The following is a 115,343-nucleotide window of genomic DNA, read 5'->3' as shown; positions in this document are numbered from 1 at the left end:
GTCATCGCCTCGATCTGATCATGCGTCACGTAGACGACGCTCGCCTTCGCAAACTGCTTGTGCAGACGCGCGATCTCGACGCGGGTCTGGCCGCGCAAGGTGGCATCGAGATTGGACAGCGGCTCGTCGAACAGAAACACGCCCGGCTCGCGGACAATGGCACGGCCGATCGCCACGCGCTGCCGCTGCCCGCCCGACAACGCCTTGGGCCGCCGCTCGAGCAACGCTTCGAGTTGCAGGATGCGCGCAGCCTCCCGCACCTTGCGGTCGATTTCGTCTTTGGGGGTTTTCGCGAGCTTCAGGCCGAAGGCCATGTTCTCGAACACGGTCATATGCGGGAACAGCGCGTAGCTCTGGAACACCATCGCCACGCCGCGCTGCGCTGAAGGGACGTCGCTGACGATGCGCCCGCCGATCGACAGATCGCCGTCGCTCACATCTTCGAGACCCGCGATCATGCGCAACAGGGTGGACTTGCCGCATCCGGAAGGCCCGAGAAACACACAAAACTCGTTCTCGCCGATCTCCAGATCGACGTTGCGAATCACTGGTGCGCCCTCGCCGTACGATTTTTGGACGCCTCTCAACGAAATGCTCGCCATCGCCTCGTCTCCGTGATTTAATCGGCTCGAAATCGGAGATTAAGCGCTTAATCTGCAGAGGCGAAAAAAATTGACCGCGTGCGATCAATGGCCTGCTGCGGCGTCTCCGATATCGTTCTGTCTATGCGGCAAATGGTGCCGCGCCTTTGGGCAGGACGCAAATTTTGAGAAACCGTCCCAAATAATGAATCCAATATGCCTACACTCAGCGAAGTCGCCCGCCGCGCCGGCTGCACACCTGCCACGGTGTCGAACGTGCTGCGCAATCGCGGGCGGGTCGGCGCGCTGACCCGGCAGCGGGTGCTAGAGGCCGTCGAAGCGCTCGGCTATCAGCCGCATCTGGCGGCGCGAGCACTGGCCGAGGGTCGCGCGCCGACGATCGCGTTGATGGTCTCGAGCATCGCCAACCCGTTCTATCCCGAGTTTGCGCTGGCCGTCGAGCGGGCGGCGCGCAGCAGCGGCCACTTTCTGATCATCTGCAATACGAACGAAGATCCGTTGGCGGGACGCGCCTATCTGGAGCAGATTGCCGGCACCTTGTCCGAGGGCGTGCTGGTGATGAACGCCAATCTCGACTTCGCCGACCTGCACAAGACCGAGGCGCGCGGCGCACCGGTCGTGCTGTGCATGTGGGAACGTCCGCATGAGCCGCCCGGCCTGCCCTGCGTGGCCGTGGACTTCCGCCTTGCCGGCCAGCTGGCTGCCCAGCATCTGCTCGAACTCGGACACCGCCGGATCGGCGCGATTGTGGCCAGCAAGGCTGCGGGCATCCACGCGGCGCGTTACGACGGCTTCGTCGATGCGCTGCGCGCGGCCGGTCTCGACGCCGCGCAAGCGCCGGTGCGCCATGCAAGGGACACCACCCAGGGCGGCTATCGCGCCACCTGCGAACTGCTGGAGACGCACCCGCAGTTGACGGCCATCTTCGCCACCAACGACCTGCCCGCGCTCGGCGCCCTGCATGCGGCCGCCGATCTGGGTTTGCAGGTGCCGCACGATCTCTCGGTAGTTGGCATTACTGATATTCAGCTTGCCCAGGAGTCGCGCCCGGCGCTGACCACCGTCGCCGTGCCGACCGTCGAAGCGGCGGAGCTCGCGGTCTCCCTGCTGCGCGAACTGATCGAGGCGTCGCCGCGCGGCATCCGGGCGGCCTCCAAAGCGCCGCGCGTGTGCATCACGTCGGCGCCGAAACTGGTCGTACGTGGCTCGACCCAGGCACCGCGTGCGGAGCGATGCTGAGTGCCGGGCTTATTCGCTGGCCGGCCAGGGCAAATGCGGCGCGGACCAGTCGAGCTCCGTCCCGACCACCGAGCGCATTTCCGGCGACTGGATCGCCACCGTCACCGCAATACAGGGCCGGCCGCTCGCCAGCGACAGATAAGGACTACTGGCCACCGGCACGCCCGGCAGCAAGACCGCGTTTCTGAAGTACGGACGATGATCCCAACGGGCATCGCGCGGATCCGCGACCGGCTCCAGCGACTCGCCTAGCTTGCCGCCGGCGACGCCCGGCACTTCCGGCCCGATCTGCCGCCCCCGGTCATCGAGGATGAAACAGCTGATGCACAGTTCGTGCTGCGCCAGGTCGGCAAAGGCGTCGTCCATGCCGATACCGCTCAGCAGCGCGTCGGCGGCGTTGCGCAGGGCGAAGCGGTACGGCTCTACCTTGCTTTCGAACAGTGCATGCAGATGCGCCCGGCCCTGCGCGATCACGTCGAACGAACGGTCGATCAACCGGTTGACCGAGTCCGGCGGCGCGATCTGCGCAGCCGGTCGGCCCAGCAGGAAGCCTTGTGCGAAATCGACGTTCGACTCCACGGCGAGAATCAGCTCCTCGGTCGTCTCGACGCCTTCGACGACCACCAGCATGCCCGCCTGGTGCAGCAGGGAAACGAGCTTGGGCAGGATCGATTGCTGGGTGCCCGGTATGGTGGCGCGAATCAGTTCGCCGTCGAGCTTGACGAAGTCAGGACGAATGCGGAACAGCCGGTCCAGATTCGATTGGCCCGCGCCGAAATCGTCCACGGCAATCAGAAAGCCGTGCTCGCGATAGCGCGCCGCCGCCCGTGACATCTCATCCACGCTGCCGCCATGCGACTCGAGAATCTCGAGGACGATCTTGTCCGGTTCGAGCCCGGCGAGGCGCACGATGCCGGCCAACTGATCGGCATACCCCTTCGCCACGAAGGTCGCGGGCAGGATGTTGAGGAAGATCCACGCCTCACCGGGAATCAGCCGCTGCGCGTTGGCGAGATGGACTGCGTGACTCGCCCGGTCGAGCGCACCTTCGTCGCTCAACGGCCGCGGCGCGAACAGCACGGCGGGCGGCACGAGCGTGCCGTCGCTCTGTTCGCCGCGCAGCAGCGCCTCGAAGCCCACCTGCTTCTGATGCGACAAGCTGTAGAGCGGCTGAAAGTGCGAGGTCAGATAGTAGCCGTCCCACTGCGGCCGGACGCTTGCCGCTGGATCGTTCGGGTCGCCCGGGTTGCCGTTGCCCAATAGTTGCAGCGGGTCGAGCGGGATGGCGCGCTCGGCGCACACCCGGTTGCGGCCGGACTGCTTGGCACGCAACAGCGCCTCGTCGGCACGGTCGAGCAAAGCCATGATGCTCTCGCCGACGCGATGCTCGGCCACCCCGAAGCTCGCCGTCACGTAGCCGTCCGGACGCGCAATGCAGGCGACGGCGCCGCGCAGGCGTTCGGCCAGTTCCAACGCGGACGCGAGCCCGCCACGCCGCAACACCGCGAACTCTTCGCCGCCGATCCGGCTCACGCTGTCTTGCGCGTTCGTCTGGTCCATCAACACCTGGGCGACTTCAGAGAGCGTCTGGTCGCCCGCTGCATGGCCGAACTGATCGTTCAAGGATTTGAACGAGTCGATGTCGACAAAGATCGCGCAGACCTTGGTCGATTCACCGAGCGCGGCCAGACGCCGCTCGGCCTGTTCCATGAAGGCGCGGCGATTCTGCAGGCCGGTCAGCGGATCGGTGGCGGCCAGTTGCGCGAGGCGGTTCTCGAGCAGGAAATGGTCGCGCCGAAACCAGTAGAAGCCGAAGTGAAAGACTGCCGAGGTGGGTGCGCCGATCAGCACCCACAGCCACGCCACGACATTCACGTCGTGGATCTGCGGCTGGCGGAACAACAGCGGCAGACCGCTGACATAGAAGATCGCGGTACCGGCGAAGAAGTGCGTCGGCGTGAGCCAGAGCGGCGCCGAGCAGATCGGGATCACCAGCAAGGCGGGCAGCGCCCACAGCATCGGCTGCTCGAGACCGGAGATGTTCAGGGCAATCACGACAACCAGCACCAGCGTGTAAGCGACCCCGAGGCTGCCGAACACGGCCGTGCTGCGAGCCTTGCTGACCCCCGTCACCAGCAGGCCCAGAAACAGCACGCAGGCGATCCGGTAGGAGAGTGCAATGGCGGGGCCCGCTACCAGGTTGCGCGCCAGCACAAACAACAACGTGGCGAAGACCGTGAAAGCCATGGTGACCGTCGACAGCGGACGCTGCTGTTCCAGCGAACGTCGATGAAAGCGGTGACGCAAATGGGCATCGGTCATGTGTTGCGTTGAGGTGGAAAGCATATTGATAGAAATCAGGCCGGTTCCGTCACTCTGCCGATGTATAACGGCATCCCTCAGACAAATATTAATGCCTGCGATCAAACAAATTTAGATGGCCGGCATGATGGAAGTCCGCTCGCTCGCAGTGCGGGCGATGCAGCAACAACCCGAGGTGAAACCCAGGAAGCGTGATCGAGCCGAAAACAGCAGGCACGCCGATGATGCAAGCGCACAACAGTGTTACGAGGTTTTACGGGAGCAAGGGTGTCGGCAACGCGACATAACTGCAGCCTTTTATCGTTTGCGCGCCTTGATGGGTAACGTATCGGCAAAAAATGCGTGCCGCGCTTGCATCCATTCGTCCGAAGTGTGCGTAAGCCCCTATAACTTGAATCAGGACGGTGGTAGCGAAATGTTAATCTCTTCAGTAGACTGCGTATAAAGAGGCGGCGGTTACCGCATATCAGGTGGCACAGGTAAAAGTAACCGCCGGGCGCGTGCAACGCGCGCCTTACCCGCAACACTTTCAGATGTCCGTATCCCGACGCTCCGTTTAACCACGGCTTAACGACAAACGGTCATCCTTTTCGGAAATCATGGTCCCTACCGTCGACTACCTGCTGCAACGCCAGATTTCCCCTCAATGGCGCGGCTTGCTCACTGCGCTGGCGGAAGAGTTCGAAGCGCAGATCGGGCAAGGCGAATTGCGTCAGTTGATGTATCGCGTGGGTTGCCGTTTTGCGGCAGCGCATCCGCTTCCGCCCTGCGGCTCCACCGCCGACCTTGCCGAGGCGCTGAACGCACGCTGGCAGGAAGCGGATTGGGGTTACGTCGAGCTGGCGGACCAGGCGGATTACCTGCGTATCGTTCACGCCTGCGCACCGCTGCAGGCATTCGGCTCTGCCGCGCTCAACTGGACACCGGCCTTTCTCGAAGGCGTCTATCAGACGTGGCTCAGCGCGCTGGGTGCGGAAGGTCTGTCGGTAGTCCAGGCAAGCGAGTTCGATGAATACGCAACGATCGAATTTCAGCTCGGCCGCCATCCAGCGTAAGCCCTGCATGGTGGTTTTTTTACCGGCTGTGGTGGCGGGTCAACACGCCCAACGCAAGACACGATAGACATGAACACGACGGCGGCGACATGAGTCCTTCGAGCGATATTGAAACCCTCTTCGGGCATTTTGGCGGCAACGCGGGCGACTACCAGGAAATCGGCCGCGAGAACGAAGCGAGTTCGGCACGCACGCGCTGGCCGTTGCTCGTCACGCTCGATCTGACGCAACCGTCCATCCCGGCCATTCCGACACGCCGCGATCCTCTGGCGAAGGCCGACGAAGCCGCGCAAGCGCAGTCGCCGGCCGGCGACGCGCTCGCGGCAAACGGTCCCGCTGAAGCAGGACGCACCGGCACGCAGCAGGTCCGCAGCAAGACGCCGCTGTTTACGCGGCCGCATCGGCGCACGATTCCGCCGGTCGGCAACGCCGTCAAGTCCGAGGCGCCGCGTGGCGCCGAGCGCTTTTCCGCCCTGCCGCTAGCTGTCAACGCCGAACTCGCCGCCGGCGAAGTGCAGCCGGTAGTCGCGCCTGTCATCGTCTCGCCGCCGGCGGTTGCACCGCAAGCGCCGGTTCCGCCTGTCGTGGCCGCGAGCGTTCCGCCGGTTAGCCGTGTGCCGCCAGCAATCGCTGCGGCAATCGCGCCCGTCGCCGTGTCGCCGGTCGTTGCGCGCGCAACTTCCGCCGCGCCTGCCTTGCGTACCCCGGCGCCGATCGCACCCGCCACGCCAGTCGCGCAAACTTTCGCCGCACCCGCCACGTCTGCAGTTGCCGCAAGGACTGGCGTCGCACCCACGGCCGCCCGCGCCCAACCTGCACCGCCCGCTTTCACGTTCATGTCGCGCACCACGGCACCCGCTGCATCACCCTCACCTGCTGCCCAGCCGACGTCCATTCTCGGCAAGCTGTTCGAACCGGCAGCACCCAGCACGGCACCCGCGGCCCAAACACCTGCGACCGAAGCCGCACCGGCGGCGCTCGGTTCGTTGTTCGACCGTTTGCGTGGTGAGACCTCCACCCCGGCAACGCCGGCTCCTCATTCGTGGCTGACCAACGGCCCGCGTCGCTCATGAAAGTTATTGCGGTCGTTTCCGCGAAAGGTGGGGTCGGCAAGACCACGCTTGCGGCCAACCTCGCTTCCGTTCTCGCTACCAGTGGCCGACGCGTGATCGCGCTCGACCTCGATCCGCAAAACGCCTTGCGCCTGCACTTCGGCGTGCCGCTCGACAGCATCGACGGTTTGTCGCGCGCCACCCTGAGCGGCGATGCCTGGCAAAGCATCATGTTCGACGGTGTCGACGGCGTGACCGTGCTGCCCTACGGTGCGGTCGTCGAAGACGACCGGCGCCGCTTCGAAGCCTATATCGATCACGAGCCGCAGTGGCTCTTGCAGTCGCTTGAATCGCTGCGGCTCGACGCTTCCGACATCGTGGTGATCGATACGCCGCCAGGTTCGTCGGTCTATACGCGCACCGCGCTGTGCGCGGCGACCTTCGCGCTGAACGTGGTGCTCGCGGACGCCGCCTCTTATGCAGCGATTCCGCAAATGGAGCGGATGATCGACGCATATGCCGCGCCGCGTCCCGACTTCGGCGGCGTGGGTTACGTGGTCAACCAGGTGGACCAGTCGCGCCAGTTGACCAAGGACGTCCTCAAGGTGCTGCGCCATCTGCTCGGCGAGAAGCTGTTCCCTGGGGTGATTCACCAGGACGAAGGGGTCAGCGAGTCGCTTGCCTGCGATACCACGCTGATCCACTACGATCCGCTCAGCCAGGCTGCCGCCGATTTCCGCGCGTGCAGCCAATGGCTGATGTCGCGGGTCGACTCGATTGCTGTTTCGCCGGGGAGTGTCGCATGAGCACACCGCAAGCACGGAGTACGGAACCTGCTGTCGAGCCCTCCCGGCTCGAGCGCTTCGTCGACGCCCGCTTCTGGAGCAGCACGCCGGTCGTGGTGTGCCTCACGCTGTTTGCGCTGGTGATCCTGTACTTCGTATTTACGGTGCCGCTGGCGTTTTACGAGCAACTGACCTTCGCCACCTGCTGCTTCATCTGCGCCCTGCTGTTTCGCCGTCTGCAGGGCCGCTATGCGACGCTCGTGATGATCATGCTGTCGGTGGTCGCTTCGGGCCGCTATATGTTCTGGCGTCTGACCGCCACGACTTACTGGGAGCATCCGCTCGACGCGGTATGGGGTTTGCTGCTGGTCTCGGCCGAGGTCTATTCGACGGTCGTGCTGATGCTCGGCTACTTCCAGACCGCCTGGCCGCTCAAGCGCGAGCCGATGCCGCTGCCGGCCGATCGCAGCGCCTGGCCGACCGTCGACGTGTTCATCCCGACGTATAACGAGCCGCTCTCGGTGGTCAAGCCGACCATCTACGCAGCGCTCGCACTCGACTACCCGGCGGACAAGCTATCCATCCACGTGCTGGACGATGGCCGCCGTCCGGAGTTCAAGGCGTTCTGCGAGGAGGTGGGCGTCCACTGGACCATCCGCACGCACAACCGCCACGCCAAGGCCGGCAACATCAATGAAGCGCTGAAGATCACCAGCGGCGAATTCCTCGCGATCTTCGACTGCGATCACATTCCGACCCGCTCGTTCCTGCAGATCGGCCTCGGCTGGTTCCTGCGCGACAAGCTGCTGTCGATGCTGCAAACGCCGCACCATTTCTTTTCGGCCGATCCGTTCGAGCGCAATCTCGGCACCTTCCGTAAAGTCCCGAACGAAGGCGAGCTGTTTTACGGCCTCGTGCAGGACGGCAACGACCTGTGGAACGCCACCTTCTTCTGCGGCTCGTGCGCGCTGCTGCGCCGCTCGATGGTCGAGGAAATCGGCGGCATCGCCGTCGAGACAGTCACCGAAGACGCGCACACCGCGTTGAAGCTGCACCGGCTCGGCTACACCACGGCCTATCTCGCGATTGCCCAGGCGGCAGGCCTCGCCACCGAAAGTCTGTCAGGTCACATCGGCCAGCGGATTCGCTGGGCGCGCGGCATGACGCAGATCTTCCGGATCGACAATCCACTGACCGGCAAGGGCCTCAAGCTCGGCCAGCGGCTGTGCTACCTGAACGCGATGATGCACTTCTTCTACGGCGTGCCGCGTCTCGTGTTCCTGACCGCGCCGCTGTCGTTCCTGTTCTTCGGCGCGCACGTGATCGAAGCGGCGGCCAGCACGATCGCCATCTACGCGATGCCGCACATGATGCATGCGAGCATCACCAACTCGCGCATGCAGCGCCTGTTCCGCCATTCGTTCTGGGCCGAGGTCTACGAATCGGTGCTGGCCTCGTACATCACCGCCCCGACCCTGCTCGCGCTGATCAACCCGAAGCTCGGCAAATTCAACGTGACGGCCAAGGGCGGCCAGATCGAGAAGAACTATTTCGACTGGGCCATCTCGCGCCCCTACCTGTTCCTGCTGCTGCTGAACCTGGTCGGCTTCGTCACCGGTCTCGTGCATATCTATCTGAACTTTGGCGTGCGCAGCGAAGTGCAGACCACCCTCCTCAATCTGGCGTGGACCGGCTACAACATGCTGATTCTCGGCGCGAGCGTGGCCGCGGCAAGCGAGCGCCGGCAGATTCGCGCCGTGCATCGCGTGGCGATGAAAATGCCGGTGATGCTGAAATTCTCGACGGGCCGCACGCTGGCCTGCCAGACCATCGACTACTCGGAAGGCGGTGTCGGCGTGGAGTTGCCCAACAGCATCCAGGTGCCGATGCACGAGCGCGTGACCGTCTCCCTGTTTCGCGGCGACGAAGAATATGCGTTCGCCGCCACGGTCGGCTTCACGGCGCCCGGGCGGGTCGGCTTGCGCTTCGATCAGATGTCGCGCGAGCAGGAGTACGAGTTCGTCAAGTCCACCTTCGCGCGTGCCGACGCCTGGATGGGCTGGGCCGAAGGACGCCAGCAGGATACGCCGCTGCGCGGACTGTCACACGTGTTGCTGGTCGGCGTGCGCGGGATTGCCGGCCTCTTCGAACATCTTTACGAAGACCTGCGCGGCTCGATGCGAAGCCGCCCAATCGACGTCAAAAAGCTGAAAACGAAAAAAGACTGACTTATGGGTAAAGGGATTGCGCGGACAACGACTCAACACTTGCAAAGCGGGCGCGGCATGACGGGATGGGCAACGCGCTTGCGTTCGCGCCGCCTCGTTCGCGGACTCGCCTGCTGGCTGGCATTGCAGACCGCCTTCGCGGCGCCGCTGGCATCGGCGGCCGGGCTCGTCGCCAGTTCGGCGCGCGTCGCCGCGCCGCCGGGTACGCCGGACGCCACCGGCGTGGGCAACGTGCCGGCGCCGAGCGCCGCCGTACCGTTCGATCCCAACGCGATCGTCCAACCTGTGCTCGCGACGCCGACCCCGGCGCTCGCCGCCTCGTCGGTGAAAGCGCTCGGCATCAAGACGCCGACCACCGCCGAACCCGGCACCCTGGTGCCGGGCGGCCGCCGTCAGACGCTGACCTTCGCCGACTTCGGAGCGCTCGATCCGCTGCAGTTGCGCGGCACCGACGGCCAGAACGGCATCGCCTTCTCGGTACGCAACGACGAAGTGGTGACCGGTGCGGTCCTGCATCTGATCTATAGCTACTCGCCCGCCCTGCTGCCGGCCATCTCGCAGCTGAAGGTGCTGGTCAACGGCGAAGTCGCGGCCACGCTACCGGTGCCGCACGAACAGGCCGGCATGCTGGTGGCGCGCGATGTCTCGATCGATCCGCGCTTCATCACCGAATTCAATCACCTGAACGTGCAGTTGATCGGCCACTACACGCAGCAATGCGAAGACCCGGCCAATTCGTCGTTATGGGCCACCGTCAGCAATGCGAGCTCGCTCGATCTGACCTACGCGTCGCTGACCAGCAAGCCGGATCTGGCCGCACTGCCGCAGCCGTTCTTCGATCGCCGCGACGTGCGGCGCCTCGAACTACCGTTCGTACTCCCATCCAAACCGGGTGCGGAAACGCTGGAAGCGGCCGGCATTGTGGCGTCGTGGTTCGGCGCGCTGGCCGGCTATCGCGGCGCGCTGTTCCCCGCCCAGCTCGACGAAGCGCCGCTGTCGGGCAATGCCGTGGTGTTTGCCACCGCGGATCAGCGGCCGGCCGGCGTGGCGATTCCCGCCATCTCCGGACCGACCATTGCGGTGGTGGACCGGCAAGCGCCGGCGCGCGGCAAACTGCTGCTGGTGCTCGGGCGTAACGAAGCCGAACTGAAGACCGCGGCGAAAGCACTCGGCGTCGGCCAGAGCGTGCTCTCCGGCGAAAGCGCGACGATCACGCAACTGAACGAGCTGGCCCCGCGCGCGCCGTACGACGCGCCGAACTGGCTGCCCACTAACCGCCCCGTGCGCTTTGGCGAACTGGCCGAGGCGCGCGATCTCACCGTCTCCGGCTACGATGCCGACGCCGTGCGCGTCAATCTGCGCGTGCCGCCCGACCTGTTCATGTGGCACACCAGCGGTGCGCCGATCGACCTGCGCTATCGCTACACCGTGCGACCGAAGCCGGACCGCTCGTCGCTGAACATCAGCATCAACGACGGCTTCGTCCAGTCGCTGCCGATTCCGGCCAAGCCCGCCTCGATGTTCGACCTCGGCCGTTATTTCAGCACCATCCTGCCGGATAAAACCGCCGATGCCCGCCGCACCGTCCACATCCCGCCGCTGCTGCTGACGCCGCGGGCGCAGTTGCGCCTGCACTTCTATTACGACATTCCGGACACCGGCGAATGCCACGGCCGCCTGCTCGAGAACGTGGTCGGCTCGATCGATCCGAATTCGACCATCGATCTGTCGTCGTTCCCGCACTACATGGCCTTGCCCGATCTGGCGGCGTTCGCCAATAGCGGCTTCCCGTTCACGCGGATGGCGGACCTCTCCGAGACCGCCGTGGTCCTGCCGAACGACGCGGATTCGAGCGACTACAGCCTGTACCTGCTCGAGATGGGCCGCATGGGCGCCTCGACCGGTTATCCCGCCACCGGCGTGACCGTGACCACCGCCGACCAGGTCGACCAGCTCGCCAACAAGGACCTGATGATTTTCGGCGCCCCTGGCCGTCAGCCGCTGTTGCAGCGCTGGGCCAAATCGATGCCGTTCTCGAGCGACGGCGACTCGCGCACGTTCGAACTGTCGGACATCGTCTTCAAGCTGGAAGACTGGTGGCACGGCGAACGCGGCGTCGAACGCGCACCGGCGCGCGCCGACCTGTCGCTCGTCAGTTCGAACGGCGCGGCGCTGTTGACCGGCTTCGAATCGCCGCTGCAGAAAGAGCGCAGCGCCGTGGCGTTCGTCAGCGCCGCCGGCCAGTCGGATGCCGACCTGAGCTCGGCCCTGCTCGACGCCGACGTGCTGCCGCAGATCCAAGGCGCGATGGCCGTGATCCATGGCCGCAGCGTCACGATTACCTCGAACGGCACCGCGTACTACATCGGCCATCTGTCGCCGCAGGAGTACCTGCGCTGGGCCCTGTCGTCGCATCCGCTCCTGCTGCTGCTGGGCGGCATCTTCGCCGCGCTGATCATCGCAGCGCTGTTTTACCGTGCGCTGCGTTCGATCGCCGCGCGCCGCCTGAGGGATTGAGATGCCGGCCAAACTAACCACGGCACCCGTTGCGCTTGCCTTGGGCCTGCTTGCGTCCGTGACCTGCGTCGTGCCGGATGCCGCTGCGGCCGCTACAGCCTCCACCGCTGCGGCTGCGAGCGCGGCTCAATGCGACTGGCCCGCTTACCGGACCTTCGTGCAACGTTTCGTGCAGGCCGACGGGCGCGTGATCGACTATTCGACGCCCACCCAGCAGACCACCTCCGAAGGCCAGTCGTACGGCATGTTCTTCGCGCTGGTCGCGAACGATCGCGCCACGTTCGATCGCCTGCTCGACTGGACCCGCACCAACCTCGCCAGCAACCAGTTCGATGCGAACGATGTGCGTCTGCCTTCGTGGCAATGGGGCAAAAAACCGGATGGCTCGTATGGCGTGCTCGATCCAAATTCCGCATCGGACTCCGACCTGTGGATCGCCTACGATCTACTGCAGGCAGGACACCTCTGGAACGACAGCCATTACACGACGCTCGGCGAAGCGCTCGCCAGACAGATCGCCAGCAAGGAAGTGGTCAGCCTGTCCGGTCTCGGACCGATGCTGCTGCCTGGTCCACAGGGCTTTCAGACCGGCGACGTGACGCGCCTGAATCCCAGCTATCTGCCGCTGCCGGTGCTGCGCGCGCTGGCCAAGGCGCAGCCCGGCGGCCCGTGGAGCAAACTGGCCGACAACGCCTATCAGCTCGTCAAAACCACCGCGCCGCGCGGCTTCGTGCCCGACTGGGCCGCGTGGCGGGCCGGCCAGTTCGTGGTCGATCCGAAAACCGGCGACACCGGCAGCTACGACGCCGTCCGCGCGTACCTGTGGGCCGGCATGGCCGCGCCTGGCGATCCGTTGGCCAAACCCTGGCTCGCGGCGCTCGGCGGCATGCGCCTCCAGGTCACCGAGGCGGGCTTTCCGCCCGAGAAGGTCGCGGCGACCACCGGCGTCGTGAGCGGTGAAGGGCCGCTCAGCTACTGGGGCGCGCTCGCGCCTTACTTCAAGACGCTCGGCGACGAGCGCGACCTGGGGCTTGCGCGTACGCATCTGGCGGCGCTCGACAACCCCGTCGCGGGCCACGAGCCTGTCTATTACGATCGTGTGCTGGGCTTGTTCGGCACCGGATTCATCGACGGCCGCTATCGCTTCGACGATGCCGGCCGGCTTGTGCCGAGCTGGAGAAACACATGCGATTGAGCGCCCTCGCGCTGGCGCTGAGCCTCGTTAGCGTCTCGATCGCGACGCTGCCCACCGCCGTCTTTGCCCAGGCGTCGTCCGATCCGCTCAACGTGCTGATCGACCAGGGCAAGTACTGGCAAACCCATCACCGTGGCGACCTCGCCGAGCAGGCCTGGCAGAAGGTGTTGCGCATCGATCCGAAGCAGCCCGATGCATTGTTCGGCATGGGCATGGTGCTCGCCGACCGCAAGGACGGCAGCGGCGCGCAACAGTATCTGGCGCGCCTGCGGGAAGTCGCGCCGAGCTATCCGAACATCGACGAACTCGGGCGGCGCCTCGGCGAAAGCAGCCTGCGCGACCAGACCGTCAACGACGCGCGGCGCCTGCAGCAAAGCGGCCAGAGCGCGAGCGCGGTGCAGCAGTATCAGCGTGCGCTCGAAGGCAAGCCCGCCACGCCCGAACTGCAACTTGAGTACTACCAGGCACTCGCCGCTACACCGCAGGGTTGGGACCAGGCACGGCGCGGTCTGCAGCAACTCGCGCAGCAGAATCCGGACGACCCGCGCTATGCACTCGCTTACGCCCAGCACCTGACCTATCGCGACGTGACGCGCCGCGAGGGCATTGCCCAGCTCGCGAAGCTCTCGGGCGACAGCGCAGTGGGCGCCGCCGCGCGCAAGAGCTGGCGGCAGGCGCTGCTGTGGCTCGATGCCCGAGCCTCCGACGCCCCGCTCTATCAGAGCTACCTGCAGCTCGTGCCTGACGATGCGGCGGTCAAGGCGCGCTCTGATTCAATGGTGCAGCAGGACGCCGCCGCCCGCGAACGGGCCCAGCAAAATGCTGCCGTCGATGCACGCGGCCGCACGATCGCCGACGGCTTTGCGGCGCTCGACCGCGGCGATCTCGCCACGGCACGCGCGAAGTTCTCCTCGGTACTGACCTCGAGCCCGAACGACGGCGACGCGCTTGGCGGCATGGGCATCGCCGCGCTCAAGCAGGAGCATTTCTCCGAAGCCCGCGACTACCTGGAGCGTGCCTCGCGCGGCGCCAATCCGGCGCGCTGGAAAGACGCGCTGTTGAGCGCGACTTACTGGACCTATACGAGCGACGCCATCGGCGCGCGCAGCAACGGCGAATTCGCCAAGGCCAAGTCGCTGTTCGAGCGCGCGATTGCCATCAATCCGTCCGACGTCACCGCGCAGGTGCTGCTCGGCGAGATGCTGCTGAACAACGGCGACCCGGTTGGCGCGGAGCAGGCCTACCGGATGGCGCTGCGCCGCCAGGCCGACAATCCCGACGCGATTCGCGGCCTGGTCGGCGCGCTGGCTGCCCAGGGACGCGGCGACGAAGCGCTGCAGTTTGCCAATCAGCTCAACGCCGAACAGCAGTCGAAAGCGGGCGGCATCGACCGCCTGCGCGGCGAAGCGCAGGCCGCCCAGGCGCGCGCCGCGGAAGCGCGCGGCGATCTGGGTGCGGCGCGCAGCCTGTTCGAAGATGCGCTGCTCAGCAATCCTGACGATCCGTGGCTGCGCCTCGACCTGGCGCGCATCTATGTGCGCCAGGGCGCTATCGGCAACGCGCGCAGCATGATGGACGGCTTGCTGGCGGCCCACCCCGATATGACCGATGCGCTCTATGCGAGCGCGTTGTTGTCGGCGGAAACCCAGGACTGGTCGGCCGGGCTCGCGCAACTGGACCGCATTCCGGCCGCCCAACGCACCGACGCGATGGCCACCTTGCAGCACCGCCTATGGGTGCATCAGCAGGCCAGCCTCGCTATCCAGATGGCGAAAAGCGGGCAGACCCAGCAGGCGTTCGCCACGCTCTCGGCCACGGAGCCGGTGGCAGCCGGCAACCCGGAACTGATCGGCGTGGTGGCGTCGGCTTACCAGCAGGCGGGCGACCCGGGCCGCGCGCTGTGGCTCGTGCGCAGCGCAATGAACGCCGCGCCCGGCAATACGGATCTGCTGCTGCAATATGCCGGCATCCTGCTCGCCAGTCATCAGGATGCCGAACTGGGCACGGTGATGCGGCAGCTTGCCGCGACGCAACTGACTCCGGAGCAGCGTACCGATTTCGGCAATCTGAATCTGGCCATCGTGGTGCGGCAGTGCGACGCCGTGCGCCAGCGCGGCGACCTCGCGAGCGCCTACGATGTGATCGCGCCGTGGCTCGCCGCGATGCCCGACAATGCCGATCTGCAGGCCGCGCTTGGGCGCCTCTATTCGTCCGCAGGCGACGACCGCAACGCGCTCGCCAGTTACCGCGTGGCGCTCACGCGCCGTCCCGACGACCTGAGCCTGATGCTCGCGGCCATCCCTGCTGCGACCGGGGCGAAGGACTTCCGTTATGCCGAATCGCTTGCCACTCAGGCGCTCAATACGGCGCCGGACGATCCCGCGGTGCTCGCCGCCGTGGGCCGCATGTACCGCGCCGAAGGCAAGCTCACGCTCGCGTCGGAGTATCTGCAGCGCTCGCTGATCGCCGCCAATACGCCGGTGACGAGCGGCGGCCCGCGCGCCGGTTCGGCCAGCAATGTGCCGCGCGGCTGGGAAGTGGCGATGCGCAGGATCGGCGCGACGCCGCTGCCCGGCACCAATCCGTTCGAGGGAAAAACCGCTATCGATGTACCAGCCGACGCCACCGGCGCAGGCGTCGCGCCCCGCATCAACGGCGGGTTCAGCGCCACCGTAACGATGCCCTCTGCCGCGCCCGCAGCGTCCCCGTACTCGCAGTCATCCTTTCCGACGCAGACCGTGCCGACCTATCCGCCGCCCCAACAGCCGTCGCCGTATGTGGCGCCCTACACGGCGCCGTACGTGCAGCCCTCTGTCGCGCCAGCCAATCCGTCCGGCATGCCGAGTTCCAGCAACGGCGCGGGCGGCTATGGTCCGGACAACTATGGATCGAGCCAGACCGGTGTCCCCGCTGCCGCGCCGTTGCAGCCGTATCCTGGCCAGGGGCAGCCGCCGGTTCAGCCGCAGCCTTATCAGCAAGCTTATCCGCAGCCTTACAACGCGCCCTATCCACAAGCAGGGGCGCCCTACGGGGCACCAGCGCCGTATGTGTCCACGCCGTGGCCCATGTCGCCGGCTGCGCGTGAGGCGCAAGCCAATGCGTATGCGCAAGCGGCGCCGCAGCAGGGTAGCTATCCAGCACTGCCAGGTAATCAGCGCAAGACCGGCAAGAAGCAGACGACGGCCCGCAACCAGACTGCCACGCGCACGGCGAACGGCGCGGGGCAGGCGTACGCGCAGGCACCGTATGGGCAGCAACAAGGCTATGCGCAGCAGCCGTACTATGGTCAGCAACCGTATCCGCAACAGCAGGGGTACGGGCAGCCTTACCCGCAGCAGCAGGCCTATGCGCCGCAGCCGTATCCTCCGCAGCAGCAGGCGTACGGGCAACCGGCATACGGCCAGCAAGCGTATGCCCAGCAGAACTACGGCAATCAAGGCTACTACCCGCAACAACCGTACATTCCGCAACCGCCGGCAGGCTACGCGCAGCCCTACTACCCGCCCGTGCCCGCGACGCAAACCGCACCGGCCGGCAACAGCAACGGCAGCTATGCACCCGCGCCGGCCAACGTCGCCAACGCGCAGACGCTCGGTGTCGCGGAAGAACTGGCGCAGGTCAATCGCGAGCAGACAAGTACCGTGTCCGGCGGCATTGTGTTCCGCAATCGCGCAGGCGAAGACGGTCTGTCGCAGTTGACCGATATCGAAGCGCCGGTCCAGGGACGCATCCAGGCCGGCAACGGCCACGTCGTCGTCACGGCCACACCGGTGACGCTCGATGCGGGCACCGCGAGCAGCCAGCTCTCGACCCTCGCGCGCTTCGGCTCGGGGCTCGCGCCGTATACGCCGGGCGACACCACCGCTTCGACGCCAGTGACCAGCGCGACGAACAGGTTCGGCTCGCAAACCGCCAGTGGCGTCGGCTTGTCGGTCGGCTATGAAACCCGCAGCTTCAAGGCCGACGTGGGCACCACGCCGATCGGCTTTCCGGTCGAGAACATCGTCGGCGGCCTGGAGTATGACGGCGGCATCACCGACAAGGTGTCCTACACACTCGCCGTGGCACGGCGCGCGGTCACCGATAGCCTGCTCTCCTACGCCGGCGCCAAGGATTCGGGCCAGAATCTCCAATGGGGCGGTGTCACGTCGAGCGGGGCGCTGGGCAGCCTCTCCTGGGACGATGGCACGAGCGGCCTGTACGTGAACGGATCCTTCCAGTATCTCGAAGGCAGCAACGTCGAGAGCAACTACGCGGGTAAAGGCGGCGGCGGCGTCTACACGCGCGTCTATAAGGACGCTGACCAGACCTTGACGATCGGCGTCAACACGACGCTGATGCGCTACGACAAAAACCTGTCCTACTTCACGTATGGCCAGGGCGGCTACTTCAGTCCGCAGCAGTATGTGATCCTGAACCTGCCTGTTGAATACATGGGCCGCAACGGAGAGTTCACCTACGATCTCAAGGGGTCGATCGGCGTGCAGCATTACCGGCTGAACTCCTCGCCATATTTTCCGACGAGCACGAGCGCCCAGACGGCAGCGGCTGACAACATGAACAGCATCACCACGACCACGCTCGACAGCAACGCGATCTACCCAAGCCAGAGTAAGACCGGCATTGCGTACTCGTTTAGCGCGGTGGGTGAGTATCAACTGGCGCCGCAACTCGCGGTGGGCGCGACCGCTTCGCTCGGCAACGCATATCAGTATCGGGAATGGCTGGCTGCCGTTTATGTGCGGTATAGCTTTACCAAGCAGAGCGGGCTGCAGCCGTTCCCGCCGGCGCCGTTGACGTCGCCGTATGTGTCTTTGTCGAATTAAGGGGTGAGGCGGTAGAGCGTTTTGGATCGCACACGTGTGTTTTGGGCATGCGTGTGCGGAGGTGGCGGTTGAGCTTCGGCTCCTGTTTGCCGCGTCGAGCATCGGCAACGCGTTGCTCAGGCCACGAAGTTACCGCTGGTTTTTGGTCCGCTAGTCCCCGCCAGAAACGCCGTCGCATACCCCGTGGTTCGTGGCTAACTGCCTATGCAGCCACACCAGCAACCACAGGCTTGACCTTCTTCGGAGCATGCTTGCGTGCGTGCCACAGGTCATGCGCTGTCTGCAGCGCCAGCCAGAAATCCGCGTTGTTACCGTTCTCGACACCCAGCCACGCCTCCAGCCGCAAGGCCATCTCGGGCGATACGCCAATCCGCTCGTTCAGCAGACGGGAAAAAGTGGTGCGGGCGACGCCAAGCTGCGCCGCCGCCTCCGTGACACTGAGATGCAGCGAAGGCAGAATATCTTCGCGCAGGAGCGCACCAGGGTGCGCTGGATTAAACATCTTGGACATAACTCTATTATCAGATAAATGCATCAAGCGAATGGTTTCCCAACACGATCGAAGTTGGGCTTCATCAGTGGTAGTCCTGGTAGTCAACCAGGATCACGTCAATACCTTCAAACTCGAACGTCAGTCTCCAGTTTCCGCTGACCCATATCGACCAGCGACCCGTCTGGGTACCCGCCAGGGGATGGAGGTTCCATCCGAACCTCTTGATGTCGTCCGGGGTCTTCGCAATATCGAGCACCGTCAGCTGACGGTTGAGCTTCGCTGCGTGAGCTGCCTGGATACCTGCTTTTGACCCGGTCTCGTAAAACCTCTGTACACCCTTGTGCCTGAACGACTTGATCATGCCTACTTCTACCACCACGCTAAAAATTGTAGCATGTAGCACGACGTGCTACAAGATTTCCAGATCTGATGTCAGCCTATGGGACGACGGGTGTACAACAGGACTTGGGGGAAATTTTTAAGTTAGGCGGACGCAAACCGAGTGCTATCCGCCAACGGCAAACAGGGTCGGCCCACTGCTTTTCAGGTCAACCATGGCGAGGTCGCAGCCTCTGTTCCTGCCTGTCCATGTTCATGGATCGACAGGTAATTTGATCACATACTTGTTAGTAGTGCCATCTATAAATCGGACAGCAACAATACTTTACATCACACCTCCTCTAGCACCGATTCGCGCGCTGTCCGTTGAGTCAGGCATGGCAGCCTCCGCACAAACGGTACTCGTGATTTCAAGATGCATGCCGGAAAACGACTCCATACTCGCCCGTTTTAGAAACCGGAAAGCGTTATGGGGCCATTCAGCCAGGCCGACGAACATTTCGTCAAAGACGTTGTTGAGGCGCTCCTCGAACGACGAAGGATTAACTGCAACCGAAGTATTGGCAGGTCACCCGTCATTCCCCGCTGGGAAGATGACGTAAGCCCGACGCTCTTTCTCTCCTCCGCCGGGATCAAGCAGGCAACGGGACGCACCCCGTTGCGTGGGTCGGTTTATGGAAGTCTGGAAAAGAAAGTCGCTGAATTGTTAGAGTTCAACAAGCCGGATATGGCGGCTTGCCCCGAACCTGGACGCGACGAGTAGCAGATGGTCCTAAGCCCTTGTGCTCGAGCGCCGGAATGGTCATGCCCCTGATGCGATCGCCCGTCACGCGCTCCATGCCCGGATGACAGTCTCAACAACCAACCGGAGGCCGCGTGCCAACTGTTGCGCTGTTGAATTCGAACGGGACAGATTTTGTGGAACTGGCGCCTGACAAAACTAACTTGTCCACAGAAACTGTTCACAACGCTGTGGACAACCTAGCTGTACGCCTCCCAAGTCCCTGACGTAGAACGAAAATCATCATGCGTCCCCACGCCGTGCAGCTTGCCCGACCAAAACTAACCCACAGCCGGAAAGAACCCAAGATATTCAAACGCCGCCTCACCCCCACCATCGACGCAATCGCCAAGCGCCCCCACCGACACGAGTGCATCCACCGTCGCCCGGCGGTTTGAAACAAAACGCCAGACAGGTGCCGCAGCAGACGGCGACGCGTCCTCAGCTGACGCATCTCCCGAACCCACCACCGCACTCACCTCCCGCAGCGCCGCCAGCAACGCCTCACGCGACGGCGAATGCACAACGAATCCTTCATTCGCCAACGCAGCCACATCAATACCAAGCAACGCACACAGCCGCTGCTTGACTGGCACATCCGCCGCATCGGCGGCACGCGACCGCGCGATCAGATCCACGGTCGTCGCATCCACCAGTTGCCCGGCCCGCATCAGCGGCGCGAGCCCAGGCGTCCATGCCTCCGGCGGACAGCCCTTATTGGCAGGCTCCAGCTGGATAAACGGATTGATTTCGGCCGGATAGATACGGCAGACGAAAGGCCGCTCCTCGTAGATACGACAGCGCATGTCCGCTTGCAGATTCGGACACGCTCCGGCAAACGCCCCCGTCAGGATCACCACGATCCGCGTGGGCAAGCTGCCGCTCATCGCTGCAAACGAACGGCGGCGTTTATGTGCCGCCTGCAGATTGTCCGCAGCGGGTTCCTCAGGCCAGGGCAAGGCCTCGCAGAGAATCTGCACCTCGTTACCACGACCAAGCCAGGCGAGTGCTTCTGCAACCGTCAACGGCAAACGCAGATCGTGGCAGCAATTGCCGCACATCGTGCAGCCAAAATCGATATCCATACTCATACTCAAGTCAGCCTTGCACCGCGCGACGCAGTGGATTGTCCAGCACCCAGCTTCGTGCCTGGTACCCCCGTCGGACACGCCCAACAGTTGTGCCGCGCACAAGCAGTCGGGATTAGTCGGTTCAAAGCGCCTGTTCTTACAGCTATGAGAACTTTTTTTACGGAGGTCGACCCACGGTCTCCTGCCGGCGGCAGGCCGGCCGCACTCTATCACGCGCCGGCATCGAGCGAGTAACGCCGGCAATGTTCGAGGTAGCCCGCCTCATGGCCGCTCACCAGCTCGACGATACTCTTCCAGAGCCACGGCGGCGCGTCGATCGTCTTGCTGCGGCTGCGCCGCAGCTCGCCGAGCCAGGCCTTGCGCTCGATATCGTCCATCTGGCGCGCATGCGCTTTGCCCACCACGAGCGCCAGGAAACGCGCCGCCTTCATCGCTTCGTCGCGGGTCAGTTGCTCGATGGTCAGCTTCATGTCTTGCGGCAGCAGTTCGCGAATCACCACCGACCGTTCGGCAAGCCGCGCCGCACGCATCCGGTCGCCGAGAAACGGCGCGAGATGACGCGCGCCCTCCACCACCCGCTGCGCGTTGTCGCGCGGCATGCGCACGCCCGCGTAGCGCGGCGCGGCCGCCTGCGCCGCTTCCTTGATGTCGATCAGGCACAGGTCGTCGCCGTCCAGCGCCGCACCGTCGACGTCGAGCAGCACTGCGTAGCGCAAGCGTCCCAGCGAACTGCAGCCCTTCACCCAATACGCTGCATCGAGCACGGCGACCTTGGCCGCTTCGTCCTCCGAACGCAACTCGGTCGCGAGGCGCGCCACCGTGCGCTTCTCGAACAGCGCGTCGATTTCCCTGCGTTCGCTTTTCGACAACGGCCAGAAGCGCTTGCCAAGCGGAATGTGCGGCTCGATATCCTCGATGCGTTCTTCGGCCAGGTGCTGCCACGAGCGCCGCAAAGCCTCCTTCATGACGACGCGCACCGCTTCGGGCTTCTCGGCCTGAATGTCGGTGTGATCCGAGGTGTCGTCGAAGGCCCGTTCGTAGCCGTCCGCCAACGCCTCCATCATGCGAACCGTGGTGACGCCCGGCAGATCCGAGCCGCGCGCGGCGGTGGCAAGCGAAAGGCCCAACCGGATCAGATCGTGCGCCGGATTGCCGATCACCGTCTGATCCAGATCGCGAATCTGGATTTCCACGCGGCCTTGCGCATTCGCCATCGGCCCGATGTTGCCGGCATGGCAGTCGCCACAGATCCATACCGCGGGCCCTTCCGGCAGCGTGTGACTCTCCATGCCGTCGAGCCATTCGTAAAACTTGGCGGTGTTGCCGCGCACATAAGCATGCGCCGAGCGCGCCATCCTGGCGTTGCGGCGCGCGGTCAGCAGATCCAGCCGCTCGCCCGGTTTGGGAAGTCCAGTACGGCTGGCGTTTTTCTTCGGCATGGTGGAGAGGTCCAGAAGACTATCGTCTGATCGTTAGCCGACCACCATGCCACAGCCTGAAGCCACAAACAACCTGCCGCGCTCGCGCAGCTGCGCGTGTGCCTGTGGATTGGCCGTCCGGGAACGCGGATTGCTACCGGCAGGCTGTCATCGCCTCATGACCGTCCCGCTGGAGTGACCACGCTGTGCCACAAGACTCGCCTCTTCATCCGTGCAAACCCCCACCGCAACGCCTGGCGCGTTACCAGGCGGTGGTTGTGACCTACAATCATTTGCCGTCCCCGAGCGTTTGCCGTGGCTTGCCACGCACCTACCCCGCGCGTGCCTCTGCCCTGCCCGGCTTGTGCGTGACGCAAGACCGGCTGGCCCGAACGCGCTCATCGAAGTGACAACGGCGGAGCAAAACCATGCCATTCACGGCAGAAGACCATGGGTGCCCCGGCTGGAAAGGGGAAATGGCCGAACGCATCCGGGCGTTCGACTGGAGCGCGACCGAACTGGGCCCCATCGACAGATGGCAGCAAAGTCTGATTGCCGCCGTGCAATTCGTACTCGGTTCGCCCCTGCCCCTCGTGATGCTGTGGGGCAGCCAGGGGTACATGGTCTACAACGACGCCTATGCGGTGTTCGCCGGCGGCCGGCATCCCTACCTGCTGGGTAGTCCTGTCGAAATGGGCTGGCCGGAGGTTGCCTCGTTCAACCGGAACGTCATGGACACCTGTCTGGCCGGCGGCACGCTGTCGTATCGCGACAAGGAGCTCGTGCTGCTGCGCAACGGCCAGCCCGAAGACGTGTGGATGGATCTGCACTACAGCCCCGTGGCCGACGACAGCGGCGCACCGGCCGGCGTGATCGCCGTCGTCGTGGAAACGACCGGGCGCGTCCTCACGGAACGCTCGCGGCAACGCGCCGAGACCGCGCTGCGCGAAACCGACGAACGTCTGCAACTGGCGCTCAACACGGGCACCGTACTCGGCACCTGGGTGCTGGACGTCAGAGCCGACACGCTCACCGGCGACGAGCGCTTCGCCCGCACCTTCGGCGTTGCCGCCGGGCAGGCCGTGCGAGGCATCCCACGCAGCGCGACCGGCGCGGCGATTCATCCCGACGATCTCGGCGAGGCGCGTCGTCTCACGCGCGAGGCCACGCAGACCGGCAAGCCGTACCGGGCCGAATATCGCATCCGCCGTCCGGACGGCGAATACATCTGGGTGCAGGCAAACGGCCAATGCGAATTCGACGACCGCGGCGCGCCCTATCGCTTTCCGGGCGTGCTGATCGACATTCACGAACGCAAGATCGCCGAGCAGGCGCTGCGCCAACTCACGGAAACCCTCGAGCAACGCGTCACCGACGCTGTAGCGGCACGCGCGCTCGCCGAAGAGCAACTGCGCCAGGCGCAGAAGATGGAAGCGATCGGCAGCCTGACCGGCGGCGTCGCGCACGACTTCAACAACGTGCTGCAGGTGATCAACGGCAACCTGCAGATGCTCGCCGCCGATGCCGACGACCACCCCGCCACGCAGCGCAGAATCGCCGCGGCCAGCCAGGCCGTCAAACGCGGCGCACAACTCGCCGCCCACCTGCTCGCCTTCGCGCGGCGCCAGCCGCTCTCGCCCGCCGTGTTGAATCCGCGGCGGCTGCTCAGCGGCATGAGCGAGATGCTGCATCACGCACTGGGCGAAACCATCCGCGTCGAAACGGTGCTGGGCGCCGATCTCTGGAACGTCCTCGCCGATCGCAACCAGCTCGAAAACGCGTTGCTGAATCTGGCGATCAACGGCCGCGATGCCATGCGCGGCGAAGGCACGCTCACGGTTTGCGCCGAGAACCTCGTCGTCACCCGCCACGCCGATATCCCTGCTGGGGAGTACCTGGTATTTTCGATCGCCGATACCGGTGTCGGCATGCCGGCCGAAGTGCTGGAGCGAGCCGTCGAGCCGTTTTTCACCACCAAGCCCAACGGTCACGGCACGGGCCTCGGCCTGAGCATGGTGTTCGGCTTTGTCAAACAGAGCGGCGGTCATACGCTGATCGACAGTGTGGTTGGCGAGGGCACGATAGTGCGGCTTTATTTCCCGCGCAGCCACGAAGCGGAGACCAGCGAGTTCGCCGATCAGAGCGAGACGACGGTCGGCGGACGCGAGACGGTCCTCGTGGTCGAAGACGACGCGGAGGTTCGGCTCACCGCCGTCGAAATGCTGGCGCAGCTCGGCTACAAGGTGTTGACCGCAGCGGATGGCGACGCGGCGCTCGAGTTCATCGACAGCGACGTCCCCCTCGATCTGGTGTTCACCGACGTCGTCATGCCCGGCAGCGTCAAGAGCGTCGAGTTGGCGCGGCGTGCGGCATTGCGTTTGCCCGCGGTTCCGGTGCTCTTCACTTCCGGCTATACGCGCGATGAGATCTTCCATCACGGCAAGCTCGATCCCGGTGTCACGCTGCTGAGCAAGCCCTATCGTCGCGACGATCTCGCGCGCAAGGTACGTGGCGTATTGAACGCGCATCGCGCTGCGCTGGCGGCGGCGCCGGCCAGGGTGCCCGCACGCGTGTTGCTGGTAGAGGACGACTCGCCGTCGCGCGAAGCCATGGGCGAACTGCTCGCGGCGTTCGGACTGCAATGCACTGCGGTGGCAAGCGCGGAGGAAGCGCTCGAACTGGCGCCCGCGCATCGTTACGATATCCTGCTGAGCGACGTCACCTTGCCGGGCCTGTCCGGCGACGCACTCGCGCGCACACTGCGGCATACGCAGCCGGATCTGCGTATTCTGCTGATGTCGGGCTATGGCGAGCAGGCCAATATCGGCGAGGCCATACCCGGCGTCCGACTGCTGCCCAAGCCGTTCGACATCGCGGCGCTGCGCCGCGAACTCGCGGACTGGGGCGGGCATATCGAACCCACCTAGCCGGCCCGGGGGCGCACTTGCGCTGCAAGATCAGAAGCGAACGACAGAGGTGACGATGAACATTCAGTGCGGCACCGCCGGATGGACCGACAAAACGCTGATCGCCTGCAAGCGTTTCTATCCGCGCGGCTGCAGCACTGCGGAAGCGCGACTGCGTTTCTATGCATCGCAGTTCCCGCTCGTCGAGGTCGACTCCGCCTACTACGCAATGCCGTCGGAGTCGAATGCCCAGCTATGGGCCGAGCGCACCCCCGACGGTTTTACGTTCAATTTCAAGTCGTTCCGACTGTTCACGGGACACCAGACTTCGCCTGATGTGTTGCCGAAGGACATCGTGATGGCATTGGGCAGCTCCCCTTCCGCCACGCGCAAGAAAAACCTCTACTACCGCGATCTCCCTGTGGAAATCCGCGACGAGTTATGGCGGCGCTACCTCGAAGCGCTCGAGCCTTTGCGGCGCACGCAGCGCCTCGGCGCCGTGCTGTTCCAGTTCGCACCGTGGATCACCCGCGCACCGGAGGATCTCGCCCATGTCGACGAATGCGCGGCGCGCATGACGGGCTATACGGTGGCCGTCGAGTTTCGCAATCAGTCCTGGCTCGACGAGCATCACGCGCCGTCGACCCTCGCGTTTCTGCGCGAGCGGCAACTGGTGCATGTGATCGTCGATGCGCCGCCCGACGTGACGAACCGCGTTCATACCGTGTGGGAGGCGACGAATCCGCAACTCGCGATGGTGCGCCTGCATGGCCGCAACACCGCGTCATGGAACCCGGGCGCCGGCGCCTCGGCAGCGGACCGCTTCAACTACGACTACAGCAACGCCGAACTCGGCGAACTCGCGGGTTCGATTCGCGGCATCGCGACGCGCGCCGCGAAGACGCATGTGATCTTCAACAACTGCTTCGAGGATCAAGGGCAGCGCAATGCGTTGAGCATGATGGGCATACTGGGGGCGAGCCCCCACGCACCCGGCGACGCCCGGCCATGAGCAGCCGTTCGACGTGAACTCGTAGATCGCCGGCAATCGATTGACGCAGTAAGCGTGCGTTACATTTCTCGCAAACGTCGAAGTCAACGGGACGGGCGCGCCCCACGTTCCTGATATGCAGGCGTACATATCACTGGCGCTATCGAGGATTCACAGCCTGCCGACAACGCTCCAAAGGAGATCCCACGTGTCCCGGTTTCACCGTATCGCATGCTCTCTACCGGTCTTGCTAGTTGCGGCATCGGCGTCAATTGCCTCGGCCGGGAATCTCAAGTCTCTTTCGCCCGTTTCCGGCATCAAGGTCATGACTGAACGCGAGCTCGTGAACACCCCTGTACCGATCGTGCAAAAAGGACGGCTGGTCATTTCCACCCGGTCAGGCGACTTTGAAATGCCCATTGCGGTATCGCGAGACTGGTCTCAGCCACAAGACGATGTTACCCGTGCGGTTGTCGTCATCCCTGGCTGGCCGCGCCGGGATCTTCGCTCGGGGGAACACGCTGCAGAAGTGGCGGGAGCAGCAGCGCGCGGAACGGTCATCGTCACGCCTCAATTCTTGACGGCGCGAGATGTCGCCGCGCACAACCTGACGGACAACATGCTCAGATGGGGTGAAGATGACTGGAAGGAAGGCAAGCCATCTCAGGACGCGGCAGCAATCAGCTCGTTTCAGATCGTCGATGAGATTTTCCGCCGGTTGGCGAATCGCACGATATTTCCAAACCTCACGACTATCGTGCTTGCCGGACATTCAGCCGGGGGACAATTTGTTCAGGACTACGCGGTTCTTGGCCGAGGAGAAGCGGGTCTTGGAGACGCCCCGATCCATCTCAGGTATGTTGTCGCCAATCCTGCGACATACCTTTATTTGACCGACGAGCGACCCGATTCCAACGGAGACTTCGCGCCTTTCAACGCAGCCTCGTGCCGCGCATTCAATCAATGGAATTACGGTCTGGAAGCTGGCATCCCAGCCTATCCACCGCGCCCGGATTCGATCAATGAATTGAAAGCGCGTTACCTGCAACGGGACATCATCTATCTCCTCGGGACCGCAGACAACGCCCCGGACGGAGACGGTCAGGACCGGTCATGCGCGGCCGAAGCACAAGGTGCGACACGTTATGCCCGTGGCCGGGCCTTCGATGCCTACGTGCACATACTCGACCCGCACACGAACCAGCGCGTTTTCGATGCCCGTGGGATTGGGCATTCCAGCTACCGGATGTACTCGTCGGTCTGCGGGCTGGCCGCGTTGTTCGATAAGCCGGGTTGCGATTCGGCATCGGAATGACTGCTTGAGCAGCCAGGTGTGTTGACTTTGGGTCGTTCCGGGACGGCGGCGTCAGCCGATGTTCGGCTGCGAGGCGTGAAGCGCTTCGGCGGCGGTCTGCCACCGCCCATATCAAACAAGAAAACCCCAGATGGCGTTATTTAAGGGTTTTCTATAAAATAAGCCACTTCGAGGATTTCCAGTCAGCTACTTCGCCATGCGTCGAATTGGATTTTTCGTTTGTCACGGCCACGATGCGCTTGATCTTGCCGGACCACTTTCGGCTTTTAATCAGGTGGCCACAGCCGCTGGCCATACTCCATATGATCTTCATGTCATCTCGCAGCCCGGAGGGCCGGTTCCCGGCAATGCGGGCCTGCCGATCGAGACAAAGCCGATCGGCAGGCGCACGTTTGACACCGTCATATTCGTGGGTGGCGATATCGAACCGATGCAGACACCGGAGAACATCGCCGCTGCCAGGAAATTGGTCTCCAGAGCCTCACGGGTGGCAAGCGTGTGTACAGGGGCGTTTTTGCTTGCGGAAACCGGCTTGCTGGACGGCCTGAGAGCAACGACGCACTGGCGGTACGCTGCGCAATTGCAGTCGCGCTTCCCTCGCACCAGGGTCGAGGGCGATAGTATCTACATAGCGGACGGTCGTATCTGGACGTCGGCTGGCATCGCCGCCGGAATAGACCTGGCGCTCGCCATGATCGAAAGAGATATGGGCGTGGACATTGCGCGCGCTGTCGCCAGGTATCTGGTCGTTCCATATCGCCGGCCTGGAGGTCAATCCCAATTCTCCGCTATGTCGCAAATGGAACCGGAGTCGGATCGTATTCGCATCGCTCTGAATTTTGCCAGAGAACATCTGGCTGAAGCGCTGCCTGTCGAGCGACTCGCCGATGCCGCGAGACTCAGTCTGCGACAATTCGGGCGAGCGTTTCGCCGGGAAACGGGTGAAACGCCGGCTAAGGCGGTCGAGCGCTTACGGGTTGAAGCTGCGCGTCTGCGCCTGCAGGATGGCAGCGAACCGATCGAACAGATTGCTCTGGCTGTGGGATTCACCGATCCGGAGCGGATGCGGAGGGCTTTCGTCAAACTGCACGGACATCCGCCCCAATCGATCCGGCGCGAAAGCCGGCTAAGCAGTGGGCGCTGATCGATCGACGGCCGCTTGGCCCACCGCCTGGCCGGCGTCCGTCTGACCGCTCATTGCCCCATAGGCGCTTTGGTACATGACGATCTATTTCGCCGGACGCTCAACCGCCGTCAGATTTTAAGGGCGCGTAATCATTCCAGATATCGCGATGCAACTTCCAGGCGCCGCCCTGCTTCAGGAAGATGAGGATCTGCTTACCGCGATATTTGAGCTTTCCACCATGATCGCGGATATCGGCATCCGAGACTTCAGTCACGATCCGATCGTTACCGTAGAACTCGTAATTGCTGAAGGATACGGTGTCAGGCTGCGATCCGGAATAACCTTTGGTGAAGTATTGGGCGATCGCGCCAGGTCCGGTAACCCGGTCGCCACCGGGCGGTAAAAGCGCACCATCTTCCGTATAGAGGCGACCTATTGCGTCATAATCACCTCGCGCGAAGGCTTCCGCCCATCGTGCGTTTTCGGCTTTGATTGCCGCTTCGGGCGGACGCTGAACGCCACTTGCAGTTGCAGGTGCCGCAAAAGCGAAAAGAGTAAGGCTGGCTGCAAGGGCAGCAGCACAAAGACGAGTCTGTCGCATTGAATGATTTCCGATCGTGGTTTGAACTGGAGCGTGCCGCACCGAATTCGGCGGGCGAGGCAGACAATGTCGGTACGGCCTTCATCGAGGCCAACGGAGTGGCCTCGCGCACATTGCCTGCAAGCGTTTCAGCGAACGCCTGGCACTCGTGCGAGACCCTTGGATGCGCCCGGCAGTTCCTTGTCGACCATCGCAATGACTTCTGGCCGCGCATCTCTGGGATGACCGGAATGGTACGGCGGGGCAGGATCATATTCGATCACGAGTTGCGCGAATTCGGCGGCCTGTTGACCGCGCAGCTTCCCGGCAACGCGAAGCGCGAAGTCGATGCCCGCCGTAATGCCGCCGCCGCTCATGAACCGGCCGTTGTCGTCTTCTACGAATCGATCCGGAACGGGAATTGCGCCATATTCGGACAACTTATTGATGAAGGCCCAATGGCAGGCGCTTCGCTTACCCTTGAGAACGCCTGTCGCCGCGAGCACGAGCGACCCGTTGCAAACCGACGTCACATATTTGGCGCTGTCAGCCAGACGCCGGATCTGCGCTTGATACTCCGGCTGCATCGGCGCCGTCAAATCAGACCCGCCCGGAACCAGGATCAGGCCGGCCTTGTCGATATCGGCCAGTCGTTCCGTCTTGCCATACTCGACGCCATATTCGAGGGTCACGAAACCACCATTGAGGCTCGCATAGCGAATGTTCGTATTCGGTAGCTGGTGAAAGACCTCACTGGGGCCGGCAAAATCGAGAAGTGTTCCGCCGGGATACACCGCGATAACGATGTCGAGCGGATCGGCCGGGGAAAGCGTCCCCGCACTGGACGCCTGCGCGAGAGCGGGAGTGGCGCGGCCAAGCAGGGCTCCGCCTCCCAGGAGGGTGCCGAGCGTGGCGAGGCCTCCGAGCTTAAGCGCCTCGCGGCGGGAATAGCCCCCGCTGATCGGTCGCTCGCCGGAGCGATTATTTTCGCTATCGTTGGTCAAGATAAGTTCTCCTTGTGATTCGGCCCTCTCTGCACGCGCAGCCAGGTCGGGCCAGACTGAAGAACCACCACGTCGAAAAGCGTGGCGGCCGTGTGATTGGGATGTGGATGAAGCGAGACAATGTCGAGGCTTCCCGAACAGGAAGCCGAAGCCTCAAAGTTGCGAGGCACCGCCGTCGACGACAAGTTCGGTGCCAACGACGTAGGAGGATTCGTCGCTGGCGAGATACAGCGCCGCGTAAGCAATGTCCTCGGCCTGGCCCATGTAGCCCACCGGAATCGCTTGGGCGAACTCGGCCTTCCGGTCGCGAACCCACTCATCGGACATCCCCCACTTGGTGATCAGGGGCGTGTCCATCGCACCGGGCGCGATTGCGTTGAAGCGGATTTTTCGGTCGAGAAACTCGTAGGACCAACTGCGGGCCAGCGATCGTACGGCCGCCTTCGCCGCCGCTGTCAACGAGATGCCATGCTTGCCGGTCTGTGCGACGAACGATGTATTGAGAATGACAGAAGAGCCCTCGCGCAAGTCAGGCAGCACTGCCTGAAGCGTGACCACCACGCCCTTGACGTTGATGTCCATAATCTCGTGATAGAGATCTTCGTCGATGTCGTTGAGTGCGGACGGGAAAGCTCGACCCGCGTTGGCAAACACGACATCCAGACCGCCGAACTGCTCTTTCACCTCAGCGGCGATTCTCTGCATGTCCCCGGTCGAACGTACATCGCCCTTGAGAACCAGCGCGTTCTCCCCGAGCTCGGCCTTCACTCGCTCAAATGCGGCAACATCGCGACCCGTCACCGCTACCCGGGCGCCTTCTGCAATGAAGAGCCTGGCAGTCGCGAGACCGATGCCACTGGTACCGCCCGTGATCAAAGCTGACTTGTTCTTAAGCCTCATCTTCTGTTCCTTTCTCTGCTTCGTGATTGATCAAGCCGAAACTTCAACGCGCAATCATGTTTGCGCGCGTGTCCCGGCTTGATTTCCTGGGCAAATTATGGAACCTGAAGTAAATGGCGCAAAGGTCTTATAACCCTCAAAAAACGTCACCCGATCTCAGGCTAATGGCCGAATTCAATTGCCTCGCAATCCGTCCGCGCCTAGAACGCGCTGGACCGTTGGCCTATCCCCGACACGTTCGTACCACGCTTGCAGGTGACGGTGCGAACTGAAGTCAATGTTCGCGTTGTATACGGACTTCATCCATGCGGCCCTACCCCAGCCCGTTAGTGCGAACAGATAGGCGTCGGCGATCGTGAACGTGTCGCCGAGGAGAAACTGCTTGCCGGCTAGCTGTTGATCAATCCACGCGTACCTGCTTTCAAGTTTTGGCCTGGCGGTATCGACCCACTTGCCCGCCGCCACGGCATAGAGCAGCGGGATAAAGCCTTTATGCACTTCAGAAGTCAGAAAATTGAGCCATTCGAGCAACCTGTAGCGTTCCATCGTGCCGTAAGCGGGTACCAATCCCGATTCAGGACATTGATCGGCAAGATACTGCGCAATGACCGGTCCTTCATGCAGAAGCGTACCGTCGTCCAGTTGCAGGAGCGGTACGTAGCCCAGCTCGGAAAGGTCGTAATAACTGGTCTTGTCCTCCAGCAAATGCTTGCGGGCATCGACCTTGACGATTTCCACATTCAATCCGGTCTCCTGCAAGACGATGCAAATCGCTTGTGAGCAACTACCGGGTGCGTGATATAGCTTCATGCATTTTTCCTTATGATCGAAAACGTATGCCGCCACTTTTATGGCGCAGAAACGAATATCTCCCAGCAAGGATAAAAAGAGAAGAAGGCAGAATTTTGTGATATAGGTACAAAAAATATACCCATGCGGAAAAGCCATGAAAAGAAGTGCGACAGGATGTTCCGTCGAAGAGGCAATGCGCTTGCTGGGTGGTCGCTGGCGTCTGCTGCTGGTGTCGTATCTGCTGGACGGGCCGAAGCGGTTTAACGATCTGCGCAGGGATGTTCCGGGAATATCGCAGCGCATGTTGACGCTTGACTTGCGAGCACTCGAACAGGTTGGTCTGGTCCAACGGACTGTGTTCGCTGAAGTGCCGGTAAGAGTCGAGTACCAGCTCACCGAGGATGGCCAGCGGCTAAGGCCTGTCGTCGAGGTGATGCGTGATTTTGGACTTTGGCTTAAGTCCCGCCCTGAGCTGGAACCTGAAAGCTCAGAGCTCGACGCTGTCGAGGACGCATAGGAATCAAGAACAGAGAAGAACGGCTTGTTCTTCACGGAAACGCTTCAACGGAGAGATGAGCGATGGCCTCGAAAAACATCCGCAGAGCAACGGCAGAGGACGTACCGGTTCTTACACAGATCCGCAACGATGCGCATGCGAAGAAAGTGGTTCATGGCGATTATGCGTGGGGCAAGGAAGGCGACGGATTTTCCGAGCGATGGGTGCGAAACAATATCGCCGAAAAAGAAGTGTATGTCGTTGAACTGGATGGCACGCCGGTCGGAACGTTTTCACTCGATCTCGACGACGAAAAGCACTGGGGACCTCAGGAACCGATCGCCGGTTATGTGCATGGGCTGTGCGTGCGGGAAGGCTTTAGCGGACGTGAACTCGGCCGCTTCATGCTTGACTGGTGCGCTAACAGGGTAAGCGGCTTGAACCGGCGTTTTGTTCGACTCGACTGTGCCGTCCAGAACGCGAAGCTATGCGCCTACTACGAGTCGCTTGGCTTTATCCGCGTAGGGCTTAAGTCCGACGGCTATGTCTGGTCACTCTACGAGAAAGCGGCTGACTAACCTGCTTTGGCCTCTTGCCGCGGCCATTCGTTCGACCGGGCTACCCGGCATCGCTTTAGAATTCAGAAGAATTGTCCCCTAAGCGCTTCACCCCTGACGAGGCGAGGAGAAGAGATGTCATGAACAGACGAAGCCTTCTAAAAGGAGTTGCCGCCCTGCCCGTCCTTGCCACCACCTCGACCTTCGCCGATACGCCTTCCGCCGTGACTAAAGCGGGCCGCGTGCGGCCCAGCGATCCCGCCTGGCCGAAAGCGAATGAATGGGAGTCGCTGAGTCGAGCGGTGGGCGGAAATCTGTTGCAACCCACGACGATCTGGCAGGCCTGCGCGGAAGCGCCCCGCTCGCCCACTTGCCTCGCCCGCCTCAAGGAAGCGCGCAACCCGATTGCTCTCGGCGACGATCCCGGCGGCACCCAGGTTTCCGGCTGGCTCGACGCATGGACGCCCAACGCGAGCGCCTACGCAGTGGCGGCCCGTTCTACCGCAGACGTGGTTGCGGGCGTCAATTTCGTCCGTCAACACAATTTGCGCATGGTCGTGAAAGGCGGCGGTCACAGTTACCTTGGCGGTTCGAACGCGGCGGATTCTCTTCTGATCTGGACCCGTGCGATGAACCGTATCGAGCTGCATGACGCTTTCGTTCCATCAGGCTGCACGACACCCCCGACGCCGGCTGTGACTGTAGAAGCAGGTTGCATGTGGATCGATGTCTACACCGCCGTCACCACCCAGGCGGGACGATACGTCCAGGGCGGCGGCTGCACAAGTGTGGGGGTCGCCGGCCTCGTCCAGGGCGGCGGTTTCGGATCGTTCTCGAAGCGCTACGGACTGGCGGCCGCGAGCCTGCTCCAGGCCGAGATCGTCACCGCCGACGGCGTGGTCCGCACGGTCAACGCATCGCAGGAGCCCGATCTTTTCTGGGCGCTGAAAGGCGGAGGTGGCGGCACGTTTGGCGTGGTGACCAGGATCACCTTGCAGACCCACGACCTGCCCGAGAACTTCGGCTGGGCGCTGTTCGAGGTCAAGGCGTCATCACGCGACGCTTACCGGCGACTGGTCGAACAGCTCGTCGATTACTATGCCGAACACCTTTTCAGCCCCCAATGGGGCGAGAAGCTTGTTTTTCAAAGCGACGGAATTCGCGTGGCGATGGCGTGTCAGGGGCTGAGCAACGAACAGGCTAAATCGGCCTGGGCACCCTTCATCGCCTGGGTGCGCGCCGCGCCGGCGGACTTCACCTTCAGCGAAGCACCTCACATCGGCGCCAGCCCGGCACGTCGCTGGTGGGATATCGAGGCCAACCCGGGACTGGTGCCCGACCCGCGCCCGGAAGCCCCCAGCAACCATGGCTGGTGGCGCGGCGATGGCGATGAGGTCTCGCTATTTCTGCACGGCTACGAGTCGCAATGGCTGCCCGCCACGCTGCTCGCACCTGCCCAACGCGGTCGGCTTGCCGAGGCGCTCATGGAGGCCGCTCAATTTCAGGCCGTGGAGTTGCATCTCAACAAAGGACTCGCAGGCGCACCACCGGAGGTGAACGAACAAGCGCGTCAGTGCGCCATGAATCCGAGCGTCGCCGACGCCTTCGCCCTGATGATTACAGCTGCAGGCGGCCCGCCGCCGTTTGCGGGTCTGCCGATCGCTCCGCCTGACATGGCACAGGCACATCGCAATGCCGAGGGTGTCGCCAAGGCTGCGGCTGTTCTCAAAGCGTTGTCGCCACAAAGCGGCGCCTATATTTCGGAGACCGATTTTTTTCGCGGAGATTGGCGTGAGGCGTTCTGGGGGCCTCATTATGCGCGGCTAAAAGCGATCAAAGACCGCTACGACCCGGCGGGCTTCTTTTTCGTCCATCATGGCGTCGGCAGCGAGGACTGGAGTCCCGACGGCTTCACGCCTGTGCGGTCGTAATCGTTTCCGTGTTACGCAATTGGGCTGCGAAGAATCAGACGCAGTTCGTTTCGCGCGTAGACTAGTGCCGCAGGTGCCCTTTGTCACATTGGCGCCGGATGATGGTGGCGCCTTTCGCTCAACATCTTCGAGGAGGGAATGACCATGCCGTACGTCACGACGAAAGACAGTGTCGATATTTTCTACAAAGACTGGGGCCCGAAGGATGCCCAGCCTATCGTGTTCCACCACGGCTGGCCGTTGTCTGCCGATGACTGGGATGCACAGATGCTCTTCTTCGTTCAGAAGGGTTATCGGGTCATCGCGCACGACCGGCGCGGCCATGGTCGTTCGTCGCAGGTCTCCGACGGGCACGACATGGATCACTACGCCGCGGACGCCTTCGCGGTCGTTGAAGCGCTCGATCTGCGCAATGCCGTGCATATCGGCCATTCAACAGGCGGCGGCGAGGTGGCGCGTTACGTGGCGAAGCATGGGCAACCGGCGGGACGGGTCGCCAAGGCGGTGCTGGTGAGCGCCGTGCCTCCGCTGATGCTCAAGACCGAAGCGAATCCCGAAGGTCTTCCGCTCGAGGTGTTCGATGGCTTCCGCAATGCGCTTGCCGCCAACCGCGCCCAGTTTTTCGTCGACGTGCCGAGCGGTCCTTTCTACGGTTTTAACCGTCCCGGTGCGACCGTCCATCAGGGCGTGATCGATAACTGGTGGCGACAGGGCATGATGGGTAGCGCGCTGGCGCACTACGAAGGCATCAAGGCCTTCTCCGAGACCGACCAGACCGGCGACCTCAAGTCGATTACCGTCCCGACGCTGGTATTACACGGCGAAGACGACCAGATCGTGCCGATCGCCGATGCGGCGTTGAAGTCAATCAAACTGCTTCAGAACGGCACGCTGAAGACCTACCCTAGCTACGCGCACGGCATGTTGACGATCAATGCGGAGATCCTCAACGCGGATCTTCTCGCTTTCGTGCAGGCATAAGCACTACAACATGAGACCGGGCAGACAAAGCCCGGTCAATTTCGCTTTCCAGCCTGCATCCCAACGGCAACCCTGTTCGTCTGTCATCCGGGGGCGTTTCACCATGTCCGACCACAGCGATAGTCAGTCTGTCACGATGTCTGACCGACCCGGTAGTCAATCTGCATTGCGTCAAGTTGCAGCTTCGAGGCTTTTCCTCGGCGCAACGATGGCGATGTTTCTGTCGGGTCTTGGCGCGTCGGCGGCTGCACCACAGATTGTTCTGTTTTTGGTGAAGGAGCTCGGCGCCTCGCTGCCGTTGGCGGGGTTGTACTACTTGACCAGCCTTGCCGCGCCAGTCGCGGGGTATTGCGTCGGCCGCTATTCCGATCGCACAGGGAATCGCCTCGGTCTTTTTCGCATGTGTGCTGTGGCGGGCTTTGTAGGCTGGGCGGGGCTGGCCCTCGCTACTTCGGTCTGGATGCCCTTCATCATCGCCATTGCTTTGCTGGCCGTTTCCGGTGCCAGCGCCTCGCAAATTTTTGCGGCTGTCCACGACGAACTCATCGACAGGCCCGGCGACGCAAATGAAAGTGTCGTCGCCATCATCCGGATGGCGCTGACCGGCGGATGGATCGTCGGGCCGGTCCTGGGTGCGTGGGTGGCGGCTGCGTATGGCCTGCGCCCCATGCTTTGGATGACCGCGATCTGCATGCTTCTGCAGATCGCACCGCTCGGAACGCTGAACTCAACCGTCAAGCTCAAGCCGGCATCGGCGAGCGAGCCCGCGCATCACGCCAGCCTGCGTGCCATGCTTCCACTGCTGACGTTCACAGGACTCTTCGTGCTGGTCTACACAGGCGAGCCGGTAAAGTACGGATTCCTGCTGATCTACATGGAAGAACACCTCAAGCTAAGTCCTGCCGTACGGGGAGCGGTCATCGGGATACAGCCATTCATCGAGCTGCTCATCATGCCCTTCAGCATCGGACTGGGTCGCAAGCTTGGCAACGTATGGCTGATGTGTCTCGCGGCCGCCATGGGGGTCTTTGCCAATCTTTGCTTTGCGCTCTGGCCGTCCGCAGCGGGCATGTTCGCCGGACAGATTCTCATGGGGGGCGTTTGGGGCGTATTTATGGTTTTGGGCATCCTCGTCGCTCAACGCCTGCTTCCCAATGCGGTGGGGACGGCGTCGGCCATCTTCATGAGCTCGACGGCTCTCGCCTCGGCGTTGGGCGGCATCGCGGGCGGTTTCGGGGTTGCATTCCTGGGCCTTCCCAATGTCTTCCTGCTGCCGGCGCTCTGTGCGGGTATCGCCGTTATCGGACTGGCGTGGATGGCGCACACCGAAAGCTTCAAGGTGTCTTGAGCCCGCCCTGCGAGTCCTGCCTCAGCACGCCGCGGCTGGCGCGTAAGTGGGCGGCGCCGGCCTCGCTGACCCTCACTTCGGCGACGCCGCCGGGTGAATGGGTTCGCGTCAGATAGCCGCGCGCGCTGGCCTCCTCCCAGACCGGCAGGCGCGGGCAAGAGGTGCGCCAGGCTTCGATGACCTCGCTGTACGGCTGGGCGCCCGCCCCGATCGACTCCAGCAGGTCGAGGATCAGCGGTTCGATGATGCTGTCCGGATCTGCCTGCTTACTTTCGGCATGACCACATACGGTGCCGGCAAGCACGTCCGGATTGACCACGTGGATTGGGTGCCCGGATGCATAGGACACGATCTGGTCGAATATGTCGGAGAACTGGATCTCGTACTCATCTTCCGTGACATAGCCGATATGCGGCGTGCAAACCACGTTCGGCATCCGTAGCAGCGGGTGGTGCGGATCGCGCAGCGGCTCTTCGTCATAGACGTCCACCGCGGCCATGCCGGGCCGGCCGTCGCGCAGCGCCTGCTCCAGCGCACCCGGGGCAATCAGTCCGGCGCGAATGGTGTTGACCAGCAGAGCGGTGGGTTTCATCCTGCCCAGGTCTTCCGCAGTGACAATGCCGCGGGTGTCCGTGACGAGGCGCATGTGCAGCGAGAGCACGTCGCAAGTCTCGAAGAAGGCACGCCTGTCCGGCGCGACGTCCCAACCGTCTTCGCGGGCCCGCTGCAGCGAGGCCGCCCTGCCCCATACCAGCACGTTCATGCCGAAGGCCGCACCGAAGCGCGCCACTTCGGCGCCGATACGGCCGTACCCGTAGATGCCCAGCGTGCGCCCGCGCAGACTGCGGCCTACGCCGATCTGCCAGCGGCCGGCCTGCAGTGCCCGCATCTGCTGAGGAATCTGGCGTATGGCCGCGATGACCAGACCCCAGGTCAGTTCGGCCGCCGCATGGGAGGGGCTGCCGGCATGCTGGTTCGACGACACGATCACGCCGTGCGCGGTACAAGCGTCGATATCGATATGCGGATACACGCTGCGCTGGCTGATCAGCCGCAATTTCGGCAACCGGGCGATTAGCGGTGCACGGATCTGGGTGCGCTCACGGATCAGTACCAGCACCTCGGTGTCGCGCAGGCGCTCGGCGAGCGCATCCAGCTCTTGCACGTGGTCGTTCCATACGGTGACCGCATGACCGTCCAGCTTGCGGAAGCAAGGCAAGCCGCGCAGCGTATCGAAGTAATCGTCGAGAATAGCGATGTTCATGGTGGAACGGTCTCCTTGCGGTGTTCCCCATCTTGAGCGTCGCATCGCGAGCAGTAAAATGAATTTATTTGAGGAATTGATCCTTTTTTCTTATGAAAATCGATACCCTCGGCGTACAGGCATTTATCGCCATTGCGGATCGGGGCAGCTTTCAGAGCGCCGCCGACACCTTGCACGTGACTCAAACGGCGATCACGCAGCGTTTGCGCAAGCTCGAAGACTTTCTCGGCGTGACGCTGATCGAGCGCACGACACGCTCAATCGCCCTCACGGAAATCGGGCGGGACTTTCTCCCGCAGGCACGGCGGCTGCTCGGCGAACTGGCCGATGCGTTGGTGGAGATCCGCGAGACCGGCATGGCCCGGCGTGGCGACGTGTCGATCGCGTGCGTCCCGACCGTGGGCGTGCAGTACCTGCCGCGCATCATGCAAGCGTACTCCGCGCGTTACCCGCACAACCGGATCAAGATTCTCGATCATGCCTCGTCCGCCGTCGTAGAAGCGGTGCTGCGCCGCGAGGCCGAATTCGGCATCAATATCGGCGGGGAGGATCACCCTGACCTCGTCAGCGTGCCGTTGACCGAGGACCGGTACGTGTTGATATGCCATGAGGATCACCCTCTCGCAAACCGGCGACGCATTGCCTGGAAGCAGCTGCAACCATATCCGCTGATCTTTGCCGGCGAGGTCAGCGGCAACCGCCGGTTGCTCGATCTCGCACTGGAGACGACCTCTGTCGTGCTGCGCTCGTTTTACGAGGTCCAGCGCAGTTCGACGGCCGTGGGCCTGGTTGCACAAGGCGTGGGTGTGGCCGTGGTGCCGCGGCTGGCGATCCAGAAAGGCGCCTATCCCAGCGTACGTACCGTCGAACTCATCAGTCCGGTTGTCTCGCGCACCCTCGTCCTTGTCGCGCGCACGACCGCCCATCTGTCACCGGCCGCACAGGCGCTTTACGACATGATCCGGGAGCAGGCAACGCTGACGCGCTGACTGTCTTCGCTTTTGTAATCACGCGCGATGCAGCAATTTTCAAGGCCATAGCCCGGACCCGAAGTTAGCGACCGTGCTACGATCGCGTGCCTGACTGAAGTAAAGAAAGCAGGCTTGGTCCCTCCGCAGTCAACCGCATAGCCCCACTCGAACAATGCACGCAGCTGCCTGGCCTCCCTCGAAAACGCACTGAAAGCCTCTGTCGATGCAGTACTTGCATCCCACAGGCGTTCGTCCCGGACCTGTGAACAACAGTCCGGCGATGTCGCACGACTCCCCTCATTTCATCCGGAGTCGTGCGACTGCGTTTTCATGAGACCACAACATGCGTATTTTCAATACGATGGCTGCTCGCGCCATCCCACTCGTTCCTCGTTCGCTGATCCGCCGGATTTCCCGCCGCTATATTGCCGGGGAAACGCTGTGCGATGCCCTCGTGCGCATTCGTGCACTCCACACAGCAGGATTCCGAACGACAATCGATGTTCTGGGCGAGACTGCCTGCTCTGCGGGTCAGGCAGAGTCAATGACTCACGATTATCTCGATCTCGTCCAGACACTCGGTGCGGAAAATATGCGCACGGAGCTGTCGATCAAACTGACCGCGCTGGGGCTGCAGCTTGACGGAGACGCATGCATGGCGCGAGTCTCAATGATTCTGCGAGCGGCGGCGGCGCACGGAATCAGCGCATGCATCGACATGGAGGACGTCCGTTGCACCCAGAAAACGCTCGACGCGTTCTTGAGGCTCGAAGCCGAGGGATATCCAGTCGGAATCGCGCTACAGGCGTATTTGATTCGCACGAACGAGGACATCGTTCCACTGCAGGCACGCAAGAGTCCAATGCGCATCTGCAAAGGAATTTATGCAGAGGCAAACGAGCATCTCGTTGACCGCGCGTCGAGCGACCGGTCTGCGATCAATGCGCACTTCGTCCGGCACGTTTCGAGCGCCGTACAGGCAGGATCGTTCGTGGGTATTGCAACCCACGATGCTCTATTGATCGACACGCTCATCGATTGGCTGCAACGCGAGCGGGTTGACCGATCGCGCTTCGAATTCCAGATGCTACTGGGAGTGTGCGAACCGCTGCGCGACCGTCTGCTTGCCCAAGGCTTTAACGTGCGCGTCTATGTGCCATACGGTCAGGACTGGTATGGTTACAGCACTCGGCGAATTAAGGAGAATCCGCGAATCGCGGGGTACATCGTGGCGGCGATGATGCGTAGAGGTCGGGCTGGCTAGCTGTTATAGCCGGTAGGCGCTTCTTCTCCACGCTCCCCTTCACCCACTTCTTCAGCCATGACTATCGCCTTCGAATCCCCCGATCAACCTGACGTGATCGCCCTCATTGCTGAGCTGGACGCTTACCAGGACACCCTGTACCCACCAGAGAGCAGGCACGTCCTTGAGCTGGCGTCGTTGAGGCAACCCAATGTCCTGTTTGCCGTTGCGAGGGATAGCACGGGTAAGGCCATCGGCTGTGGGGCGATAGTCCTCGGTCCTGAATTTGGCGAACTCAAACGCATGTACGTCAGTCCTCGCGGCCGAGGGCAAGGCGTGGCCAGGAAACTCCTGGCTCTGCTCGAGTCTGGGGCCGTAAGCTCTGGCTGCAAGTTGCTCAAGCTCGAAACCGGACCGTACCAACATGAGGCGCTGGCTTTCTATGCGTCGGCCGGTTACGAGCGCCAGGGACCGTTCGGCGATTACACGAACGACCCGCTGAGTGTGTTCATGCAGAAACACATCGCAGCCTAAGTCCGGGTTTCGTGCGGACACACGATAACCGTCGCGCTTTGCTGGGGTGGTTGACATGGGTGGGGTTAGGCGAGGAAAGGACGTTCGACTCTGCCACCCGAATCGTTGACAATGCGCCTTGGGGATTCGTCCATCGCAGGAGTAAACGAAATGCTTGTCTATATTTTTCGTGGACCCGGTCGTGTGTTCGGCGTGACGGCAGACGCCACGGGGGCGAATCTGCCGGCAAGGTTCGCGCCCTGGGTTTCATTCAAGTCAGTGGAACTGAGCCGGGATAAACCGAACCCGGGCGTTGACCCGGGAGAGTGCCTCGACGACATCGCGAAGTACGGGTTCCACATCACCGATGCTCACGTTCGGATTACAGACCAGGTCGTTTGATGCCGTGTTGTGCATACGGACTCTCTGGATAGGGTACGCGGCAGACCGAAAGCGCGCGTCCACTCTGGTCGATATTGGTGGGTTTCAAGGGCCGGGGCGGTTGTTATTGGGCTCAGTTCGGCCAGTTTGCGACACTCGACGGCGTAGTCGCGTGGACACTCGAATGGCTGCATAACCTGACAGCCCGGCCCGTCGGCTTAATCGGAGGGCTTCGCCCCGGCGCGGTTCTCGACCGCGTCCAAGACGGTCGATATCCTGCGTGCAGCGTCCCGAAGCTTGGTGCTTTGGAGCGCCGCGTTAGCATGTGTCAATCACTTACTGTACGTAAGCTTGGCAGGTTATTCGAGTATTGGCGCCCACTTGAATCGGCAGAGAGCATGAAATAGGGGCAGACGCAGGCAGCTGATTTATTGGAAACAGCTGGAAAGAAAATGCTTCATTTTTCCAAGTCTTTCCTGTGATAGCAGCCGTAGACGCCGACGTGGGGAACTCAATGTCTGTGTTCTCCGTTGCGCTAAACTGAAGACCGGTGGACGTTGAAAGTAGATGTCCGGTTGGCACGCGCTTGGCGAAATGAACGGTGTAAAACATTTGGTGCGCCGGACCTTCGTCACACGACGTACATTGCGCACCGCTGGTTCCGATAAGCTTGCACTGCGAGTAAAGGCTTAAGTTGCACACCGGATATGGGTTACAGCCTGCTGGCTGTGCGCTGGTGATCATTTCGTCCGGCGCGGCGGAGACCACCGGCCAAGTGTGGACTACGCACGACTTGACGCCGTCCATTTGGGGCGTCTGATACGTTTCATTTTCAACCCGCTGTGCGCCTGGATCGTCCCGATTTTGGAACGCCTGGACCGTCGCGGTAGCAAGTGTCCGGGGAAAGATCGCGAGAGTAACGGTTGCCTGATGTTGAGTTGTACAGTCCTTCAGACCGAGATAGCATTTTTGAGTAATGGCAGACGTCACGTTCATTGGCAGATACGCTAGAGAATCGTTGTTCTGATATTTTTGCAAAATACTTGCAGGAATCTGAACATCGACCTCATTAGGGAAATTCTGCACCTGCAGGTTTTGGCTTCCAATCGATGCAGTAACATTATATGTTCTATCCCCCTGATTTAATCCAATTCCATTACCTTGCAACTTCAATACAAGATTAGCCCCGGAATTACTAACGTACGACGGAGTTTGTCCAAAAATTATGAAAGGCATACTAGAAAACGGGAGCATTGCCTTTAAATTGACGATCGCAGATTCGCCAGTGAAAATTGTTCCGTTGACTTGCTCGCCGATTTGATTGACTTGCTCGTAGAGTCCACGCAGCGCTTGGGCTCGTGAGTCGTTCACGGCAGAGATCGTTTGGTCAAGGCTTCCCTGAAGCTCTTGCCGAAGCTCGGCACTTATGTTCTGCAGGAGCGAGTAAGTTGCCCCTTCTTCGACGTTCACGCCACTTTGGGCATTGGCCATGGCTTGTTGAATTTTTGCATCAATCTCATCAAGTGCTTTCCCTATCAATAAACTACCAGGGTCGGGAATACTAACCGCCATTACTGGAAGCGACAATCCAATCACGAACGCGCCGATGATTGCAAGAAACAGCGATCGCCACAGCTTCACTTTGACTGTCATTTTTTTCTCCAGTGAGCGTGCCCCGATGACGGACTAGTCTGAGGGGGCAGCGTTGCAGTGTGCTTACAAAACGTGAGTCTTCACCTCGGGAACCGGATATCTACAGAAAACAGCGGGCCTTACAGAACAGATTCCGCATATTACAAATGACCTTTTCTTCTTGGCACGGGTCCGACGAACGCAGTCAATCTAGCCTAGAGCGATAAGCTTTCAATTCTTGATGGCCAATGTTCGGTATCGCACGCATCGACCCCTATTGATCCCGAATCGCTGGCTATTTCATGGTCCGCGGCATCGTAGTTGGCAGACGAACCGTCGCCCGCATTGGTGGCCGCAACGGCTGCAGTACCTCGGAAACGGCCCCATGCCTTGCGCTAGATTGACCGCCCCTTCAGGGTCGACCTGAGCCGCTCGCCGTCGGACAGCGATCGGCCATCGTGAGACGTTCCACACGAGTGTGTGAATCGTCAACAATCAGGAAATGTTGCTCCAAAGAAGTCCGACTCATTCAAAGTGGCTTCATCAATACCCGCTATTAGTTTTGATCGATATTGATGAAGTCAGTGCTATTCACCAAGCATTGCGTGAGAAACGATGCCCCAGTTCGCGCAACCACGTCAGAAAGGTATTGATGGCGGGATCCCCAAGGCGTGCACTGTGGACGTAGCTGCAGTAGCGCCATGCCGGAAGGGCCGGCCCATCGAACGGAAACACGAGACGACCCTCCTCGACGTCTAGCGCTACAAGCGCGGTCGGGCCCATCGCAATACCCAAGCCATCAATGGCGGCCTGCAAGGTCAAATAAAAGTGGTCCAGTTGCTGGGAATTGCGTGCGGCAAGCCGAGGATTGCCGCACGCCGCAAGCCATTCGGCCCAAAGGCCGGGATAGGTCGCCGTGTGCAGCAGGGTGTGATGCGCCAGGTCCGAAACATGGTGTATCGGATGAGACTCCAACACCTTGGGCGAGCACACCGGCAGTCGGACTTCCGACAGAAATTCGTTGACCACGTAGCCTGCCGGCTTCTGCTCGCTGCCACGAATCGCCACATCGCATTCGTCGCGCAGCCTTTCGATCGGTTCATCCGAAGTAGTCAGTCGCACTTCCACCGCCGGATTGGTCAGTTGGAAGCTGGAAAGCTGCGGCAATAACCATCGCAACGCGAAAGTGGTCGGCGCATTGACCCGGATGATCTGCTGTCGCGTGACCCGAAGCTGTTCATTGGTCGCCAACGCGATGCGGTCGAGCGCCGCCGATATCTCCGACAAGTAAGCGCGCCCCGGCGCGGTCAGTACGACCCTTCGGCCGCGGCGTTCAAACAGGTCGTGTCCAAGCCAGGCTTCCAGTTGTCCCACCTGCCGGCTCACGGCCCCGTGCGTGACGCAAAGCTCATCGGCTGCGGCTGAAAAGCTCTCGACCCTGGCGGCAGCTTCAAACACACGCAGCGCGTTCAACGGTGGCAGACGACGTGGCATACGGTGAATCTCTATGTGAGTTTTCCTGACAATTATGATGAGTTTATATCGATTTTCGTGACTGCGGTGGCCCACTATATTGGGCCACTTGTCCGCAGATCTGCTTCTCGATCTGTTTGATTAAGTCACCAGGAAGACTACCGTATGTCGAATGTTGTTGTGGTTGGCGCGCAGTGGGGCGATGAGGGAAAAGGCCGGATTGTGGATTGGCTTGCCGAGAAAGCGGACATCGTTGTCCGCTACAACGGTGGCCACAACGCCGGCCATACGCTTGTCGTGAATGGTCAGATCTACAAACTGGCGCTGCTTCCCAGCGGGATCGTGCGCGGAAAGCTTGGTCTGATCGGCAACGGCGTCGCCCTTGACCCCGAAGCGCTGCTTGCAGAGATTGACCGCATGGCCGCGCTGGGCATCCGCGTAACGCCAGAGGTGCTGCAGATCGCCGAGACGGCCACGCTTGTTCTGCCGATCCATCGCGCGATCGATGCCGAGCAGGAACGCCTGCGCGCCAAGCCGATCGGCACTACGCTACGCGGTATCGGTCCGGCATACGAAGACAAGGTTGGGCGCCGAGGATTGCGCGTCTGCGACCTTGCTGAACCGGAACTGCTCGCTCAAAAGCTCGATGGACTGCTTGAGCACCATAACGCGTGGTTTCGCGGCCTCGGTCTGGAACCTTTCCAGCGAGACCGGATGTTGAGCGACCTGCTTGCCATGGCACCAAGAATCCTGCCGTTCATGGGACGCGTCTGGGAACAGCTCGACAACGCCCATTCATCGGGCAAGCGCACGGTATTCGAAGGCTCGCAAGCCGTGATGCTTGACGTGGATTGGGGTAGCTATCCCTATGTGACGTCATCGACCACCGTCGCCGCTGGCGCTGCCAGTGGCACCGGCATCGCCCCTTCGCGCATTGTGCAGGTACTTGGCGTCAGCAAGGTCTATGCAACGCGTGTTGGCGAAGGCCCTTTCACGTCCGAGGTGGATGGAAAACTCGGTGACGTACTCAGGCAGCGCGGTGGCGAGTATGGAGTCAATACCGGCCGCCCGCGTCGCTGCGGTTGGCTGGACACTGTGCAACTGCGGCAGAGCAGCAAGGTCGCCGGTATCAACCTCCTGGCGCTGACGAAGCTGGATGTGCTCGACGGTTTCGATTCGGTCTACCTGTGCATAGGCTATGAGCTTGATGGGAAGCGCATCGACTACATGCCGTCCACCAACACCGAGCAGCAACGCCTGCAGCCGGTTCTCAAGCGCTTTGATGGTTGGGACGGTTCGACCCGGGGCATCCGGTCTTATGACGACCTGCCCCGCCAGGCCGCAGCGCTGATCGAAGCGATTCAGCAGGAAGTCGGCATTCCGGTGTCAATGGTTACCACTGGCGCTGAACGTGATGACGCGATTGTCGTGCGATCTCCATTCGAGGAAACTGACGGCATAGCAGTCTGATTGACCCATGCCGGCGCCTCCGCAGCGAGCAGCCCGTGGCGCTACCGGACCGAGCGATAGGTTTCCGCGCGGTCAGCGTGGGTCAGCACAAGTTGCCAGAGTTGTCCTTGCCGTGACCGGAAAAATCCCGCGCAGCAAAGCAGATAGTATTTCCACATCAGGTAAAAGCGCTTGTCGTAGCGTGACTGGAGGCGCGGCCATGCCTCGTCGAAGCGGTCCCACCATGCCATCAACGTGCGGTCATAGTCCTGCCCAAAGTTGTGCCAGTCTTCGATGATAAAGCGGCCTTCAACCGCGTCGGAAATCTGTTTTGCAGAGGGAAGCTTTCCATTCGGAAAGATGTATTTGTCGAGCCAGGGGTCAGTTCCCTGGCTGGTCGAGGCTATTCCGATGGAGTGCAGCAGGAACAGACCTTCGGGGGCCAGCAGGCGCTTCGCGGTATCGAAGTAGGTTGCATAGTTCTTCGGCCCTACATGCTCGAACATGCCGACGGAGACGATCTTGTCAAAACGCCCTCTCAGTTCGCGATAATCCTGAAGGATCAATGTGATCGGTAGTCCTTTGCAACGTTCTTTTGCCAGCGCCAGTTGCTCTTTCGAAACAGTGACGCCCGTCACTACGACACCGTATCGCTCAGCGGCGAATCTGGCGAGCCCGCCCCAGCCACAGCCTATGTCGAGTAGCGTTTCTCCAGCGCGGAGCTTCAACTTTCGACAGATCATGTCCAGTTTGTCGAACTGTGCCTGCTCCAGATCTTTCGCGTTTTCCCAGTAGCCGCATGAATAGATCATGCGGCTGTCCAGCATGGCCTCGAATACATCATTGCCCGCATCGTAGTGACGTTCGCCCACCTGGAACGCGCGGTCTTTCGATTGCAGGTTCAAAAAGCGATGACGGAGATGCTCGAAGACAAGTCGAAGCTTCGACATACCCACCGCAGCCGATTCGATATCGGTGCGGAGCAACCTCGTGAACAGTTCGTCGAGTTGTTGGCACTCCCACTGGCCATCCATGTAAGCCTCGCCGAAGCCAAGGGACCAACTGGAAAATACCCGCCTGTAGACTTCCTGATCGACAACCCGAATATCCCAGCTACGGTCGCCGTTGATCTCCACATCGGCCTTCTCGAGCAGCGAGGCCAGAATGTCAGGTGCGTCGCCAGCCTGGTCCAGAAGATCGCATTGGGACTGGCGCAGAGACTGCTGTTCTTGATTCATACCGATTCCAGTTACACGAGTATTGTTTGCCGCGGACCTACCGCCATCTGGCTTTGGGGCAGCACGATAGCTGGGGCTACCGAGGTTGTGAAATTTAAAATACGCATTGAACCGATAGGTTCAGGCTGCGTCGCGGATCGTGCCGTTTGCGGCATCGTCGACGCGGATGATCTGCACGAGCGCAAAGCCGCTCGCGCCCCGAGTGCCGATGCGGAGGTTTCGCAGTACGGACATTTCCCCGATCCTTTCTGTCGTTTTGTTGGAACGGATGTTCACATACTCTCTATGCCGCCGTGAAATGCTTATCGCTGATCGGCGCGATTGACAGGGGTTATCGGAGGGAGTGCATGTGCCTTACGGACGGCCTCAAGCATAAGCGAGCCTTTGAGCTTTTTGGTTAGCTCGTCAGGTCGTACCCGCGAATCAGGCGGTCGGCTTTATTCGGGTCGTCCTGCTGAGGCCGATATGTCCATAGATGCCCCGCATCCATTAGCGCGTGCACAAGGATGGGAAGAATCAGATTGCCGGTGAGGATCGCCAGGATTCCAAGAAGCGCGCCGACCACTGCGGTCTTTGCGATTGCGCGTACACCCTGGTAGAAGTGCGCCAATCCGAACGCCACCGAGCTGAGTAGCCAGGCGGCGGTCAGTCCAAGAGACAGCGAGCCTTCGAATTTTCCTGAGAAAAACTGGAGCAGATAGCCGCGATAAAGCACCTCCTCGCAGATGCCAGCAGTCAGGCTGACAGCCAGCCACCAGCATCTTTCCTCCGTCGTTACCGGAAGAAAAAAGCGGAAGCTACCGGCGACCTTCGCGTATTGCGCCCTGCGATCAGTCGTTGACCCGAGGAACACCATCTGAACGAAGAACGCGAAGATAAGGATTCCTATCAGGATGGACAGTCCCAGACGCACCGGGGTCACGCCGAGCAACCAGAACATGTCATCGACGCGTCGCTCCGTCAGCAGGATATTTCCAGGCAGGATCAGCACGACGGCAACCGCGGATGTGGTCCATGTCCAGAGAACGATCGAACGGTACGCCGATAGTCTGCCCGCAGTACTGGTAAACCGTTGCAGACTTCGTGTCCGGCGTAAGCCGTGGAAGGGCTGCAAGGCGACTAGTGCCACGGCGAAGATTTGTCGTAGGTGCGGAACGACATCAACGATGCTGATAGACATGGAATCTCGCTCCAGGGCATGCCGCCCTCTGCCGAGCCGCATGTTTATAGAAGTGCAGTGACTTTTACATACTCTTCCGGAAATTGTCTATTTTCGCCGTGCGCGGCCTGATATGTGAGCGTTTTTTGTCCGCTTGGGAATATGCGCGGTGATTCAATGGCTGCTTTGGGGCGGTTTGACCATTTCTTCGGGGTTGCGGATTCAACCGGTCACCATCAGGCTGTGTGCGGGCACTTTCGGACGGTCGGGACCGGTACGTAGATAATCGACAATCCGGTGCGCTTTACGCCCGCTCGCTTCTGCCAAGTGCCCTCAGGGAAGCAGTCTTAATCCTGAAACCATTCGACCAGCGCTGAGGAGAATGTTTCCCTAACGGGCGGCGCGAGGCGTGCGTATGCGTCAGGCTTGCTTAGCCACGTGACCAACTCCAGGTCGTCCCCCGGGCGTGCGGCGTTCGAAATCGCGCGGCAGCGAAAGTAGTTGAGAGTCACTGTCGCATCGGTAAGGTGCTGTCGATGTTCGCCTAGGGTCTGCTCTATAGCGACCGTCAGGCCGGTCTCTTCTTGTATCTCGCGCTGAAGAGCCTCTTCAAAAGACTCGCCGTCCTCGACGCGGCCACCGGGCAGTACCCAAAGGCCGCCGAGACCTGCCGGATGATAGCCATCCACTTTCTTGCCGACGAGGATGCAGTCGCCGTGGATGATCAAACCCAAGACGACATTCACGTATTTCATGTCACTCCCACTAAAGTTGATGACGCTCGCGCGAGACCCGCCATTTGATCGTTGGGTGTCAATGTTACTCACATCGGATTATGAATCGGTTGGGAAAAATTGCTGATGTGCTCGGATCGCTTGCCTTCGATCACGTGCCGGGAGGGCCGCGACACAATATGCCAATCGCATTTGACGGCACGCGGCCACAAACGGCCGTTCGACATCGCCGCCCAGATCGTTAACAATTCTGATGACGCCTTTCGAAATCGACTACCAGAATGAATAGAATGGTTTGGGCTCTCCTTGCGGTGGCCTTCGTTTCATGGGGAATATGCATTGCATATCCGATCGACGATATCCATTTCGGTTGGATTGGAACTCTGATCGGATCAGCGGGCGGGTTCATCGCGACGCTATCAAGCTATCGAACAGAAGAGAAGGTACAAGGGCGTTTCGGGGGCGACATATACAAGTCCGAATCACCGATCAAATTCCTCCTCGCTTACGTCTCGGTCGGCTCACTCCTCGTCGCTTTCGCGGTTATAAGTGTCTTCGGCTGTCTTGGGCGACTGGGGCGGTAAAGTCGCATGTCTCCCGGATTTCTGTGGCGACCTTACTCGAAGATTTTTCTTGTAGGTCGACGCGCGTCGCTGATTTTAGAGTCCGCGTCGGTGTCGGGGCGCGGCCAGGAGGTCCGCTAGATGATTTTCAATCGTGTAAGGCAAACACATACCAGGGGACGTTCAATGAGCTGGGACGTCTCAATCATCAAACTTTCGAAACGCTTCGGCTCCGTCGCGGAGATCCCTGGAAGTAAGGGCCCTTTGTACCTGGGCGGTCGCACATCAGTGCATGCAGCCGTATCACGGGTGTTTCCCGGCACTGACTGGACTGATCCGGCGTGGGGGACGTGGGACGGTCCGCACGGCTCTATCGAATTCAATCTGGGCGAAGCTGACGATGTTGACAGCTTCATGCTTCACGTCCGCGCAGGACCAGAGGTTGCTCCCATGATTGTTGCCCTTTGCATCAGCAACGACCGGGAGGGCCTAGACTGTTCCACCGGCCAGTTCCTGGAGAAGAGTTTTGATCCAGCAGCGGGGTTTCGTGGTTGGCGCGACTACGTCAATCAGATCCAAACCAAATAGTCCGACTGAACCGGCCCAAAAGCGGTCACCGGACGCTGTAGGCAAGCGAGCCGACAATCCGCGCGATGCATTTCACATCAAGGACAATATCAATCATGAGCGGAGTCAGCCGTCCCGCAGAGATTCGCGATCATCTTCCACAAGGATATCGGATTGAGCCCGGTGCATGGCTCGTGCTGCCAGACGACAAGCTGACCGACATGCAGGTATGGATACGTGCAGAGGACTGGTACCCAAGTTCACTCGATCGAATTGTGTGGTTCGGAGACGACGGTACCGGAAACTTGCTCGGATGGGATCCAGACGCGCTTCAGGCAATTCTCTGGAACCCAGAAGATGGTGACGCCCCTTGGAAAACCGGGCCCGTGAATGAACTGTGGCAATTCATACAAAATGGCTATAAGGATTGAACTGCTCACCTAGCGCGACGCGTTTAAGCTGATCGAGGACGGGTCGCCAACGGCCGCTTCGGAGAGTCGCGGCCGTCTCCTCCGGGTCGGTTTTCCCCTTTCGCACTTTCGCTGCGAGCGCCGGCTAGTGGAGGTCGGTGTTGGACCGGGTTCGGCCACTTTCGGCCGCTCGACGGTGACTCCCGAATCGTTGATAATTCAGGAACAACCGCTCTCCAATCCTCGCGTTGGGAACTCTCTTCATACATCACAGGAATCGCGCGTGTCATCGCGTTTCGAGCCAACGACGGCTGTCGCGCCATGACCAGCCGATGAGAGCGCATAGTGTGGGCTGAAAGACCCGATTCGATCGGTGCGCGCGGCGTCAAGGCAGCTGTCACATGCGTCATTGCGGCGGGGTGGACCTATGGGGCAGTGACCACCTATTTGACATCACAGGCGTTCGAGAATGACTCGACCGTCGTCGAGGGCCGCGTCCTACGGTTGGAGCCAGGTTCAAACGGTAATCTAAGTCCTCTCGTCGAATATTCTTACGGTGGGCAGAAGTACGAACGATTAATCCGAGACAAGGACGGCCGTTACAATCGGGACGCGTTGTTGGAGCTCAAGCTGCAAGTCCGATTGGTAAAGTCATCACCGACTACCGCAATCGTCACTCGTTGGGAACAACCTCCGATGGTCTGGCCACTGGTGCTGGGAGCCTTCATTTTCTTAAATGTCGCTTTAGGTCTAACCGTGAGCATACGGCGGCAAGGGCAGCTAAGCTCGACGTCAATCAAGTGACGCGCCCTTCGTATGAACGGCCGAAACCGGGAAAGACGATCGACCGCTCCGGGTCGACAAGAAACGTTCACTCTACCCAATAGCAACCGTTCCCGAAACTGTCACGCGCCGAAAACGAAGTCACGGATGCGCACTTGCCGGTCACGCTGCAGTGGCAGTCTCTACAGTCCGCAGCCCGGGAAACAGCCACTACAACGCACAGACTAAAACGATCAACGGCCCGTCAAATCGATTTAATTGGAATGCTTCTTGATGAGATAATAATTCGATCTCCCACCCCGCCTGCCAAAATCAATCAGATAATCGCCAGACTTCGCCTCCAACGGAGGAAACGGAAGAATAAGCGCTCCATCCGTGATGGTTCTCGGCTTATCCAGCAAGTCGAAACTTATGTAATTGAATCCCTCCGGAATCTGCCTGCAAAATACAGCCTCCCATTTATCGCGCCTGTAGCCGCTGCAACCTCTCCCGGTAGCCAGAAAGTTTTGCCCGTTCTTTTGATTGCCGATGAACAGCACCTCATCGCCATGCACCTTGACGGTCAAGGATAGCAGTTTCAAATCGTCCTTCCGACTATCGACTACGTCATAGTCTCCCGACATATCAGCTGAAACTTCGGAAAGATCTTCCTGTTGCTTCACTGCGGACCTGTTGTCTTGAGGTGCAGAAATACACGCTGACAGCAAAACCGATACCACCGGCACAAGCAGAAATTTTTTCATGATTTAATTATGTTCAATAACACACGCGACCTACGGGCCTACAGAAAATAGATAAAGCACAACTCCGTCAACATCTTTTGGTTCAGCGCTTGCCCTCCGGGCTTGCTTGATAGTCGCTTTCGCAAGCAATCAATGGTTGTGATGCAGAATGCCCCAGACCGGATCGCCTGAGGCGAATCTGGATGGCGTGTTGTTTTCCATGCCAATACTTACGGCAATGACAGGTAATTCTTGAGCACGTTGGCGCGAACCGTAGGATTCCCAGGCATCCCGGTGACGCGAGGGAGAAAACCTGGGGCAATTGAACGACCAAAGCGACGCCCAATCTTGCTCTTCATATGCGCCGCGAGACCTGTGCCACCCGCTTATGCCCGCAACCCAACGCCGTCTCTCGTTCGTCAGCCAAACCGCGGTTTTCTAGCCGCTTCCGGGCGATGGGTTCGCGACCCGCTTCGGTCACACGGTGAACGCTCGTGAGATCGCTGAACTCGTCGATGACGTCCCTGGCCGAAGACACCGCCGCCCAGTCAGGTCAATCGCGCAAGCCGATGCAGTTACCCCACGGATCGCGCACCTGGCACATGCGCTTTCCCTCTTCGATCTTCCCCGGCCCCCGATACAGGGTCGCGCCAGCCGCAACGAAGTGCGCGAGTGCGGCATCGAAATCATCCACCGTCCAATACACGACGCTGCCGGCCGCGCCTGACGACACCTTCTCGTCGCTGGGGACGATCTCAATGCCGACACCTTTGAACTCGAGATAAGTGAAGTCGAAATCGCTCACGTGACGCAACTCCGATCCGACGAAAGCGGACTGATACCACTGCAATCCGGCCGGCACGTCAGGGACGTGAATAAGCACTGCGCATATCGGTTGAGTCATGTGCGGAGTCCTGTTTATTTCGGACTCGCGATGATACTCTCTGCGAACTCAAACTTGGAGCATTCGATGCGAATTCGAACCGTATATTTCAAAGTCGCCGACATGACACGCGCTGTAACGTTCTGGAAGAACCTGTTAGGACAGCCGCCCAGTCGCACGTCGGAGAAGTGGACGGAGTTCCTCGTGGGCGAGGTTCGCCTCGGTTTGCTGTTGAACGATTTCGGCGACGAACTCGTCGGCAGCGCATGCGTGCCCGTGTTCGAATTCGATGCGGCGGCGTTGCAGGATTTCCTCGCCCGTGCGAAGGCGCTTGGCGCGACGGTCGTACTGGATGGCATCAGCGACAAAACCACGAACACCATCGTAATGGCGAGCCCCGATGGTCACGAGTTCGAGTTGTGTACCTGTCACGAGTAGGTTCCGCGGCTGACGCCAAGGCGCGCGGTATCGAGCGGGGGCTAAACCGCCCCCTCCCCGAAACAACCCTTACCTTTAACCAAAAAACATAAAGTTTCGCCCCCAGCCGCCGATATTGACAGTAACACCGGACTGTCTGGTCCGGACGTCAACTCTGCCGGAGCTTTCGCCCCAACATGTTCTCCCGACTCTCGATCAAGATCCGCATCTGGGCGACGGTGGGATGCCTTGTCACGCTTCTGCTCGCCATTGGCGTGCTGGGCCAGGTCAGCACCGACTCCGGCAGGACCGCCCTGCGTGAAACCTACTCCGTGCAACTTGCCTCGGCGGTCGCGATGGGCGACAGCAAGTACAACCTTGCGATTGCCCGCGTGACGATGGACCGCGCGCTGCTGCATCCCGAATCGCCCGACCTGCCGACCCTGATCTCCAAGGTACACGGCTACCTCGGCACCTCGAAGCAGGCACTCGCCCGCTACCTCGCGCAACCCCACGACGCCGAAGAGCAACGCCTCGCCGACGTCGTGTCCGCGAACTTCGACAAGCTGCTCAACGAAGGCATCGAACCGGCCTTGCAAGCGCTGCAGCATGGCGACCCCAAGACGGCCGATACGATCACGATGACGACCATGCCGGCCCTCTCGCTCGCCTTGACCAAAAGCACCGACCAGTTGAACGCGTACCTGCTCAAACGCGGTTCCGACAACTACGACGGCTTCCAGCAGACGCTCAAAACCATGAGCATGGTGTCGGCCGCCGTGATGTTGCTCGGCGTCGCCATTGCCGCGCTGTGCGCGCTCGGCTTGCAAAAGGCGATCTCCGTGCCGCTGACCAACGCAGTGCGCGCCTGCTCGGCGATTTCGAAGGGCGATCTCACGCATCCGATCGCCGCGGACGGCCACGACGAAATGGGCCATCTGATGCGCGCGCTCTCGGCCATGCGCGACGGCCTGCTAGGCACCGTGTCGTCGGTGCGTGACGGCAGCGCCAGCATGGTGACGGCCACCCAGGAAATCGCCGCCGGCAATGCAGACCTGTCGCGGCGCACCGAATCGCAAGCGGCCGCCCTCGAGCAGACCGCCGCCAGCATGGAGCAACTGACGGCGACCGTAAAGCAGAACAACGCCAACGCGAGCCACGCCAGCCAGCTCGCCAAAGAGGCCTCGGAGATCGCCGCGAGCGGCGGTGGCGTGATGGATCGGGTGGTGGGCACGATGGCCGACATCCACGATCAGTCGGAAAAGATGTCGGCCATCATCGGCGCCATCGAAGGCATCGCCTTCCAGACCAACATCCTGGCGCTGAACGCCGCGGTCGAAGCCGCGCGCGCCGGCGAACAGGGCCGCGGTTTCGCGGTGGTCGCAAGCGAAGTGCGCACGCTCGCGCAACGCTCGGCCGCGGAGGCGAAAGAGATCAAGGGCTTGATCCAGGCGGCGGCTACGCGCGTCGGCGACGGCACGGGTCTCGTCGAAACCGCCGGCACCACGATGCAGCAAATCGTGCAGTCGATCCGGCGCGTCAGCGACATCATGACCGAGGTCGCCGCCGCATCCGGCGAGCAGAGCGACGGCATCGAACAGGTCAACCGGGCAGTCGCGCAGATGGACGAGGTGACCCAGCAAAACGCGGCGCTGGTCGAGCAGACGACGGCAGCGGCGCTGTCGCTGGACGAACAGGCCAAGGCATTGCAGCTCGCGGTGTCGCGCTTCAGGCTTTGATGTCCGGGGCTTGCACGGACCGCCAGGTGCAGTCCGATACCCTGCCGCAGACCTCTTTGACCGACGCCGCTTTCCTCGCGGCGTCCCGCCACCCCGCCTTCCCCGGCCGCGGCCTCGCCAAGGCCATGTAGAATCGCCTGAAGGACCCATCGTTTCGAGCGCGGCGGCACACTGCCCGCTCCAGGCCAGCATCAAGGTCCGCGGCCGCGTTCTCCGCCTCCCATGCAGCAACAGGGGTCTGGTTTGCCCTGCCTGGCCGCGTCCCCACACAATCCAATACCCATCCTTATCGATGCCGAATCAGACCCTGCTCCAGCTTCTCAATGCGCGCGTCCAGGCTGCCCTCGCGGCAGCCGGCTGTGCGGACGCCTCCGCCAATGTTCAGCCCGCCAGCCGTCCGGAGCACGGCGACTATCAGGCCAACGGCATCATAGCCGCAGCCAAGTCGCGCAAGCTCAATCCGCGCGCGCTCGCGCAAACGGTGGTGGAGCATCTGCAGCTCGACGGCATTGTCAGCCACGTCGAGATTGCCGGACCAGGCTTTATCAACATGACGGTCGCGCCGGACTACCTGGCCGGCTGGGTCAAAACCGCGCTCGACGACGAGGGCGGCCTCGCCGTCCCGCGCGTGAGCGGAGACGCCGTGCAATGCGTCGCGATCGATTACTCGTCGCCGAATCTCGCCAAGGAAATGCACGTTGGGCATCTGCGCTCAACCGTGATCGGCGATGCGTTGGCGAGAGTCCTGCGTTTCGTCGGCCACAAGGTCGTCGCGCAAAATCACGTGGGCGACTGGGGCACGCAATTCGGCATGCTGACGGCGTGCATGGACGAAGCCGGTCCCGACGACGCATCGAACCTCGCCCTCGCCGATCTCGAAGTGTTCTACCGGCATGCGAAAAAACGCTTCGACGAAGATGCGGCCTTCGCGAATCGGGCGCGGGACTACGTCGTCAGACTGCAAGGTGGCGATCCGCGCGTGCTCGAACTCTGGAGACGTTTTCTCGAGGTCTCCATGAGCCATTGCGAGGAGATTTATCGCCGGCTCAACGTGGGTCTGACGCCTGCGGACGTCTACGGCGAAAGCGCCTATAACGACGACCTGCCCGTGGTGGTGGCGGATCTGCAGGCCAAAGGGCTCGCCGTGACGAGCGACGGCGCGCAGGTAGTCTTTCTCGACGAGTTCAGCAGCAAGGACGGCGTGCCGGCCGCGTACATCGTGCAGAAGCAGGATGGCGGCTACCTCTATGCCACCACCGACCTCGCCGCAATCCGCTACCGCGCCACCACGCTGAAGGCCAACCGGATGCTCTACGTGGTCGACGCCCGGCAGAAGCTGCATTTCCAGCAGGCCTTCTCCGTGGCGCGTCAGGCGGGTTACGTCCCGGCGGGTGTGCAACTGGAGCATGTCGGCTTCGGCGTGGTGCTCGGCGACGACGGCAAGCCGTTCAAGACCCGCAGCGGCGACACCGTCAAGCTCGCCGAACTCCTCGCGGAAGCCACGCAACGCGCCTTCAATCTCGTCACCGAGAAAAGTCCGGAGTTGCCGGAAGCGGAGCGGCAAGCGGTGGCCCAGGTCGTCGGCATCGGCGCGATCAAATATTTCGACCTCGCCAAGAACCGCAGTACCGATTACGTATTCGACTGGGCCAGCATGCTGTCCTTCGAAGGCAATACCGCGCCATACCTTCAGTATGCTTACACGCGTATCAAGAGCGTGTTGCGCCGCGCCGGCGAATGGGACGTCAATGCCAAGGTGACTCTCGTGGAACCCGCCGAGCGCCAACTCGCGCTGCAGTTGGCGCGCTTTGCCGACGCCGTGCTCGCAGTCGCGCAGGATGCCTTACCGAACACCCTATGCGCCTATCTGTACGAACTCGCGGCGGCCCTCATGCGCTTTTACGAAGCATGTCCGGTACTTAACGCAACGGGCGAGACGCGCACGAGCCGGCTGCAGCTATGCCGGCTGACCGCCGATACGTTGCGCACCGGACTCGGACTGCTAGGCATCGAAGTTCTGGAAGCGATGTGACGGCTCAGCGCCGGATGGCAGGCGACAGGCAGAAAAAAGAAGACCGGCTCGCGCCGGCCTAAAGATTCTAGCGTTTCCGAGGGCGTGCTAGAACCTGAGAGAGTCGCCATTGTGCCTTGCCGCGATGCGTGTGTTTGATCAATAAGGGCCCGAATCTCGTCGCTTATTCACGTTTTAACAAGCGGCCTGTTCTGCACACGCTACAACAACGAGCAAAGCGGCTTGGCCGCGCAACGCGATATCCCAATCTGTGACACCGACGGCTAACGAACCGCCTCGCGCACGCGTCATCGTGCGCGGCCGTTAATGGTTTCGTAAGGACGTCCCAGGCTCACACACTGATTAGACGCAGCACTCTACGCACTCGCATCGAGCGCGACGCTTTGCGCAGCGCACACGCCCAGCGAAGACCAGGCGGCCACCTCGTCACTCGCCGCTACGCGCCGCCTGTCGGCCATGCGAGCACCCTTCTCTCCGGTCACCGCGGACAAAACCGGCGGCTTTCCTGGCACCCTCCCGCCACGCCACGTCATTCGATTTCCCTGCCGGAAAACAACAAGTTTTATTTCTATCAAACAAATTTTGACTCGGGCATTGTGGCTTGGTAGTGTTTCGCAACTAATCGTAAGGCATATCTCAAGAGGTCTGGCATGCCGCTCAAGGTAGCGGCTGCAATGACGATCCGATACCCCGCAGTACCCGTCGGTCAGTGAGTCGAAGTGGCATAGCAGTAAAGCATTTCGTAAGGAATGCATAATGTTTCTGTGTGCTTGATAAGCAGACGCGGTCGCCAGCCATCTGAAGCGAGTGAGACTGGATCTCCGACACGCGTCTAGCAAGATAAAAAACGCTGCGCAATCCGATAATAAATGTTTAGTACTCCGATACTAAACACCAGCTTCCCCATGCGGTCAGCCGTGCCTTGTGCGTGGCAAGACCCAATGCGCGATGACCGGCGTGGGAGAAGCTGCTGACGGAATCCGGCGGATTCACGCCGAGCATGGAGTGGGGAGGTCCAAAAGACCTCTCTTCGCACAACAGCGTATGGCCTTACTGACAAGTGTGAGGGGAATGATGAAACAAAGGGCATTAGCAATCGCCATTCGAAGAATAATCTGGGCTGAACTGGCACTCTCAGCCGCGATCGCCGTTCCGGCGTTCGCGCAAAGCCAGCCGGCTGCAACGGAGGCAACACCAGCAACGCCTGCCACGGCTCCAGGCGGTACCACCAGCGGCACCACGCCTCCAACGCCCGGCACCTCGGGCGTCACCGGCACCGGTACCCGCGCGGTGAAGCAGCTGCAAACCTTCCAGGTGACAGGCTCCCTGATCCGCAGTTCGGACAAGGTCGGCTTCAACCAGGTGCAGACGGTCACCCAGAAGGACATCCAGGACAGCGGCGCGACCAGCGTGGCCGACTTCCTGCGCACCACCACCGCCAACTCCGCGAATAGCTGGAGCGAAGGCCAGACCGGCAACTTCGCCGCAGGCGCCGCAGGTATCGCCTTGCGTGGCCTGAGTGAGAAATACACACTGGTCCTGATCGACGGGCAACGGGTCGCGCCGTTCGCGTTCTTCTCGAACAGCGTGGACAACTTTTTCGACCTGAACACGCTGCCGCTCAACACGATCGACCGCATCGAAATCGTCAAGACCGGTGCCGTGTCGCAGTACGGCTCGGACGCGATTGCGGGCGTGGTCAACATCATCACCAAGCACGACTTTCAAGGTCTGCAACTCGACGGCAGCTACGGCAGCTCAGTGAGCGACGGAGCCGGCAACGGCACGACGAAGTTCAGTGTGCTCGGCGGTTTCGGCGATCTGAACTCGGACCGCTTCAACGTCACCGCATCGGCCAGTTACTACGACAACGCCGGCTCGACGCTGGCGGATCGCGATACAACGGCCAATCAGGATTTCACCAACATGCCGGGCGGGCTGTCGTTGCTCGCGCCGTCGTACTGGAACACGGCGAACGGTGCGCAGGCGCTCGCGGGTTGCCCCAACGGCGGCTCGGTGCGTCCGGCCGGCACCAATTACCTTGGCGCGCTTGCAGGCGGCGGGACAGTGTGTGCCGCCAATACGGCCAACGACACCTCCATCGTGCCGGAGACGCAACGTCTGAGCGCGAAGGTTCACGCCGACTTCAAGATTAACGACACCACCACGGCGTACGCCGATCTGTGGGAGAGCCACAACCAGACCACGACCAACGACGGTCTGTGGAACAACATTGTCGGCAACCCGGAAACGCCGACACTGATCTATTCGCCGGGAACCGGTCTCAGCCCGTTCAACAATACGGTTCCGCTCACCAACCCGTACAACACGACTGGTGCGGCTACCCCGTTGACGTATGCGTTCCCGGCAGCGGTGGCCGAAAAGACGGATTCCAATTTCTGGCGCGCATCCACCGGCGTCAAGGGAACGTTCGCGTTACCGAACGGAGATTGGGATTGGGCGACCTCGATCAGCCACTCGCAAAGCACGGTCGACAATACGTACACGAACCAGCTCAATGCAAATGCGCTGACCAATATCTTCCAGAACGGCACGTTCAACTTCGCAAACCCGGCCTCGACGCCGAACGGTTTGAATGGTCTGTATCAGAGCGCCACGAACGAAGGAATTTCGAAGCTCGATACGGTCGACGCCACCTTGGCGACGCCGACCCTGTTCCACCTGCCTGCGGGCGATGTGGGTATCGGTTTCGGCGCGCAGTTCCTGCACGAGAGCGAGTTCATCAGCCCGGGCGCCGAGTATCTGACCGGCCAGGTTGCGAACGTGGATCTGGAAACCGTGAACGGCCAGCGTAACGTCGCCGCGGTCTACTACCAGATCGATGTGCCGATCATCCAGAACCTGACGTTCAGCCAGTCCGGCCGTTACGACCACTACAGCGATTTCGGCGGCGCGTTCTCGCCGCGTTTCGCCCTGCGCTATCAGCCGGTGCAGGCCATGACGATGTACGCGTCGTATAACCGCGGCTTCCGTGCGCCGACCTTCGTCGAAGACAGCAAGTCGCAAACGCTGGGCATTCAGGATCTTCCGTCGGGGACCGTCACTACGATCACCTCGGGCAATCCGGATCTGCAGCCTGAACGCACGAAGAACTACAACATCGGCTTCGAACTCTCGCCGACCCGTACCACCGACGTGGGCCTCGACTGGTACAAGATCCGCATCACCAACGTGATTGGCGAAGCGCTCGCCCCGTCGCAGATCGTCACGAACCCGGCCAACGGCCAGACCCTCTACGAAGTGTTCCCGTACGAGAATCTGGGCTACCTCGATACGAACGGCTTCGAAGGCACCTTCCGCCAGTCGTTGCCGACGAAGGTCGGTACGTTCGTGTTGTCGGCCGACTGGGCTTACGTCGATGCGTTCAACCTCGGCACACCGACGGGCAAGGTCAACGGCGCAGGCAACAACTTCACGCTGACCCAACCGTTCGGCGGCAGCTTCCCGCGCTGGAAGGGCAATACGACGCTGTCGTGGGCGTATCACCAGTTCAACACCGCGCTGACCTGGCAGTTCACCGGACCGTATGCCCAGACGCTCGCAACTCAGGCCGCGACCGCACCGTCGGACAAGGTCGGTTCGTACAGCCAGTTCAACCTGATGGTGACGTACACAGGCTTCAAGCACTGGACCATCTACGGTGGCATGAACAACATCTTCAATCGTGCGCCTCCGTTCGATCCGCTCTGGGCCGACAACTCGCTTGACCAGTCCGGTTACGACCAGTCGCTGTACACCTACGTCGGCCGCTTCGCCCAGATCGGCGCGACGTACAAGTTCTAAAGACGCAGCAAGGCAAGTAGCACTCCTGTTCCTCTCGAACCGCTCCGGGTCCCCTTTTCAGTCACCGGAGCGGTTTTTTTTCATGAGAGATCAGCAGGCGGAAATCAGATTTCATCCGCGAATTCGTCGAGAAAGCGCTGCAAGCGCTCATGACGCACGCGCGCCAGCCGGGCCCCTGTGTCGGTCCGGAAACCCGATGCCAGCTTGAGCAGCTTCGCGCGAAAATGATCGAGCGCATAGCGACGGTCGTCGAGCGGCCGCTCCGATGCGTGCGGATCGAGCGGGTCGTATAAGGCACTCCCCATCCGGCCCGCCACATAGAAACATCGCGCCACCCCCAGCATGCCGATCGCGTCGAGCCGATCCGCATCCTGCAACGTTTTCGCCTCCAGCGTCAGCGGCTCGATGCCGGCTGAAAAACTGTGCGCGGCCACCGCGTGCGCCACGGCGTCTATCTGCGCCTGCGGCCAGTCGAGCGCGCTCAGCACACGGGCGGCTTTGTCAGCGGACAGACGCGAGGCCTGAGCACGCAACGGCGAATTTTTCTCGGTGGGAACGCAGTCGTGCAGGATCGTGGCGGCGAACAGGACCTGCGCGTCGCCGCCGTCCTCGGCCTGAATGGCCGCTGCGTTCTTCCAGACACGCTGCAAATGCGACGTGTCGTGCGAACCGTCGCCGTTCGCGTCGCCCGCGTGCGGCAACAAGGTTCGAGCCAGATCCTGAAACGGGAAAAATGCGGGTTGTGTCATAGGCGTTGCCGGTTCAATGGGCCGACGATTATCGCCTGGGCGCGCCTTCCCGCCGCGCCGAATTCAATGCGCGCCGATCAACCCGCGCAGCGCGGCATCGCGAACGTCCATCACGTCGAAGATCCCGAGCGCCCGCAGCGCCGGCAACGCGTCGACGATATCGCGCTCGGCCTCGGCACGACTTTGCGCGGCGGCGTCGCGGTCGCACCAGATCCTCGCGTTGACGAGAAACGCGCCCACGGTGCCCTTGCGCACCGTGACGCCGTCGAGGTCCCATTGATTCACATGGTCGGGTAAGAGCTCGTGTGCTTTCATGACTGTCCGTCCTGGTTGAGTGGCCGCGCGAGCGGCCGGTTGCAGAGATTCCACTCTAGATGGACGGATGCAGCGCGTCTCCGGTATAAAGGCCATTCGATCCGTCGTTTCGGCCATGACCCAACCGCTGATTTCCCCGCAACAGGCGCAGTCCGCTCACGGACCCTTCCTGATCGCTGTCGAACAGACCGGCGACGACGTGCGCGTCACGCCTTCGCACGGTCACGCGCGCGGCCAGTTGCTGGGTGCGCTGCGCGGGCTGTTGTCGGTCGGCGTCGACAACCAGCAATGGGTCGTGCCCGCCATCCACGCGGTCTGGATTCCGCCGCATCGTACGCATGCGCTTCGCTCGCACGGCGCCTATGCGGGCTGGAGCGTCTATATCGAGGAAGCGGCCTGCGCGCCGCTGCCCGCCGAACCTTGCACGGTACGGACGTCCGCCTTGCTGCGCGAGGCCGTGCGGCGTGCCGCCAGTTGGCGCAGTGCGGTCCTGGACGCGCCGCAACTGCGGGTGGCGGGGGTGATCGTCGACGAAATCCTGAGCCTGCCGCGCGAGCGTCTGGGCTTGCCGATGCCGCGCGACGCCCGCTTGCAACGCATCGCGCAGGCGCTCACCGACGATCTCGCGGACAACCGGCGCCTCGAACAATGGGCGCAATGGGCCGCGCTCTCACCGCGCACCTTGAGCCGCCGCTTCGTCGACGAGACGGGCTTCAGTTTCGCCGAGTGGCGGCAGCAGGCGCGACTGTTGCGCGCGCTCGAAATGCTCGCTGCGGATCTGCCGGTCACGACCGTCGCGCTCGAACTCGGTTACGACAACGTGAGTGCCTTCATTGCGATGTTCAAGCGCGCGCTGGGCAGCACGCCGAGCCGGTATTTTCATTCGTCGGCGGCAGACCCCGCGCCGCCGTCCGCCGCCACGACGGCGACCGACGCTGACGCATAGCGTGCGCCGCTGTTGCATTCGTCGATCTGGCCGGCCACGTTATTGAACGCATGCAGATAGACGCTGGATGACTTGCCGTCGCGGCGCGCGAGTTCGGCAAGGTCGAGCACGGCGGCGTACTTCAACGCACAACGCGGCGGATGCGATAACCGCGGTAAATGCGGTAAATGCGGTGAATGCGGCGCCAGGATGGACGTGGGAAACGGCCCGTCATCCACGCCCGGGACCGGCACAGCAAACGCGTTCGTTTCGCCTGCCGTTCCGGCCGTAACGGCGACCACTGCGGCAAGCGCGACGATCAGCGTCGCGAACTTCATCCGTCTGAAGAAAGAGCGGGTACGGGTCACGTTTTCACGCGAACGGGCCGGGGTCATGCTGCCCTGCCCGCCCCTCGCTTGCGGCTCGCCTTGCATGCGGACTCCTGATGATTGGACGCCGCGGTTCATGACCAGTGAGCCGGAATCCAGATACCGCCATACCAGTGACCCGGCACCCACACCACAGGACGCGGCGCGACGTAGACCACACGGGGTGCGACATACACGGCGGGCGGCGGAGGCGGCGGCACATAGACCACCGGGGGCGGCGGTACATAAGCGACAGGCGGCGCCACGACGACCGCCGGCGCACGCACCACCACCGCGGTGCCGCCCGTCGTGACGGTACCGCCGGCGACCACCACACCGCCCGTTGTAACCGTACCGCCGGCGACCACCGTGCCGCTGCTCGTGACGGTGTTGCCGTGCACCCCCGTCACGCTGCTCGACGTCGTCACCACACCCGGCGCTACGCGCGTGGCGCTGCCGGAATGATCGACGGTACCGCCGTCCGGACCGGTCACCGTCCCCGAGCGATAACAGGAATTGCCCGCGCAATTAGTCGAAGCCGCATGGTTGTACGTGTTGCCGTTCGACCCGGTAACCGAGCCGGTGGACGAATACTGCCCAGGCGCATCGCGCGTCACGCTGCCGGAGGTGCTGGCGGTCTTGCCGTCGGGACCGGTCAGCGTGCCCGTGTGCGAACAGGTCCCACCGGCGCAACTGGTATCGCCGGCATGCTGGACCGAATTGCCATAGCGTCCGGTCGCGGTGCCCGAGTTCGAAAACTGCCCCGGCGCCGTACGCGTCACAGTGCCGGTATTGGTAGCCACACCGCCCCAGGGGCCGGCGACGCCGCCCGCGTGCGAGCAGCTTCCGCCGCCGCAAGAGCCGGCGTGCGCGCCGTTATACGTGCCGCGCGAAGTGTAGGCCGTGCCGCGCGAGGTCCAGGCCGAGGCCGGCGCGCAGCCGAGCACCGACACTGCCGCGCACGCCGCAAGGGCGAGCTTCTTGATGGTGAGGCGAACACGCACGGCGCTAGCGGTGGAAGCCAGCCAGGCGCCGGTGGTGGAAAGCTGAAACGAGGCGTTTTTCACGGTATGTCCTTCGCAGTTCGGGCCACATTGAGCACTCTGGCGTGGCGACGAACGGACTATAGAAGGACGGCTGCGCTGACACTATTGCAAAGATATGTCGCGCGGTTTCACCGCAAGCGACAGCGCGCGGAGGCCCGCCACGCGGGCGTCTGAGCGCCTCACTCAGGCACCGTGACATCTCGCGACATAAAGTGCGCGAGTCGTGAAGACCAGGTACGGCGCGCCGAAACCACCCGCGCCTCCCACCTCAATGCATTTGCACGCTGCCCTCAGGCAGCGTAAAGACCGCGATGGCCGCTTCGAGCTGGGCGGTTTGTTCTTTCAGGACCTCTGCGGATGCGCTCGCCTGTTCCACCAGCGCCGCATTTTGCTGGGTCGTGCGGTCCATGCTCGCGACCGCGATGTTCACCTGCTCGATACCCGAACTTTGTTCCACCGAGGCCGCGCTGATTTCGCCCATGATGTCCGTCACGCGCCGCACCGCCTGCACGACTTCCTGCATGGTCTCGCCCGCTCGCTCGACGAACTGCGAGCCGCCTGCGATCTGCGCGGCCGACTCCTCGATCAAGGCCTTGATTTCCTTTGCCGCGGCCGCGCTGCGTTGCGCCAGATTGCGCACCTCGCCCGCCACCACCGCAAACCCGCGCCCTTCCTCGCCGGCGCGCGCCGCCTCGACCGCCGCATTGAGGGCGAGGATGTTGGTCTGAAACGCGATCCCTTCGATCACGCCGATGATGTCGCCGATCCGGAGCGACGACTGCGAGATGCCGTGCATCGTCTCGACCACCTTGCCCACCACGTCGCCGCCACGCACCGCCGTCTCCGATGCGTTGTGCGCCAGTTGGCTGGCCTGCCTGGCGTTGTCCGCGTTCTGCTTCACGGTCGCCGTGATCTGCTCCATGCTGGCGGCCGTTTCGCCGAGCGCGGTGGCCTGCTCTTCCGTACGGCGCGACAGGTCCGCATTGCCGGAAGCAATTTCGCCGGAGACCGTGGAAAGTAACGTGGCGCCGCCGCGGATTTGCGCAATCGCCTGGGCGAGGCGCAACTGCATGCGCTGCATGGCCGCGAGCAGGCTGGTGTCGTCGCCGTTGCGGGTCGCGACCACGACGTCGAGCTCGCCGTCGGCGATGCGGGTTGCGATCTGCGCGGCATAGGCCGGCTCGCCGCCGAGCTGGCGCAGAATGCTGCGGGCGATCAGCCCGATCACAATCGACACCGCCACGCACAGAAACAGCGCCGCCACGACGTACTGCACGAGCGTCAGATAAAACGCGGCGTCGATGTCGTCGGTAAACACCCCGGTGATGATGGTCCAGTCCCATGGCTTGAAGAGCCGGACGTAGTTCACCTTCGGCGCCATTTTATTGGTGACCGGTTTCATGAACTGCAGATTCATGAAGCCTTCGCCGTTACGTTCAGCCAGATCCGAGCCTTCCTGGAACACGTGATGACCCGTGGGATCCGTGAACTGGCTCATGTCCTTGCCGTCGAGCTCGCTGCGCACGCCGTGCATCAACACTTTCGCGTGGGCGTCCGTGATCACCAGATAGCCGCCCGAGCCGTCGTAGTGCATCGCCTTCAGATCGGCGAGTGCGTTGCGCTGCGCGTCGGCGAGCGGCAGGGTACCCGCCGCGGCAAGCTCGTTATAGCGATTCACCACGCCATACGCCACGCTCACCACGCTTTTCAGTTCGGCCTCGCGGCCTGCGATCATCGTCTCGCGGGCCTTGAAGGCGCCCCACAGGCCGATCGCCAGAATTCCCATGCACATGACCGCCACCGCCAGCCAGAGCCGTACCTTGAGCCGAAAGCGTTCCATCTCCGCACCTTTTCTATGTTGGTGAGCGCCGGCACGATACGTGCGTGCAGGCTTGTTATGTCCGTCAAGCGGGTTAACGGCGGGAGACGGCGGAAACTTCAGTGGGCGCCGACGGCCGCGGCGGCAGGCCGCGCGCCGCCAGGCGACTGGGGCCGGGCAGCCGCAGCCGGCGCACTCGCGGGCAGCAGCTTGCCTTGCCACAATTGACGCAGCGTCATGACGACGAGCACGGCGATTGCGAGGTTCGCGAGCACGAACAGGCCGGCCGCCAACCATGCTTCCTGACCGCTCGCACCGCGTTCGACCATGCGCATGGCCATCGTCGGCAAGGCGGCGACGCCGAAGCTGAAGGCCCAGTACGACGGTGCAAAGGCCTGCTGGCGAATCCACGGCAACAGGCGCAGCAGCAACAGAGCCTGATAGATGCCGTAGCCGAGCAGCAGGTAGGCGAACAGGTCGGGCGCGCCGCTCGTCAGGCTCAGGTAGGCCACGCCGCCCACGACGGGCGGGGCCAGTTGAATTCCCAAGGTGGGGCGCAGCGCCTCGGGCAAGGCTTCGTGGACGGCGGCGCGATGCAGGATCAGCGATTCGATGGCGAGCCACGACAGCACGCCGGCGCCGAAGAACAGCATGCCCAACTGGTGCCAGCCGAACGCGGCGGAAGCCGTCGCGGCCACGAAGTTGGTGGCGACGGCGGGCAGATAGATCGCCGGCGTGACCAGTTCCGGCGCGCGTCCGCCCTGCCAGAGGCGGCCTTGCAGGAACACACCCAGCGCCAGTCCGCTCGCGGCAGCAAGCCAGAACAGCGCCACCGCCGCGACGTGCGAATAGTTCAGCAACGCCCCGGCGGCCAGCAAGGCGGAAACCGGTACAAGCGCGACAAACGACGATTGCACCGGGTGCTGCAGTTCGGCGCGTGCCTCGGCGCGGTGCGCGATCCACTTATGCGCGTAGGCTGCGCCAAGCACCAGCCACACGGCGAACGCGCCAAGCGTCAACAGTTGCGCGACGCTTGCCGGTACCGGCCAGATCCGGCTCGCCACGCGCCACGCATTGGCGAATGCAAACAACCCGACTGCGATGCCGAAGAAAGCGACCGGCATGGGTCCACGATGCGTATTCATCTGCTTTACTCCTGAAGATTCGAGCCAGGTGTCCGGCGGCGCCGCACAGGCCTGTCGTTCAGACGTACTTTAGGAGCGGGCGACTCGCGCGGGAATGCCGCGCCATCGCAACAAGATGCTCATTCGTCTCAGGGTGCGCTTCGATGCAGCAAAGCCGCCTGAAAGGTATGATGGAAAGCCGCCCCTTCCGGGACCTTCCGGAGCGGAGCGCGCCGCGCAGTCGCGACCAGCAGTGGCCGGCGTTGCGACAGCCGGGATGAAGGACGTGCCAGAAACCGAATCTAACCACGGAGTGAACGATATGGCTTTGCACAAGGCAGTATGGGTAGCAGTGGCACTTGCAGCATCGATCAACGCGCATGCACAGGTCGCCGGCACACAGCCTCTGAGCGTCACCGTCGAGCAGTCCCAGGCACTTCTGCAGGGCTGGAGCGTCAAGAAGAGCGTGCTGGGCAAAGCGGTCTATAACGACCAGAACGAAAAGATCGGCTCGGTGCGCGATCTGATCGTCGCCCCGGACGGCTCCGTCTCGGCGGCGATCCTGTCGGCGGGCGGGTTCCTCGGCGTCGCCACGCACGACGTCGCCGTCCCCATCGCCGCGCTCGACGTCCGCGGCGGCAATCTGTATCTGCCCGGCGCCACCAAGGACGCGCTGAAGGCGACGCCGGAGTTCCAGTACGCCAAGGTGCAAACGCCGCCCAAGCCCAAGAAGGTTCAGGCACAGTAACGCGCCGTTTGCCTTCATGAGTTGAAGGGGTTGCGGCTGACAAGCTCAGCCGCAACCCCTGCTCGCCGTAGTCATCGCGCTTCACCCTCTGGCGGTTCACGCTCCCCCACATCCCCTCCTCTACCCCATAAACCGGCGCCTATGACCGGGATGCCGCCTCGCCCATGATCCCGTCCCGGCAAGGCGCTACGGACGGCTACGGTAAATACCCCCAATTGACGCTCGCTATATCCGCTCATATATTTCGAACGCGGCGTAGGCGGACGAGCCTTGAATACGCGGCTGAACAACAGAGGTCCCGTATTTGATGTCCAAGGAAATCATCGACTCTCATCTCATCAAGGTCCTGCACACGCTGCTCACCGAATCCAGCGTATCGCGCACCGCAACCTTGCTGGGACAGTCGCAACCGACGGTGAGCGTCGCCCTGCGCAAGCTGCGCGAAATGACCGGCGATCCGCTGCTGGTGCGCAGCGGCAGCCGGATGGTGCCGACCAGCCATGCGCTCACGCTGATCGACCCGGCCGCGCAGGCGCTGAACAGCATCGCCGCCATCCTGCACCCGACCACGACCTTCGATCCGGCCACCACGAACCGGACCTTCCGCATCGGCTCGCCGGATTATCTCGACGTGTTTTTTGTGCCGGCGATTGTCGACGCCTTTCATAGCGAGGCCCCGGGTGCGAAGATCGAATTCAAGCATCTGATGATGGTCGACGGCGGCTACGAGCATGGCCTCGAAAGCGGCTTCCTCGATCTGGTGATCGGCAACTGGCGCACGCCGCCGGAGCATCTGCACCTGCAGCCGCTGTGCAAGGACGAACTGGTTTGCCTGATGCGCACCGCTCATCCGATCAAGCCTAGCCGGCTCACTCAAGCCGTCTATCAGGAGGCCGAACATCTGGCCGTCACCACCTACAACACGACTGCGTGGGGCACCATCGACGTCGAACTGGCGCGCAACGGTTTGTCGCGCACGGTAACCACCACGCTGCCCTACTTCGGCATGGCCCCCTACGTGCTGGTGCGTTCGAACCTGCTGTTCACCACCACGCGTGCGCTCGCCACGCACTACACCGGTCTGTTGCCGCTGCGCATCGAGCCCGTCCCCGGCGGCGCACAACCGTTGACGTATTACCAGCTCTGGCACGACCGGACCCATCGCAGCGCCGCCGCCATGTGGCTGCGTAGACTGGTCGCGAACGTGGCGAAGAATCTGCTGGAAACCTGATCAGCCATAAAAAAACGCCGCAAGCGAAGCCTGCGGCGCAATGCGAAGCATCAGTGGCGCTGAGAGGTGACAGGCCCGTTACGCCACCGATCCGGCGCGAAGTGAGGTCGGTCACATGGAAGATTTGTTATCGTTGGAACCTCGCGACAGGCGAGCCTACGCCGGCGCCGAAGCGGCGCTCGCCGCCAGCACCTTGAGCAGTTCGGCCTTGCCTTCGGTCGCCGCCCCGACCAGCGCGAAGCCAATCGGCTGGCCATGCTCGACGTGGTGACAGACGGCGCGCGCGGCGTGAGGCGCATCTTCGGCGGTCGGCTCGATGCGCCACTCACCCTCCATATGCGGCACCACCACGACGGCAGGCGCCGCCGGCGTCTTGACGATCACCGGCATCACCGGGAACGCGACGCGCGTCGCTTCGCCGTTGAGCGTGCGCGCCAACGCGCGCGCTGCGTGCATGATCGGCAGAACGTAGGGTTGCAGTTTGCCGTCGAGCGCCGCGCAATCGCCGAGCGCGTAAACATCCGGCGCGCTGGTGCGGCACCAGGCATCGGTATGGATGCCCTGCGCGACTGCGATGCCGGCAGCCGACGCCAGCGCCGTGCGCGGGACCAGACCGATCGCCGAGACCACCAGGTCGGCATCGACGGCCTCGCCATCGTCCAGCGTCAGCCGATAGCCGGCCTGCAAGCGCTCGATGCTCGCAACACCGCGCCCAAGATAGAAGCGGATGCCGCGCTCGCTCAACGCGTTGGCGAACACCTCACCGGTGCGCTCGGGCAGCAAACGCGCCAGCGGCGTGCTGGCCGGGTCGATCAACGCGACGGTGTGGCCAGCCGACAGCAGGTCGTTGGCAAACTCGCAGCCGATCAACCCTGCCCCAAGAATCGCCACCGAGCCGCATCCGTTTAACGCTTCCCTGAAACGGGCGTAGTCCGCGAGATCGTTGATCGAGAGAATCTCGTCGGCACCACTGCCGTCGATCCGCAACCGCCGCGGGTCGGCACCTGTCGCAAGCACCAGCTTGCCGTAGCGCAGCGGCTCGCCTTCCACCACGATCGTATGTGCATCCGGCACGATGCGCTCGACCCGCTGATGCGTGCGGATCTCAGCGTTGAGTTGCTTCGCCATCGCCGCCGCGTCGAAGTTCGCCAACGCGTGCGCTTCCTTCTTCATTGCCAGCGCAGTGGACAACATCGGCTTCGAATAGAAGCTGCCGTCATCCTGACTGATCAGGACGAGCGGGACCGCCGCGTCGAGCTTGCGCAATTCGCGTGCGACCGTATAGCCGGCGAGTCCCGTGCCGACGATGACAACCGGCGCTTGCGCCTGATTGGATGCGTGTTCGCTCATACCGTTATCCGTTGCATTTCGAAGTCATGTTTGCCGGTCGCGCAATCGGGACAGATCCAGTCGTCGGGGACGTCTTCCCAGCGCGTGCCGGGCGCGAGGCCCGCTTCGGGCAGACCCAGCGCCTCATCATAGCGAAACCCGCAGATTACACATTCCCAGATGTTCATCGCCATTCTCCCGATCGCGGATTAACGCACATACACCTGGCCCAGGCCAATCTCGCCCAGCGCACGCCGGTACGCGCCCGACGAGCGGTCAGCCAGAATCGGCGCCTCCGCCGTGCGGTCGATAGGCAGGTCCTCGGGACACTGCTGCTCGACAATCGCGCGATCTTCCTCGAAGACCTGGCGGTTGAATTCATAGACGTCGTCGAGCGGCAAATCCTTGTCGAAGTTTCGCACGATCGGCACGAACAGCCGGGTCAGGCGCGCCGAGACCGGACTCGCCGCGTTCAGAATCGACAGGCGTCCGCCCTCCGGGAAGTGCACCGTGAGGCGGGCAAAAAACGGCACGTCGACTTCGAAGATGCGTCGCCACAGAAAACCGTCCGGCGCGCGATGCTGCATCGACTTCGGAAAATTGCTGACCGTGCTGATGTATTCCGCATGCAGGCCACGCTCGCACCGCTCCACCGAATACTGCGGCACAACAGGATTCTCGCGATCGGCAAAGCTGTCGTGGTGAATCCACGCAAAATGCGCGACGTCGATAAAACCCTCGGTTTGCCGGCCGGCAGAAGCGCGAATATCGATCGAGGGCGGCAGGATCTGCTGAAACGACGGATCGTCCCAGTTGGGAAACTCGGGCAACGCTTCGGTGCCGCCACCCAGCGACACCCAGATCAGCCCATAGGCCTCCTGAGTGGCGTAAGTGGTCAGATGCAGGCGCTCGGGAATCGGACCGTCGCCTTGCGACGGGATGTGTTTGCACTTGCCGTCCCCGCCGTACGCGAGGCCATGGTACGGACACACCAGATTGCCGTTCTCGACCCAGCCCTGGCTCAACGGCGCGCCGCGATGCGGACAGACGTCGCGCGCCGTCACGAGCTGGCCGTCCGGTCCGCTACCCGTGCGAAACACGACCAGCCGTTCGTCCAGCAGCGTCACACTCAGGGGCTTGTCTTGCACGTCGGCGGCGAACGCCACCGGATGCCAATAGCGGCTGAGTATCTCCCAGTCGTGGCTATCGAAAGTGCAGTTGCGCGGCTGCGTGGCCGAGCGTTGAAACGTCAATGGGGCTACTTGGGGGGAAGTCATGTTGTGTCGTCTCCGGGACCTGACGTGGATTCGTCGCAGCCGCCGTGTTATCGGGCTGCGTGGACACAACAATAGCGGGATGCGGCAGGCGAACCCATCCCCCGTCGAGCATCTAGTCTATGTGCGGATACGCATAGGATGGAGCCGGTGGCACGAAGCGCGGCCGGGGCGCGCGCTCATGCAAGCCCTTACAGATCATGCAGATCAGGCAAGCAGGTCTTCGTAGAACGCGCCGAACGGCCGGGTGGGATGGGCGATCTGGATTTCCAGAATCCACAGGCTGGCATCAGGCCGCTCGTCGAAGTCGCCCAGATTGCCGGCCTTGTAGATTGCATGCGGGAAGTCGCTCACGCGATGCCCCTTGATATCCACGTTCAGACGCCAGCCGAGCGCCTCGGCCCGTTGCGCGGCGTACCCGTACAGGTCCTTGCCGCCCGCGCCAGTGCTGCGCCAATGATGCTCGACCTCGTCGAAGATCGTCTTGACCGCTGCCGCACAGGCCTTCATTTCGGCATCGTCGCCCACCACGTAGGTGGCGCCGGCATCGCCTTCATGGTGATCCCACACCACGCCGAGATCCACGAAGAAAATATCGTTCTCGGCCAGTTGCGGATCGACTTCCGCACGTTCCTTGAACGTCTTCAGCGTGTTCTCGCCGAAGCGGATCAGGATGGGATGCCAGATCCGCTCCATGCCCAGTTCTTGCAGCACGACCTTGCAGATGACATTCGCTTCCGATTCGCGCATGCCCGGGCGGATTCTCTTCGCGACTTCATCGACCACCTTCCAGGTCATCGCGCGTGCGTGCTGCATCGATGCGACGGAAAAGTCCTTGCCGACCGCCTGTTTCGCATTGCTATTCAAAGCTCACCTCTGTGCTGTTTGTCTGTTGGCCGCGTGGCCTCTTGCTCACGCGTCACGAAAGGCGCCGCGTGCGGCGTTATTTCGCCGCGGTACGCGACCAAGCGAGTTCGACAAACACCCGGCACAACGCCTCCATGCCTTTGGCATCTTCAGCGTCGAAGCGCGCGACGAGCGGACTGTCGACGTCCCAGACACCGATCAGCGTGCCGTCGGCAGCAACCAGCGGCACCACGATCTCCGACTGCGAGGCCGAATCGCAAGCGATATGCCCAGGAAATTCATGGACGTCGCGCACCACCTGGGTGACGCGCGTCTGCGCCGCCGTCCCGCACACGCCGCGGCCCAATGCGATGCGCACACATGCCGGCTTGCCCTGGAACGGTCCGACCACCAGTTCGGCGCCGTCGAAGAAATAGAAGCCGGCCCAGTTCAAGCCGTCCAGCGAATTGAACACCAGTGACGAGAAGTTCGCCGCATTGGCGATCCGGTCGGTTTCATCGGCGAGCAGCGAACGCGCCTGAGCGACCAGTTCCTCGTATTGAGCCGGTTTGGAAAGTTGCGATGAGGCAGTGGAGACCTGAAACATGATGCAGTCCGTAGCGGATACCAGGGGAACGGAGCGGCCCTCGGCGTGGCGCCGATCAGACCGTCCGTCATGCGAACGCGTATCTTACGCCGGACAGGCCGCTGGCGTGACGGTGGCACCGCTGCGGACTCAGGTATGGCTATCGCAATGGCATGAGCCGGCTGGGTCAGCCGGCGCTGCCGGCGAGGTGCCGTACTCGAGCTTCGGATACCAGTTCGTGCCGCGGCCGCCCGGCGTCATGTCGAGCACCTGCCAGACCGGCATGATGTCGGGGGCGCCGCGCGGATCCTGACCGGGATCGGCCGTCTGCGGACCCATCTCGCCGCCCCAGAAATGCCGCAGCACGCCGCCCGAGCGGGTGAAGACATTGAACTCCGAGGTGTCCTCGCCATCGGGGTCCTCGTTCGCGTAGTCGCGGTTGAAGCTGTTGCCGCCCGACGAATACACGCGCAGGTGGCGCCAGCCACGCTCTTTCTTGAAGGCCACGAGACGTTCGATCGGCGAGCGGGCGATCACAGCAAAGGCCACGCGTTGCAGAATATCGGCCATCTCGCCGTCGAGGGAGCTCAGCGTCGCGGCGCACATCGGACAAGACCGTGCCGTCCGCGGGCCGAACATCCAGTTGTAGGTCACCAGCGTATCGTGGGCGCCGAACATCTCCGTTAGCGTCACCGGCCCATGCTCGCCTTCGAAGCGGTAGTCCTGCGGCACCGCCCCACCCGGCGGCAACGCGCGCCGCTGGGCCGCCACCCGCTCGATGTGGCGGCGCAATTCGATTTCCTCGGCCAGCAGCGCATTGCGCGCCTCGCGGTACTGGGTGCTTTCGCCGGGAAAGCGCCGCGGCGACTGAGCCAATAACGTGGCCGGCTGCAATGCCTGCGGTTGCTGCGCGATTCGATCCGTATCGGTCATCCGTGATCTCCTGACAGGTTGAACGAAAATAAGGGCCCAACGTGGCGGCCTGCGGCCTCTTAAGGCTTCACGATCTAGCCGCCCCTATTCACACGACGAACGGCATGTCGAAGAATCGACACGGTCGCACGGTCAATCCAGCCTGTTTCCAGAAAATGCCCGCACGGCTGCGCCGCTCATTCCAGTAAAAGATCAAACGCCTGTTCGATCAAGAGGGGATTGTCTGCATAAAGGGAAAGATGCGACACTGCCTGAAACGCTGCGGCGCTGTACCTGAAACGCCGCCCTTCGCGGAATCGGCCTCGCCGGATCAAACGGCAGTTCGCGTCGCGCATGAGGCTCATTATCACGCTGCTCGATCTAGGGGATTACCAGCGGTCGAAACGGCATTCAGGTCATGGCGTTCAAGTTCTCGCCCGGTCTGCCGTAGATCAGATTATGTGGATTGCCGGCATAAATGAGTCAGGAACGCCTTGAATCGGCACACGCCGTTCTGACGGTTTTCGCTCGCCTTCCTCACCTCCGGGGTCAAACCGTGCGCCGCTCGCCCAAGCTCACCCATCTCGTGCTATTGGCCGTCTCGTTCGTATCGCTGCACGTGATAGGTCTGCTGGTGTTCTCTTCCCCGACGGCATCCACGTTCGCCAGCTATCCGTTCCTGCTGCTGGCGCCCGCGCTGGCCTGCGCAAGTTGCTGCTGGCGGGCCGCAACCGAGGCGCGCGAATCGCGCTCGTCGTGGATTCTGCTGAGCGCCGGGATGGGACTGTGGACCTGCGGCATTGCGCTCAGCGCGTGGGAGGACATCTTCCAGCACATCCCTGAGAGCGCCGCCTGGTTCTCCGATTTCTCGTTCTTCCTCTACGGCGTGCCGGTGCTGCTCGCGATCTCGTCCGTTTCGGCGAAACAGCGGGTTCCGTTCTTCATCTGGATGGACGCGGCCCAGGCGCTGCTGACCGGCTTCCTCGCCTACGTCATCATTTTTTCCGTGGTGCCGTTTTCGGACACCCCGCTCGCGCCGATTCCGGCGACGACCCTGGTGCTGACCTACAACGCCGAGAACTTCATCCTTGCGGTGGCCGCGACCTTGCGTCTGCTGGCTCAGCCGCGCGGCGAGGAACGCCGCTTCTATGCGCGCCTCTTCGCCTTCCTGTGGATCTACGCGGTTGCGGCCTTCGTGTACAACAACTGGGCCGCCACATCGGATGGGCATGCCGCCATGGACGCGCTCGTCGATATCCCCTTCCTGTTCCTCGTTGTGGTAACCGTCGCGCCGCGCTCACGGCGCCCCAAGGTGGAACACATCGCGCACAAGCAGACGCTCGCCCTGTTCATCGAAAACGTCACGCCCATTTTCTACACGGTCGCGCTGCTGGCGCTGAGCATCTGGGTGATGCGCCAGCATTTTTATGCGGGCACGGTGGGAATCTTTACCGCCCTCGTCGTCTACGCCACCCGCTCGACCACGCTGCAGGGCCGCTACATCCGCGTGCAACGCGAGCTGCACGAAGCGCGCGACCGCCTCGAGCAGATGGCGCTCACCGACGCGCTGACCAACACGGCGAACCGCCGGCGCTTCGACGAGGCGCTCGCGCTCGAATGGAATCGCGCTATCCGCAACCGGCATCCGCTGGCGCTGCTGCTGGTCGATATCGATTACTTCAAGCTGCTCAACGATCGCTACGGGCACCCGGCCGGCGACCGCTGCCTGGTCTCGATCGCGCTCGCGCTGCAATCCGCGCTGCCGCGCAGCGGCGACCTGCTGGCGCGCTATGGCGGCGAAGAATTTGCGGCGATCCTGCCCGCCACGGACGAAGCCGGCGCCTGCCTCGTGGCCGCCACCATGCAGGCAGCGGTGCAGTCGCTGAAGATCCGCAACGAAAGCTCGACCGGCCTCTATGTCACCGTCAGCGTCGGGGTGGCCGTGTTCGAGTCTCCGCAGGCCGACGCGGCGGAAATCATCGAGGCGGCCGATCAGGCGCTCTATCGCGCCAAACAGCGCGGCCGCAACCGTATCGAAGCGACCGCCCAGCGCGATTTTCTGCGCAACGGCACCCGCTAAGGCGAGCGCTTGCGCATCAGGTCGATTCCACCCGGATCTCCACGTCTTCAAAGCGCTTCCAGCGATAGATCGCGGCCGACAGCAGCCAACTGACAATAAACACGCCGACGATCGCGTAGCCGATCATCCCGAAGTTATCGTTCAGGCTGCCGATCGCATTCCAGAACACGCCCGACAGATGCAGCTGATCGCCGATCAGCCCGAGTCCTTCGATGCCTCCCACCAGCAACGCCACCAGCACCGAGATCGTCGTGATGGTGATGTTGTAGTAGAGCTTGCGGACCGGCTTGACGAAGGCCCAGCCATAGGCGCCCAGCATCAGGATGCTGTCGGTGGAGTCGATCAGCGTCATGCCCGCCGTGAACAGCACCGGGAACACCAGGATCGACCAGATCGGCAGACCCTGCGCCGCGCTCGCGGCGGAAATCCCCAGCAGGCCGACCTCGGTCGCGGTGTCGAAGCCGAGACCGAACAGGAAGCCCAGAAAGTACATATGCCAGCTTTTCGTGATCAGGCTAAAGAGCGGCCGGAAGATGCGGGCGAGAAAACCGCGGCTCGCGAGCAGCATGTCGAAATCTTCCTCCGCGTAGGGCTCGCCGTTGCGCACGCGACGAAACGCGCGCAGCACCGAGCGCAGGATCACGAGGTTCAGCAGCGCAATCGCAAACAGGAACAGCGTGGAGACGATCGTGCCGACCACCGCGCCGATTTCCTTCAGCCCATCCATGCGGCTTTGCAGCGCTAGCGCGGTGGCCGCGATGCCCACCGAAGCCAGCACGACGATGGTGGAATGCCCGAGCGAAAACATCAGGCCGACGCTGACCGGGCGCTGGCCGGCCTGCATCAGCTTGCGGGTGACGTTGTCGATGGCCGCGATGTGATCGGCGTCCACCGCATGCCGCAGGCCGAACGAGTACGCGAGCAGGCTCGTCCCCATCAGCAACGGGTAGTGGTGAAATGCGATGAAAGCCCAGACCCAGGCGGCCACGTTGAACGCCAGCAGAAACGCGTAAAGTCCGACGATTCTCTGCCGCAAGGGTCCGCTGCCGTCGCCGAACAGCGCTTTCGTCATCTGTGTCATGGGTGTTTGCCTATCCGCCGTGGGGTTGATTCACCGCAATAATACTTTTTTCAAAAAAGATCATATCGATTGGGTTGGCCCATTCGTTCGCCCATTCTCACGTTGACCTGGTCATATGGGATGCCTCGGGTTCAGTTACGATGGGATAACGACACGACCCGCAGCGAGGACACACCATGCAACGAATCACCATCACCATCGACGACGACCTCCTCGCCGTAGTCGATACGCTGGTGGCGCAGCGCGGTTATACGAGCCGCTCGGAGGCGTTCCGCGACATCGTCCGCGAAAGCCGGGCACAGGCGCAGCAAGAGGCGGCGGACGGCCAGTGCGTGGCCACCCTGACCTATGTGTACGACCATGCCACCCGCGACCTGGCGCGCCGCATTACCCAGGCTCACCACGACCGGCACGACCTCGCGGTCGCCAGCATGCGGGTCCATCTCGATCACGAGAGCCTGCTGGAGTCGTCGGTCTTGAGGGGGCGCGCGCACGATGTCGCCGCCTTCGCAGACAGCCTCACAAGCCAGCGCGGCGTGCGCTACGCGCATCTGCATACGATTCCGGTCACCATCGAACACACCGAGCACCATCACGGCGACGACACGCCCCGGCACGAACATCTGCACGTCTGACAGGCTCGGCATGCAGATGGGGGCGCCCTGCGCGCCCCAGGTGCGATAATCGAGGGCTACCACCGCGCACCCAGGAGAGTATTTTGAGCGGCATCGACAATCCTTTACATGACCAGGAAGTCGGCGTTGCCGACGCCACCCAGGACACGACCCGTATCGACGACGTACGGATCGGCGCGGTACGCCCGCTCATTTCGCCGGCCCTGCTGCAGGACGAACTACCCGTGCCGCCGCGCGTGCAGACGCTCGTCGAGCAAAGCCGCGTCGCCATCGCCGACATCCTGCACGGCCGCGACGACCGGCTGGTGGTCGTCGTAGGCCCGTGTTCGATTCACGACCACGACCAGGCGCTCGATTACGCCCGCCGGCTCAAGCACGCCGCCGACGCGTTGCAGGAAGACCTGCTGATCGTCATGCGCGTGTACTTCGAAAAGCCGCGCACCACGGTGGGCTGGAAGGGCTATATCAACGATCCGCGGCTCGACGGCAGCTTCCGCATCAACGAGGGGCTGCGCCGGGCGCGGCAACTGCTGCTGGAAATCAGCGCCCTCGACCTGCCCACCGCCACCGAATTCCTCGACCTGCTGAGCCCGCAATACATCGCGGACCTGGTGGCATGGGGCGCCATCGGCGCCCGGACCACGGAGAGCCCGAGCCATCGGCAGCTCGCCTCGGGCCTGAGCTGCCCGATCGGCTTCAAGAACGGCACGGACGGCGGCGTGCAGATCGCCTCGGACGCCATCGTGGCGGCGCGCGCGAGCCACGCGTTCATGGGCATGACCAAAATGGGCATGGCGGCAATCTTCGAAACGCGCGGCAACGACGATGCCCACGTGATTCTGCGCGGCGGCAAAAAAGGGCCGAACTACGACAGCGCCTCGGTCGAGGAAAGCTGTGCGGTCCTGCGCGCGGCCGGCTTGCGCGAGCAGGTGATGGTCGACTGCTCGCACGCCAATTCGGGCAAATCGCACCTGCGTCAGATCGACGTGGCCGAGGACCTGGCGCGCCAGCTCGCCGCGGGCGAAGACCGCATCATCGGCGTGATGATCGAGAGTAATCTGGAGGAAGGCCGTCAGGACCTGAAGCCGGGCGTGCCGCTGCGCTGCGGCGTGTCGATTACCGACGCGTGCTTGAGCTGGGTGCAAACCGAGCCCGTGCTGGATACGCTGGCGAGAGCCGCACGCGAACGTCGCGCGCGCTGAGCGGTCCTGGGAGTGAGCGGATGAACAAGAAGGTGACGTATCTGGTCAGCATCTTCATTGGCGCACCCACCGAGCGGCATGCAAAGATCAAGGACATCGCGTCGCAAATCTCCGCGGGCGATTACGAGTTCCTGCATCTGCATCAGATGGGCGCGTTTCTGGTGCTCAACACTGACCGTGGCGCCAAGGAACTCGCCAACGCGTTTTCAGCGGCAACCGCGCCGGACGATCGCCTGTTCATCTCCGAGATCGGCCAGGACTGGCACACGCTCGGCCTGAACAAGGCCTCGTTCTGGTTGCAGAATCATCTCGCCACGAAGACCCAAACGCCGGCTGCCAAAAAGGGCAACCCGTTCGGGGACGCCTGAAGTCCATCTGCCATTGCTGCATTCACGCCGGCGCCGGTGTGAATGCAGCGAGTCCACCCTCTCCCTCTTCGCGCTGCAACGCTACCGAGTTGCGGCGCGCCCGCGGCGTACGTTTGGACGTTGCAACGTGCGCGTCACCCCGCCCGTAAAAAACACTTGAGTGAAGCGATCGCTTCATGTACCGTTCGCTTCATGGAACGAAAAGACGAACTGATCGCGAAGGCCCTCGACTACTTCCTCGAGCATGGGGTGGCCGACCTGTCGCTGCGCCCCCTAGCCGCGCAGATCGGCAGCAGCTCGCGCTTGCTGATCTATCACTTCGGCACCAAAGACGAACTGATCACCGCGGTCATGGATGAAGCCCGCCTGCGCATCCAGCAATCGTTCGCGGCCATGATGAGCGAAGGCGGCAAGGTCAACGGCATGAAGACCTTCTGGGAATGGGCGGTAGCGCCGCAAAACAGCCCCTATATGCGGCTGTTCTTCGAAGTGCAGATGCTGGCCATGCAAAACCCCGCCGCCTATGCGCGCTATGTGGAGCGCAATGCTTCGAGCTGGCAAAGCATGATTGAAAACGCCCTGCCGCCTACGCCGGATCGCCGCGCGGTCGCCACGTTGTGCGGTGCCGTGATGGATGGCCTGACGCTGGAATTCCTGAACAGCGGCGACCTTGGACGAACCACGGAAGCGCTGGATATTTTTGGCTCGATGTTGAAACAACACCTGGGCCGCACGGCCTGACGCGAACCGCACGCTCGCACACCCGCTCATTCGAAAAAGGATCGCCAGTATGGAAAACCTTGCCAGCGCAGGACCGCGCGCTTCCGCCCGATTTCGTTTCGCCGGCATCTGGATGGGTCGCGATGGTCTGCGGGCCGGATGGGCGATCCTGTTGTACTTCGTGATCCTGGCGGCCGTGGCTTTTCTGATCGGGCATCTCGCCTATGTTCTGCATCATCCGTTTCGTCTGCATGGCGAACTGACTCCGGGCAACAGCATGCTGATTGAAGCCACCCTGTCGTGCGCGGCGCTGGTGGCGACCGTGGCGATGAGCAGGATCGAGCGGAAGTCTCTGCGGGATTACGGCTGGCGCGCCGGCCAACGGGCGGCCCACTTCGGACAAGGCGTCTTGTGCGGCGTGGCCGCGGTGTCGACGATGATGGGTCTGCTGGCGCTCACGCACGGCGTGCAGATCGAATTCTCCGGCGCGGCCAACCCGTCGTTGCTCGAATCGGGCTTGCTGTGGGCCGGCATATTCACGCTGGTCGCGCTCGCCGAGGAGCTGACGTTTCGCGGTTACGTGTTCTTCAGGCTCGCTCGCAGTACCCACCCGCTTGCCGCCGCGACTGTCATGTCACTGGCGTTCGGCGCAGCGCATCTGACGAATCAAGGCGAGAGCCTCATCGGCATCGCTCAGGTGGTCGGGTTCGGCATGCTCGCCTGTCTCGCCATCTGGCGCACCGGTTCGCTATGCTGGGTCATCGGTTTGCACGCGGCGTGGGACTGGAGCGAGTCGTTCCTGTTCGGCACCGCGGACAGCGGCCTCGCGGTCAACGGACATTGGTTGACCAGCCATGCGATCGGCCCGGTTTGGCTAAGCGGTGGATCGGTCGGACCGGAAGCCAGTGTGCTGGCTTTTCCGGTGCTGGGCTTGCTGGCGCTGGTCGTCGTGAAGACGTTGCGGCGGGTTGAGGAACCGCGATTGAATACATTTAATTCAAGCAGCCCTTCCGACATTTCCTTTCGCAATTAAAGGAAACTTTATCTTTCATCCTATTCTCCGGCATCCATTAAACCGAATTCGCGGAGCTTCTCCACGACGTTCCGTACGGAATAAACTTTGACGATCGACCCCGGATGCGGTTTATGGAGAAAAATCTTTCTGCCACTACCATCAAAAAATGTTCTGTACGAGCCGCCCTTCTTCGTCTTTTCCGCGAACCCGAAACCCTCCATGAGCACGACCCTCTCGTCCCATGAAAAGTCTGCCGGAAACTCGGCGACACGTTGGCGTAACTTCTCTAGCTTCGACGCGAGCTATAGGTGATGAGTTGGGTGGATTGCAACTAAAAGTTAGTTACAGGTGCGTTGCACACTCTAACACTGCACTTAGAGTGTCACCAGTGGGTTCACAACTTTGGCAACCTTTGGAAACCACCGCAACGCGCGCGCCCCAGCTCGCATGACACCATCACGCCAACCCACCCTCCGATTCACCCCATGTCTGCAGCCAGCGCTCGCGCGATAGCGAGCAGATGTGCAAGTCGTCCGGCGCGCTCCCGGCGCCGTTCGACGGCGGGGTGTTTTCGACGGGCTGCAGCCCGAGCTTGTCGAGCGTCCTGATGCTGCGCTGGTTCCAGCGCGCCGCGCCGGCCCATACTTCGCCGACCGCCATCGCCGTGAAGCCGTAGCGGATCACCGCTTGCGCCGCTTCGACGGCGAAGCCTGCGCCCCAGCAGGAAGGGTGCAGCCAGTAGGACAGATTCCAGCTTGCCGGCACGTCGCGCTGCATGAGCGACACCTGGCCCACGCAACGCGTGCCGCCCGCGAGGTCGATTGAGAATACGCGCGCCCGGCCTTCCAGAGACAGCGCCAGCATCGACTCGAACCACGCTTGCAGCTTGCCGCGCCGCTTCAGATCGGCCAGCGGAAGCTCATAGGGAAATTGGGGTGAGCCGATGGCTGCATCCAGCGCCGCGTAATCGGAGGCGCTCGCGGCTCTCAGCCAACAGCGATCGGTTGAAATGAGGATGGGGGTGTCTGCCATTGGTCCTCGGGCCGAAGCCTGGGTCAGGTTGCGGTGACGATGCGCGCTGTGCCGACACTATCGCGCAGCCCCGTTGCGCCCGCAACCATCTCCCCCTCACATCGTCATACGCCCTGCCGGAGCCGGCTCGGCGGTGACCTTGTGAGCGCCATTGATGCAACTGGCACTGCCGACACCACTGACGTTACGCTCGACCGTCACCGCCGTCTCGCGCACGCCTTGCAGGTCAATACGCGAAGCGTCGACTGAGAACGCAAAGGTATTCACACCGTCGGCACTTTCGACCGACACCGTGCCGCGATGCATCTCGGCAATCGCCTTGACGATCGCCAGCCCCAGGCCGTGATTCTCGCGGCTATTGGTACGCGACTCTTCCGCGCGATAGAAGCGGTCGAACAGATGATCCAGCGTGGAAGGATCGATTGGCGGCCCCGGATTGCCGACCGCGATGCGAACCTGGTCCTCCTCGCGCGCAATCGTCACCCGGACCGTATCGTGCGGCGCACAGTGCTGGATCGCGTTCATCAACAGATTGGTGCAGGCGCGGCCGAACAGCGAGCGGTTCACCAGCGCCACCGCATCGCCGCGTGAAACCGCGCGCACGTGAGCCTCTTCGAACGGGATCTCGAGGAACTCCAGCGTGCGGGCCACTTCGGCTGCCAGCGACACTTCGACCAACCCCGTGGCGCGCTCGCCCTGGTCGGCACGCGCGAGGAACAGCATGTCGTTGATGATCGCGCGCATGCGTTCGAACTCTTCCAGATTCGATTGCAACGTATGGCGCAGATCGTCGACCGAGCGGTTGCGGGTCAGCGCCACTTCGGTCTGGCCGATCAGGATGGTCACCGGCGTGCGCAGTTCGTGAGCGACGTCGGCATTGAACGACTCGAGCCGGCCATAGGCGCCATCGAGCCGTTCCAGCGCGCCGTTGAAGGAATTGGCAAGGTCATTCAGTTCGAGCGGCAGCGAAGCCGTATTGAGGCGCTGCGAGCGATTGTTCGGGCTGACCTCGGAGGCATCTTTGGTCAGACGCCTGAGCGGCGCGAGTCCGATCCGCGTGACCGAATAGCTCAGCAGCAGCACCGCCAGGCTGCCCAACGCCGAGAGCGCGGCGAGCGCCGCGCCGAATGCCCGCATGGTGCGCACGTTAGGCTGACAGCTCGCCGCCACCTGCAGTTGCACGGCGGGCCGCACGCCGCTCGCCGGGATCGACACCGTGTTGGTAAGCATGGCTTGTCCGACGTCCGGTTGCACCCGCGTATAGCCACCCGGCCAGCTATCCGTTACGCGCCCCTGGACCGGCTGGCCATAATGGAACGCCGGGTCGGTGCTGGACACCGAGTAGATCGTGGTGCCGTCGCGCGGCGACATGTCCGTCAGCTTCTCGCGCGCCATGCGCCACTTCTCGGACGTAATCGAGTGAGACACGATGATCTTCGCAATCTCCATGCGGTCGTCGAGCGACTCGCGCAAGTGGTGGTCCAGTTGCGCCCGCATCACGAGAAACAACCCCGAGCCGACCAGCGTAAAGACCGACAAGGCGACGAGTGCGAACATCATCGCCAGCCGGCGGGCAATCGAGCGGTTCATGACAATTCCGCCTCCTCACGTACTTCGAGTACATAGCCCATGCCGCGCACCGTGTGCAGCAGCTTGGTGCGGAACGGGCCGTCGAGCTTGGCGCGCAACCGCTTGATCGCGGTCTCGACCACGTTCGTGTGGCTGTCGAAGTTGACGTCCCAGACCAGCTCGGTAATCGCCGTCTTCGACAGGATGTCGCCCTGGCGGCGCGCCAGCACGCTCAGCAACTGGAATTCCTTGGCGGTCAGATCGAGGCGCACGCCGTCGCGCGTGGCACGGCGGCCGATCAGATCCACGAACAGATCGCCAACCGAGATCAGCGTGGATTCCTGCGAACGGGTGCGGCGCGCCAGGGCGTGCAGCCGCTCCACCAGTTCGAGGAATGAGAAGGGCTTGGTCAGATAATCGTCCGCGCCTTCGCGCAGACCGCGCACGCGGTCGTTGATGTGATCGCGTGCGGTCAGCATGATCACCGGCGTGGATTTGCGCATGCGCAGCGCCTTGAGCACGCTGAAGCCGTCGCGCTTGGGCAGCATCACGTCGAGGACGATCACGTCGTAGTCGAACTCCGTGGCCAGATGCATGCCTTCCTCGCCGTCGAGTGCGATGTCGACCACCCAGCCCTGCTCCGTCAAGCCCGAGCGCAGATAGTCCACCACTTTGTGTTCATCTTCAACGATGAGCAGTTTCATGTATGCCCCTTGAGTCCTTACATTATACGAAACGCCTCGTTTTTCCGTCTGCTGGCTGCACACTTCCTCTCAAGGTGAATAGGTGATATTCAGTTCGACTGATTCATGGCCTGCTGTTTGACGTCGGCCGGCGCGCTGACATCCCAGCCGCCACCCAGCGCCTTCACCAGCGAAACCGACAGGGTCATCTGCTGGCCGTGAATCTGCACGTCCTGGCGCTCGCTCGTGAGGAGCGACTGCTGTGCGGTAATCACATCCAGATAGGCAACGAGGCCGCCGGAATAACGATCGTTGGCAAGCGACAGCAAGCTCTGCGCATCGGCCACCGCCTGATGCGACTGCTTCGCCGCGCCATCCAGCACCGACAATCCGGTCACGCCGTCCTGCACCTGCTGGAACGCGGTAAGCACCGTCTGGCGATAATTCGCCTCGGCCGCCTGGTAGCCTTCGCTCGCGAACTTGACGTTCGCCGAGCGGCGCCCGCCGTCGAACACCACCTGCGAGAATGCCGCGCCGAGCGTCCACATCAGGCTAGGCGCGCTCAACAGGTCGGCGAAATTGGTGCTCTGCCAGCCGATGCTCGGCGTGAGCGTCAGGCTCGGAAAGAACGCCGCCTTGGCAACGCCGATCTGGGCGTTCGCCGCGGCCATCGCGCGTTCCGCGGAGGCCACATCGGGACGCCGCTGCAGCACATCGCTTGGCACACCCAACGGAATCGCCGGCACTTGCGTGTTGACAACCTTCGGCTCAATCGTGAATTGCGGCGCGGGTACGCCGACCAGCGCGGCGATCGCATGCTCGAACTGCGCACGCTGCACGAGCAGCAGTTGCGCCTGCACCCTGGTCGCATCCAGTTCCGACTTCTGCTGCAGCACGTCGAGTCCCGACACCGAGCCCAGGTCGTGTTCCGAGGTCACATAGTCGAGCGCTTTCTGCTGCAGCACCACCGACTGGTTCAGCACGTCGATCTCGGCATCGAGCTCGCGCAGCGAGAAGTAGTCGGTCGCCAGATCGGTGCTCAGCACGAGGCGGGCGTTGGCGAGATCGTCGGCCGACTGCTCGGCCGAGGCCTTCGCCCCTTCCACTTCGCGGCGAATCCGGCCGAACAGGTCCGTGTCGTAGTTGATCGACGGGCCGACGGTCAGGCCGTTTTGCACGGTGGTCTGATTCGGCGTGCCGTAGGCAGTGAGCGGCCGGTCCTTCGAGATCTTGAAGCGCTCGCCCGTCCCGCCGAGATCGACCTCGGGTATCTGTTGCGCCGACGTATTCGCGAGCGTCGCCTTGGCCTGCTCGTAATGCGCGACCGCGGCGGCGAGCGTCTGGTTCTGCGCGAGCGCCTGGCCTTCGAGCGTGTCGAGCGTCGCGTCGCTAAAGCTCGTCCACCAGCTTGGCGTGAGCGGCGCATGCGACGGCTGCGCCACGCGCCAGTATGAATCGGTGCGCCACTCGGGCGGCGCATCGGCATGCGGCTGCTTGTAATCGGGGCCCACGGTGCAGGCCGTCAGGAGCGCGGCACCGAGGGTCGCCGCCACGATGCGGGCGCGCGGCACGGCGATGGGGCACACACGCTTCACGACGCCCCCTTGCTGTTGTCCGACGGCTGCTCGATCTGCACGCGATCACCATCCGCAATCGAATCGCTCGGATTGATGATGACCTTGTCGTTCGCGTCGATGCCGCTTTCGATCTCGAGCGTCTGCCCCAGATCCTGCGCAATCACGACCTTGTGCAGATGCACGACGCCGTTGCTGTCGACGACCGCGATGCGCGGACCTTCCGCGCGGAACAGCAGCGCATTGCCCGGCACGATGATGTCGGAATGCGCGACAGCCGGCACGGCGACCTGAACGTAGGCGCCCGGCCGCAACGCACCGTCCGGATTCGGCAGCCGCACTTCGATCTGCAGCGAACGGGTCGGCACGTCGATCGCACCGGAAATATGGCTGATGCTGCCGTGAAACTGCTTACCCGGCAGTTCCGCCTGGGTCACGATCACATCCTTGCCCACCGACACGTTTTGCGCGTAGGCCTGCGGCAATTGCACATACACGCGCAGCGGATCGGACTGGGCCAGCGCGAACAGCGAACGGCTCGTGCCGCTGCCCGCATCGATCAGGTCGCCGACGTCGACGTTGCGTTGCGTCACCACGCCGTCGAACGGCGCGACGATCCGCTTGAACGATTCGAGCTGGTTCAGGCGCCTCACGTTGGCTTCAGCCGCGGCGAGATTCGCCACGTCCTGCGTGTAGGTGCTCTGCCGCTCGTCCAGTTCCTGTTGCGAGACCGCATCGCGCTGACGCAGTTGCTGCCAACGTTCATACGAACTCTTCGCCAGCCCCAGGCTCGAGTTGATCTGGTCGCGCTGGGCGACGGCCTGCGCCAGTTCCTGATCGATTTCCGGCGTGTCGAGATCGGCCAGCAACTGGCCCTGCTTCACCCGTGCGCCGATATCGACATACCAGTGCAGCAGATAACCCGTGGCGCGCGCATAGATCGGCGACTCCACATAGCCGCGCAGCGTGCCCGGCAGCAGCGTGTTGCCGGTGCCGTCGCTCTGCTTGGGTGTGACGACATTCACGTACTCCCTGGCATTTTGCTGGGTCGTGTCCGCCACCGAACGGTTTTGCAGAATATCCGCCACCACGGTGCGCAACGCGCCTATGGCAAGCAGCACCAGCACGATCAGGATGGCGATCTTGGCGCGTTTCCATTCGCGGTTGCGGGGCGGCAGCGCGTGCCCGTCCTCGGTGTCCCGTGCGGGAATCGCTAGCGAAGCATGAGTTTTTTCAGTCATCTCAGTCAGCCGTCATTTAACTTTACGCGTGCTTGCCATCGCCGGCGCTAGCGCCGTCGTCGGGGCCCTGCTCGTCATGCGCGTCACCGTTGCGGCGAGCGAGACGTGTGTGGATCGCCGCAAAAACCAGCGGGACGAAAAAGAGCGTCGATATCGTTGCAAACAGCAGGCCGCCGATCACCGCCCGACCGAGCGGCGCGTTCTGCTCGGCACCCTCGCCGAGACCCAGCGCCATCGGAATCATGCCGATGATCATGGCGAAGGCGGTCATCAGCACCGGCCGGATCCGGCTGGCCCCCGCCTCGAGCGCCGCGGTGAGCGGCGGCGCACCGGTGGCGAGCCGCTGCCGCGCGAACGACACCATCAGAATACTGTTCGCGGTCGCCACCCCCATGGTCATGATCGCGCCCGTCAACGCCGGCACGCTCAGGTGCGTGCCGGTGAGGAACAGCATCCACACGATCCCCGCCAGGGCCGCCGGCAACGCGCTAATGATGATGAGCGGGTCGACCCACGACTGGAAGTTCACGACGATCAGCAGGTACACCAGCACGATCGCCATCGCGACGCCCACGCCCAGGCCGAAGAACGAGGTACGCATGGTCTGCACCTGGCCCCGCACTACGATCTGGCTGCCGCGCGGCAAGCTCGCGCGAGCCTGGTCGACCAGCTTGTTCACCTGGGTCGCCACGCTGCCCAGGTCGCGGCCTTCCACGCTTACATACAGGTCGATCACCGGCCGGATGTTGTAGTGCGTGACGACGGCGAACTGGTTCTGCGGCGACACCTGCACCAGGTTGCCGAGCAGTTGCGTCGGCCCGTTGGCCACGGCCGAAACCGGCGTGCGCAACAACTGGTCGATCGACGACACGTCATACTGCGGCGTCTGCACGGCCACGCTGTATTCCACGCCGTTCTTGTTGTTGAACCAGAAGCTCGGCGCCGTTTGCGAACTGCCCGACAGCGAGATCAGCACGTTCTGCGCCACGTTGTTGGCGTTCAGGTTCAGTTGCTGCAAACGGGTGCGATCCATCTGCAGATTGATCACCGGCTCGTCGAGCTTCTGCTGGATGTGCGTGTCCACCGTGCCGGGAATCAGCCGCACCTGCTTGTACAGCTTGCGCGCCACGTCGAAGTTGCCTTGCTGGTCGTTGCCGACGATCTGCACGTCGATGGCCGCGGGCAGCCCGAAGTTCAGAATCTGCGTCACGATGTCAGCCGGCTGGAAGAAAAACTCCACGCCCGGAAAACGCTGCGGCAAAATAGCCCGCAGCTTGTCGATATAGCGCTGGGTGGGCTTGTGATCTTCGTTAAGCGCCACCTGAATTTCACCGTCAAGTGTGCCGATCGTGCCCGAGTTGCTATACGAGAGATTAATACCGCTATACGGCAAGCCCAGGTTGTCGAGAATGGTCTCGAGCTCCTTGGCCGGCACCACCTGACGCACGACCTTTTCCACCTCGTCGGCAAGCCGCGCGGTTTCTTCGATCCGCGTGCCGGTCGGCGCGCGCATGTGCAAGCGGATATCGCCGGCGTCGACGGTCGGGAAAAAGTCTTCGCCGAGCACGAACACGAGGCCCATCGAGACCACGCAAAAACCGAGGAAGATGGCGCCGAACCTGCCGCGACGCACCAGCACGCTGCTCAGGATCACGATGTAGGCGGCACGCATGCGCTCGAAGCCGGCGTCGAAGCGGTGATAGATCCGCATGAACGGATTCGGCTTGCTGCCCGTTTTCGGCTTGTGCGCATGACCCATCAGCAGCATGGCCAAGGTCGGCACCAGCGTACGCGAGAGCACGTACGAGGCGAGCATGGCGAACACCACCGCTTCGGCGAGCGGCACGAACAGGTATTTCGCCACGCCGGTCAGGAAGAACATCGGCACGAACACGATACAGATACACAGCGTCGAAACCAGCGCTGGAACCGCGATTTCACCGGCGCCTTCGAGAATCGCGTCGTGCAGATTCGTGCCCATGTGCAAATGGCGCTCGATGTTTTCGATCGTCACCGTTGCGTCGTCCACCAGAATCCCGACCGCTAGCGCGAGCCCGCCCAGCGTCATGATGTTGATGGTCTGGCCTAAGGCATGCAAAACGATCAGCGAGGTGAGAATCGACAGAGGAATCGACACCGCAATAATGCAGGTGCTGCGCCAGTTGCCGAGGAACAGCAGAATCATGGCCGCGGTCAGCGCCGCCGCGATCAACGCTTCGCGAATCACGCCCTGCACCGCCGCCTTGACGAACACCGACTGGTCGAACAGCGCAGTAATCTTCAGATCAGGCGGCAACGCGGAGCGAGCGGTCGGCAGCAGCGCCTTCAGCGCATCGACGATCGCCAGCGTGGATGAGCTGCCGGTCTTGAGCACCGACATCAGCACGCCACGGTGACCGTCCTGGCGCACCACATTGGTCTGAGGAGAGAAGCCGTCGCGAACGTGCGCCACCTCCCGCAGATACGTGGTCGCACCATTGAGCGTGCGCACCGGAATGTCGTTCAGGCCCGCCACGGTAGGCGGCGAACCGTTCATGTTGACGGTGTATTCCGTTGGACCGATCTTCGCCGTGCCGGTCGGCAGAATCAGGTTCTGCGCATTGAAGGCGTTGACCACGTCGGCCGGCGTCAGCCCCTTCGCGAGCAAGGCCCGCGTGTCGAGGTCGACCGACACCAGACGCGACTTGCCGCCGTACGGATACGGCACCGCCGCCCCTGGGATCGTCACCAGTTGCGGGCGCAGGAAGTTGAGCGCGGTGTCGTTGAGATCCTGCTCCGAGAGTTTTGGACTGGACAGCCCGAGCTGGATCACCGGAATACTGGAAGCCGAATAGCTGATCACCAGCGGCGGCGTGGCGCCCGGCGGCATCTGCTTCAACTGCGCCTGTTCGACCGCAACCGTCTGGGCGATGGCGGTCTGAATGTTCGCGTTCGGCTGCAGGAACAGCTTGATGATCGTGATACCGGCGAGCGACTGCGACTCGATATGCTCGATGTCGTTGACGGTCGTGGTCAGACTGCGCTCATTGACCGAAGTGATCCGGTTGGCCATGTCTTCTGCGGACAGACCCGTGTAGCTCCAGATGATACTGACGACCGGAATGTTGATTTCCGGCAGCACGTCGACTGGCGTCGTCAGCAGGACAAATGGCGTCGCCAGCAGGATCAGAATAGCCATCACGATGAACGTGTATGGCCGCTTTAGCGCAACGTTGACAATCCACATTGAAACGCGCCCGAAAGAATGCTGGAAAGGATGAGAAGTCGCCGAGGCCGAACGTACGCGTGACGTTCGCGCCAGATCAACGTTGACGAAGACGCACGACAACCGTTGGCTAACTCACGCAACGGATGCACAGCGCGCTGCGCAGCGCTAATGAACGCAATGCCAAACCGGGCAGCTCGCAAATGCGATCCCCGCGCCACGGTAAAGCTGCGCCTATGCTAATTGCCTGGCACCAACGTCTGCATGGCGCCAAAATGGCAAAACTGTCAGGAAGGAAAACGTAAGCTGACGTGGCCCGAAGGATGGTTCGGGCGGTCTGCCCGGCGCCCAGATTGCCGCCCGTACCGGCAAGTCGACACCGTCGTCGAGCATAGCCCGTTTGAAGCGCGCCGCGAATCGGGGGTGCTCCCACCACGCCGTCACGCGTATTACGGCAGATTGCAGCGCGTGGTCGCAGCGCTCCGGTCAATCGGTTGAAAACGCACCTTGTATTATTGAACGTTCAGTCATAATATTGGGGCCGATATCGGGATGTATCTGCTTCAGACGTAGTGGCTTATAGCGGTTCGCCCGGGCCGATGCAATAGTGGACAGTTTGATAACTTAGCTTTAAATGTAGTGGTATCTGAATAGGCAACGTGTTCGTCCCGGGATGGTGACGATGAGTGCGTTCGCCCCCGCTTCTCATCTATTTTTTGAACGATCATTCATGAATACATCCACCAAGCCGACTGCTTCTCTCACCGTCGAACGCGGCATGCCGGCCGCGCCGGCCCCGCTGGTCAGCGCATATGGCAGCTACGCGAAAGGCCTGCTGTGCTGCCTGCTCGCAACGGTCTCGTTCGGTCTGATGTTTCCCGTGATGACGAGCGCCCTGACGCACATCGATCCGTTCACGTTCACCTCGTTGCGTTACGTCGTTGCTGGCGCTGCGTTTCTGGTGCTGCTGCAGCACAAGGAGGGCACAGCGGCGCTCAGGTTGAAGGGCGAGCCGGTTCTGCTCGCGTGGGCGCTGGGCTCGATCGGCTTTGCAGGTTTTGGCGCGTTCGTCTTTCTCGGCCAGCAAATGGCGGGACGCGACGGTGCGCTGACCGCCTCGATCATGATGGCCACCCAGCCGATGCTCGGCCTGCTGGTCAATTCGGCTGCGCGGCGCGTGTTGCCGCCGCTCTATTCTTTTCTGTTCATCCTGTTGTCGTTTTGCGGAGTCACGCTCGTGGTCACCAAGGGCGACATTGCCGGCTTGCTGCACGAACCGCAGGACTATGCGGCCAATGCGCTGATCGTATTGGGCGCGTTGTGCTGGGTGATCTACACCTTCGGCGCAAGCTTCTTCAAGCAGTGGTCGCCGCTCCGATATACGACGATGACCATCTGGCTCGGACTGACTACGATCATTGCGCTCAACGTGGCGCTCTTCGCGGTGCATGCGGTGGCCGTGCCGACGCTTGCGGAGGTGGGCGCGATCGCACCGCATCTGCTTTATATGGGTCTGGGCGCGGGCTTCATCGGCATCCTCAGCTGGAATCTCGGCAACCGGATCCTGACGCCGCTCAACGGCGTGCTCTTCATGGACGTGGTGCCGCTCACGACCTTCATCGTGTCCGCGCTGGCGGGTGTGATCGCCACGCCCATACAGATTGCAGGCGGCGGCATGACGTGCGCCGCGCTAATTCTGAACAATCTGTATTTGCGGCGTCGGGGACGGCGGGTTGCAAGAGGGTAAGAGCGAAATAGAAAGTCCCCGGAAACGCCAACGTGTTCCCGAAGCGTGTGGTGGGGCTGCTGTGGGGCTATTCGTTGGCCCGCATGCGGCGGGTGCAGGCGCTCCTGAAGACGGCGATGGATCTCGCGACGAACGATCCGGAGCACAATAACGTTTGTGTCTGAAGACAGCGTGAACTGCTTGCTGCGGGCCTGGAACATGCGATAGTTTGCGCGTGTGGTGCACCGCCCCCTTCCCTCTATCGAGCCCAAGCCATGACCGACAAGTCCGCCTCCCCGCCGCCCGACGACACCCCCGCCGGTTTGCGCAAAGGCTTGACCCACTACGGCGACAGCGGCTTCTCGCTGTTCCTGCGCAAGGCGTTCATCAAAGGCGCGGGCTACACCGACGACGCGCTCGAACGCCCGGTAATCGGCATCGTGGACACCGGCAGCGCCTACAACCCTTGCCACGGCAACGCGCCGCAACTGATCGAAGCGGTCAAGCGCGGCGTCATGCTGGCGGGCGGCTTGCCGATGGACTTCCCCACCATCTCGATCCACGAGTCGTTCTCGCAGCCCACCAGCATGTACTTGCGCAATCTCATGTCCATCGACACCGAGGAGATGATTCGCGCGCAGCCCATGGACGCCGTCGTGCTGATCGGCGGTTGCGACAAGACCGTACCCGCGCAACTGATGGGCGCGGCCTCGGCCGGCATTCCCGCCATCCAGTTGATCACCGGCTCGATGCTGACCGGCTCGCATCGCTCGGAGCGGGTCGGCGCCTGCACCGACTGCCGCCGCTACTGGGGCCGCTTTCGCGCCGAGGAGATCGACGAGCATGAAGTCGCGGCGGTCAACAATCAACTCGTCGCCAGCGTGGGTACCTGCTCGGTGATGGGCACCGCAAGCACCATGGCCTGTCTTGCCGAAGCGCTCGGCATGACCGTGCCGGGCGGCGCATCGCCGCCGGCGGTCACCGCGGATCGCATGCGCATCGCCGAACTGACCGGCACGCATGCCGTGCGGATGGCGCATGCGCGCCTCACCGTCGATCAGGTGCTCACGGCAAAGGCGTTCGAGAACGCGATGCGCGTGCTGCTGGCGATCGGCGGCTCGACCAACGGCATCGTGCATCTGAGCGCCATCGCAGGAAGGCTCGGTTTTGAAGTGGATCTGCAGGCGCTCGACCGCATGGGCCGCGAAACGCCCGTGCTGCTCGACCTGAAGCCGTCCGGCCAGCATTACATGGAGGACTTCCACAAGGCGGGCGGCATGGCGACCTTGCTGCGTGAGCTGAAGCCCTTGCTGCATCTCGATGCCTTGACCGTCACCGGCCGCACGCTGGGCGAGGAAATCGAAGCGGCCGGGCCCGGCTTTACCCAGGACGTCGTGCGTCCGCTCGACCAGCCGATTTATCCGCAGGGCGGTATCGCCGTGCTGCGCGGCAACCTCGCGCCAGGCGGCGCAATCATCAAGCAATCCGCCGCCGACGCGAAACTGATGGAACACACCGGCCGCGCGGTGGTATTCGAAAACGCCGAAGAGCTCGCGCGCCGCATCGACGCCGACGATCTCGACGTGACCGCCGACGACATTCTCGTGCTGAAGAACATCGGCCCCAAAGGCGCGCCGGGGATGCCCGAGGCAGGCTACATCCCGATTCCGAAGAAGCTCGCACGAGCCGGCGTCAAGGATATGGTGCGCATCTCCGACGGCCGCATGAGCGGCACGGCGTTCGGCACGATCGTGCTGCACGTCACGCCTGAATCTGCCATTGGCGGCCCGCTCGCGCACGTGCGCAACGGCGACGCGATTCGCCTGAGCGTCGCGCAACGCGAGATCAGCCTGCTGGTGTCGGACGAAGAGTTGGCCCGGCGCGCAACCGAGCAGCCCGTCAACGTACCGAGCGCGGAACGCGGCTATCTGAAGCTGTTTCTGCAAACCGTCACGCAGGCGGACCAAGGCGTCGATTTCGATTTTTTGCGTGCGGCCAGCCACCGCGGCACGATACCCAAGGCTTGAGTCACGCAAGGCAAACCCAAAATAATTAAGGTTTGAAGCAACCGCGGCGCCCTTCTTCATGGTTTGCGCTCACGCCGCAGCGCAGATTGTCCTGCTCCGTTCGAAACCAACTGTCTCTGTGAGAACGGCCACGCCATCGTGCAGAATGGGCGGGCATGCCCGCCGGCTGCGTGACGACGGTTGAACACGTCGTCCTGCCACCGCCCTTAACTGTCCTCGGAAACCCCGTTCCATGACTGCCAGCGCCTTCCTGTCGGCCAACGTGCTGCTCGCCTACACCGCCTACTTCATCGGCACGGCGAGCCCCGGCCCGAGCAATCTCGCCATCATGTCCCTCGCCATGGGATCGGGCCGAAAAGCCGCGTTTGCCTTCGCGCTCGGCGTGATGTCGGGTTCGTTCTCGTGGGCGCTGCTCGCCTCGCTCGGCCTGTCGGCGGTACTCGCCACCTATTCGCAGTTGCTGGTGGCCGTCCGCGTGGTGGGTGGCCTTTACCTGCTCTGGCTGGCGTGGAAATCGGCCCGCTCGGCGCTCACGCCGCAAATGCCGCTCGCCAGCACGACACGCACGCCCGAGTCCTCGCAGCGGCTCTACGTGCGCGGCCTGCTGCTGCATCTCACCAACCCCAAGGCGATTCTGGTCTGGCTGTCGATCGTCTCGCTGGCCGTTCCGGCGAGCGGCGGCGCTTCGCACACCGCACCGGTCGTACTCGGCTGCATGGGGATCGGCGTGTTCGTATTCAGCAGCTACGCCGTGCTGTTCTCGACCGACACCGCACGCCGCGTCTACGGCTCGATCCGGCGCGGGCTGGACGGCTCGCTGGCCGTGGTGTTCAGCGTGGCCGGCGTCAAGCTGCTGACGTCGCGCAATTAGCCAGCAACGCGCGGATTACCCGCGCGGTCTCGCCTTGCGCTACTGTGACGGGTATCGCACACGCGCAAGGCAAGCGGAAACAGCATGAGCAGTGAGGACCAGCAGGACACGCCGCCACCGTACTCGCCAGGACAGATTCGCCTCTATCTGGCGAGCGTCGCGATTCTTGTCGCGGGCCTGATCGGCGCCGCCGTCATCTACGCCACGGCGCCAGCCGAGGACCGTGCGGAACAGATCTACGGCGTCGCCAACAATCAGAGTTACATCCTCGAGCTGCAACGCATCGGCGGTACGGCCGAAGTCGTGATGGCCGAGTTTCATCAATGGTTCGACAGTCTCTGGCACGGCAAGCCGCTGGCCTATACGGTGGCGGCTTTATGCGCTGCGGCGGCAGCCGCGTGTTTTTTGGCGGCGCATACTCGGATCTTCGAGCCGGTGCACGAGCAGACTGACGATCAGGACCGTTAGCGCGGCGCACCGCGCCGTCCATGCCGATGCCACCGTGTTAGCCCTACACCTTGCAAGGCAAGCATGGCGACGACTCTCGCGCAAGTCTCCGATATCCACGTGTGCCCCGAAGGGACGCTCTATCAAGGCGTCGCGGATTCCAACGCGATGTTCGCGCAGGCAATCCAGACGCTCAATCACCTGCAGCCCGCGCCGGATCTGGTTCTGATCACCGGCGATCTGACCGAAGACGGCACCCCCGCCGAATACCGCATGCTGCGCCAGTTGCTTGCGGCGCTCGAGTTGCCGTATCGGGTGATGCCAGGCAATCACGACAACCGTCGCCATCTGCGCGAGGCGTTTCCTGAGCACACCTATCTGCCTGCCGAAGGCGCTCTGCACTTTGCCATGGACATCGGTGAGGTGCGTTTGCTGGCGCTGGATTCGACCGTGCCGGAACTGCACCATGGCGAACTGGATCGCGCGGCGCTCATATGGCTGGATGGGGAATTGACGGCTTGCCGCGGTCGTCGAGCGGTGGTCGCGATGCATCATCCGCCGTTTGCGACGGGGATTCCTTATCTGGACATCTATGGCCTGCGCAATGCGCAAGCCTTCGAGCAGGTACTGAGCGCGCACGATCACGTCGACCGCGTGATCGCCGGGCATGTGCACCGTTTGATGCACACGCAGTTCGGCGGCGTGCCGGTCATCACCTGCCCGAGCACGGTCACGCAAATCGCCCTGCGCACCGCCGGCGACGCCGAACCCGCGTCGTTTCTCGAACCGCCGGCGCTGCTGCAGCACGTCTGGGCCGGCGGCCGTTGCGCCGTTTCGCACCTGACTTATATCGGGCAGTACGCGGGACCGTTTCCGTTCGCGTAGCGGCGCCGCCTCGCGCCACCCTCCCCGCTACATCACACCCTGGGTGCGCGGATCCGCCGGCACGCCGACCGCAGCCAGCGCCTCATGCAAGGTGCTGAAGATGCACGAAGCCTTGATGACCTCGGTGATGCCATGCCGGTCCATGTCCGAACGCAGATAGCGATTCACCCGCGCAAACACGACCGTGACGTTGCGCTGCGTCAGCGCCTCAAGCAGATCGGTCAGCGATCGCGCCGCCGAATAATCCAGATCCGTGATCGCGCTTGCATCGACGACGAACGTGCCCACCTTGCTCGGCGCCCGGTCGATCAACTGGCGCACGTCCTCGACGAAAAAGTGGTCGTTGGCATAGAACAGGTCGGCGCCGAACCGGTAGACGATCAAACCCGGCGCAGTCTGCGTGCCCGGCTTCGCGGGCACCGGCTGCCAGCGTCCGTCCGGCCCCGGCGACAGCATCATCGTATGCGGCCGGTAGCTGTGGCGCACGTGACGCAGCAGCGACAGCGCCACGGCAATCAGAATCCCATGTTCGACGCCCAGCACCACCACTGCAATCGCCGTGAATATGGCCAGCGTGAATTCCCCTGGGCTCTCGCGCCGGATCGCCAGCAGGCTTTGCACATTGATCAGCCCGATCGCAATCGTGAAGACGATGCCCGCCAGCACGCAGTGCGGCAGATACTGCAGATACTTGCTGAAGAACAGCAGCACCACGACCACCACGCCCGCAAACGCCACCTGGGCGATCTGACTGCGCGAACCAGCGCGGTCCGCCATCGCGGTCTGGGTCGGGCTGCCGTTGACGACGAATGCGCCGGAGAACGACGCCACCGTATTGGCAGCGGCCAGGCCGAGAATGTCGGCGTTCAGGTCGACCTCCTCGTGGTAACGCTGCGCGAACACACGCCCGGCGGCCGCGCTTTGCGCAACGATCATCACGAAGCAGGAGGCGGCCACCGGCAGCAGATCGAGGATCTGGCGCCAGCTCGCGTGCGGCAGTCGCAAGGGCGGCAGCCCTCCGGCGACAGGGCCGAGAATCGCGATGCCGTGCGTGGAAAACTGGTAGAGATCGCTAGCGGCGATGCCTCCCACCACAGCCAGCAACGGCACCGGCAGACGCGGCACAAAACGCTTGGCGCCGAGAATGCTCACCACGACAAGCAATGAAATGGCGAAGGTCGGCAGGTTGACCTGCCCGAGATGGCTCACGACCTGCTCCACCTGGCCCGTGCTGTGCGGCGAAGACACGGCAATACCCAGCATGTCGCCCAGCATGGCGATGCCCACCTGCACCCCGACGCCGGCCAGAAAGCCGACCAGCACGGTGCGCGACAGGAAGTCGGCGAGGAATCCGAGTTTGAACACGCGGGCCACGAGCAGCAGCAGCGCGGTCAGCAAGGCGACCATGCCGGCAAGCGCGACGTATTCGCCGCTCGCGATCGGCGCCATGGTGGAGAGCTTGCTGGCGAAAATGGTTGCGGTCGCGGAGTCGGCGGCGACCACCAGATGACGCGAGGCGCCGAAGAACGCAAACGCCAGCAACGGCAGAAACACCGTGTACAGGCCGGTCACGGCCGGCATGCCGGCGATGCGTGCGTAGCCGAGTACTTGCGGAATATCCATCGACGCCAGCGTGATGCCGGCAAACACATCGCGCAGTGCGGCGGCGCGATTCAGCGGGAGGATGCCCTTCAATAGTCCAAAACGGGTGGCTAGTTTTTCTGGAGAGTCTTGCATGCAGGAATGCCGTCGCAATCAGGTGGGAATGCCGCATCCTGCCGCGAGTGGGCACTCCAATGCAAGACTCGATTGCCAACCGCACGGCAGGAGTTGCAAAACCTGGGGCGTAAGGAGAGGCTGAACGGGCTCGATTGCCCTATAGCCGCACACCGCGCCGTTGGCCCGCAAGAACTAGCGTTTGAGTTGTCCGGTGAGGGGATCGACGATCCTCGCAAAGCCAAACAGAGCGGCAATCGCAAGCGGACAGGCAATCAGGAAAGTGACTAACATCTTTCACCCCGTAACAAATTATGCCCGGCAGTGTAAAGGATCGACCGTGCTTTTAAATCAGGTAAACCCCGCAAAACGCCGTTGCACACGACGACAGCCGCCCGGCTCCGCTCCCTGACCGACCTTACGCATCGCGAGGCTCGGCCTCCTTGAACGATAGGAGGCCTACAAAGCTTACCGGACCGAAAGCCGACCCCTACTACGCGAGGGCGTAGGCACTACGCATGCTGCCGGCGACTCGCCCGGCGAGCCATCGACCCCATGCTCGCCCGCTCATAGAGGCGGACCGCCGAACCGCTCAAGCACCCAGGAATTCTGCCGATCGCCCCGTACACCTTATAATCGGGCATGACTCTATTCCCGCTCCAGGCCGCCCGCACTCAGGCAGCCACGCTCACGCGACCCGCCGTGCCCCGCTCCACCCCGCTTGCGTCCCCGTCCCCCTTTCAGGCGGTGGCCGCATGAAAACACCCAAACGTCTCGTTCCGCTCGTCGAAGAAGGCCTGATCGACGAAGTCATCAGCCAGTTGATGAGCGGCAAGGAAGCCACCGTCTACGTGGTGCGCAGCGGCGACTCGACCCGTTGCGCGAAGGTCTACAAGGACGCCAAACAACGCAGCTTCCGCCAGGCGGCCTCGTACCGCGAAGGGCGCAAGGTCAAGAACAGCCGTGAAGCACGCGCCCTCGAAAAAGGCAGCCGCTATGGCCGCGAAGTGCAGGAACAGCTCTGGCAAAACGCCGAGGTCGATGCGCTGTTTCGTCTGGCCAATGCCGGCGTGCGCGTGCCGCAGCCGTATATCTGCACCGACGGCGTCCTGTTGATGGAGCTCGTGACCGACGAGGACGGCAACGTCGCGCCGCGTCTGAACGATGTGGAGATGAGCGAGGCCCGCGCGGTCGAACTGCACGCCCTGCTGCTCAACCAGGTGGTGCGCATGCTGTGCGCCGGCGTGATTCACGGCGACCTGTCCGAGTACAACATCCTGCTCGCTGCCGACGGCCCGGTGATCATCGACCTGCCGCAGGCCGTGGACGCCGCCGGCAATCTCGAAGCCCCGGCGATGCTGGAACGCGACGTGGACAATCTTGCGACCTACTTCGGCCGCTTTGCGCCGCATCTGCTCAGCGCGAGCTACGGCAAGGAGATCTGGGCGCTGTTCGAAGGCGGCGAGCTCAATGTCGACGTGCAACTGACCGGACGTGTCGAACTCGACACCACGCCGGTCGATCTCGAGGCAGTGCTGCAGGAACTGGAGGACACGCGTCTCGACGAAGAGGCGCGCGTACGCCACGAACAGTCGCTGCGCGACGGCGCCTGACGCACGCGGGTTGCATCACGCTTTGGCGCGGCGGGTTCGAGGCGCCGCCTGCGGTTGCATGGCTTGCGTGGCCTACGCGGTTCGTGCTCGCCTGAATAGCCGCGGCCGTTGCGGCGCCGCCGCCACCGAGGCCCGCATCGTCACCGTGACCGGAAACTCGCGAAAGATATCCCACGCGGTGCCATAGCATTGATTCACCAGCCAGCGCACGGCGTTTTGCGTCAGGTCCGCGGTCGGAATATGCACCGAGGTCAGCGCGGGCGCCGCATAGGCCGCGGAATAATCGTCGTCGTAGCCGATCACCGAGACGTCGCCCGGCACCGCAACCCCCGCTTGCTGAAAGCGCGCGAGCGTACTCACCGCCATCGTATCGTTCGCGCAGAACACCGCGGTAAAGGGCCGTTCCGATTCGAGCAACGTCTGCGCCGCCGCATAGCCCCCTTCCGGCGAGAAGTCCGATTCGACCAGCGTCACGTCCTCCCGTTCGATGCCATGACGCGCCAGCTCCGCAAAAAAGCCGTCGATACGCGCCCGATTGTCCGAGGCGGTAAACGGCCCGGCAATCACCGCGATATCGCGATGCCCATGCTCGAGCAGGGTACGCGCGGCCAGTTCGCCGCCGCGCGCGTGATCCGCGCAAAACGAGGCCTCCGGCAGTTGCCCGAACATACGATTGAGGAACACCATCCGCGGATGCATCTTGTGCAGCCGGATCAGGTCCTCGTCATGCAGATCGTGACTGATCACGATCACGCCGTCGCAATCGCGGCCAATCAGAAACTCCACCGCTTCCAGGGCCTGCTCGCGCGGCGACGACTCGCCGCAACCGGTCGCCACCACCACGTGACGGTGCACGGCGCGCAATTCGGTATCGGTCTGCTTGAGGATCGTGCCGTAGTACGAGCCGAAAAAAGTCGGCACGAACAGGCCGATCAGGCCGAGCGATTGCGCCGCCATCGCGCGGCCGATCGACGAAGGGCGGAAGTTCAGCGCCTCGATGGCGGCTTGCACGCGGCGCATGGCATCGGCCGATACCGGTCCTTTGCCGGAAATCGCCCGCGACGCCGTCGACATGCCGACACCCGCCAGTTCCGCCACGTCTTTCAGGGTTGCCACACAGACTCCATCAAACCAGGCCGTTCAGAGACGGGCGCCACTGGCCTCGTCGAACAGCGAAATATGGGCGCTCTCGAGCGAAAAGGCACATGCGTCCCCTAACGCAACAGGCGACTTGTCCTGATCGATCGACGCGATCTGGGCGCCATGATAATCGAGCCAAATAACCCGGTGGTTGCCCATCGGCTCGACCAGCGAGACATTGCCGCGCTGCGCGAGATCCGCCCCGACCCGCACGTCCTCGGGACGCACACCGAGCACGCACGGCAGCGTGGTGTCGGGCAGCGTCTTGAACGGATAGCGCGACACGTCGAGATCGAGATGCTCGCTGCGAAAGCGCATGCCCTCCTCGCGCCGCTCGAGGCGGCCCGGCAGCATATTCATCGCCGGCGAGCCGAGAAAGGTCGCGACGAACAGGTTGTCCGGCCGCGCGTAGACTTCGGCAGGCGTGCCGATCTGCTGGATCACGCCGCCGCGCATCACGGCCATGCGGGTGGCGAGCGTCATCGCCTCCACCTGGTCGTGCGTCACGTAGATCATCGTCGCGCCTAACCGTTGATGAAGCTGCTTCAGTTCGCGGCGCAACTCGGTGCGCAGTTTCGCGTCGAGGTTCGAGAGCGGCTCGTCGAACAGGAACACGTCCGCCTCGCGCACAATGGCGCGGCCGATCGCCACGCGCTGGCGCTGGCCGCCGGACAGTTGCGCCGGCTTGCGCTTGAGCAGCGGCCCAAGTTGCAGCATCTCGGAGGCACGCGTCACGCGGCGCTCGATCTCCGCCTTGGGCGTGCCGTTGATACGCAGTGCAAACGACAGGTTGCGCTCCACGCTCATGGTCGGATAGAGCGCATACGACTGGAACACCAGCGAGATGCGGCGGTCTTTCGGATCGGCCCAGGTCATATCCTGGCCGCCTATTTCGATGCTGCCGTCGGCAACGTCGATCAGCCCCGCAATGCTATGCAGCAAGGTGGATTTGCCGCAGCCGGACGGTCCGAGCAGCACCACGAATTCGCCGGCGTCGACATCGAGATCGAGCGCCTCGATGACCGTGTTCGCGCCCAGATCGATCCGCAGGTTACGAATCGACACGTTCGATACATTGGTCATGCTCTATCCCTTGACTGCGCCGGAAGCAATGCCGCGCACAAACCAGCGGCCCGAAATGAAGTAGATGGCAAGCGGCACCAGCGAGGTCAGGATGGTGGCCGCCATGTTCACGTTGTAGAGACGCTCGCCGGTGGTGGTGTTGATGATGTTGTTCAGTTGCACCGTCATCGGCAGGTTCTTGGTGCCCGCGAACACCAGGCCGAGAATGAAGTCGTTCCAGATGCCGGTGACCTGCATGATCACCGCGACCACGATGATCGGCGTGGACATGGGCAGCATCAATTGCAGGAAAATGCGCCAGAAACCGCCGCCGTCGATGCGTGCCGCCTTGAACAGCTCCAGCGGAATCGACGCGTAGTAGTTGCGAAACAGCAGCGTCATGATGGGCATGCCGAAGATCGTATGAATCACCACGATGCCCGGCAGCGAGCTGAACAGATGCACGCTCGCCAGCACACGCACCAGCGGGTAGACCATCACCTGCACCGGAATGAACGCGCCCATCAACAGGATCGCAAACAGCACCCCTGCCCCACGCGGCCGCCAGAACGACAGGGCGTAGCCGTTCACCGCGCCGATCGCGATGGACAGAATCGTGCTCGGCACCACAATGCGCACCGAGTTCCAGAAGCCGACCTGAATGCCGTTGCAGTCGAGCCCGGTGCACGCCGAGGCCCATGCATCGCGCCATGGTGCGAGCGTGAAATGCATGGGCAAGGCCAACAGGTTGCCCATGCGTATCTCGGTCATCGGCTTGACCGAGGTCACCAGCATCACGTAAAGCGGCAGCAGGAAAAACAACGCTGCAGTGATCAGGAACGCGTACACGCCAAAACGCGCGGGACTGAAGTGCGAGCGGCGCTTGCGGCCGGATCCGGCCGCGCGTCGCGCCACCGGGGCATCAACGGGCTTGGCAACTGAAGGGACCGTATTCATCAAACGTCCTTGCGCAAGGCGGCGCGGCTGCGCAGATAGAAGAACGGCGCGAGAATCGCCAGCACGGTGGTCAGCAAAACAATCGAAGCGGCCGAGGCAAGACCGATGTTGGCGCGGCCAAACAGATAGTCCATGATGAACTTGGCCGGTACTTCGCTCGCCGTGCCGGGGCCGCCCTGCGTCATCGCCACCACGGCGTCGTAGAGCTTGACCACCATCACGAACAGCAGCACGAATGCCGTGGACATCGAAGTCTTGAGCATCGGCACCACGATGCTCGCGTAGACCCGCCAGCGCGGAATGCCGTCGATGCGCGCGGCCTTCCAGATCTCGTCGTCGATGCCGCGCAGGCCGGCCAGCAACAAGGCCATCACGAGCCCGGACGCCTGCCAGACGGTGGCGATCACCAGCGTATAGACGACCCAGTCCTGATCGACGATCCAGTCGAAGCGCGCGTGCACAAAGCCGAGTCGATGCAACACCTCCTGCACGCCCAGCTCCGGATTGAGAATCCACTGCCAGACCAGACCGGTGGCGACGAACGACATCGCATACGGATACAGGAACACCGTGCGCAACGCGCCCTCGGCCACCACCCTCTGATCGATGAAGATCGCCAGCAGCAGGCCGATCACCATGCACGCGACGATAAAGCACGCCCCGTAGATCACGATGTTCTGCAGCGACACCATCCAGCGGTCGTTGTGGAACAGCCGCACGTATTGCGTCACGCCGGCGAAGTGGTCAGACGGAAAAGTGCGCGACAGCGTCAACGAGACCCGTGCGGTCCACAGCATGGTGCCGAGGTACGCGAAGACCACCGTCACCACCATCGGCAGTAACGCGATCCAGGCGGCCAGCGGCCAACGCCGTCCAAGCGGCTTCGACCGCCTGGACGGTCTTGACGAGGTGGAGGTCAGGCCGAGTGCGCGCATCGCGTGCCTAGCCCTTCAGTGCGCTGGCGAAGGCCTTTTGCGCATCGTCGGCCGACTCGTTCTTGTTCCAGAAGTTGGTGATGACGTCGGTCAACGCGCCCTGCAGGTCCGGCGAAATCAACATTTCCGGATTCGGCAACTGGCGCGACTTGTCCTTCATGATCGCAATGCCCTCCTTCGCGCAGATGTCGAGGCTGCTGGTGTCCACGTCGGGACGGATCGGAATCGAGCCTTTCTTCGAGCTAAACGCCACCTGAGCCTCAGGCGAGGTCATGACGGTAGCGAGCAGGTTCTGCGCCTTGATGGCGTTGGCGTTATCGGTCTTCGGGAACACGAAGACATCGCCTGCCACCATGTACGGCGAGTGCGGACCGAAACCCGGGAAGCAGCCGAAGTCCTTGCCGGCCACCTGATTGGCCGCCGAGAACTCGCCCTTCGCCCAGTCGCCCATCACCTGCATGCCGGCCTTGCCCGAAATCACCAGTGCGGTCGCGTCATTCCAGTTGCGGCCGGGCGAGCCCGCATCGACGTAGTTGTGCAGGCGCTTGAAGGTCGTCAGCACGTTCTTGAAGGCGGCCGAGTTGACCGCGTTCTGATCGTGGTCGCGATACACCTTCAGATAGAGGTCCGTGCCGCCGACGTCGGCAAACACCGCGTCGAAGGTGATCTTCTCTTGCCATGCCTGGCCGCCGAGCGCGAGCGGAATGAGGCCCGCCGCTTTCAGCTTGTCGAGATCGGTGAACAGTTCATCGAAGGTCTGCGGTTCGCCTGCAATGCCGGCTTTCTTGAACGCGGCCTTCGAATAGAAGAACCAGTCCTGCATGTGGATATCGACGGGCGCGGCGTAAAAGTGCCCGTTGACCTTGATGGAGTCGAGAATCGACTGCGGGAAAATCGCGTTCCAGTTTTCCTTGGCCGCTACCGTGTCGACGTTGTTGAGCATGCCCTGATCGATCAGGTCATGAAACTGCTTCGAGGTGTTGAACTGCGCTGCAGTGGGTGGATCGCCGCCGACAATCCGGTTGATCGCCGTGGCGCGCGCCTGATCGGCGCCGGCCACCGCATTGTCGACCCACAGGCCGCCGGCCTTGTTATAGGCATCCGCGAACTGGCGGATCGCCGCGGATTCGCCGCCCGAGGTCCACCAGTGAATCACGTTGGCCTTCAACGGGTCGGCATGGGCAACCACACCATTGAGCGCGAGTGCCAGGGCAATAGCGCTCACGAGTTTCCTTCTGCTGTGCATTCCGTCTCCTCCAGGCTTTACGCCTTTGTTTCGGGTCGACATACCAACCAGCTCTGCCTGTTCACGCACGGGCACCCGTTGCGATGCCCCGGTTACGTGACTCAGTTACGCAACCTCCGCTCCGCGAGAAACTTTGCGATCAATTCTGCACTGCGTTTGACGGTGCGTTTCTGTGTTTCGTAGTCGACGTGCACCACGCCGAAGCGCCGTTCATAACCGAACGCCCATTCGAAGTTGTCCATCAGCGACCAGACGAAATAGCCGCGAATATCGACACCCGCCTTGATCGCGCTATCCACCGCGGCAAGATGGCGCTTGAGAAAGGAAATGCGCTGCGGATCGTCGACGTGGCCTTCGACCACCTTGTCGTCCGACGCCATGCCGTTCTCGGTGATATAGATGGGCGGCAGGTTCGAGTACGTCTTGTCAAAGCCGATCAGCAGGTCCCGCAACCCATCCGGATGCACTTCCCAGCCCATCTGCGTACGCTCCACGCCTTCCAGCGGGACTTCGGTAAAGCCATGTCCGCCGTCGCTTTCGACGTTGGTACGGAAATAGTAGTTGATGCCGAGGAAATCGAGCGGCGCCGCGATCGTCTTCAGGTCGCCGTCCAGCACCAGCGGTTCGGTGCCCGGCCAGAGTTCGAACAGATCTTCCGGATACGCGCCTTTGAGCAGCGGGTCGAGAATCCACGCATTGTGCTGCACCTCGAACAGATGCGCCGCGCGTTGATCTTCAGCGCTGGCGGAATTCGCCGTGCCGCGGCCGACGTTGGCGACGATGCCCTTCTGCGAAGCCGGATCGTTCGCGCGCAGCACCGGAATCGCCGAGCCGTGCGCGAGCAGCAGATGATGCATGGCTTGCGTCGCGAAGCGGCCGTTCGCGAGGCCCGGCGCGTGATGGCCGTTGCCGTAGCCCAGATAGGCCGAGCACCACGGCTCGTTGAGCGTCATCCATGCATCGACCTGGCCCGCGAGTTCGCGGCTCATCAGATCCGCATAATCGGCAAAGCGGTACACGGTGTCGCGATTGAGCCAGCCGCCGCGATCCTCGAGATGCTGCGGCAAGTCCCAGTGGTACAGCGTGACGAAGGTCTTGAGGCCCTTCTCCTTGAGGCGGGCGAGCAGCCGCTTGTAGAAGTCGAGTCCTTTCTGGTTCGGCCGGCCGGCTTCGTCCATGACGCGCGGCCAGGCAATCGAGAGACGGTACGCTTCGAAGTTGAGCGCCGTCAGCAGGTCGAAGTCGCCTTCCCAGCGATGGTAGTGATCGCAGGCCACCGCGCCGGTGTCGCCGGCGAGCACTTTGCCCGGAATCGCAGAGAAGGTGTCCCAGATCGACGGCAGACGGCCGTCCTCATGCACGGCGCCCTCGATCTGATAGGACGCGGTGGCCGCGCCGAGCAGAAACTGCTTGCGCCAGAGCGCGGAATCGGCCGCCGGCGAGAACGGGTCGCTGTTCAGGTCCTGGGATGGAGCGAATGTGTCGTATGCCACGGTTTCTCCTTTGTCGACCGGAGCGGGCGCTCTAGCGCTGACTCCGGTCCCATGCAAAGTGGTTACTGCGCGAGGTCGTTGAACCGGTCGAACCGGTTGGGCGGAAGCGGAGTGGAAGCGCTTCCACAAGACCTGCGAACGATAGCAGCGGCGAATTCCTTGCAGCAATCAGGGTTTGTCTGGATAGGGTGCGCAGGGGCGGCTGACGGGTCGGGACACGCTTGCCGCTATTCGTCTGCTGATGCAGCAGAACCGCCGGGCTTTGTGACATCACTCGACATAATTGAAGCGTGGAGTTCAAAACCTCATTCCCCCATACTCGCCTCTGCTGCCGGTGCACCTGCAAAACGCGCCTAGGACCAGCAGGTGTATCGCGCATGAATGAGATCGACGATGAATCAGCATCCTACGGTTTCGCAATCATCGGACGATACGTTTAAGCGAGTGACGACACAACCGTGTCAGGGACAGGATGAGCATGTTGAATTCAATTCGATTCGTAGCCCTTAAGAGTGCGCGTGGCGCCTCGGCAGCCGTGATAATTCTGTGCGCGTTGCTCGCCGGCTGTGCCGGCGGCGTCAGCAACACCACCGCCTATTCGGCCCCGCCGCAAGTGCACCCGGATACCATTTACGTCTATTCGTTCGACAGCACGCCGGACCAGGTGAAGCTCGACACCGGCGGCGTGATCCAGAAAGTGACGTCGCAGTTCGACGGCGCGTCGGCCGCGCAAAAGCAGGCTCAGGAAGCGGCCGAAGTGCGCGAGCAGGTCGCCAACGGGATCGTGCAGCAGTTGCAATCCATGGGTCTGCACGCCATCCGCTCGGACGTCCCTGCCCCGGCGGATCAGAACGTTCTGCTCATACAGGGCAAGTTCGACACCATCGATTCGGGCAACCGCCGCCGTCGCATGCTGATCGGTCTCGGCGCAGGCAAGAGCGAACTCAGCACCTCGGTGCAGCTTCTGTACAAGCCTGCCGGCGGCGCGCCGCGGCTCGTGCAAAGTTTCGACGCCAGCGCGGACAGCGGCAAAATGCCCGGCATCGCGGAAACGGCTGGGGTGGGCGCAGCGGCCGGCCATCTGGCGACATCGGCGGCGGCAGGCGCAGGGTTGCATGGCGTATCGGAGACGACCCACGGCGGCGCAGCGGGCAATGCGAAGAAGCTGGCCGAGTCCATCGCAAAGCAGGTCGCGCAGATCGGCAAAACGCAGGGCTGGATGCCCGCCGAACGCACCAAGGGCTAGTCACACGGGTCGATGCGCCGGGTTCGGCAGGCGCATCGACCCTCCCACCACCGCATTTTTCTACAAGGAACGCGGATTTTTGCGCGATGTTTACACCGAGGGGTCTACTCTAGTCACTGTGTTGAACAACCACAGCAACGACTACCCTCTCATGGCTCTCCCCCTGTCACTTCAAGTCTTCGACGCTGAACCGCAACGCCAGCAACCTGTCTCACGCCACAACGTCATCCCCTTCCCTTCGCCGCGCGTGCAGTTGCCGGTGACACTCCTCGGCCTCTCTGAGGACGATGCGCGCACCCAACTCAAGACGCTGCTGCATTCGCCGCTGGGCGTCTATGTCGTCAGCACCGAGGTCGTGCGCGATCATGTGCACCTGAATCTGGACATCGCTCCCGATGACCTCGACTTCACGATGCACGCACTGATTACGACGCTACCCTATGCCATGATCGGCCCGCTCAAGCGCCGCAACACCGGCAAGGAGACGCGTTAATCATGTATTCAGGCATCTGGTTGCCGCTCGTCACGCCCATGCGCAACGGTGAGGTGGATATCGACGCGCTCCAGCATCTGGCGGACTACTACTCGCGCACCGAGATCAGCGGCTTCGTCGCCCTGGGCACCACCGGCGAAGCCGCTTTGCTGTCGGAAACCGAGCGGGTCACCGTGTTGCAAGCCATCACCGACGTGGTCGGCGGCCGCTTGCCGGTACTGGTCGGAGTGGGCGGATCGGACACGCGTGAAGTCGTCCGCGAGCTTCGCCGCTACGAGCATTGGGATTGCGCCGGCTATCTGGTCTCGCCGCCGTCCTACATTTGCCCGGACCAGGCCGGCGTGCAATGGCACTTCGAACAGGTTGCGCTCGCAACCGACCGCTCGATCGTGCTGTACAACGTACCGCATCGCACCGGCGTAGCCATCGCGCCGGACACCGTCGCGCGCCTCACCGAGTATGACAACGTCGTGGCGATCAAGGAATGCGTGAAGGATCACTTCGACAAGCTGCGCAGCGTGCCGATCAGCCTGCTGTGCGGCACGGACGACGCGTTCGTCGACTGCATCAGCCAGGGCGGCGCCGGCGGCATTCTGGCCAGCGCCCATGTCTGCGCGGACCTGTTGATCGAAGTGCAGGCACTCGCGGAAAACCGGCTCGTCGAGCAGGCCCAGACGCTCTTCTCGAGCCTGCAACCGGTGCTGCGTCTATTGTTCTCCGCGCCCAATCCGACTGCCATCAAGGCCATGCTGGCGTTCGATCATCCCATGACGGACGAAACGCGGATGCCGATTACGCGTGCTTCCGCTGAACTCGTGGCGCGTTTGAGCCAGGCTCGCGAGGCCCTGCAGGATTTACGTGCGGAGTTTGCCGGGGCCGGCCACTAACAACCACAAAAGAAACCACAAAAACCGGGGCCTATCGCTTCAAGGTGATGGGCCCCGTTGGCTTTGGCGATGCAGAGCGACCCAGATTCGCTCCGCTTCGAACCGATCAAGCCGCAACGTACTCCACAAAAAGCTGGCACACCGCGTGCGCTTCGTAGCAGGCATGCAGTTGCTCGCGGAACTGATGATCGCAGAAGCGTTCCGCCACATCCGCCAGCAGGCGCAAATGGGTCGTATTGGCCCACTTCGGTACGAGCAACGCGACGATATCGCTGACGGGCTTGCCATCCGGTGCGTCGAACGCAATCGGCGTAGCGGGCCGCACGTACAGCACCATGGCCTGGCGCAGCCCTTTGATCTGACCGTGCGGAACGGCGACACCCTGCCCCAGCCCTGTCGAGCCGAGCGCTTCGCGCGCCGCGAGTCCCGCGGTCACGGCCGCTGCCGGCAGCGCATAGCGTTGTTCGAAGAAACGGCCCAGTTCGACGAACAGGGCCTCGCGGTCCGCCACCTCCAAACCGAGCAGCACGTGGTCGCGCGACATCAGTTGAGCGATCGCGCCGCCGGCGGTCTCGGCGTCGGCCTCCGCAACGGCCGTCTCATCGGCGGGGTCGGGCACGTTCACGCGCGGCGCGGACTCCGCATGCATCAAGCCACGCCACACATCGGTGGGGGCGTCCGGCACTTCGAAGAGTTGACCGAGCTCTGCTGTGGGCGCAAGGTGCGCGACCCGCTGGATCGCGCCATTGACCGCCGTCTTCGGCATATAGAGCGACAGGCGCACGCGACCCGTTCCGGGCAGCGGCGCGACGCGGATGGTCCACGGCTGGTCGCCGCAGTCGCGTATGAGCGCCTGGCGTAACGGTGTGGCGTGTTGTGCGTCGAGCGTCACGTGCATCATCACGTTACGGCCCGCCGTGGCATGCGACCGGGGCCGAGCCGCGCTCTTGCCCGATCCGAGAAAAGCCCGCAGGCTCGTCATTGGGTGCGTCATGTCGCCCCTCGTTGCGTTAGCTTGATGTCAGGCTACACGAATTGGCGTCAAGCTCGCGTAAAAATCTTCGGCATGTGCCAACCGCTTTTCCCGTCGCGCTCACCACCTGCAAACGCGACCGGAGAAGCGGTCGAAGAGCATGCCGCCTGTCTCAGAGGCCGAGAATGCGCCGGGCTTCGAGTTCCGCCAACTCCAGCGCAGCGTCGGAGCTGCGCATGGGTCGGCCGCAGCCGCGTCCTGTGATCTGCTGCAGCGTTTTGCTGTCACGCGTAGTGGTCACACGAAGCGCGCCTTTGAACATCTGGCCCGGAGCGGGAAACACGCAGGCCTCTACGGTCATGTTTCCCTTGGTTTGTTTGAATGCCATACGATTCCCTATGATTAGTGTGCCGCGCCGTTGATCGCAAGACCTGCCGGCCGGGCTTCAAAGCGGTACTGAAGATGCTTGGGATAGTGCGGATCCAGTTCGCGCACAAGCCGGTCGATTTCCCGCCCAAGCTCGCCGCAGCCGTCAACTCCCAGCAACTGGGTGGCTTTCGCTATCCCCTCGCCGAATTTCTCGACCATGAGCGCCGCAAGTGCAGGCGTTTCCGCGCCCCGCGCGACATCGCTCTGGCGATTCTCCGCATAGCGCTGGATCTCCACGATCAAAGCCTTGATTTCGTCATTTTTCATTGCTTGCCAGCCTCTACTGTTTGCAGCCGCGCTGGAGTGCGGCCCGTACGACGCCACCGCCATTCCCGACGGTGAGAATGCGCTTTACATTTAGAACTCCAAATTCTTCATCGAGTCCATCATGACGTTTCTATTTCAGCACATGCCGTGTCAAGAAGCCGCAAAACCAGACGGGGTAGCTGCAAAGATTGTGTAATGGCGCGCCATGCCCTACTCGGCTGACTCGGCCGGCAAGTCCTCGACGCCGATCAGCCGGTAGCCGACACCGCTCTCCGTGACGATATGCTCGGGCTGCGCCGGGTCGCATTCCAGCTTCTGCCGCAGGTGCCCCATGTAAATGCGCAGGTAATGGAAGTTGTCGGCACGAGCCGGCCCCCACACTTCCTGGAAGAGCTGGTGATGCGTGAGCACCCGCCCCGGATGCCGCGCGAGTGCGGACAGCAAGCGGTATTCGATCGGGCTCAGATGAACGGTCTCGGTGCCGCGCACCACGCGTCGCTCGCCCAGATCGAGCGTGATCGTGCCGAAGCGAACCTGCGACAGCACGGAGCGGCCGCCGCGTGCCTGCCGGCGCAAATGCGCGCGGATTCGCGCCATCAGTTCCGGCAATCCGAATGGCTTGGTCAGGTAGTCGTCGGCGCCGGCGTCGAGTGCCTTTACCTTGTCTTCCTCGCGGCTGCGGCCGGACAGCACGATCACAGGCACCGTCGACCACGCACGCAATTCGCGGATCATCTCCGTGCCGTCCATATCCGGCAGGCTGAGATCGGCGACCACCAGGTCGGGCCGCCGCGTGGCGGCCTGGGCCAGTCCCTGCAAACCCGTGCTGGCTTCGAAGACCGCCATGCCCTCTGCCTCCAGGGCAAACCGGACAACACGGCGAATATTTTTCTCGTCGTCGATCAGGACAACGGTCACAGTCGGCTCGGTCATGATGCGAAGCGAAGTCGACCGTGCCAGATCATCAAGTTCAAAACCAACCTCATTTTTATGAACGACATCACTCGACACCGGCCCGCAAGCCGTAGCGTCGCAACCTCTCTTTTCAGGTTGGCTAAATGTATAGCGCGATGCGAATAAAAATGTCGTAAATCCGGCGTGATGGAACACAGGCAGACGCACTGACGCGACGCGCCAGGCCCTGGCACGCGGCCCTGCCCGGCTGAGTGCAGGCAGGCACCGCGTTGAGTGCACGGCCGGGAGTCCGGACCGTGCTGAGAGGCGATTTACTTCAGGAGCGTCATCTGCACGACCTTCACGATCACCAGCGCGACGGCCAGCAGCAGGTAGCCGCGCAGCACCCCCATCCAGACACGCTTGCTCAGCGTGAGATTCGGCGGCGGCAGTTCGTCGAGCGGCGGCATGCGCCACGTGTCACGTGCGCCCTTCGGATAGGCGTGGACGTCAACGTCCGCCGTTTCACGACGAAACCGCCGAAGCCCTGTCGTCGCAGCGTAGCCGAAGACGGCCAGCAGGGTGCCGCCCGCGAGCGTTTCCAGAATCGTTTCGCCCGTGATATCCGGGTACACCACTGAAGCGGTCAGGATGATGGACAGCATCACCAGCACCCAGACGACGGCGCCGGTAAACACGTTCAGCTTCTTCGAGTTGACCCACGGGCCGAGCACGGCCTTGTCGTTACACAGCAGCAGCAAAAACACGGTTGCGCTGGGCAGCAGAATGCCCGCGAGCGTCTGCACCGCTTCCGTCAGCAGGCCAAGCGGGCTGCCGGGAATCAGCACGAGCGCCGCAGCAGCGGCAACAATGCCGAAGTACACCAGATAGAAACCCTTTGCATCCGACACATTGCGATGCAGCGAGTGACGGATCTTGAACACGTCGCCAATGGCATACGCGGTCGATAGCGACACCGCAGCCGCACCGATGATGGCGGCGTCGAACAGCGCAACAGCGAAGAGCACGGCCGAGGTGTGGCCCGCGTATTTATCGAGGCCGGCGATCACGCCACCGGCATCCGTGAAATTGCCGAATTCAGGCTTGCCGGAGAAGAGCGCAGCGCAGAAGGCAATCATCGCCACCGCACCGATCAGCACGAACACGATGCCAATCCACAGGTCCGCTTTTTCATACTTCATGAAGCGCGGGGTGATGCGCTTGTCGACCACATAGCTCTGCTGGAAGAACAATTGCCACGGAGCGACCGTCGTGCCGACAATGCCGATGACCAGCAGCATCACATCGCTCAGCTTCGAGTTGGCAGGCCAGTTCGGGATGAAGAAATCGCGCGTCATCTGCGCGACCGGCGGATGAATCGACACCAGCACCGGCACCAGTAGCAGGCTCAGCAGACACAGCACAACCGCGAAGCGTTCGAAGCGCCTGAAGTTACCTGTACTGACGGCCGCCATGGTCAACGCCGCGGCGATGCAAACCCCGAGTATCTTGGAGACGCCGAAGAAGTCGAGCACAAACGTAATGCCGATGAACTCGGTCACGATGGTCAGCGCATTGAGGATGAACAGGTCGACGACGCTGAACGCCCCCCAGAATTTACCGAACCGTTCGAAGATGAGACGCGCGTGCCCGACGCCCGTCACTGCGCCCAGGCGCAGCACCATCTCCTGATTGACGAACAGCACGGGGACCAGCAGCAGCATCGTCCATAGCAAAGTAGTGCCGTAGTTCTGACCTGCCTGGGTGTAGGTGCCGAAGGCGCCGGCATCGTTGTCCCCCACCATCACGATGAGGCCGGGACCGAGAATGGCCAGCAGGGTTCGGAAGCGCGCCCACCAGTTGGTGCGCGGCGCGGTGTCGTGATGCGCGATGGTCCCGAGCGCACCCTTGATGTCGCCAAGATGCGCGTCGTCGAGGACGGCGCTGCGTGGCGGTGAGACGTTGGATGGAGTCGACATGTTGTTTTATTCCCCAAAGACGGGTGATTGCAAAGAAAAGGCGCACCTCTGCCATACGTAAGGGCGTGCGTCGCCGAGCGACGACGTCGCTTGCGTATGGCGGAAACAGCGCGAGAAATTACGAAAGGAGCGTCTTGAGACGCAGCCAGAACACGGCGAGTTTGCGCGGTTCGGGGGCGTGCAGCGCCAGCATCGCGTCGTAGTGGACGCGCGATTCCTGGACGTGCGGCAGTTGCGACAGGAGCAGACCGAAGTTCATGATATTTCTCCGAGCGTTTGGCTTAACGCGGTGTGCGGAAAGCCAGCCGACACGAAGGCTGGGCGCATCCTGCGCGCAGCGACGACGGTCTACTCGCTTTCCTCAGACAAAGGGAAAGGACAAGCTAAAGATGAGCGGCATAAGGGATAACTGTCACTGTCCGGCATGGGAGCTCCTTTTTTGGCAGACGTGCGCTGGCTACGCACGTGTTTGTCCACGCGTCGATCCGCGCCTGCAAAACGAACAGGCGCAAACGGACACGGCCGCGAGTGGGTGCTCGCGACACGGTGCCATAGGGACGCACGTCATCGTGGCGGCTCTATGGCGCTAATCAAGGTGCACGGAGAGGATTACTTCGGCGCGCACCGTCTGCCTGCTGGCAAGACGGCGGCTGAGAAAGAGAGCGCGGACGTCCTGCCGGTCAGGCAGCAAACAAATTCGAAGATCGACTACTGCTGGTGTCCAAGGCATTCGCCCCGTTTGTGAAGATGCCCGAATTTTAGGTGCGACTTAAATCCGAAGTCAATCGATTCGTTAAGCAGAGCCAAGATAATTTTCAGGCATCGCAGATTCTTTCCGAATCACAAGAAAAGAAAGGTCGATGCAAGATATGGCGAGGTGTCGAACCTGCGCCGCAGAAGCGTTCCCGCATGCTTTCTCGGAGGCGATTCGGAGCGCGATATTCATGTGGTTTTTTTACTTGCCGGTTCGCGCAAGATGCGAATACAATCCGCCCGTCTCATCAAAAGGAGTCCCTCGTGGACGCAAGCTCTAGTAGTGGAAGTCCGATGCCGGCCCGTGCCGGCAGCACACACGCGAGATAGCCGCCGCAGGATCCCTCCTTCGCCGCTAACTCGCTTCAGTCGGGTTAGCGCGCTTCATCTCTGACCGGTATTGCGCCGGTCCGTCAGCAGCACGCTCCCTTGTACGACCGCCTTTCGCAAGCTCGCTTGCGAGACGCCGTCACGTCTTCACACGTCGCCTGAGTTTTTCAGGCTGGACGGGGAGCAGCTTATGTTCGTCTATTCGTTTTTCAGCGCTGCCTGCAGCGCAGGGTTCGGCGCCCCGCTCCGCCGTGTCGCGGCCAGCACCGCCAAGCGGGTTGCGCGCGCCGCGCTACGGGCGGTCTACGCCGGCAATCCATTGACACCTACCGGCTACGCGATTCTGGCGATGACTGTTGTCGCCGTGGCGCTGGTCGCGCTGTTGTCCACCTGGTCTCTCGGTAACGAACTGGAGAGTGCGTTACGGGTGAGCTGGTGGTTCTCCTGAAA

98 protein-coding genes and 2 pseudogenes (1 of these 100 cut by a window edge) are annotated in these 115,343 nt (G+C 62.5%); 49 read left to right on the top strand and 51 right to left on the bottom strand.

Annotated features, from left to right (window positions below):
- Positions 1 to 602, bottom strand: partial view of an ABC transporter ATP-binding protein gene (locus P3T42_RS28675; RefSeq protein ID WP_429307958.1) — the 5' end (the start) only. 607 nt of this gene lie to the left of the window's left edge; 602 of the gene's 1,209 nt are visible here — the first part of the coding sequence; the start codon lies at positions 600 to 602; the stop codon falls past the left edge of the window.
- A 195-nt stretch (positions 603 to 797) separates the two neighbouring features.
- Here P3T42_RS28675 and P3T42_RS28670 point away from each other — a divergent pair, with 195 nt between their 5' ends.
- The gene (locus P3T42_RS28670) at positions 798 to 1,841 is read left to right on the top strand and encodes a LacI family DNA-binding transcriptional regulator (protein WP_429307957.1); all 1,044 of its coding nucleotides are present in this window, start codon (positions 798 to 800) and stop codon (positions 1,839 to 1,841) included.
- A gap of 9 nt (positions 1,842 to 1,850) precedes the next feature.
- Here P3T42_RS28670 and P3T42_RS28665 read toward each other — a convergent pair whose 3' ends face one another.
- On the bottom strand, positions 1,851 to 4,187 hold the full coding sequence (locus tag P3T42_RS28665) for an EAL domain-containing protein (RefSeq protein WP_429307956.1): 2,337 nt from the start codon (positions 4,185 to 4,187) through the stop codon (positions 1,851 to 1,853).
- Positions 4,188 to 4,762: 575 nt separating this feature from the next.
- Between P3T42_RS28665 and bcsD the strand changes: the two genes are divergently transcribed.
- The 7 genes from bcsD (at position 4,763) to P3T42_RS28630 (ending at position 17,821) form a co-directional block, all read left to right on the top strand.
- On the top strand, positions 4,763 to 5,218 hold the full coding sequence (gene bcsD / locus P3T42_RS28660; RefSeq protein ID WP_429307955.1) for a cellulose biosynthesis protein BcsD: 456 nt from the start codon (positions 4,763 to 4,765) through the stop codon (positions 5,216 to 5,218).
- 89 nt (positions 5,219 to 5,307) lie between these two features.
- Positions 5,308 to 6,291, top strand: coding sequence for a cellulose biosynthesis protein BcsP (gene bcsP, locus P3T42_RS28655; RefSeq protein WP_429307954.1), 984 nt, complete (start codon positions 5,308 to 5,310; stop codon positions 6,289 to 6,291).
- On the top strand, positions 6,288 to 7,076 hold the full coding sequence (bcsQ, locus tag P3T42_RS28650; RefSeq protein WP_429307953.1) for a cellulose biosynthesis protein BcsQ: 789 nt from the start codon (positions 6,288 to 6,290) through the stop codon (positions 7,074 to 7,076). The genes bcsP and bcsQ overlap by 4 nt, the downstream gene beginning before the upstream one ends.
- A complete protein-coding gene (gene bcsA, locus P3T42_RS28645) occupies positions 7,073 to 9,283 on the top strand; it encodes a UDP-forming cellulose synthase catalytic subunit (RefSeq protein ID WP_074295860.1) in 2,211 nt (736 codons plus the stop codon). Before bcsQ ends, bcsA begins: the two co-directional genes overlap by 4 nt.
- A 3-nt stretch (positions 9,284 to 9,286) precedes the next feature.
- Entirely contained in the window at positions 9,287 to 11,800 is a 2,514-nt protein-coding gene (gene bcsB, locus P3T42_RS28640) for a cellulose biosynthesis cyclic di-GMP-binding regulatory protein BcsB (protein ID WP_429307952.1), read from the top strand.
- 1 nt (position 11,801) lies between these two features.
- Positions 11,802 to 12,995 (top strand): cellulose synthase complex periplasmic endoglucanase BcsZ, encoded by a 1,194-nt coding sequence (gene bcsZ / locus P3T42_RS28635; protein ID WP_429307951.1) that lies wholly within the window; start codon positions 11,802 to 11,804, stop codon positions 12,993 to 12,995.
- Positions 12,986 to 17,821, top strand: coding sequence for a cellulose synthase subunit BcsC-related outer membrane protein (locus P3T42_RS28630; protein WP_429307950.1), 4,836 nt, complete (start codon positions 12,986 to 12,988; stop codon positions 17,819 to 17,821). The genes bcsZ and P3T42_RS28630 overlap by 10 nt, the downstream gene beginning before the upstream one ends.
- A gap of 202 nt (positions 17,822 to 18,023) precedes the next feature.
- Here P3T42_RS28630 and P3T42_RS28625 read toward each other — a convergent pair whose 3' ends face one another.
- Both P3T42_RS28625 and P3T42_RS28620 read right to left on the bottom strand, forming a co-directional pair.
- Positions 18,024 to 18,332 (bottom strand): HigA family addiction module antitoxin, encoded by a 309-nt coding sequence (locus P3T42_RS28625; RefSeq protein ID WP_074295864.1) that lies wholly within the window; start codon positions 18,330 to 18,332, stop codon positions 18,024 to 18,026.
- 64 nt (positions 18,333 to 18,396) lie between these two features.
- Entirely contained in the window at positions 18,397 to 18,675 is a 279-nt protein-coding gene (locus P3T42_RS28620) for a type II toxin-antitoxin system RelE/ParE family toxin (protein ID WP_074297395.1), read from the bottom strand.
- Positions 18,676 to 19,122: 447 nt separating this feature from the next.
- On the opposite strand from P3T42_RS28620, the gene P3T42_RS28615 reads away from it, so the two are divergent.
- Positions 19,123 to 19,416, top strand: coding sequence for a hypothetical protein (locus tag P3T42_RS28615; protein ID WP_429307949.1), 294 nt, complete (start codon positions 19,123 to 19,125; stop codon positions 19,414 to 19,416).
- Between the two features lie 299 nt (positions 19,417 to 19,715).
- Here P3T42_RS28615 and P3T42_RS28610 read toward each other — a convergent pair whose 3' ends face one another.
- Positions 19,716 to 20,519 carry a YkgJ family cysteine cluster protein gene (locus tag P3T42_RS28610; RefSeq protein WP_429307948.1) on the bottom strand — a complete coding sequence of 268 codons (804 nt, stop codon included), beginning with the start codon at positions 20,517 to 20,519 and terminating at the stop codon, positions 19,716 to 19,718.
- Positions 20,520 to 20,734: 215 nt separating this feature from the next.
- Positions 20,735 to 21,964 (bottom strand): DUF2252 domain-containing protein, encoded by a 1,230-nt coding sequence (locus P3T42_RS28605; RefSeq protein ID WP_074295867.1) that lies wholly within the window; start codon positions 21,962 to 21,964, stop codon positions 20,735 to 20,737.
- Between the two features lie 407 nt (positions 21,965 to 22,371).
- Between P3T42_RS28605 and P3T42_RS28600 the strand changes: the two genes are divergently transcribed.
- From P3T42_RS28600 to P3T42_RS28585, 4 genes are all read left to right on the top strand, one after another.
- Positions 22,372 to 24,870 carry a response regulator gene (locus tag P3T42_RS28600; protein WP_429307947.1) on the top strand — a complete coding sequence of 833 codons (2,499 nt, stop codon included), beginning with the start codon at positions 22,372 to 22,374 and terminating at the stop codon, positions 24,868 to 24,870.
- Between the two features lie 55 nt (positions 24,871 to 24,925).
- Complete coding sequence (locus tag P3T42_RS28595) at positions 24,926 to 25,861, top strand: DUF72 domain-containing protein (protein ID WP_429307946.1); 936 nt, start codon at positions 24,926 to 24,928, stop codon at positions 25,859 to 25,861.
- 187 nt (positions 25,862 to 26,048) lie between these two features.
- The gene (locus P3T42_RS28590) at positions 26,049 to 27,155 is read left to right on the top strand and encodes an alpha/beta hydrolase (RefSeq protein WP_429307945.1); all 1,107 of its coding nucleotides are present in this window, start codon (positions 26,049 to 26,051) and stop codon (positions 27,153 to 27,155) included.
- A 196-nt stretch (positions 27,156 to 27,351) separates the two neighbouring features.
- On the top strand, positions 27,352 to 28,299 hold the full coding sequence (locus tag P3T42_RS28585; protein ID WP_429307944.1) for a GlxA family transcriptional regulator: 948 nt from the start codon (positions 27,352 to 27,354) through the stop codon (positions 28,297 to 28,299).
- Positions 28,300 to 28,399: 100 nt separating this feature from the next.
- Here P3T42_RS28585 and P3T42_RS28580 read toward each other — a convergent pair whose 3' ends face one another.
- The 4 genes from P3T42_RS28580 to P3T42_RS28565 form a co-directional block, all read right to left on the bottom strand.
- Entirely contained in the window at positions 28,400 to 28,882 is a 483-nt protein-coding gene (locus P3T42_RS28580) for a YybH family protein (protein WP_074295871.1), read from the bottom strand.
- 128 nt (positions 28,883 to 29,010) lie between these two features.
- Positions 29,011 to 29,865, bottom strand: coding sequence for a DJ-1/PfpI family protein (locus P3T42_RS28575; protein WP_429307943.1), 855 nt, complete (start codon positions 29,863 to 29,865; stop codon positions 29,011 to 29,013).
- A gap of 153 nt (positions 29,866 to 30,018) precedes the next feature.
- Positions 30,019 to 30,765, bottom strand: coding sequence for an SDR family oxidoreductase (locus P3T42_RS28570; protein ID WP_429307942.1), 747 nt, complete (start codon positions 30,763 to 30,765; stop codon positions 30,019 to 30,021).
- Positions 30,766 to 30,939: 174 nt separating this feature from the next.
- Positions 30,940 to 31,575, bottom strand: a complete 636-nt coding sequence (locus P3T42_RS28565; RefSeq protein WP_429307941.1) for a glutathione binding-like protein — start codon at positions 31,573 to 31,575, stop codon at positions 30,940 to 30,942.
- 136 nt (positions 31,576 to 31,711) lie between these two features.
- Between P3T42_RS28565 and P3T42_RS28560 the strand changes: the two genes are divergently transcribed.
- The 5 genes from P3T42_RS28560 to P3T42_RS28540 all read left to right on the top strand — a co-directional run bounded on the left by P3T42_RS28560 (position 31,712) and on the right by P3T42_RS28540 (position 36,870).
- Complete coding sequence (locus P3T42_RS28560) at positions 31,712 to 32,074, top strand: winged helix-turn-helix transcriptional regulator (RefSeq protein ID WP_074295875.1); 363 nt, start codon at positions 31,712 to 31,714, stop codon at positions 32,072 to 32,074.
- A 62-nt stretch (positions 32,075 to 32,136) separates the two neighbouring features.
- A complete protein-coding gene (locus P3T42_RS28555; protein WP_429307940.1) occupies positions 32,137 to 32,631 on the top strand; it encodes an N-acetyltransferase family protein in 495 nt (164 codons plus the stop codon).
- 119 nt (positions 32,632 to 32,750) lie between these two features.
- On the top strand, positions 32,751 to 34,541 hold the full coding sequence (locus P3T42_RS28550) for an FAD-binding protein (RefSeq protein ID WP_429307939.1): 1,791 nt from the start codon (positions 32,751 to 32,753) through the stop codon (positions 34,539 to 34,541).
- Between the two features lie 144 nt (positions 34,542 to 34,685).
- The gene (locus P3T42_RS28545; protein ID WP_429307981.1) at positions 34,686 to 35,522 is read left to right on the top strand and encodes an alpha/beta fold hydrolase; all 837 of its coding nucleotides are present in this window, start codon (positions 34,686 to 34,688) and stop codon (positions 35,520 to 35,522) included.
- Between the two features lie 103 nt (positions 35,523 to 35,625).
- Positions 35,626 to 36,870, top strand: a complete 1,245-nt coding sequence (locus tag P3T42_RS28540; protein WP_429307938.1) for an MFS transporter — start codon at positions 35,626 to 35,628, stop codon at positions 36,868 to 36,870.
- 295 nt (positions 36,871 to 37,165) lie between these two features.
- Here the strand turns inward: P3T42_RS28540 and P3T42_RS28535 are convergent.
- A pseudogene (locus tag P3T42_RS28535) lies at positions 37,166 to 38,134 on the bottom strand (D-2-hydroxyacid dehydrogenase family protein); the annotation flags it as partial.
- 92 nt (positions 38,135 to 38,226) lie between these two features.
- On the opposite strand from P3T42_RS28535, the gene P3T42_RS28530 reads away from it, so the two are divergent.
- The 4 genes from P3T42_RS28530 to P3T42_RS28515 all read left to right on the top strand — a co-directional run bounded on the left by P3T42_RS28530 (position 38,227) and on the right by P3T42_RS28515 (position 41,263).
- Positions 38,227 to 39,123 carry a LysR family transcriptional regulator gene (locus P3T42_RS28530; RefSeq protein ID WP_429307937.1) on the top strand — a complete coding sequence of 299 codons (897 nt, stop codon included), beginning with the start codon at positions 38,227 to 38,229 and terminating at the stop codon, positions 39,121 to 39,123.
- 325 nt (positions 39,124 to 39,448) lie between these two features.
- Positions 39,449 to 40,369, top strand: coding sequence for a proline dehydrogenase family protein (locus P3T42_RS28525; protein WP_429307936.1), 921 nt, complete (start codon positions 39,449 to 39,451; stop codon positions 40,367 to 40,369).
- A 57-nt stretch (positions 40,370 to 40,426) separates the two neighbouring features.
- Positions 40,427 to 40,882 (top strand): GNAT family N-acetyltransferase, encoded by a 456-nt coding sequence (locus P3T42_RS28520; protein WP_429307935.1) that lies wholly within the window; start codon positions 40,427 to 40,429, stop codon positions 40,880 to 40,882.
- 150 nt (positions 40,883 to 41,032) lie between these two features.
- Entirely contained in the window at positions 41,033 to 41,263 is a 231-nt protein-coding gene (locus tag P3T42_RS28515; protein ID WP_074295881.1) for a hypothetical protein, read from the top strand.
- A 315-nt stretch (positions 41,264 to 41,578) separates the two neighbouring features.
- Here the strand turns inward: P3T42_RS28515 and P3T42_RS28510 are convergent, their stop codons facing one another.
- Complete coding sequence (locus P3T42_RS28510) at positions 41,579 to 42,895, bottom strand: hypothetical protein (RefSeq protein ID WP_429307934.1); 1,317 nt, start codon at positions 42,893 to 42,895, stop codon at positions 41,579 to 41,581.
- Between the two features lie 570 nt (positions 42,896 to 43,465).
- Positions 43,466 to 44,368 carry a transcriptional regulator GcvA gene (gcvA, locus tag P3T42_RS28505; protein ID WP_074295883.1) on the bottom strand — a complete coding sequence of 301 codons (903 nt, stop codon included), beginning with the start codon at positions 44,366 to 44,368 and terminating at the stop codon, positions 43,466 to 43,468.
- A gap of 144 nt (positions 44,369 to 44,512) precedes the next feature.
- On the opposite strand from gcvA, the gene P3T42_RS28500 reads away from it, so the two are divergent.
- Positions 44,513 to 45,817, top strand: coding sequence for an adenylosuccinate synthase (locus tag P3T42_RS28500; protein ID WP_429307933.1), 1,305 nt, complete (start codon positions 44,513 to 44,515; stop codon positions 45,815 to 45,817).
- Positions 45,818 to 45,858: 41 nt separating this feature from the next.
- Here P3T42_RS28500 and cfa read toward each other — a convergent pair whose 3' ends face one another.
- The 3 genes from cfa to P3T42_RS28485 form a co-directional block, all read right to left on the bottom strand.
- Positions 45,859 to 47,034, bottom strand: coding sequence for a cyclopropane fatty acyl phospholipid synthase (gene cfa, locus P3T42_RS28495; RefSeq protein ID WP_429307932.1), 1,176 nt, complete (start codon positions 47,032 to 47,034; stop codon positions 45,859 to 45,861).
- A 397-nt stretch (positions 47,035 to 47,431) separates the two neighbouring features.
- Entirely contained in the window at positions 47,432 to 48,214 is a 783-nt protein-coding gene (locus P3T42_RS28490) for a CPBP family intramembrane glutamic endopeptidase (RefSeq protein WP_074295886.1), read from the bottom strand.
- A gap of 326 nt (positions 48,215 to 48,540) precedes the next feature.
- A complete protein-coding gene (locus P3T42_RS28485; RefSeq protein WP_429307931.1) occupies positions 48,541 to 48,948 on the bottom strand; it encodes an NUDIX domain-containing protein in 408 nt (135 codons plus the stop codon).
- Positions 48,949 to 49,676: 728 nt separating this feature from the next.
- Here P3T42_RS28485 and P3T42_RS28480 point away from each other — a divergent pair.
- Together P3T42_RS28480 and P3T42_RS28475 are read left to right on the top strand one after the other, a co-directional pair.
- Positions 49,677 to 50,078, top strand: a complete 402-nt coding sequence (locus P3T42_RS28480) for a hypothetical protein (protein ID WP_429307930.1) — start codon at positions 49,677 to 49,679, stop codon at positions 50,076 to 50,078.
- Between the two features lie 95 nt (positions 50,079 to 50,173).
- On the top strand, positions 50,174 to 50,488 hold the full coding sequence (locus P3T42_RS28475) for a hypothetical protein (RefSeq protein WP_429307929.1): 315 nt from the start codon (positions 50,174 to 50,176) through the stop codon (positions 50,486 to 50,488).
- A 1,016-nt stretch (positions 50,489 to 51,504) separates the two neighbouring features.
- Here the strand turns inward: P3T42_RS28475 and P3T42_RS28470 are convergent.
- Both P3T42_RS28470 and P3T42_RS28465 read right to left on the bottom strand, forming a co-directional pair.
- Positions 51,505 to 51,993, bottom strand: a complete 489-nt coding sequence (locus P3T42_RS28470) for a hypothetical protein (protein ID WP_429307928.1) — start codon at positions 51,991 to 51,993, stop codon at positions 51,505 to 51,507.
- 532 nt (positions 51,994 to 52,525) lie between these two features.
- Positions 52,526 to 52,876 carry a VOC family protein gene (locus P3T42_RS28465; protein WP_429307927.1) on the bottom strand — a complete coding sequence of 117 codons (351 nt, stop codon included), beginning with the start codon at positions 52,874 to 52,876 and terminating at the stop codon, positions 52,526 to 52,528.
- Positions 52,877 to 52,942: 66 nt separating this feature from the next.
- Between P3T42_RS28465 and P3T42_RS28460 the strand changes: the two genes are divergently transcribed.
- The 4 genes from P3T42_RS28460 (at position 52,943) to P3T42_RS28445 (ending at position 60,847) form a co-directional block, all read left to right on the top strand.
- Entirely contained in the window at positions 52,943 to 53,293 is a 351-nt protein-coding gene (locus tag P3T42_RS28460) for a VOC family protein (RefSeq protein WP_429307926.1), read from the top strand.
- A 176-nt stretch (positions 53,294 to 53,469) separates the two neighbouring features.
- The gene (locus tag P3T42_RS28455) at positions 53,470 to 55,011 is read left to right on the top strand and encodes a methyl-accepting chemotaxis protein (RefSeq protein ID WP_074295896.1); all 1,542 of its coding nucleotides are present in this window, start codon (positions 53,470 to 53,472) and stop codon (positions 55,009 to 55,011) included.
- A 292-nt stretch (positions 55,012 to 55,303) separates the two neighbouring features.
- Positions 55,304 to 57,043: an arginine--tRNA ligase gene (gene argS, locus P3T42_RS28450; protein WP_429307925.1), complete on the top strand. Its 1,740-nt coding sequence runs from the start codon at positions 55,304 to 55,306 to the stop codon at positions 57,041 to 57,043.
- 1,074 nt (positions 57,044 to 58,117) lie between these two features.
- Positions 58,118 to 60,847, top strand: a complete 2,730-nt coding sequence (locus tag P3T42_RS28445; RefSeq protein ID WP_074297403.1) for a TonB-dependent receptor — start codon at positions 58,118 to 58,120, stop codon at positions 60,845 to 60,847.
- Between the two features lie 104 nt (positions 60,848 to 60,951).
- On the opposite strand, the gene P3T42_RS28440 is transcribed toward P3T42_RS28445, so the two are convergent.
- Both P3T42_RS28440 and P3T42_RS28435 read right to left on the bottom strand, forming a co-directional pair.
- The gene (locus P3T42_RS28440; protein ID WP_429307924.1) at positions 60,952 to 61,596 is read right to left on the bottom strand and encodes an HD domain-containing protein; all 645 of its coding nucleotides are present in this window, start codon (positions 61,594 to 61,596) and stop codon (positions 60,952 to 60,954) included.
- A gap of 63 nt (positions 61,597 to 61,659) precedes the next feature.
- Positions 61,660 to 61,911: a hypothetical protein gene (locus tag P3T42_RS28435; RefSeq protein WP_429307923.1), complete on the bottom strand. Its 252-nt coding sequence runs from the start codon at positions 61,909 to 61,911 to the stop codon at positions 61,660 to 61,662.
- Positions 61,912 to 62,026: 115 nt separating this feature from the next.
- Here P3T42_RS28435 and P3T42_RS28430 point away from each other — a divergent pair, with 115 nt between their 5' ends.
- A complete protein-coding gene (locus P3T42_RS28430) occupies positions 62,027 to 62,857 on the top strand; it encodes an AraC family transcriptional regulator (protein WP_429307922.1) in 831 nt (276 codons plus the stop codon).
- Here the strand turns inward: P3T42_RS28430 and P3T42_RS28425 are convergent.
- The 4 genes from P3T42_RS28425 to tehA all read right to left on the bottom strand — a co-directional run bounded on the left by P3T42_RS28425 (position 62,791) and on the right by tehA (position 67,214).
- Positions 62,791 to 63,231, bottom strand: coding sequence for a hypothetical protein (locus P3T42_RS28425; RefSeq protein WP_429307921.1), 441 nt, complete (start codon positions 63,229 to 63,231; stop codon positions 62,791 to 62,793). The two genes, P3T42_RS28430 and P3T42_RS28425, sit on opposite strands and share 67 nt — an antisense overlap.
- Positions 63,232 to 63,299: 68 nt before the next feature.
- Positions 63,300 to 64,271 (bottom strand): hypothetical protein, encoded by a 972-nt coding sequence (locus P3T42_RS28420; protein WP_429307920.1) that lies wholly within the window; start codon positions 64,269 to 64,271, stop codon positions 63,300 to 63,302.
- A gap of 247 nt (positions 64,272 to 64,518) precedes the next feature.
- Positions 64,519 to 66,090, bottom strand: coding sequence for a methyl-accepting chemotaxis protein (locus tag P3T42_RS28415; protein ID WP_429307919.1), 1,572 nt, complete (start codon positions 66,088 to 66,090; stop codon positions 64,519 to 64,521).
- A 98-nt stretch (positions 66,091 to 66,188) separates the two neighbouring features.
- Positions 66,189 to 67,214: a dicarboxylate transporter/tellurite-resistance protein TehA gene (gene tehA / locus P3T42_RS28410; RefSeq protein WP_429307918.1), complete on the bottom strand. Its 1,026-nt coding sequence runs from the start codon at positions 67,212 to 67,214 to the stop codon at positions 66,189 to 66,191.
- Positions 67,215 to 67,515: 301 nt separating this feature from the next.
- Here tehA and P3T42_RS28405 point away from each other — a divergent pair, with 301 nt between their 5' ends.
- Both P3T42_RS28405 and P3T42_RS28400 read left to right on the top strand, forming a co-directional pair.
- Positions 67,516 to 67,941 (top strand): PRC-barrel domain-containing protein, encoded by a 426-nt coding sequence (locus tag P3T42_RS28405; RefSeq protein ID WP_074295905.1) that lies wholly within the window; start codon positions 67,516 to 67,518, stop codon positions 67,939 to 67,941.
- Positions 67,942 to 68,248: 307 nt separating this feature from the next.
- The gene (locus P3T42_RS28400; protein WP_429307917.1) at positions 68,249 to 69,172 is read left to right on the top strand and encodes a LysR family transcriptional regulator; all 924 of its coding nucleotides are present in this window, start codon (positions 68,249 to 68,251) and stop codon (positions 69,170 to 69,172) included.
- Positions 69,173 to 69,328: 156 nt separating this feature from the next.
- Here P3T42_RS28400 and P3T42_RS28395 read toward each other — a convergent pair whose 3' ends face one another.
- The 6 genes from P3T42_RS28395 to P3T42_RS28370 all read right to left on the bottom strand — a co-directional run bounded on the left by P3T42_RS28395 (position 69,329) and on the right by P3T42_RS28370 (position 74,140).
- Positions 69,329 to 70,522 carry an NAD(P)/FAD-dependent oxidoreductase gene (locus P3T42_RS28395; RefSeq protein WP_429307916.1) on the bottom strand — a complete coding sequence of 398 codons (1,194 nt, stop codon included), beginning with the start codon at positions 70,520 to 70,522 and terminating at the stop codon, positions 69,329 to 69,331.
- Positions 70,519 to 70,689 carry a rubredoxin gene (locus P3T42_RS28390; RefSeq protein ID WP_074297405.1) on the bottom strand — a complete coding sequence of 57 codons (171 nt, stop codon included), beginning with the start codon at positions 70,687 to 70,689 and terminating at the stop codon, positions 70,519 to 70,521. The genes P3T42_RS28395 and P3T42_RS28390 overlap by 4 nt, the downstream gene beginning before the upstream one ends.
- A 21-nt stretch (positions 70,690 to 70,710) precedes the next feature.
- Entirely contained in the window at positions 70,711 to 71,778 is a 1,068-nt protein-coding gene (locus tag P3T42_RS28385; protein WP_429307915.1) for a Rieske 2Fe-2S domain-containing protein, read from the bottom strand.
- A 204-nt stretch (positions 71,779 to 71,982) separates the two neighbouring features.
- On the bottom strand, positions 71,983 to 72,642 hold the full coding sequence (locus tag P3T42_RS28380; protein WP_429307914.1) for a M24 family metallopeptidase: 660 nt from the start codon (positions 72,640 to 72,642) through the stop codon (positions 71,983 to 71,985).
- A 76-nt stretch (positions 72,643 to 72,718) separates the two neighbouring features.
- Positions 72,719 to 73,228 carry a GAF domain-containing protein gene (locus P3T42_RS28375; protein ID WP_429307913.1) on the bottom strand — a complete coding sequence of 170 codons (510 nt, stop codon included), beginning with the start codon at positions 73,226 to 73,228 and terminating at the stop codon, positions 72,719 to 72,721.
- 129 nt (positions 73,229 to 73,357) lie between these two features.
- Positions 73,358 to 74,140, bottom strand: a complete 783-nt coding sequence (locus P3T42_RS28370; RefSeq protein WP_429307912.1) for a DUF899 family protein — start codon at positions 74,138 to 74,140, stop codon at positions 73,358 to 73,360.
- Between the two features lie 535 nt (positions 74,141 to 74,675).
- On the opposite strand from P3T42_RS28370, the gene P3T42_RS28365 reads away from it, so the two are divergent.
- Positions 74,676 to 76,199, top strand: coding sequence for a diguanylate cyclase (locus P3T42_RS28365; protein ID WP_429307911.1), 1,524 nt, complete (start codon positions 74,676 to 74,678; stop codon positions 76,197 to 76,199).
- Positions 76,200 to 76,215: 16 nt separating this feature from the next.
- Here the strand turns inward: P3T42_RS28365 and P3T42_RS28360 are convergent, their stop codons facing one another.
- Positions 76,216 to 77,280 carry a HoxN/HupN/NixA family nickel/cobalt transporter gene (locus tag P3T42_RS28360; RefSeq protein ID WP_429307910.1) on the bottom strand — a complete coding sequence of 355 codons (1,065 nt, stop codon included), beginning with the start codon at positions 77,278 to 77,280 and terminating at the stop codon, positions 76,216 to 76,218.
- A gap of 176 nt (positions 77,281 to 77,456) precedes the next feature.
- On the opposite strand from P3T42_RS28360, the gene nikR reads away from it, so the two are divergent.
- The 5 genes from nikR to P3T42_RS28335 all read left to right on the top strand — a co-directional run bounded on the left by nikR (position 77,457) and on the right by P3T42_RS28335 (position 81,238).
- Complete coding sequence (gene nikR, locus P3T42_RS28355; protein WP_074295914.1) at positions 77,457 to 77,915, top strand: nickel-responsive transcriptional regulator NikR; 459 nt, start codon at positions 77,457 to 77,459, stop codon at positions 77,913 to 77,915.
- Between the two features lie 83 nt (positions 77,916 to 77,998).
- On the top strand, positions 77,999 to 79,117 hold the full coding sequence (locus P3T42_RS28350) for a 3-deoxy-7-phosphoheptulonate synthase (protein ID WP_429307909.1): 1,119 nt from the start codon (positions 77,999 to 78,001) through the stop codon (positions 79,115 to 79,117).
- Between the two features lie 20 nt (positions 79,118 to 79,137).
- A complete protein-coding gene (locus P3T42_RS28345) occupies positions 79,138 to 79,485 on the top strand; it encodes a hypothetical protein (RefSeq protein ID WP_074295916.1) in 348 nt (115 codons plus the stop codon).
- A 120-nt stretch (positions 79,486 to 79,605) separates the two neighbouring features.
- The gene (locus P3T42_RS28340; RefSeq protein ID WP_429307908.1) at positions 79,606 to 80,226 is read left to right on the top strand and encodes a TetR/AcrR family transcriptional regulator; all 621 of its coding nucleotides are present in this window, start codon (positions 79,606 to 79,608) and stop codon (positions 80,224 to 80,226) included.
- Between the two features lie 49 nt (positions 80,227 to 80,275).
- Entirely contained in the window at positions 80,276 to 81,238 is a 963-nt protein-coding gene (locus P3T42_RS28335; RefSeq protein WP_429307907.1) for a CPBP family intramembrane glutamic endopeptidase, read from the top strand.
- A 20-nt stretch (positions 81,239 to 81,258) separates the two neighbouring features.
- On the opposite strand, the pseudogene P3T42_RS28330 reads toward P3T42_RS28335, so the two are convergent.
- The 7 genes and pseudogenes from P3T42_RS28330 to P3T42_RS28300 all read right to left on the bottom strand — a co-directional run.
- Positions 81,259 to 81,450 (bottom strand): annotated as a pseudogene (locus P3T42_RS28330) (type II toxin-antitoxin system HicA family toxin); the annotation flags it as partial.
- Positions 81,451 to 81,676: 226 nt separating this feature from the next.
- On the bottom strand, positions 81,677 to 82,252 hold the full coding sequence (locus P3T42_RS28325) for a GNAT family N-acetyltransferase (RefSeq protein WP_429307906.1): 576 nt from the start codon (positions 82,250 to 82,252) through the stop codon (positions 81,677 to 81,679).
- A gap of 96 nt (positions 82,253 to 82,348) precedes the next feature.
- Entirely contained in the window at positions 82,349 to 83,842 is a 1,494-nt protein-coding gene (locus tag P3T42_RS28320) for a heavy metal sensor histidine kinase (protein WP_429307905.1), read from the bottom strand.
- Positions 83,839 to 84,525: a heavy metal response regulator transcription factor gene (locus tag P3T42_RS28315; protein ID WP_074295923.1), complete on the bottom strand. Its 687-nt coding sequence runs from the start codon at positions 84,523 to 84,525 to the stop codon at positions 83,839 to 83,841. The genes P3T42_RS28320 and P3T42_RS28315 overlap by 4 nt, the downstream gene beginning before the upstream one ends.
- 89 nt (positions 84,526 to 84,614) lie before the next feature.
- Positions 84,615 to 86,090 carry an efflux transporter outer membrane subunit gene (locus P3T42_RS28310; RefSeq protein WP_429307980.1) on the bottom strand — a complete coding sequence of 492 codons (1,476 nt, stop codon included), beginning with the start codon at positions 86,088 to 86,090 and terminating at the stop codon, positions 84,615 to 84,617.
- Positions 86,091 to 86,095: 5 nt separating this feature from the next.
- On the bottom strand, positions 86,096 to 87,319 hold the full coding sequence (locus P3T42_RS28305; protein WP_074295924.1) for an efflux RND transporter periplasmic adaptor subunit: 1,224 nt from the start codon (positions 87,317 to 87,319) through the stop codon (positions 86,096 to 86,098).
- Positions 87,320 to 87,341: 22 nt separating this feature from the next.
- Positions 87,342 to 90,545 carry an efflux RND transporter permease subunit gene (locus tag P3T42_RS28300; RefSeq protein ID WP_429307904.1) on the bottom strand — a complete coding sequence of 1,068 codons (3,204 nt, stop codon included), beginning with the start codon at positions 90,543 to 90,545 and terminating at the stop codon, positions 87,342 to 87,344.
- A gap of 709 nt (positions 90,546 to 91,254) precedes the next feature.
- On the opposite strand from P3T42_RS28300, the gene P3T42_RS28295 reads away from it, so the two are divergent.
- The 6 genes from P3T42_RS28295 (at position 91,255) to P3T42_RS28270 (ending at position 96,480) form a co-directional block, all read left to right on the top strand.
- The gene (locus P3T42_RS28295) at positions 91,255 to 92,271 is read left to right on the top strand and encodes a DMT family transporter (RefSeq protein WP_429307903.1); all 1,017 of its coding nucleotides are present in this window, start codon (positions 91,255 to 91,257) and stop codon (positions 92,269 to 92,271) included.
- A gap of 32 nt (positions 92,272 to 92,303) precedes the next feature.
- Positions 92,304 to 92,435 (top strand): hypothetical protein, encoded by a 132-nt coding sequence (locus tag P3T42_RS28290; protein ID WP_429307902.1) that lies wholly within the window; start codon positions 92,304 to 92,306, stop codon positions 92,433 to 92,435.
- Positions 92,436 to 92,525: 90 nt separating this feature from the next.
- Positions 92,526 to 94,277 (top strand): IlvD/Edd family dehydratase, encoded by a 1,752-nt coding sequence (locus P3T42_RS28285; RefSeq protein WP_429307901.1) that lies wholly within the window; start codon positions 92,526 to 92,528, stop codon positions 94,275 to 94,277.
- Between the two features lie 232 nt (positions 94,278 to 94,509).
- Positions 94,510 to 95,148, top strand: coding sequence for a LysE family translocator (locus P3T42_RS28280; protein ID WP_429307900.1), 639 nt, complete (start codon positions 94,510 to 94,512; stop codon positions 95,146 to 95,148).
- Positions 95,149 to 95,232: 84 nt separating this feature from the next.
- A complete protein-coding gene (locus tag P3T42_RS28275) occupies positions 95,233 to 95,616 on the top strand; it encodes a hypothetical protein (RefSeq protein ID WP_074295928.1) in 384 nt (127 codons plus the stop codon).
- A gap of 63 nt (positions 95,617 to 95,679) precedes the next feature.
- Complete coding sequence (locus tag P3T42_RS28270; protein WP_429307899.1) at positions 95,680 to 96,480, top strand: phosphodiesterase; 801 nt, start codon at positions 95,680 to 95,682, stop codon at positions 96,478 to 96,480.
- 27 nt (positions 96,481 to 96,507) lie between these two features.
- Here P3T42_RS28270 and P3T42_RS28265 read toward each other — a convergent pair whose 3' ends face one another.
- Positions 96,508 to 98,217 carry a SulP family inorganic anion transporter gene (locus tag P3T42_RS28265; protein WP_074295930.1) on the bottom strand — a complete coding sequence of 570 codons (1,710 nt, stop codon included), beginning with the start codon at positions 98,215 to 98,217 and terminating at the stop codon, positions 96,508 to 96,510.
- A gap of 734 nt (positions 98,218 to 98,951) precedes the next feature.
- On the opposite strand from P3T42_RS28265, the gene P3T42_RS28260 reads away from it, so the two are divergent.
- Positions 98,952 to 99,809, top strand: a complete 858-nt coding sequence (locus P3T42_RS28260) for a PA4780 family RIO1-like protein kinase (protein ID WP_074295931.1) — start codon at positions 98,952 to 98,954, stop codon at positions 99,807 to 99,809.
- Positions 99,810 to 99,881: 72 nt separating this feature from the next.
- On the opposite strand, the gene P3T42_RS28255 is transcribed toward P3T42_RS28260, so the two are convergent.
- The 6 genes from P3T42_RS28255 to P3T42_RS28230 form a co-directional block, all read right to left on the bottom strand.
- Complete coding sequence (locus tag P3T42_RS28255; protein WP_429307898.1) at positions 99,882 to 100,925, bottom strand: LacI family DNA-binding transcriptional regulator; 1,044 nt, start codon at positions 100,923 to 100,925, stop codon at positions 99,882 to 99,884.
- Positions 100,926 to 100,949: 24 nt separating this feature from the next.
- Positions 100,950 to 102,032 (bottom strand): ABC transporter ATP-binding protein, encoded by a 1,083-nt coding sequence (locus P3T42_RS28250; RefSeq protein WP_074295933.1) that lies wholly within the window; start codon positions 102,030 to 102,032, stop codon positions 100,950 to 100,952.
- 3 nt (positions 102,033 to 102,035) lie between these two features.
- Complete coding sequence (locus tag P3T42_RS28245) at positions 102,036 to 102,968, bottom strand: carbohydrate ABC transporter permease (protein ID WP_074295934.1); 933 nt, start codon at positions 102,966 to 102,968, stop codon at positions 102,036 to 102,038.
- Positions 102,968 to 103,903 carry a carbohydrate ABC transporter permease gene (locus tag P3T42_RS28240; RefSeq protein WP_429307897.1) on the bottom strand — a complete coding sequence of 312 codons (936 nt, stop codon included), beginning with the start codon at positions 103,901 to 103,903 and terminating at the stop codon, positions 102,968 to 102,970. The genes P3T42_RS28245 and P3T42_RS28240 overlap by 1 nt, the downstream gene beginning before the upstream one ends.
- A gap of 7 nt (positions 103,904 to 103,910) precedes the next feature.
- The gene (locus tag P3T42_RS28235) at positions 103,911 to 105,149 is read right to left on the bottom strand and encodes an ABC transporter substrate-binding protein (protein ID WP_074295936.1); all 1,239 of its coding nucleotides are present in this window, start codon (positions 105,147 to 105,149) and stop codon (positions 103,911 to 103,913) included.
- 101 nt (positions 105,150 to 105,250) lie between these two features.
- On the bottom strand, positions 105,251 to 106,642 hold the full coding sequence (locus P3T42_RS28230) for a GH1 family beta-glucosidase (protein WP_429307896.1): 1,392 nt from the start codon (positions 106,640 to 106,642) through the stop codon (positions 105,251 to 105,253).
- Positions 106,643 to 107,120: 478 nt separating this feature from the next.
- Between P3T42_RS28230 and P3T42_RS28225 the strand changes: the two genes are divergently transcribed.
- The 3 genes from P3T42_RS28225 to P3T42_RS28215 all read left to right on the top strand — a co-directional run bounded on the left by P3T42_RS28225 (position 107,121) and on the right by P3T42_RS28215 (position 109,268).
- On the top strand, positions 107,121 to 107,888 hold the full coding sequence (locus tag P3T42_RS28225; protein WP_429307895.1) for a DUF4410 domain-containing protein: 768 nt from the start codon (positions 107,121 to 107,123) through the stop codon (positions 107,886 to 107,888).
- Positions 107,889 to 108,039: 151 nt separating this feature from the next.
- Positions 108,040 to 108,381 (top strand): hypothetical protein, encoded by a 342-nt coding sequence (locus tag P3T42_RS28220; RefSeq protein WP_074295939.1) that lies wholly within the window; start codon positions 108,040 to 108,042, stop codon positions 108,379 to 108,381.
- A gap of 2 nt (positions 108,382 to 108,383) precedes the next feature.
- The gene (locus P3T42_RS28215; protein ID WP_429307894.1) at positions 108,384 to 109,268 is read left to right on the top strand and encodes a 4-hydroxy-tetrahydrodipicolinate synthase family protein; all 885 of its coding nucleotides are present in this window, start codon (positions 108,384 to 108,386) and stop codon (positions 109,266 to 109,268) included.
- Between the two features lie 106 nt (positions 109,269 to 109,374).
- Here the strand turns inward: P3T42_RS28215 and P3T42_RS28210 are convergent, their stop codons facing one another.
- The 6 genes from P3T42_RS28210 to P3T42_RS28185 all read right to left on the bottom strand — a co-directional run bounded on the left by P3T42_RS28210 (position 109,375) and on the right by P3T42_RS28185 (position 114,069).
- Positions 109,375 to 110,262 (bottom strand): PTS sugar transporter subunit IIA, encoded by an 888-nt coding sequence (locus P3T42_RS28210; protein ID WP_429307893.1) that lies wholly within the window; start codon positions 110,260 to 110,262, stop codon positions 109,375 to 109,377.
- A 151-nt stretch (positions 110,263 to 110,413) separates the two neighbouring features.
- Positions 110,414 to 110,629, bottom strand: coding sequence for a hypothetical protein (locus tag P3T42_RS28205; protein WP_074295941.1), 216 nt, complete (start codon positions 110,627 to 110,629; stop codon positions 110,414 to 110,416).
- Positions 110,630 to 110,643: 14 nt separating this feature from the next.
- Entirely contained in the window at positions 110,644 to 110,937 is a 294-nt protein-coding gene (locus P3T42_RS28200) for a hypothetical protein (protein WP_074295942.1), read from the bottom strand.
- Positions 110,938 to 111,147: 210 nt separating this feature from the next.
- Positions 111,148 to 111,870 carry a response regulator gene (locus P3T42_RS28195; RefSeq protein WP_074295943.1) on the bottom strand — a complete coding sequence of 241 codons (723 nt, stop codon included), beginning with the start codon at positions 111,868 to 111,870 and terminating at the stop codon, positions 111,148 to 111,150.
- Positions 111,871 to 112,163: 293 nt separating this feature from the next.
- The gene (locus P3T42_RS28190; RefSeq protein ID WP_429307892.1) at positions 112,164 to 113,810 is read right to left on the bottom strand and encodes an NRAMP family divalent metal transporter; all 1,647 of its coding nucleotides are present in this window, start codon (positions 113,808 to 113,810) and stop codon (positions 112,164 to 112,166) included.
- Between the two features lie 118 nt (positions 113,811 to 113,928).
- Complete coding sequence (locus tag P3T42_RS28185) at positions 113,929 to 114,069, bottom strand: hypothetical protein (protein WP_171991631.1); 141 nt, start codon at positions 114,067 to 114,069, stop codon at positions 113,929 to 113,931.
- A gap of 1,014 nt (positions 114,070 to 115,083) precedes the next feature.
- On the opposite strand from P3T42_RS28185, the gene P3T42_RS28180 reads away from it, so the two are divergent.
- The gene (locus P3T42_RS28180; RefSeq protein WP_074295945.1) at positions 115,084 to 115,341 is read left to right on the top strand and encodes a hypothetical protein; all 258 of its coding nucleotides are present in this window, start codon (positions 115,084 to 115,086) and stop codon (positions 115,339 to 115,341) included.
- Positions 115,342 to 115,343: the final 2 nt, after the last annotated feature.

This window comes from Paraburkholderia sp. GAS38 (assembly GCF_050434965.1).
GTDB lineage: Bacteria > Pseudomonadota > Gammaproteobacteria > Burkholderiales > Burkholderiaceae > Paraburkholderia > Paraburkholderia phenazinium_A.
Note: the sequence above shows the minus strand (reverse complement) of the source record. Positions and strands in the feature narration are given on the sequence as shown.

Coding starts and splice junctions, on each gene's coding strand:
- P3T42_RS28585 (WP_429307944.1), top strand. CDS start 27,352: ATGCGTCGAATTGGATTTTTCGTTTGTCACGGCCACGATGCGCTTGAT.
- P3T42_RS28240 (WP_429307897.1), bottom strand. CDS start 103,903: ATGCGCGCACTCGGCCTGACCTCCACCTCGTCAAGACCGTCCAGGCGG.
- P3T42_RS28540 (WP_429307938.1), top strand. CDS start 35,626: ATGTCCGACCACAGCGATAGTCAGTCTGTCACGATGTCTGACCGACCC.
- P3T42_RS28295 (WP_429307903.1), top strand. CDS start 91,255: ATGAATACATCCACCAAGCCGACTGCTTCTCTCACCGTCGAACGCGGC.
- P3T42_RS28210 (WP_429307893.1), bottom strand. CDS start 110,262: ATGACGCACCCAATGACGAGCCTGCGGGCTTTTCTCGGATCGGGCAAG.
- P3T42_RS28565 (WP_429307941.1), bottom strand. CDS start 31,575: ATGAAGCTATATCACGCACCCGGTAGTTGCTCACAAGCGATTTGCATC.
- P3T42_RS28445 (WP_074297403.1), top strand. CDS start 58,118: ATGAAACAAAGGGCATTAGCAATCGCCATTCGAAGAATAATCTGGGCT.
- P3T42_RS28630 (WP_429307950.1), top strand. CDS start 12,986: ATGCGATTGAGCGCCCTCGCGCTGGCGCTGAGCCTCGTTAGCGTCTCG.
- P3T42_RS28280 (WP_429307900.1), top strand. CDS start 94,510: ATGACTGCCAGCGCCTTCCTGTCGGCCAACGTGCTGCTCGCCTACACC.
- P3T42_RS28490 (WP_074295886.1), bottom strand. CDS start 48,214: ATGTCTATCAGCATCGTTGATGTCGTTCCGCACCTACGACAAATCTTC.
- gcvA (WP_074295883.1), bottom strand. CDS start 44,368: ATGCCACGTCGTCTGCCACCGTTGAACGCGCTGCGTGTGTTTGAAGCT.
- bcsZ (WP_429307951.1), top strand. CDS start 11,802: ATGCCGGCCAAACTAACCACGGCACCCGTTGCGCTTGCCTTGGGCCTG.
- P3T42_RS28270 (WP_429307899.1), top strand. CDS start 95,680: ATGGCGACGACTCTCGCGCAAGTCTCCGATATCCACGTGTGCCCCGAA.
- P3T42_RS28515 (WP_074295881.1), top strand. CDS start 41,033: ATGCTTGTCTATATTTTTCGTGGACCCGGTCGTGTGTTCGGCGTGACG.
- bcsB (WP_429307952.1), top strand. CDS start 9,287: ATGGGTAAAGGGATTGCGCGGACAACGACTCAACACTTGCAAAGCGGG.
- bcsD (WP_429307955.1), top strand. CDS start 4,763: ATGGTCCCTACCGTCGACTACCTGCTGCAACGCCAGATTTCCCCTCAA.
- P3T42_RS28370 (WP_429307912.1), bottom strand. CDS start 74,140: ATGACCGATACGGATCGAATCGCGCAGCAACCGCAGGCATTGCAGCCG.
- P3T42_RS28375 (WP_429307913.1), bottom strand. CDS start 73,228: ATGTTTCAGGTCTCCACTGCCTCATCGCAACTTTCCAAACCGGCTCAA.
- P3T42_RS28460 (WP_429307926.1), top strand. CDS start 52,943: ATGCGAATTCGAACCGTATATTTCAAAGTCGCCGACATGACACGCGCT.
- P3T42_RS28430 (WP_429307922.1), top strand. CDS start 62,027: ATGACCCAACCGCTGATTTCCCCGCAACAGGCGCAGTCCGCTCACGGA.
- P3T42_RS28510 (WP_429307934.1), bottom strand. CDS start 42,895: ATGACAGTCAAAGTGAAGCTGTGGCGATCGCTGTTTCTTGCAATCATC.
- P3T42_RS28415 (WP_429307919.1), bottom strand. CDS start 66,090: ATGGAACGCTTTCGGCTCAAGGTACGGCTCTGGCTGGCGGTGGCGGTC.
- P3T42_RS28385 (WP_429307915.1), bottom strand. CDS start 71,778: ATGACTTCCCCCCAAGTAGCCCCATTGACGTTTCAACGCTCGGCCACG.
- cfa (WP_429307932.1), bottom strand. CDS start 47,034: ATGAATCAAGAACAGCAGTCTCTGCGCCAGTCCCAATGCGATCTTCTG.
- P3T42_RS28620 (WP_074297395.1), bottom strand. CDS start 18,675: ATGATCAAGTCGTTCAGGCACAAGGGTGTACAGAGGTTTTACGAGACC.
- P3T42_RS28470 (WP_429307928.1), bottom strand. CDS start 51,993: ATGAAAAAATTTCTGCTTGTGCCGGTGGTATCGGTTTTGCTGTCAGCG.
- P3T42_RS28530 (WP_429307937.1), top strand. CDS start 38,227: ATGAAAATCGATACCCTCGGCGTACAGGCATTTATCGCCATTGCGGAT.
- bcsP (WP_429307954.1), top strand. CDS start 5,308: ATGAGTCCTTCGAGCGATATTGAAACCCTCTTCGGGCATTTTGGCGGC.
- P3T42_RS28305 (WP_074295924.1), bottom strand. CDS start 87,319: ATGACTGAAAAAACTCATGCTTCGCTAGCGATTCCCGCACGGGACACC.
- P3T42_RS28275 (WP_074295928.1), top strand. CDS start 95,233: ATGAGCAGTGAGGACCAGCAGGACACGCCGCCACCGTACTCGCCAGGA.
- bcsQ (WP_429307953.1), top strand. CDS start 6,288: ATGAAAGTTATTGCGGTCGTTTCCGCGAAAGGTGGGGTCGGCAAGACC.
- P3T42_RS28625 (WP_074295864.1), bottom strand. CDS start 18,332: ATGTCCAAGATGTTTAATCCAGCGCACCCTGGTGCGCTCCTGCGCGAA.
- P3T42_RS28405 (WP_074295905.1), top strand. CDS start 67,516: ATGGCTTTGCACAAGGCAGTATGGGTAGCAGTGGCACTTGCAGCATCG.
- P3T42_RS28580 (WP_074295871.1), bottom strand. CDS start 28,882: ATGCGACAGACTCGTCTTTGTGCTGCTGCCCTTGCAGCCAGCCTTACT.
- P3T42_RS28570 (WP_429307942.1), bottom strand. CDS start 30,765: ATGAGGCTTAAGAACAAGTCAGCTTTGATCACGGGCGGTACCAGTGGC.
- P3T42_RS28480 (WP_429307930.1), top strand. CDS start 49,677: ATGAGCTGGGACGTCTCAATCATCAAACTTTCGAAACGCTTCGGCTCC.
- P3T42_RS28395 (WP_429307916.1), bottom strand. CDS start 70,522: ATGAGCGAACACGCATCCAATCAGGCGCAAGCGCCGGTTGTCATCGTC.
- P3T42_RS28665 (WP_429307956.1), bottom strand. CDS start 4,187: ATGCTTTCCACCTCAACGCAACACATGACCGATGCCCATTTGCGTCAC.
- P3T42_RS28260 (WP_074295931.1), top strand. CDS start 98,952: ATGAAAACACCCAAACGTCTCGTTCCGCTCGTCGAAGAAGGCCTGATC.
- P3T42_RS28440 (WP_429307924.1), bottom strand. CDS start 61,596: ATGACACAACCCGCATTTTTCCCGTTTCAGGATCTGGCTCGAACCTTG.
- P3T42_RS28300 (WP_429307904.1), bottom strand. CDS start 90,545: ATGTGGATTGTCAACGTTGCGCTAAAGCGGCCATACACGTTCATCGTG.
- P3T42_RS28455 (WP_074295896.1), top strand. CDS start 53,470: ATGTTCTCCCGACTCTCGATCAAGATCCGCATCTGGGCGACGGTGGGA.
- P3T42_RS28435 (WP_429307923.1), bottom strand. CDS start 61,911: ATGAAAGCACACGAGCTCTTACCCGACCATGTGAATCAATGGGACCTC.
- P3T42_RS28400 (WP_429307917.1), top strand. CDS start 68,249: ATGTCCAAGGAAATCATCGACTCTCATCTCATCAAGGTCCTGCACACG.
- P3T42_RS28335 (WP_429307907.1), top strand. CDS start 80,276: ATGGAAAACCTTGCCAGCGCAGGACCGCGCGCTTCCGCCCGATTTCGT.
- P3T42_RS28670 (WP_429307957.1), top strand. CDS start 798: ATGCCTACACTCAGCGAAGTCGCCCGCCGCGCCGGCTGCACACCTGCC.
- P3T42_RS28545 (WP_429307981.1), top strand. CDS start 34,686: ATGCCGTACGTCACGACGAAAGACAGTGTCGATATTTTCTACAAAGAC.
- P3T42_RS28475 (WP_429307929.1), top strand. CDS start 50,174: ATGAGCGGAGTCAGCCGTCCCGCAGAGATTCGCGATCATCTTCCACAA.
- P3T42_RS28190 (WP_429307892.1), bottom strand. CDS start 113,810: ATGTCGACTCCATCCAACGTCTCACCGCCACGCAGCGCCGTCCTCGAC.
- tehA (WP_429307918.1), bottom strand. CDS start 67,214: ATGAATACGCATCGTGGACCCATGCCGGTCGCTTTCTTCGGCATCGCA.
- P3T42_RS28200 (WP_074295942.1), bottom strand. CDS start 110,937: ATGAAAAATGACGAAATCAAGGCTTTGATCGTGGAGATCCAGCGCTAT.
- P3T42_RS28560 (WP_074295875.1), top strand. CDS start 31,712: ATGAAAAGAAGTGCGACAGGATGTTCCGTCGAAGAGGCAATGCGCTTG.
- P3T42_RS28550 (WP_429307939.1), top strand. CDS start 32,751: ATGAACAGACGAAGCCTTCTAAAAGGAGTTGCCGCCCTGCCCGTCCTT.
- P3T42_RS28225 (WP_429307895.1), top strand. CDS start 107,121: ATGTTGAATTCAATTCGATTCGTAGCCCTTAAGAGTGCGCGTGGCGCC.
- P3T42_RS28215 (WP_429307894.1), top strand. CDS start 108,384: ATGTATTCAGGCATCTGGTTGCCGCTCGTCACGCCCATGCGCAACGGT.
- P3T42_RS28485 (WP_429307931.1), bottom strand. CDS start 48,948: ATGAAATACGTGAATGTCGTCTTGGGTTTGATCATCCACGGCGACTGC.
- nikR (WP_074295914.1), top strand. CDS start 77,457: ATGCAACGAATCACCATCACCATCGACGACGACCTCCTCGCCGTAGTC.
- P3T42_RS28185 (WP_171991631.1), bottom strand. CDS start 114,069: ATGAACTTCGGTCTGCTCCTGTCGCAACTGCCGCACGTCCAGGAATCG.
- P3T42_RS28265 (WP_074295930.1), bottom strand. CDS start 98,217: ATGCAAGACTCTCCAGAAAAACTAGCCACCCGTTTTGGACTATTGAAG.
- P3T42_RS28325 (WP_429307906.1), bottom strand. CDS start 82,252: ATGGCAGACACCCCCATCCTCATTTCAACCGATCGCTGTTGGCTGAGA.
- P3T42_RS28235 (WP_074295936.1), bottom strand. CDS start 105,149: ATGCACAGCAGAAGGAAACTCGTGAGCGCTATTGCCCTGGCACTCGCG.
- P3T42_RS28245 (WP_074295934.1), bottom strand. CDS start 102,968: ATGAATACGGTCCCTTCAGTTGCCAAGCCCGTTGATGCCCCGGTGGCG.
- P3T42_RS28180 (WP_074295945.1), top strand. CDS start 115,084: ATGTTCGTCTATTCGTTTTTCAGCGCTGCCTGCAGCGCAGGGTTCGGC.
- P3T42_RS28345 (WP_074295916.1), top strand. CDS start 79,138: ATGAACAAGAAGGTGACGTATCTGGTCAGCATCTTCATTGGCGCACCC.
- P3T42_RS28390 (WP_074297405.1), bottom strand. CDS start 70,689: ATGAACATCTGGGAATGTGTAATCTGCGGGTTTCGCTATGATGAGGCG.
- P3T42_RS28250 (WP_074295933.1), bottom strand. CDS start 102,032: ATGACCAATGTATCGAACGTGTCGATTCGTAACCTGCGGATCGATCTG.
- P3T42_RS28520 (WP_429307935.1), top strand. CDS start 40,427: ATGACTATCGCCTTCGAATCCCCCGATCAACCTGACGTGATCGCCCTC.
- argS (WP_429307925.1), top strand. CDS start 55,304: ATGCCGAATCAGACCCTGCTCCAGCTTCTCAATGCGCGCGTCCAGGCT.
- P3T42_RS28220 (WP_074295939.1), top strand. CDS start 108,040: ATGGCTCTCCCCCTGTCACTTCAAGTCTTCGACGCTGAACCGCAACGC.
- P3T42_RS28195 (WP_074295943.1), bottom strand. CDS start 111,870: ATGACCGAGCCGACTGTGACCGTTGTCCTGATCGACGACGAGAAAAAT.
- P3T42_RS28285 (WP_429307901.1), top strand. CDS start 92,526: ATGACCGACAAGTCCGCCTCCCCGCCGCCCGACGACACCCCCGCCGGT.
- P3T42_RS28615 (WP_429307949.1), top strand. CDS start 19,123: ATGGGGCCATTCAGCCAGGCCGACGAACATTTCGTCAAAGACGTTGTT.
- P3T42_RS28600 (WP_429307947.1), top strand. CDS start 22,372: ATGCCATTCACGGCAGAAGACCATGGGTGCCCCGGCTGGAAAGGGGAA.
- P3T42_RS28465 (WP_429307927.1), bottom strand. CDS start 52,876: ATGACTCAACCGATATGCGCAGTGCTTATTCACGTCCCTGACGTGCCG.
- P3T42_RS28320 (WP_429307905.1), bottom strand. CDS start 83,842: ATGAACCGCTCGATTGCCCGCCGGCTGGCGATGATGTTCGCACTCGTC.
- P3T42_RS28315 (WP_074295923.1), bottom strand. CDS start 84,525: ATGAAACTGCTCATCGTTGAAGATGAACACAAAGTGGTGGACTATCTG.
- bcsA (WP_074295860.1), top strand. CDS start 7,073: ATGAGCACACCGCAAGCACGGAGTACGGAACCTGCTGTCGAGCCCTCC.
- P3T42_RS28605 (WP_074295867.1), bottom strand. CDS start 21,964: ATGCCGAAGAAAAACGCCAGCCGTACTGGACTTCCCAAACCGGGCGAG.
- P3T42_RS28360 (WP_429307910.1), bottom strand. CDS start 77,280: ATGACACAGATGACGAAAGCGCTGTTCGGCGACGGCAGCGGACCCTTG.
- P3T42_RS28555 (WP_429307940.1), top strand. CDS start 32,137: ATGGCCTCGAAAAACATCCGCAGAGCAACGGCAGAGGACGTACCGGTT.
- P3T42_RS28205 (WP_074295941.1), bottom strand. CDS start 110,629: ATGGCATTCAAACAAACCAAGGGAAACATGACCGTAGAGGCCTGCGTG.
- P3T42_RS28500 (WP_429307933.1), top strand. CDS start 44,513: ATGTCGAATGTTGTTGTGGTTGGCGCGCAGTGGGGCGATGAGGGAAAA.
- P3T42_RS28595 (WP_429307946.1), top strand. CDS start 24,926: ATGAACATTCAGTGCGGCACCGCCGGATGGACCGACAAAACGCTGATC.
- P3T42_RS28610 (WP_429307948.1), bottom strand. CDS start 20,519: ATGGATATCGATTTTGGCTGCACGATGTGCGGCAATTGCTGCCACGAT.
- P3T42_RS28425 (WP_429307921.1), bottom strand. CDS start 63,231: ATGACCCCGGCCCGTTCGCGTGAAAACGTGACCCGTACCCGCTCTTTC.
- P3T42_RS28525 (WP_429307936.1), top strand. CDS start 39,449: ATGCGTATTTTCAATACGATGGCTGCTCGCGCCATCCCACTCGTTCCT.